Here is a 115343-nt window from a genome sequence, read left to right on the forward strand (position 1 = left end):
ATCGGCTACAAAATCCGCGAAGCCACCCTGCAGAAAGTGCCCTACCTGCTGGTCATCGGCGAACAGGAAAAAGCCGAAGGCCGCGTCACCCTGCGCAGCCGCGCTGGCGACAATCTCGGCAGTCTGACCCTGGACAAACTGGTCGCGCGCCTGAGCAGGGAAGCGCGCCTGCCCGGCCAGGAGGACAGCGACGCCTGAAGCTCATCGCACTGATAGACCCGCGGGAGGCTTACCAGCCCCCACCGCCGCCGCCCCCTCCACCACCGCCGGAGGAACCGCCACCGGACGACCCACCGCCGCCCGAAGAACTGCTCGACGGTGGCGACGAGGCCAGGGCCGTGGCGCTGGCAAGGCCGGCGGCCAACGCACCGCTCAGCGCCTGTGGCGAGCTGTAACTGCTGCGGCTGTGATACCAGCTCGGCTGATAGTCGCGCTGCGTCGGGTCGATCAGGCCACTGGCCAGGGCCTCGCTGAAACGCGCACTCCATTTGTCTTCCACGCCCAGGGCCATGGCGAAGGGCAGGTGGCGCTCGTACAGCGCGATGCTCATCGCCGGGGCGTCGCCGGCCAGCGCCAGGGCGTCACGCTCGGCCAGTTGCAGGTAATCGCGATAGCCTTCCAACGCATCGAGCAGGCGCCGGCCTTCCAGGGTCGGCGCTGGCAACAGGTAATAAAACACCAGCACCAACGCGACGTTGGCGACGACCAGCAACAGCGCCGGCACGGAAACCGACGCGGCGATCATCATCAGCCCCACCGGCAAGGGCCAGCCGAACATCAGCGCTACCAGATACAGCCCCATCTGCTTACCGAAGCCGGGCTGGTGACGGGCCATGTTGAACACGATCAGTGCCGGTATGCCAAAGCCCAGGCTGAACACCAGCCCGGCCAGACCTGTGGCCCACTCCTCACCGCCCTGCCCACTCAAGAGCACGGTAGCCGCACAGGCCAGCACGGCCCATACCAACCCCCAGGCCCAGATGCCGCGGTTGTTGGCGAACCAGGCCTTGCCCTGCTCGCCCAGCTGGCTGTTCAGCCCGGCCACCGCATCCGCCAGTCGCGGCTCGTACTCGGTGCCGATGATCAGCGCGATACCTTCTTTGTTGGCCGGGAACAGGCGCTTGCGCAGGTCGCGATCCCGCTCGCTCATTTCGCCACCTGCGCCCTGGTCACGGGCCAGACTGAAACCGCCGCCGTGCGGCTTGTCCTCGATATGCAGATGCTTGCGGATGGCCATGTCGGTGAGCCACACGCTGAAGGCCCGTGCCTCTCCGAAAGCGCCGCGCAACCCGCGATGCCAGAGATAGCCCGCCTGCACCGCACTCATGCCCTGCGGCCCTTCGAACAGCGGGATGATCACGCCCTTGCGCGGATCGCGGCCGACACGGTTCCAAGCAAGCAGGTAGAACAGCAGCAGGCCGATCAGGAATACGACACCGATGCCCACGCCGAGGTTGTCCAGCACTGCACGGCTGGCGTTCTGTAGCAGGCCAGGCCGTGGCACCAACCCGGCCTGCCAGTCCACGGCCACGGTCAGGCCGTGATAGGCCGGCAGCGACTTGGTGGTGGCCAGACGCAGGTAATCATCACGCCGTTCGAGTACCTGGAAGTCCTGGCCCTGATCGCCCTGAGCGCCGGTATAAGCGGCCAGCTGACCGATGCGCGCTCCCGACGGCAGGCGCACTTCGACCGACGCCTGGCGGATGGGAAAAATCCAGCCATTGCCGGTGACGTTCCAGTACAGCTCGTCCGTGTTGGCGTGATGCAACAGCGCGCGCCCGACCCGATAGCGCAGCTCGTAGCGATAGCGCCCCGGCTCAAGCAGGATGTTGGGCGAGCCCAGGTAGAAGCGCACCCAGGCGCCGTTGCGCTCACTACGCACCGACTCGGGCCGGCCATCGCGGGTCACGCCCAACAGGGTGATCGGATTGCTCTGCTCCAGCCCCATCGGCAGCGCATAACTGACCGGCAGATCGCGATAGATGCCGCGGCGAATATCGCGGCCCTCGGCGTTCACGGTAATGCGCTCGGTCACCAGCAGGTTGCCATCGGCCTCGACCTGCAGGCTCACGGCAAAGTCCTCGATGGCCTCCTGCGCCAGCGTCAAGCCGGGCAGCAGGACAAACAACAGCAACAGACCACGCAGCCATCCTTGCATGCTCAGAACTCCATTTTCGGCGATTGGCCGTCACGCGGATCATCCAGCGTGAAGTATTCGGCGGGGATAAAGGAAAATAGCCGGGCCACCAGGTTGCTCGGCACCGACTCGACCAGCACGTTCAGCTCGCGCACTGCGCCGTTGTAGTAACGCCGGGCCATCTGGATATGGTCCTCGACCTCACTGATATTGCCCTGCAACTCACGAAACTGATCGTCGGCCTTCAGCTCGGGGTAGGCCTCGACCAGGGCGAAGAGCTGGCGCAGTTGGCTGCCCAGTTGCGCCTCCACCGGCGCGCGCTGGCCCAGTGGCGAATCGGCCAACTGCACGGCGCGCATGCGCTCCTGCACCAGTGCCTGCAGCGTGCTCTGCTCGTAGCTCATGTACTGCCGCACACACTCCACCAACGCTGGAATCAGGCTGGCGCGACGCTTGAGCTGGACATCGATGCCGCTGGCCGCCTCGGCCACGCGGTGGCGGTTGAACACCAGACGGTTGTAGTAGAAAACCGTCGCGCCGACGAGCACCAGCAGCACACCCAGCAACCACCAAACTCCCGAAACCTGCATAGCCTCTCCTTGATTGGCCCATGGCCGCGTGCTTTGCACTGACATCGTGGCAGCCCGTATCCTGTAGTGCCAGCCAGTCAGCGAGGCACGCATGCAGATCGAGTTGATCGAGATCCGCGACCACCTGAATCGCTTCGCCCCTTTCGACAATCTGCCGGAGCAGACTCTCGACGAGATCGCCCGCCAGGTGCAAGTGGGCTACTTCAAGGCCGGTAGCGAAATCCTCGCCGTCGGTGCGCCGATCCACGAGCTGCATTACGTGCGCAGCGGCGCGGTGGAAATCCACCGCCGTGGCGGTGAACTGCACAACCGCCTGACCGAGGGCGACATCTTCGGCCAGGCCGGCCTGCTGCGCGGCAACAAGGTGCGCCTGGGTGCCACGGCACTGGAAGATAGCCTGATCTACTTCATCCCCGCCGCGCTGTTCCATCAGCTTTGCGAGCAGTTCGACAGCTTTGCCGACTTCGTCGAGGCCGAGGGTCAGTCACGACTGAAATCCGCCCTGGAAGACAGCCACGGCAAGGCCAGCGAGCTGATGAAGATCAAGGTGCGCAAGCTGATCTCGCGTGGCGCGGTGAGCGTACCGCTGGATACGCCGATCCAACAGGTGGCGCAGGTGATGACCGAACACAGCGTGTCCTCGGTGATCGTCGTCGACCCCGGCACGCGCTGGCCCGACCCAAACCAGGTGGGCGTGGCCGAGCAGCAGACCCAGGTGATGGCCGGCATCCTCACCGACCGCGACCTGCGCACCCGCGTGGTCGCCGCCGGCCTGCCCAGCGACACCCCGGTCAGCCAGATCATGACGCCCAACCCCATCACCCTGCAGGCCGACGACTCAGTGTTCGAGGCCATGCTGTGCATGCTGCGCAACAACATCCACCACCTGCCGGTGCTGCATCGCCGCCGCCCGGTGGGCGTGGTGGCGCTGGCCGACATCATCCGCTACGAATCGCGCAGCAGCCTGTACCTGGTCAACGGCATCTTCAACAAAACCTCGGTGGAGGGGCTCAAGAGCCTGCTGCCGGATCTGCGCGCCACCTTCGTGCGCATGGTCGCCGACGACGCCAGCGCACACATGGTCGGCAGCGCCATGAGCGGCATTGGTCGCGCCTTCAGCCAGCGCCTGCTGGAACTGGCCGAACAGCAACTCGGCCCGCCGCCGGTGCCCTACTGCTTCATGGTCGCCGGCTCCATGGCCCGCGACGAGCAACTGCTGCTCACCGACCAGGACAACGCCCTGGTGCTCGACGACCGCTTCGATGCGGACGAACACGACGCCTACTTCGCCGAACTGGCACAGTTCGTCAGCGACGGCCTGGCCGCCTGCGGCTACAGCTACTGCAAGGGCGGCATCATGGCCACCAACCCCAAGTGGCGACAGCCGCTGAAGGTGTGGCGGCAATACTTCAGCGAATGGATCGAGCGGCCCAACCCGGAAACCCTGCTCAACGCCAGCATCTTCTTCGACCTCGACGGCCTCTACGGCGAAACCGAGCTGGTGGAGAACCTCAAGGACCTGCTCGCCGCAAAAGCCAGCGCCAGCCCCGCCTTTCTCGCCGCGCTGGCGCGTAACGCGCTAAACCGCACGCCGCCGCTGGGCTTCTTCCGCACTTTCGTGATGGAAACCGACGGCCGCCACCGCAACATCATCAACCTCAAGGGCCGTGGCACCGCGCCACTCACCGACCTGATCCGCGTGCACGCCCTGGCCTGTGGCTCCAAGGCGCAGAACTCACTGGATCGTCTCGACGCCATCGCCGCCACCAAACTACTGCCCAAGGAAGCGCTGGAGCACCTGCGCTATGCCTTCGAGTTTCTCAGCCTGGTACGCGTGCGCCACCAGGCCCGTGAAGTCGAGGCCGGCAACGCGCCGAGCAACTACATCGAGCCGGAACAGTTCAGCGCCAGCGAACGCCAACACCTCAAGGAAGCGTTCCAGGTGATCAGCAACGCGCAGAAATTCCTACGCTTTCGCTACCCGGCGCAACCGGCGAGTCGCACGCGATGAGTGAGCGCGCGGCCCAGGACTGGCCACAACTGTTCGCCAGCCTCGCCGACAGCAGCCGCGACCCACGCCTGCGCGCCTTCTACGGCGCCGGTTGCGTCGCGGCCGATACGCCGCTGCAGGACGTTCCGTTGGTAGCGCTGGACGTAGAAACCACCGGCCTCGACCCACGCGAAAACGCCATCGTCAGCCTTGGCCTGGTGCCGCTGAGCCTGCAACGCATCCGTTGCGCCGAGTCGCGCTACTGGGTGGTCAAACCCACTGGCGAGCTGAACGCCGAATCGGTCACCTTCCATCACATTACCCACAGCGACATCCGCCACGCCCCGCGCCTGGCCAGCGTGCTCGAAGAATTGCTGGAAGCCATGGCCGGCAAAGTGGTGGTGGCGCATTACCGCAACATCGAACGCAGCTTCCTCGACCAGGCCGTGCGCCAGCACCTCGGCGAAGGCCTGGTCTTCCCCATCATCGACACCATGGAACTGGAAGCTCGCCTGCACCCCAGGCGCACGCTGAGCTGGTGGGACCGCCTGCGCGGCCGCGAGCCCCTCTCCATCCGCCTGGCCGACAGCCGCCTGCGCTACGGCCTACCGCTGTACTCCGCGCACCACGCGCTGACCGATGCCCTGGCCTGTGGAGAACTGCTGCAGGCGCAGGTGGCGACGCACTATCCGGGGCATACACTGATCAGCGCTCTCTGGAGCTGAACCCCGGCTACCCGCACAACGCGTGGGTACTCTCGAATCAGGACAGCACAAGCACACGACCATGAATCGCCGCAAAAAGATCAAACAACTGCTCGAAGCCCACGCCAAGAAGGCCAATGCCAAGCTCGCGCCGAAAAGCAACAAACCCAAATACATCAGCAAAGCTGACAGGCTGAAGTTAGAGGCTGAGGCGGCTCAAGAGCCCGTCACGTCCGTTGAGTAAAAGTTGATCGTTCCCACGCTCCGCGTGGGGATGCAGCCCAGGACGCTCTGCGTCCGTTGCGGTTTAGGCAGAGTCCGCCGACGCAGAGCGTCTCGAACGGAGTTGCCCACGCAGAGCGTGGGTACCATCAAAAGCACCCTCTCCCCCGGCCCCTCTCCCATGAATGGGAGAGGGGAGCAAAAGCCTCGCGGCTGCAGGGGAATACCGCCCGGTCGGTCCTGCACGGCGGGATGGCGCTAGCCGAGGACCTTGTCGGCGGTATACACCGCCTCGTCGAGAAACACGTTGACCGCCGGGTGGTCGCGCTCGCCCTTGCGGTAGGCGAGGAAGACGCCGCGTTGGATATCGGGCGCCAGCGGCACGGCTGTAACACCAGGCAGTGGGCGCACCAGGCGCAGGCCGGAGACGATGGAGATGGAGTTGCCCGAGGCGACCATGGCCGCGACCATCTCGAAGCCGGCGCAGTGGGCGTTGATGCGCGGCGCATAGCCCGAGCGGCGGCACAGGTTGGTGATGAATTCGCCGAAGGAGCTGCCAGTGGAGTCCAGCGCCCAGGCTTCGTCGCGCAGCTCGGCGATGGTCAGGCTGTCGCGCCGGGCCAAGGCATGGTCGATGGGTAGCAGCACGTGCAGCTGGTCCTGGGTCAGGGGAATCAGCGCGTAGTTCTCGCGGTTCTCGTCGGGCTGCACGGCCAGATCATCGATCACCGCCACGTCGATCTGCCAGGCGCCAAGAGCGCTGAGGCTTTCCTGTGGTTCCAGCTCCAGCACCACCACGTTCAGCCGCGGGTAAGCGCTGCGCAGCGCACGCACGGTTTCCGCGATCACTGCCACGGCGATCGAGGGGAAGGCGGCCACGCGCAGTTCGCCGGCGATCTCGCCGCGCAGCAACGCCAGCTCCGAGCGCGCTTCGTCGAGGACCATGAGGATGCGTTCGGCATGCGCCACCAGGCGCTCGCCGGCCGGGGTCAGCACCACGCCGCGTCCGCGTCGTTCGATCAGCGCCATGTCCGCTTCGCGTTCGAGCTGAGACACCTGCTGTGAAACGGCCGAGGGCGTCAGGTGCAGCGACTCGGCAGCGGCGGCCATGGTGCGGCAGCGGGCCAGTTCACGCAGGGTGCGCAGGCGGGTGATGTCCATGGCGCGATCTCAATAGTTAAGGGTCGCTAACGAATAGGTTAAAAATAAATCAGTATACATAATGATATGGCCGGCCTTAGATAGAGATATCCACACGCGCTGAACCGGGCGCGTGGTTCACCCACATAAAGGCATCGCTGAAAACCCGGTTTTCAGCCGTGCCCACAGAAGAAGAATCTCGCCATGGCTATCAGCGTTTTCGACCTGTTCAAAGTCGGTATCGGCCCCTCCAGCTCCCACACCGTCGGCCCGATGCGCGCGGCCGCGCTGTTCACCCACGCGCTGGAGAACCACGGCCACATGCCGCAGGTGACCCGTGTCGCCGCCGAGCTGTATGGCTCGCTGGGCGCCACCGGCAAGGGCCACGGCAGTGACAAAGCGGTGCTGCTCGGCCTCAGCGGTTACGAGCCGGACACCGTCGACGTCGATCAGGTACCCGGCTACATCGAGGCGATCCGTCGCGACAAGCGCATCGTCCTGGCCGGCAAGCACTCTGTCGCCTTCGACGAGAAGGCCGACCTGAAGATGTTCCGCAAGGCGCTGCCGCTGCATGCCAATGGCCTGCGCTTCGCCGCCTTCGATGCCGCTGGCATTCAGGTGCACGAGGCCACCTATTACTCGGTGGGCGGCGGCTTCGTGGTCAGCGAGGCGATCCTCGCCGACGGCTCCAAGCACAAGGTCATCGCCCCGGATGCCACCAGCCTGCCGCTGCCGTTCAGCAGTGGCACCGACCTGCTGCGCCTGGCGCGCGAGAACGGCATCGGCATTGCCGAGGTGATGCGCCGCAACGAACGCCACTGGCGCAGTGACGAAGAGACCGATGCCGGCTTGCTGGAAATCTGGAAGGTGATGCAGGCCTGCGTCGACCGTGGCTGCCGCACCGAGGGCATCCTGCCGGGCGGCTTCAAGGTACGCCGCCGCGCCGCGATCCTGGCACGCAAGCTGGGCGGCTTCCAGCGCAGCTACCTGGAAGACCCACTGCGCATGCTCGACTGGGTCAACCTCTGGGCCCTGGCGGTGAACGAGGAAAACGCCGCCGGTGGCCGCGTGGTCACTGCACCAACCAACGGCGCCGCCGGCATTATCCCGGCCGTGCTGCACTACTACGCCAACGCCATTTCCGGCGCCAGCGAGCGCGGCATCATCGACTTTCTGCTGACCGCCGGCGCCATCGGCATCCTCTACAAGGAAAACGCCTCGATCAGTGGCGCCGAAGTCGGCTGCCAGGGTGAAGTCGGCGTGGCATGTTCGATGGCGGCCGGCGCGCTGTGCGCGGTGCTTGGCGGCACCCCGGAGCAAGTCGAGAACGCTGCCGAGATCGGCATGGAGCACCACCTGGGCCTGACCTGCGACCCGGTCGGCGGCCTGGTGCAGATCCCCTGCATCGAGCGCAACGCCATCGCCTCGGTGAAGGCCATCAACGCCGCGCGCATGGCGCTGTACGGCGACGGCTCGCACTACGTGAGCCTGGACAAGGTGATCAAGACCATGCGCGAGACCGGCGCGGACATGCTGACCAAGTACAAGGAAACCGCGCGTGGCGGCCTGGCGGTGAACATCATCGAGTGCTGATACACCCTCGCCAGATGCGAAAACGCCGCGGACCCTGACAGGTTCGCGGCGTTTTTGTTTGTGGCCGTGGGCGATGATGCGGCGTTGAAAGCGCCCTCTCCCCCAGCCCCTCTTCCATAAATGGGAGAGGGGGGCAGACCGCGTCGCTTAACGCGGCTCGCTCATCAGACCTTTGACGATGGAAATACAGCCCACCAGCAGCACGATGGTGAACGGCAGGCCCGTCGATACGGCCATCGCCTGCAGCGCCACCAGACCGCCGCCGAGCAGCAGGGCGATGGCGATCACGCCTTCGATGCTGGCCCAGAACACGCGCTGCGGTACCGGTGCATTGACCTTGCCGCCCGCAGTGATGGTGTCGATCACCAGCGAGCCGGAGTCCGACGAGGTGATGAAGAACACCACCACCAACACGATGCCGATGAACGAGGTGATGCCGGTCAGCGGCATTTCGCCGAGCATGCTGAACAGTTTCAGCTCCAGGCCAGCGTCCTGTGCACCGGTGAAACCATCGACCAGCAACTGGTTGATGGCGGTGCCACCGAAGGCGGTCATCCACAGCACCGACACCAGCGACGGCACCAGCAGCACGGCCACGAGGAACTCGCGCACGCTACGGCCACGGCTGACGCGGGCGATGAACATGCCCACGAACGGCGACCAGCTGATCCACCAAGCCCAGTAGAAGGCGGTCCAGCCCTGGCTGAAGTTGGCGTCTTCACGACCAATCGGGTTGGCCAGCGCCGGCAGATACTGCAGGTAGGCCCCGAGGTTCTTGAAGAAGTCGGTGAAGATCACCACGGTCGGCCCGGCGATGATGATGAACAGCAACAGGGCCATGGCCAGGCCCATGTTGATCTCCGACAGGCGCTTGACCCCCTTGTCGAGGCCAGCGACCACCGAGGCCAGGGCGATAAGGGTAATGGCGACGATCAGCAGCACCTTGGTGGTGTCCGTAGCCGGGATGCCGAACAGGTACTCCACCCCGGCAGCCGCCTGCTCCGCGCCCAGGCCCAGCGAAGTGACCAGACCGAACAGGGTAGCGAACACCGCGAGGATGTCGACGATATGCCCAGGCCAGCCCCACACGCGCTCACCGAGGATCGGGTAGAAGATCGAACGGATCGACAGCGGCAGGCCCTTGTTGAACGAGAACAGCGCCAGTGCCAACGCGACGATGGCGTAGATCGCCCAGGGGTGCAGGCCCCAGTGGAAGATGGTCGCGGCCATGCCCAGGCGTACGGCTTCCTCGGCGTTACCGGCAGCGCCGCCCAGCGGTGCCCAGTCGGTGCGCACGCCATCCTCACCGACGGTGATGCCGCCCATCGCCGCGCTGTAGTGCGACATCGGTTCGGACACGCCGTAGAACATCAGGCCGATACCCATACCGGCGGCGAACAGCATGGAGAACCAGCCCATGTAGGTGTAGTCGGGCGTCGCGTCCTTGCCGCCGAGGCGTACTTTGCCCAGTGGCGACAGGATCAGCCCGATACAGAGGACGACGAAGATGTTAGCGGCGCCGATGAAGAACCAGGCCATGTGATGAGTGAGCCAGTCGCGCACACCGCTGAACAGCGGTTCGATCTGGTTCTGCAGGGCCAGGGCGAGGATCACGAAGATCACCGCGACCAGCGCGGAGATGGTGAAGACCTTGCCGTGAATGTCGAGGGCGAAGACGAACTGCCCTTTGATGTTGTCCTGACCGATGACGTAATCGGTGTCGATCAGGTTGGCCTCACCGGACGGTGCCGGGATGCCCTCGTGGGTTTCCGCTGCGGATGGCGGGGTCGTGTCATGCGAAGGGACGTTTCCCATACGTGGCGTACTCCTTGATGTGTTTTGGGCTCGCTAAGCCGAACGTGAACAGGACGGATGCCCTCCTCCAATTAAAGACGACCTGCAAACGGGTCGAACCGAAAAGGGTAACACATGAATTCTGCTCACTCAGGCTCACAGACACATGAAAGTCCCGAATAATTCCCTGAAAGGTGGCAATTTGCCCGCCACTGCCATTCGCCAGGTAGCCGTGGCAGGATACTCGCGAACGCTGCGCAACCCCCGTGGTCAGCTGCACACAGCCTGTGCAAAGGAAGACCCTGCATGCCTGCGGATTTCGGCATTCCTCATCTGTTCGCCTACCTGATCGCCACCATTCACGCCCTCGGCGTGCTGGCTGCGATCCACGCCGTGCTGACCGTGCGCACCGCCCAGGGCGCGCTGGCCTGGGGCTTGTCGCTGTTCTTCATGCCCTACCTGACGCTGCTGCCGTACCTGGTGTTCGGGCGCAGCCGCTTCGATGCCTACGTCAAGGCGCGGCGCCAGGCCGACAAGGAAATGCACCACGCGATGGCCGAGCAGGACTGGCGCCCCTGGGTCGAGGAAGCCAAGGCCGCGCACCTATCGCCCGCCTACGATCGCCTGCGTGCCCTGCCCCGCCTGTCACATCTGCCTGGCCTGACCGGCAACCGCGTCGAGTTGCTGATCGACGGCGAGGCCACCTTCGCGGCTCTTTTCAGGGCGCTGGCCAACGCCCAGCAGGTGATCCTGCTGCAGTTCTTCATCATCCGTGACGACAGCCTCGGTCGGCGCCTGCACGACGTATTGCTGGAGCGCGCCGCTGCTGGCGTGCAGGTGCACGTGCTGTACGACGGTGTCGGCAGCCATTCGTTGTCCACTGCCTTCATCGACCGTCTGCGCCGCGGCGGCGTGCAGATACACGCCTTCCCCACGCGCTCCGGGCTGTTCAATCGCTTCCAGCTGAATTTTCGCAACCACCGCAAGATCGTCGTGGTCGACGGCGAGATCGGCTTTCTCGGTGGGCTCAACGTCGGCATCGAGTACCTCGGTCAGAAACCACCGCTGGCGCCCTGGCGCGACACCCACGTCGAAGTGCGCGGCCCGGTGGTGGCCAGCCTGCAGGAAGCCTTCGCCGAAGACTGGTACTGGGCCTGCAAGCGCCTGCCACCGCTGCTGATGCCGAGCAAGCAGGATGAACCCGGCCTGCTCTGTCAGGTGGTCGCCAGCGGCCCGGCCGACCCGCAGGAAACCTGCTCACTGCTGTTCGTCGAGGCGATTCACGCCGCGCGTGAGCGGGTCTGGCTGAGCAGCCCGTATTTCGTCCCCGACGAGGCACTGTTCGCCGCACTGCGCCTGGCGGTGATGCGCGGCGTCGATGTGCGCCTGCTACTGCCGGCACGCCCGGACCATCGCATCGTCTACGCCGCCTCCAGCCTGTATGCCTTCGAAGCCCTGCGCGCTGGCGTGCGTATCTTTCGCTACCAGCCCGGTTTTCTGCACCAGAAAGCCCTGCTGATCGACCATGAAGCCAGCATGCTGGGCAGCGCCAATTTGGATAACCGCTCCTTCCGCCTGAATTTCGAGGTCAGCCTGCTGACCTTCGACGAAGGTTTCAATGCTCAGGTGGCGGCCATGCTGGAAGACGATTTCAGCCGCTCGCGCGAGCTGGTCAACGCCGACCGGCGCAACCTGCACCGCCTGCAGCAGCTGGGCATGCGCGTGGCGCGGTTGATCTCGCCGATTCTCTGAGGCGCGGCTATGGTTAGGGTGCCAGCCGCTGTTAGCTGTCAGCGAGACCCTGCCCACCATGACCAAGTGTTTTGCCCTGCTGCTCTGCCTGTTCGTCCTGCCCGCTGCGGCGCAGGAGGAAATTCGCGTCGGCGTCGAACTGCAGCCCTACCAGCCTTACTCCGACGTGGAGAACGGCGAGTACCGCGGCTACGCGCGCGACCTGCTGGACGCCTTCGCTGCCGAGTACGGTTACCGATTCGTTTACACGCCGCTGCCGGTCAGGCGCCTGCTTGGCGATTTCCTGTCCGGTCGGGTCGATCTCAAGTTCCCCGATCACCCGCAATGGAACGCCGACCAGAAGGCCGGCCATGACATCCACTACAGCCATCCAGCCGCGCCTTATGTCGACGGCATTCTGGTCAAACCGCAGCACCTGGGTCAGGGCCAGCAGCGCATCGAACTGCTCGGCACGCAGAATGGCTTCACCCCATGGCCCTACCTGCCGGAGATTCGCGCCGGGGAAATCCGCCTGATCCAGGCCAACCAGATCGACTCGTTGCTGCGCATGGCAAGCAGCGATCGCGTCGACGCGGTCTACCTCAACCCCAAGGTAGTCGCTTACCAGTTGCGGCAGATGCGCATGGCGCCCGACAGCCTGATGTTCGACCCCGAGCTGCCACACGTGGAAGATCACTACTACCTGTCGAGCATCCACCATCCCGAGTTGATCGAGGCGTTCAACCGTTTCCTCGAGGAACGCGCCGAACAAGTCGCGGCGATACGTTTACGCCACGGCCTGTGAGCCGGCACTCAGGCGTTGTGCAGCAAGCACGCGCGAGCGGCGTTTCCTGGCCCAGATCACCACGCCGGTGAGCGACAGCGCGGCGACCGCCAGGCCCAGCAACGACACCAGAATCCGCCCCGGCAGACCGATGATGCGCCCGGAATGCAGCGGGAACTGCGCCTGCAGGAAGATATCGCCAGCGCTGCCGGTGCCCGGCACATGTGCGCCAGCCAGTTCGCCACTGCGGCTGTCGACGTAGATCCAGGGATTGCCCAACCCGGCGTCGCCGTGGTCTTCACCCAGCTCATAGAAACCAACGCCGTAGACACCGAATTCGGCCGAGTGGAACAGCGCTGCAGCCGGCGCGTGCCAGCCCAGTCGACGCGCTTCGGCATCGGCAATGGCGATGGCCTGGCGGCGGTCGATCTGCGGCACGATCTGCTTGTCCAGCGTCACCGGCGTGCGACTGGCGAAGGGGCTTGGCGTCAGCGGTGAGAACAGTTCGACCAGCGGGCGCACCACCTGGCGTTCGAGGTTCATCGACAGTGAGGTGACAGCGAGGATCAGCAGCAGCAACCAGATCCATACGCCGCCGGAACGGTGCAGGTCGAAGTTGAGCTTGTAGCCGCCCTGGCGCCAGCGAAAGGCGAACGACTTGCGCCAACTGCGCAGGTTGGGGAACGACAGCCACAGCGCCACCAAACAGTCCAGGCACCAGACGATGGCGACGATGCCGAAGAACAATATGCCCAGTTCGATGCCGAAGCCGTCCGGGATATGCAGGCTGTAATGCAGCTTGTAGAGAAACGGCAGCAGGTTCTCCCGACTCAGGGAGATCGCGCCCCATTCACGCTGGCCCTGGATATTGCCGTTCACCGGATCGACGCCCAGCTGATTGAAGCCCAGCTTGTAGGCCTTACTCGTCGCAGGATCGATACGCGGGTCGACGAAGATGCCCAGGGCATGGCCCGGCTCCAACGCCAGTGGCATGAAGCTCACCTGCAAGCGCGGATCGCGTGCCTCCAGCGCATCCACCAGTTGCAGCGGGTCCTGCGCCGGCCCTGCGCTTTGCGCATCGAACAGGTGCGGGTTGAGCCATTCGTCCAGTTCGTGATCCCAGGAAATGACAGCGCCGGTCAAGCCGGCGGTGAACAGGAACAGGGCGATGAACAGGCCGCACCAGCGGTGCAGCAGTACCAGAATCGGGCGCATCGAATTCTCTCGTCGACCAGCAGGGCCGCCCGTTGGGGCGGCCCTGGCCGTCAGTATTTCCAGGTCAGGGTAGCGCTGACGTTACGTGGGGCACCGTAATAGGCCTGCGTCCAGTACAGGCTGCTCAGGTACTTCTCGTCGGTGAGGTTGTTGAGGTTGGCCGACACGCTCCAGTTGGGGTCGATGTCGTAGCTGGCCATCAGGTCGACCACGGCGTAGGCCTTTTGCTCGGCATCGGCAGTGCCAATCGAGGTAAACCCGTCATCGGCCGTCAGCGACACAGCGGTTTTGATACTGTCCTGCCAACGCACCGCCGCACCCACTTTGAGTTTTTCAAGACCTGGCACACGATAGGTCGCCGCAGCCTTGACCATGTGCTTCGGCGAGTAGGTCACGGCATGCCCGCCGTCGGCGTCGGTGATGTCGACGAAGGTGTAGCCGGCGCTGAGCTGCAGGCCATCCAGCGGCTCACCGGAGAACTCCAGCTCGTAACCTTCGCTGGTCAGGCCTTGGATGGCGCGGTAGTAGGCGACACCGCCCCTGACGCCGGCCTGCTCGGCAAAATTGTCCTGCTCGGTGCGAAATACCGCCAAGGACACATTGACCTTGTCGTCGAACAGCTCGCCCTTGATACCGGCTTCGTAGTTCACGCCCTCCAGGGGCGCCAGACGCGAGCCACTCACATCGCTTTTGGTCTGCGGCTCGAAGATCTCGGTGTAGCTGGCGTACAGCGAGTACTGCTCGGTGAGGTCATAGACCACGCCCGCGTAGGGCACGACCTTGCCGCTGTTCTTCGAGGACTTGGCCAGGCTGTAATTGATGCCGTTGCTCCGCACGTCGATCACGCGGGCGCCGGTGATCAGGCTCAGGTCGTCGGTCAGGCTCCAGCGAGCCGCACCGTAGGCGCTTTTCATGCGGTCAGTGAAATCACTGCCGGCACTGCCGTTGTCATTGCGCGGTTTGGCGTAGTCGCCGCTCCAGTCTTCCAGGGGCGGCAGCATGGTGCCGGTGGTCGAGTCATACCAGGAGCGATCTTCCAGCTCGGAGCGTGACCAGCTGCCACCCAGAGCCGCCTCATGCTGGCGCCCGGCAAAGCTGAACGGGCCGCTGGCCTGCACATCGACGATCAGCTGTTTGTTCTTCTCGTTGTACTCGGACGGATAGGAGTAAAGGCCGGCCCCAGTTTCGCGGTTCGGCGTGCCGTAGATGTAGAACATCGAACCGTCGCTCTTCTTCTCCACCCGCGTGAGCACGGTCTTGGCCTGCCAGCCGTTGTCGAAGGTATGCGCCAGCTCGGCGAAGGTGCGGTTTTCCTGGTTGTCCCAGTAGGCCCAGTCAGTGGCGGTGCTGGTGGAACGCGAGTAGTCGGTCTTGCCGCCATCCTGATAAACCAGCGGCAGCGCGCCCCACATCGGCGAGTTGGCGTCGCTGGTCTGCAGGGTGTGGCCAAGGGTGAACACGCTGCTGTCGTCCAGATCGAACTCCAACACGCCATGGAACATGTTCTTCTCGCGCGAATAGCGGTCGAGGTAGGAGTTCTTGTTTTCGTTGGCGTACACCACACGCCCGCGCACGCTGCCCGCGTCATTGAGCGCGCCGGATACGTCGGTGTCGATACGGCGTTTGTCCCAGGAGCCGGCCGTCAGGTCGACGCGCGCCTGCGGTACGGCGGTGGGCCGCTTGCGCACGAAGTTGACGGTCGCCGAGGGATTGCCAGTGCCGGAGATCAGGCCATTGGCACCGCGAACGACTTCCACACGCTCGTACATGGCGGTGTCCAGATCGCCTTCGACGTTGCCGTAGACGAAGGGCACGGAGATGCCGTCGTATTGGAAGTTGGTGATGTCGAAGCCGCGGGCGGTGTAATAGGTGCGGTCGGTTTCGACTTCCTGCACCTGTACGCCCGGCACGGCCTTGAGCGCATCGTTGACGCTGGTCAGCTTGAAGTCGCGCAGCTGGGCACCGCTCAGGGTGGAGATCGACTGCGGCGTCTGCCGCGGGGTCAGGTCGAGCTTGGTCGCAGCGCTGCTGGACGTGGCTTTGTAGCTATCGACATCGGCCGCCGCACTGCTGCCAAGCACGGTCTGGGCATCGAGCTCAAGCTGCTCCTGCTCGCTGGCCACGGCATGATTGAAACTGCAGGCGGCCGCAATCGCCACGGCCAGGTGGGTTTTTCTGCTGAACAAGGGACGATCTCCTGATGCGCTGTCGGTAGCCGCTGACAGTCCCTTCGCAGCCGAATGCCTCCCTGGCAGGCATTCGCGAACTACGAATGCAAATAATTAGCGACAAAATTCTCGCAGCAGGAGCACAAGCAGTCAATACGAATAATTTACATCTTCAGCTGCATCTCAGTTCCTTTTGAGAGAAGTACAATCCGTCCCCACCCAACGGGCTTGGCTCTCCATGCTGCTTGGCTGGCCCTTGTAGGTGCCTTTGACCTGGGTGGTAAATTCCTTGTCGCTGACGAAACGGGTCTCCCCTTCGCCCTGCGCATCCGGGCAGGTAAAGCGGAATTTCCACAGGTTACTGCTGCGTTCGGTGATCTGCTGGTTACAACCAGAGTTGGGATCCTGCAGGGGAATGTCCTGCGACTTGATCTGCTCTTCGGTCAGGCAGATTTGCACCCCACCGGCACCGAGTTTCACACCGCGCTCGGCCATCATGCCTTCCATCATCTGGCGCTGCTCCGGCGGCAGGTTCTGCAGCTGCGCGAGGATCTGATCCATGCCCGGCATCGCCTGACCGCCGACTTGCATGTTGTGCGCGCTGACCTCCCAGACACCGGACTGCAGCTCTACCGCGCTAGCCACCACGGGCGACAGGCAGAGAGCAAGAGGTAGAGCGGTACGATAAAGAATGCGCATGACAGGTCTCCTGAGCGGATAGTAGGCCAAGCCGACGGCGCCTCGGCGGCACCTGGGCATCGGGCCGCCGCTCCTGTAGGAGTCGCGCCCCGCGGCGAGTTGGACAGTGCATAAGCGCATAAGATTCGCGGCGCGCATAGCCCCGCTGGCCGCAGATGAACAAAACCCCCACAGGCTTGCGCCGCATGGGGGTTTCCTTCTTTAGACCCGGCACTTGTGGCGCCGGGAGCATGGGTCCGCTCGGCGAACCTAGCCCGCGTCAGCCGCGGGGGAGCTCAGCTCACAGCTCCAGAGTTCCAACGCCGGCTGGCTCGCTTTTGGCGGGCCTAGCCAGTCGCTCATCGGGCGACAACGCTGGTTGAAACACAGTTGGTAATCCCCGGCTTCGGGCGTACGCCCCACTCGCAGGGGTTGCAAAGGCGGTAGCTGACGCTGGTAGTGCCAGCTGCCATTGCGCAGTTCGGCGCCGTCAGGAATCTCCATGCCGGCGCCGGAACCCTTGACCCGCGCCTCGCCGAGAACCAAGCCCTCAGCGGTGACGCGGTAATCTTCTTCCCAGCGAATCTTCTCGATGGTGTGGGTCCAGGCCAGGGTGAAGGCCGGCGTGGGCAACTCTGCCCACACCGCGCCGGCCAACCCCAGGCAAAGACCAATCACGCTGTCGCTGCCTCGGCACGACGGGCGCGCCAGACGTGTTGAGCGATGAAGATGGCGCTGAGGACAAAGCCGATTTCGTCACTGATCGGGGTGGCGAGAATCAGGCTGGCGCCAGCGGCCAGACCCAGGATGCGCTCCCACCAGGTCAGCTTGGCTTGCAGGTAACCGGTGAACACGGCGCCCCAGATGCCGATGGCCAGCATCGCCTTGAGACCGACGTAGACCGTCGCCAGCAGGCTATCGCCCTGCAGCATCAGCGCTGGCGAGTAGACCGCCATGAACGGCACGACGAAGCCGGCAACGGCGATACGCACGGCCCACAGGCTGATCTTCAGGCCACGCTCCTTGGCGATTGGCGCGGCAGCGAAGCAGGCCAGCGCGACCGGCGGCGTGAGGTCGGCCATGATGCCGAAGTAGAAGACGAACATGTGCGAGACGATCAGCGGCACGCCCAGCTCCAGCAGGGCCGGCGCGGCGATCGAGCTGGTGATGATGTAGTTGGGGATTGTCGGGATACCCATGCCCAGCACCAGGCAGGTGAGCATGGTCAGCACCAGCGACAGGAACAGGTTGTCCTGGCCGATGGCGAGGATGTAACCGGCGAAAGTGGAAGCCACCCCGGTCAGCGACACCACGCCGATGATCACACCGACCAGGGCGCAGGCGATACCGACCGGTACGGCATGACGCGCACCTTCGACTAGCGCATGCAGGCACAGGGTCAGGGTTTCACGGCCGCCTTTGACGAACCAGCAGATCGCCACCAGCAGGGCGATAACGCCGAACACCACGCCGATACCGAGCTGGAAGAAGCCGGCGCAGAGCACGCCCAGGGCGATCCAGAAGGCGAAGCGCATGATCTTCGACGACACCTGCAGGATGATCGCCGAACCGAGGATGACCATTGCGGTCAGCGCCAGGCCGACGGTACCGGAGAACAGCGGGGTACGACCGGAGAACAGCAGGTAGATGAGGATGAACAGCGGAATCAGCAGGAACCAGCGTTCACGCACGGCTTTCCACGGGTTCGGACATTCGTCCTTGGGCAGGCCGCGCAGGTTGGCGCGCTTGGCCTCCAAGTGGACCATCCAGAACACCGAGCCGAAGTACAACAGCGCCGGGATCAGTGCGGCCTTGGCCACTTCGAAGAACGGCACGTTGATGGTCTCGGCCATGATGAAGGCCACGGCGCCCATGATCGGCGGCATGATCTGGCTACCCATCGACGAGGTCGCTTCGACGCCACCGGCGAAGGCCGGGCGGTAGCCGAAGCGCTTCATCAGCGGGATGGTGAACTGGCCGGTGGTGACCACGTTGGCCACGCCGGAACCGGTGATGGTGCCCATCAGCGCCGAGGACACCACCGACACCTTGGCCGGGCCGCCGACCTTGTGGCCGAACAGGCCCATGGCGAAGTCGGTGAACAGCTTGATCATCCCGGCCTGCTCGAGGAAGGCACCAAACAGGATGAACAGGAAGATGTAGGTCGCCGAAACGTAGGTCGGCGTGCCGTACAAGCCTTCGGTGCCGAACGACAGCTGGTTGACGATCTGGTCGAGGCCGTAACCGCGATGCATCAGCTCGCCTGGCAGGTACTGGCCGAGCATGCCGTAGGCGAGGAACAGGGCACAGATGATCGGCAGGGCGATGCCCATGACCCGGCGCGCCGCCTCGAACACCAGCACGATCAGGGTCAGGCCGATGATCATGTCGCCGGTGGTCAAGTCACCGGAGCGCTGGATCAGGTCCGCCTCGAAGTACCACTGGTAGATGGCCGTAGCCATGCCGGCCAGGCCCAGCAGCCAGGCCGCGGGCTGCCACGGACGGCCCTTGCCGAGCGCCGGGAAGCTGATGAACACCAGCAGCAGCAGGAAGCCGACGTGCACCGCACGCAGCACCTGGGTCGATACCGGGTGAAAAGCCGCAGTGATGATCTGGAAGATGGAGAACAGCAGCGCGACGGCAAAGAGCGCCTTCGGCCAGTCGGACGGGCTGGCGGCCAGGCCGTTGTTTTGTTCACTCATGGAGTGCAAACCTCATGACTACTTCGATACGGAGGCAGAGTCGCCAACAAAACCCACCGCCTGTAAGCGCCGGTTTTATTCGCGATTCTGTGAAGACCGGACCGTGGCGGTTACGCCACGGCCCGCGCCGTCATTACAGCGCGCCGGCTTCCTTGTAGAAGCGCTCGGCACCTGGGTGCAGCGGGATCGGCAGGTTCTTGGTAGCGGTTTCCAGCTTGATGTCCTTGGCCGCGGAGTGAGCGGTACCCAGACGATCGAGGTTGTCGAACATCAGCTTGGTCATCTGGTAGGCCACTTCGTCGGAAACGCCTTCATGGCTGACCAGGATGTTGGTGATGGCAACGGTGGGTACGTCAGCATCCTGGCCGTCATAGGTACCGGCCGGAATGGTGGCGGCCTGATAGGCAGCGTTGTCAATCTTGGCAGTGATTTCGGCCGGGATGGCGACGAAGCTGATCTTCATGGTCGAGGCCAGGTCACGAATGGCGGCCATGCCCAGGCCGGAGGACTGCAGGGTAGCGTCCAGCTGACGGTTCTTGATCAGCTCGACCGACTCGGCGTAGGGCAGGAATTCGACCTTGCCCATGTCCTTGTAGCTCAGGCCAGCGGCTTCGAAGATGGCGCGAGCGTTGAGCTCGGTACCGGACTTCGGCGCGCCGACAGAGATGCGCTTGCCCTTGAGGTCTTCCAGGGTCTTGATGCCGGATTCAGCGTTGGCAACGATCTGGATGTAGTTCGGGTAGGTACCGGCAATGGCGCGGATCTTCTTCAGCGGCGCCTTGAAGCCGGCGTCTTCGACACCGTTCCAGGCATCGGCTACCGAGTCGCCCAGGGCGAAGGCCAGCTCGCCACGACCTGCTTGCAGCAGGTTGAGGTTTTCCACCGACGCCTTGGTCGCCTGGACCGAGGTCTTGGAGCCTTCGATGCCGTTGCTGTACAGCTGCGACAGGGCTACGCCGATCGGGTAGTACACACCACTGGTACCGCCGGTGAGCACGTTGATGAAGGTCGGGGCAGCGAGCACTGCAGTGCTGGCAGTAATGGCCGCAGCTGCGGCAAACAGGCTGATTTTCTTGGTCAGTCGCATGGAAGTATCTCCGTCGTTGTTATTGGCTGTATGCAGAGTTTCACTCTAGACGACGTCGCACAGGCGACGCCGACGTTGCGCGATCAGCAGCGCAGGGTGCAGCGATGGACAAGAGCCGCGGCAAGCGCGGAAGAGAGGCGGCCCATGCAAAGCAGCGAGTGCGGCATGGCACGAGGGGCGTGGCAGTTCATGGGGCTGACCTCTTGTCGTTGTTATGGTCGCCACGTCGGCAAGGTGCTGAGCGGCTGCAACTGACATAGCAGATGCCGTGCCAGGGCCTGAAAAGCCCGAGATAGAGGGGTTTTACAGAGAGACCAATGGGTCACTGAGCGGTAAACCGCTTACCCTCGCGAGAGGATAAGCAAAATTCCGCCTATAAGGTGAGCCGGACGCAGGCCGGGGATGAGGTGAGCGCTACTTGCCGAATTGCATCCGGACCACGGCTCGTAGGGTGCGCCGTGCGCACCGGCTGGCTCAAGATCATGACACCAGGTGCGCAAGGCGCACCCTAGATGCCCGCGCTGCCTTATTCTTCGCCGCCTGGCAGGTAATCACCACGCGCCAGGCCATGGCGCTGCATCTTCTCGTTGAGGGTGCGGCGCGGCAACTGCAGCATGTCCATCACCGCGGCGATATTGCCCTGGCATTGCAGCAGGGCGTTGTGCAGGCACTGCGCCTCGAAGGCTTCCATCTGCTGTGCCAGCGCCTGGCCGGCGAAGCGCTCGGCCGGTGGCGGGCTGGACAGGCCCAGGGCATGACGCTCGGCGGCGTTGATCAGCTCGCGCACGTTGCCCGGCCAGTCATGGCCGAGCAGGCGCGCCAGCTCGCTCGGCGCCAGCGGCGGCGCTTCGCGGCCATGACGCAGCGCCGCCTCATGGGCGAAATGCTCGAACAGCAGGGGAATATCCTCGCGGCGCTCGCGCAGTGGCGGAATGTGCAGGGTGGCGACGTTCAGGCGGTATACCAGGTCCTCGCGGAAACGCCCGGCCTTGACCTCATCGAGCAGGTCCGGCTTGGCCGCGCTGATCACCCGCAGATCGACCTGAATGCTCTTGTTCGAACCCAGGCGCTCCAGGGTCTTCTCCTGTAGCACACGCAACAGTTTGACCTGCTGCGCCAGCGGCAGGCTCTCCACCTCGTCGAGGAACAGGGTGCCGCCGTCGGCGTGCTCGATACGGCCAATGCGCTTGGCCTGAGCGCCGGTGAAGGCACCACTCTCGTGGCCGAACAGCTCGCTTTCGAAGATGGTCTCGGGGATCGCCGCACAGTTGAGCGCGGCGAAGGCCTTGCTGGCACGCGGGCTGAAATCGTGCAGGCTGCGCGCCACACGCTCCTTGCCGCTGCCGGTTTCACCACGGATCAGCACGTTGACCGAGGTACCGGCCAGTTCGAGGATCTGCCGCCGCAGATTTTCCATCGGCCGGGAAATACCGATCAGCTGGCTCTCGATACGGCCCTTGTCGGCCACCTGCCGACGCAGCTGGCGGTTCTCGCAGACCAGACGACGCTTGTCCAGCGCACGCCGTACGCTGTCGAGCAGGCGCTCGGGGGTAAAGGGTTTCTCGATGAAGTCATAGGCACCCTGACGCAGCGCCTGCACCGCCATGGGCACATCACCGTGGCCGGTGACGAGGATCACCGGCAGGTCGCTGTCGACCTGCAGCAGCTTGTCGAGCAATTGCAGCCCGTCACTGCCGGGCATGCGCACATCGCTGACGACGATGCCGGGGAAGTCACGGTCGACCACCGCCAGGGCTTCGGCCGCGCTGGCGCAGGTGCGTACTTCGAAACCGGATAGTTCCAGCCACTGCTGCACCGCCTCGCGAATCGCCGCTTCATCGTCGACCACTATGACCTGAGCGCTCATGGCACCTCCTCTTGAGAACGGCGGGCAGTGTAGCCCGACGAATACGATCCGGGGGAACGACCGGTGCGCACGGCGCACCCTACGGTCGGGCGCGCAGTTCGTAGGGTGCGCCGTGCGCACCAGCCGCAACACCACCGTGAATAGTATCTACGGTGCGGCCGGCAGCCTCATGCTGAACACCGCGCCCAGCTCGCCGTTGTGCGCCTCCAGGGTGCCACCAAGATCACGCACGATACCGTAGGACACCGCGAGGCCAAGCCCCAGCCCCTGCCCCACCGGCTTGGTGGTGAAGAAGGGTTCGAACACCCGGCCGAGGGTTTCCTCGGCGATGCCACCGCCGCTGTCCTCGACACTGAGCAGGCAGCCATCGCCTTCACGGGCGATGCGCACCAGCAGGATGCGCGACTCGCTGTCGGCCATGGCATCGAGGGCGTTGTGCAGCAGGTTGAGGATCACCTGTTCGATACGGATGGCATCACCCAGCACCTCGGCTTCGTCGTCGATCTGCGTGCGCAGCTCCACCTGCTCGCTGCGCATACGCGGCGCCAGCAGTTGCAGCGCCTGCTCCAGCACGTCACTCAGGCACAGGCGCTCGCTGAGCCCAGCCGGCGTCTTGCGGGCGAAGGTTTTCAGGTGGCCGGTCAATGCGGCCATGCGCTGCAGCAGGCCATCGATACGCTGCAGGCCGTCGCGCACCGCTTCCGGCCGACCGCTATCGAGCAACAGACGCAGACTGCCGAGCTGCATCTGCAGGGCGGTCAGCGGCTGGTTGATCTCATGCGCGAGGGCCGCCGACATCTGCCCCAGCGCAGCCATCTTGGCGGCATGCACCAGGCCATCCTGCGCCTCGCGCAACTCGGCGGTGCGCAGCGCCACCTCGCGCTCCAGGCGCTCGCGGATACCGGCCTGCAAGCGCTGGTTCTTGCGCCGCTGGGCGAGGAACAGCAACAGGAAGGCGAAGGTCATCCACACGCCGGCAGCGGCCAGGCGATAGCTGCGCACACTATCGGCCAGACCGACCGGCTCGCTGAGCAGGTGCAGGGTCCAACCTTCTTCAGGCATGTACAGGCGCTGCCAGAGGTAATCGCGATTGCCGTCCGGGCCATCGACACGCGCCCAGTCCGCATCGGCGTCGATATGCCGATATACCTGATGGGCCAGCGGCTGCAGCGCCTGTTCGGCATAGCGGCGCACCTCCACCAGCTCGGCACGCGCCTGCTCGTCGAGTGGCTGCAGGGCACGGAAGCGCCAGATCGGTTTGTTGCTGAGGATCACCACCTGATAGCTGTCGGCGACCATCAGCACGCCCGGCTGGCCGACCCATTCGCGCTGCAGGTCTTCCAGCTCCAGCTTGACCACCAGCACGCCGAGCAGCTCGCCCTTGTCATCGCGCACCACATGGGAAAGGAAGTAGCCGGGAATACCGGTGGTCACGCCCACCGCGAAGTAGCGCGCGCCACCATCGCGCACGGCGTTCTGGAAGTACGGGCGGAAGGCGTAGTTGTTGCCGACGAAGCTGCTCCAGTCACGCCAGTTGCTGGCCACCAGGGTTTCGCCCCGGGCATCGAGCAGGTACAGCACGGTCGAACCGGCAGCGGCATTGAGGCGCTCCAGGCGCTGGTTCAGCGCCAGGCGCAGTTGGCGATCATGTGGTGCACGCAGCAGGCTGCGAATGTCGCTGTCCAGCGCCAGCACCTCGGGCACCGAGCTGAAGCGCTCGACCAGGGTGCGAATGGATTGAGCGTAGAGCTGCAGTTGTCCACGCGCCTCGACGCTACGCTCGTCCCAGGCCCGCTGCTCGGCATAGCGGCCGCCCAGCCACAGGCTCAGCAGCAAGCCGGCGACAATCGCCAGAACGGTGAGCAGAACGCGGTGGCGATAACGGGGGCGCTGCGGCAGGGGCATGGGCGGCTCGCGAAATCAGGACGAGCCGCATGTTACCCCATCACGCGTAGAGGTCGGCGCGTGTCCAGGGCAGATCATGGCTGCCGTCGTCTCGCGGCTTCACCGCCAGAATCTGGTGCAGGTTCATCCAGCCATGCTGAAAGCCGTAGGCACAGCCGGCCAGGTACAGGCGCCAGATGCGCAAGGACTTTTCCGGTACCCACTGCGCGGCCTGCTGCAGTTGCCGTTCCAGGCCCTGGCTCCACAGGTGCAAGGTGCGCGCGTAATGCAGGCGCAGGCTTTCGACATCGACGATCTCCAGCTCCGCCTCGCTGATTGCCTTGCTGATGGTCACCAGATGCGGCAGCTCGCCCTGCGGGAACACGTAGCGGTCGATGAACTCGCCAGCGCCACGGCCAACCGGGCGGCCGTCGGTGAAGCGCGAAGTGATGCCATGGTTCATTACCAGGCCACCGGGCCGGACCGCGCCGAACAGACGCTGGCAGTACAGCGGCAGGTTGGCGTGGCCAACGTGTTCGAACATGCCGACGCTGACCACCTTATCGAAGCGGCCGTCTTGCGGCAGATCGCGGTAGTCGAGCAGCTCCAGGGTCACGCGTCGCTCCAAGCCTTCTTCGGCCACGCGCTGCAAGCCCAGCTCCAGCTGCGCCTGGCTGAGGGTGATGCCGTAAACCTCGACATCGAACTCGCGGGCGGCGAAACGCGCCAGACCGCCCCAACCACAACCGACATCGAGCAACCTGTCACCCGGTTGCAGGCGCAGCTTGCGGCACAGGTGGCGCAACTTGGCCTGCTGAGCCTGGTCGAGGCCTTCCTGGCCGGTTTCGAAGTAGGCGCAGGAGTAGACCATGTCGCGGTCCAGCCACAGGCGGTAGAACTCGTTGGACAGGTCGTAGTGGTAGCTGATGGCTTCGGCGTCGCTGTGCTTGTCATGCGCGGCGTACTGTTCAACGGCAGCGGGCTCGTCACCAAGCAGCGCGGTGCTCAACGCATCGCCGACCTCGATGACGTCTTCGATGGGGCCTTCCAGATCCACCCGGCCTTCGACGTAGGCCGCGCCCAGTGCATCGAGGCTGGGATGCACCAGCTGCGTGACCAGGCTCGGGTCCTTCACCACCAGCGTCACCCGGGGTGACGGCCCCAGGTCGAGCTGCTTGCCGTCCCATAATTTCAGGCGCAGCGGTAGCTGGAGATCACGAAGTGCGGCGGGCAGTTGCGCAAACATGATTGTCCCTCCTGGCCAGGCGTGTTTTGCAGGGGCCTGATGCAGATGACCAGGCCCCTCTCACCAGGTTCGATTGCGGCGACTAGCGGCGTGCGTGGCACGGACACGCACGCATCGGCAGCCAGATTACGCAGCCGATGGCGGCCGTCAGGACTGGGCGCTATCGACCCGCTGCAGCAGGCCATCAGCCAGCCATTGGCGCAGCCAGCTCACCGCCTGAGCTGGTGCCTGTTCACCGAGATGCGCCAGCTCGCCGCACAGCTCGGCGAAGTTCCAACCGTGCACGGTCATGCCTTGCAATGCGGCCGCTTCATCGGCCGTCAGACTGCGGTAGCGGGTAATCAGCTGATCGCGCCAGATCACGCAGGTCTCCACCTCCTCCAGCGGCTGACTGCCGGGGAAATCGCCCTGCTCCTTGCACGCGCGCCAGAGCGCCAGGCTGTTATGCCGACAAACCAGCCACTGCACGCTCGGCAGCAGGCGCACCTGCAGGGTCGGCCAATCTTCGGCCGGCAGTTCGGCCATCTGCGCCAGGCTCAGGGGCCGGCCTTCCGCTGCATCGAAGGCCAGGGTAAAGGCCCATTCCAGCCGCGCCAGTTCGCTGAGCGGCGCAGCCTGGGTCGGTACCAGATAGCCGTCGATAAAGTCAGCCAGCTGCGCGCCGAGCCAGCGCAGGCTGAAATGCTGCGAGGGATGCGCATCGAGATAGGCCAGTGCCAGGGCATCGAACTCCTCATCACCGAGCCAGCCGTGCACCGCCGAATAATCACCACGCAAGGCTTCGAGCAGACGCGCGCGGTAGGCGTTGTGGTAAATCGCCAGGCCCTGTTCGGCGCTCAGCGCCGCGCTGCCCAGCAGACTGGCCTGCAGCGCCGGGTTGGCCTGGGCAGCGGAGCCCAGCAGGTAGGCCTGCACCTGCGCCTGCCAGTCACTCAGGCGCATTGCGGCGTGCCTTGCAGCGCCTGGGCGGCAAACCGGCGCGCAGTGTTCAGCTCGTCGAGCAGCACATCCAGGTCGGGAAAATGATCGTCACGCTCCAGCAGCGTGGACACCGGCCCGAGGTGCTGCAATGTGCGTTGATAGAGCTGCCAGACCGGATCGCTGACCGGCTGATCATGGGTGTCGATCAGGTAGCTGCCGTAATCGCTGTGGCCGGCCAGGTGCAACTGACGGATGCGCTGTTTGGGCAGGCTGCTGATAAAGGTCCAGGCATCGAAGCCGTGGTTGCGCGCACTGACGTAGACGTTATTGACGTCCAGCAACAGCTCGCAGCCGCTCAGTTCGCTGAGCGCGGCGAGAAACTGCCATTCGCTGAATTGGTCATCGGCGCAGCGCAAATAGCTGGAGACGTTTTCCAGCACCAGCGGCCGTTCGATCACGTCCTGCACCTGGCGCACCCGCGCGGCCACATGCTGCAGGCTCTCCTCGGTGTAAGGCAGCGGCAGCAGGTCATGCAGCTGGTGGGCATTGCCCTGGCTCCAGCACAGATGATCGGAGATCCATGCCGGCTGTACGCGCGCGGCGAGGTGTTTGAGCTGGCGCAGGTAGTCGCGATCCAACTCATGCGGGCCGCCAATCGACAGCGACACGCCATGCATCACCAGCGGGTACTGCTCACCGATGGCATCGAGAAAGTAGAGGGCCTTGCCGCCCGCCACCAGGTAATTTTCCGAGACGATCTCGAACCAGTCGATAGCCGGCTGCTGCTCGAGAATGGCTTGGTAGTAGGTGCTGCGCAGGCCCAGGCCGAAACCCAGATTGCCGCGTTGAGCATTCATCGCTGGCTCCTTGCAGGGTGATGCGGGGCAACCGCACGGCGGCCGCCCCGGCTCACTTACTCGCCGACAGTACCTTTGGCGGCATTGCACTCAGCGAGGGTCATCGATTTGAAACCGTGACCTTTGCAAGCACCCTGGCCTTTGCAGCTGTTCTCGGCGGTTTTGCAGTCATTCTGGCCTTTGCAGGACGTGACGCCGTAACAATGTACTTTGGCTTCCTCAGCCACTGCTACGGTGCTGGAGAGAGCAGCGAACATGCTGGCAGCAGCGAAGGCGATAGCAGCACCAGTAGCAGCGGTAGATTTCATGGTCATGTGCGTATCCTCGGGTGATCTGGTTGGCCGGGCGAATAGGGTTTTGTGTGCCGGCATTGAACTAGAGCAACGAGACGAACAGGCGTTACAGCGGGATTGAAAAAAATTCAGCGACTCAGCGCCGACGCAGCAACAGCACGAAGAACACCCCGCCGATGGCGGCGGTGACGATGCCGATGGGCAGGTCCTGCGGCGCCAGCCAGGTGCGCGCCGCGACATCGACCCAGACCAGGAACAGCGCACCGAGCAGCGCCGCCACCGGCAGCAAACGACGATGCTCGGCGCCGACCAGAAAGCGCGCCACATGCGGCAACATCAGGCCGACGAAACCGATGGCACCGGACAGCGACACCAGCACACCGGTAAGTAATGAGGCCACCACGAACACCAGCAGGCGCACCCGCCGTGGCTCCAGGCCGAGGCTCACCGCGCTCTGCTCGCCGGCCATCAGCGCGTTCAGCGCACGGCCCAGGCCCAGCAGCACGGCCAGCGCCAACGCTAGGCACACGGCCGGCAGCCAGAGCAGCTCCCAGCGCGCCAGGCCCAGGCCGCCGAGCATCCAGAACAGCACCGAACTGGCCGCGTGTGGGTTGCCCAGGTACAGCAGCAGGTTGCTCGCCGCCATCATCACGAACGACACCGCCACCCCGGCCAGCAGCAGGCGGTCGCTCTCCAGTCGGCCACTGCGGCTGGCGATGGCCAGCACCAGCAGCATGCTCGCCAGGGCGCCGGCGAAGGCCGCCAGCGGCAGGCTGAGCAGGCCGGCGAACTCACCCAGGTAGAGCACCACGAGCACCGCACCGAAGGCCGCGCCGGAACTGACGCCGAGCAGGTGCGGGTCGGCCAGCGGATTGCGCGTCACTGCCTGCAATGCCGTCCCCACCAGCGCCAGCCCGGCGCCCACCAGTGCACCGAGCAGCACCCGCGGCGCGCGCAATTGCCAGACGATGCTGTCCTGGCCAACGCTCACCGCCGTCTCGGGCGCGATGCCAAACAGGTGCTGAGCGAGAATCGCCAGCACCCGCTCGAGCGGCACCTGCGCCGCGCCGAACCCCAGCGAGACGGCGCAGGACAGCGCCAGCAGCACGCTCAAGCCGAGCAACAACAGACGAAATCGACTCACTGGGCGAAGACCTCGGGGTGCAGCGCGGCGGCCAGCGTCTCGATGGCGGCGGCGTTCTCCAGGCTTGGGGTGACGGCCAGGTAGGACAGCACCACGAAGCGCTGTTCGCGGATCGCTGTCACGCCTTGCAGCCCCGGATGCTGCAGGAGGAAATCGCGCTTCTGCGCGGCCGTGCGCTCGCCGTAGTCGACGATCAGGATCAGTTCCGGGTCCTGTTCGACCACCGACTCCCAGCCCACCTTCATCCAGTTGGCTGCCACCCCATCCATCACGTTGCGCCCGCCGGCTGCCTCGATCAGCGGCTGCGGCATGCCCAGGCGCCCGGCGCTGAAGGGCACGTCCTCACCGCTGTCATAGACGAACACCCGTGGCCGCGTCGGCTGCTGGCCGAGGCGAGTACTGACTGCCGCCACACGCGCCTGCATGCCGTGCACCAGCGCAGCGGCGCGATCCTCGACGGCGAAGATGCGGCCCAGATTGCGCAGGTCGTTGTAGACATCATCGAGGCTGGCGACGCGATCCGGCATGACATGCGCGCAGGACTCGCTCAGCTCGTACACCGGGATGCCGAAACGCTCCAGGCTGGCCGGGGTGACCTCGCCACCGATGCGCATGCCGTAGTTCCAGCCGGCGAAGAAGAAGTCAGCGCCGGCATCGAGCAGGTTCTCCAGCGACGGATAGCGCGCCGCCAGCTCGGGCAGCTCGTCCAGATCGGCCTGCAGCTCGGGCGTCGGCGTCTTCCAGCCACTGACACCGCTGTAGCCGACCATGCGTTCTTTCAGGCCCAGGGCCAGGAGCATGGCGGTCAGGGTGATGTCGTGGCTGACCGCCCGCTGCGGCGGCTGCTCGATGCTCACCTGGCGGTCGCAACTGGTGACGGTGACGGCCCAGGCGGGGCTGCAGCCCAGAGCAAGAAAGCAGAGCGTTATCAGGTGGCGGAGGGAAAACTCCCCTCTCCCGCTTGCGGGAGAGGGGCCGGGGGAGAGGGAAAAGCAGCTAGCGCCCTCTCCCCGGCCCTCTCCCATAAATGGGAGAGGGAGAACAGCCAGCGTGTGAACAATCATCAAACAATCCAGGTAATACGCGGATAACCCGCCAGTGGATGGGTATCGACCAGCGCCTGCACGCCGAACACCTGCTGCAACAGCTCGGCGCTCAGCACCTCGGCGGGCGTGCCGGCGGCCACCAGGCGGCCCTGGTCGAGCACGCAGAGGCGGTCGCAGAAGGCCGCTGCCAGGTTGAGGTCGTGGAAGCTGGCCAGGGTCGCCAGGCCCAGCGCCTTGATCTGCCGCAGCAGCTCCAGTTGGTAACGCGGGTCGAGGTGGTTGGTCGGCTCGTCGAGGATCAACAGCCGGGGTTGCTGTACCAGGGCACGAGCCAGCAGCGCGCGCTGCTTCTCGCCGCCGGACAGTCGGGCGAACGGCTGTTGCGCCAGCGCGCCAAGACCAACGCGCGCCAGCGCCTCGTCGACCAGGCGGCGATCCTCGGCATCGTCGCCATCGAACAGCCCTTTGTGCGGCGTGCGGCCCATGGCCGCCACCTCCGCCACACGCAGGCCGAAGTCCTGGGGAAACTCCTGCAACACCACCGCCACCCGCTGCGCGCTCCAGCGCGGCGAGCGCTGCCATAGCGCCTCGCCGTCCAGCTCGACGCTGCCGGCACAGGGCCGCTGGAAGCGGTAGGCGCAACGCAGCAGGCTGGTCTTGCCGCTGCCGTTGGGGCCGATCAGCCCCAGCAGCTCGCCGTCAGCAACGTCCAGGTCGATGCCGTCGAGTAGCGGGCGCTGGCCGTCGGGCGACCAGGCCAGCTCGCGGATACGCAGGCGCTGCATCAGAAGCTGTAGTCCGCGGTGACGAACAACGAACGCGGCGCCCCCAGGTACCACTGCTGGCCGGCACTGCTGGCGGTGGTGGCGTACTGGCGGTCGAACAGATTGTTCAGCTCCAGGCCCAGGCGCACGTCTGGCAGCGCCTGCCAGGCGATGTTGGCGTCGACCACGGTGTAGCCGGGCACCTCGATCTGGTTGGCCGTATCGGCGTAGCGCGCATCGACATAACGCGCGCCCATGCCGACATCCACGCCCTGGCCGAGCGCCTTGTTCAGCCACAGGTTGGCGGTACGCCGCGGTACGTTGCTCGGGCGATTGCCGCTGCGGTCACCACCACCTTCGACGAAGTCGTCGTACTCGGCACGCACCAAGGCGGCGTTGGCCGATACCTGCCAGCCGTTGCCCAGGGCCAGCTCCAGCGTGGCCTCCAGGCCGTCGGAGGACTGCTGACCGATCTGCTCGGTGGGCGAAGCCGGGGTTTCGCGGCTGAGCAGCTTCTTCTTGACGATGTGGTAAGCGGCCAGCGTCCACTCGCCCTGGCCGTTCCAGAACATCTGCTTGAGGCCGATTTCGCTCTGCTTGGCTTCGCTCAGGTCGAACTGTTGCTGGCTCGGGCTGAGGGTCAGCAGGTTGTTCACCCCTTCGGTGCTGGTGGCGTACTGGCCGTACAGCGACAGCTCGGGCGTCAGGGCGAAGACCAGGCCGGCGCGCCAGTTGCCGCCACTCAGGCTGCGGTCGACGCTGCTCTCGCTGAGCAGATCGTCACGCTGGATGTGCACCTGATCACGCCGTACCCCGGTAACCAGCGACAGGCGCTCGGTCAGCTGGGTGCGGTTCTCGGCGAACAGCGAGAACTGCCGCGCCAGGTTGCGTTCGCGTGGGCCATAACCGCGCGGATCATTGCTCTGGTACTGATCACCACCGGAGCCGGCAAGCGGGACAGTGTCGCTGAAGCTGCTGGCGAAATCGTGCTGGCGCGCGAAGTGGATGCGGTTGTAATCCACGCCCACCACGGTGCGGCTGTCGAGGCCGAACAGGCTGTGATTCAGGGTGAAACTCTGACGGTCGCCGACCTGTTCCTGGGTGTGCTTAATCTCGTAGAAGCTGCTGCGGTTGATCAGGTCCCCGGGTTGCCAGCGGTAAGTCTCGGCGTTGCGCCAGTAGCGCTGGGTCTTGATGTAGTAGAGCTGGTTGCTGGCACTCAGGGCGTCGTTGATGCGCCAGTCGGTGCTCAGGCGGGTGATCTGGTCGTTGTAGCGAATGTCGGCATTGGCGACGTTGTAGTTACGCTCACGAATACCCTCGCGGTACTTGCCATCGACCAGCGGGGTACCGAAGTAGCGCTCGGGGCTCTGGTCGCCCTGGTCGTGGGACAGGCTGAAGCTGAGGTCGTCGCTGGCATCCCAGCGCAGCGCAGCGCTCAGCGCCAGGCTCTCGGAATCACCCCGGTCGACCCAGCCATTGCTGGCCTGCTGGTTGATATTCAGGCGGTAGCTCAAGCCATCGTTCAGCGAGCCGCCACTGTCCAGCGCGGCCTGGCGACGGTCATCGCTGCCATAACCGACGCGCAGGTGGTTACGGATCTCGCCGGCGAAGGGCTTCTTCGGCACCACGTTGATCACCGCGCCGGTGGCGCCTTCGCCATAGAGCACCGAGGCCGGGCCGCGCAGCACGTCGATGCGCTCCACCGACCAGGTATCCACCGGGAAAGTCACGGTGCCCGCACCGATGTACTGGCGGGTGCCGTCGTACAGCTGCATGGTCGAGGAATGGCCGGTAAAACCACGCGCCGACAGCGCCGTGCCGCCGTTGCCCGGCGTGCCGATGGTGCTGATACCCGGCGTGCGGGTCACGGCATCCTGCACGCTGCGGTTGTTGCGCTCGCGTACTTCGGCGCCACTCAGGCTGGTGGTACTGGCCGGGGTTTGCAGGGCCGACAGGTCGAGGCGCGAGCCAGCCGTGGTCGGCGTGTGCAGGCTGGTCTCGCCCTCCTGCGCGGCTTGCGCCTGGACGGTGACAGCGGGGAGATCGACAGGGGATTCGTCAGCCATGGCCGGAGCGGCCAACAGCAACGCGAACGATGCAGAGGTTTGAAACAGGGGATAGCGCGCCATATTGCTTCCATCGCAAAGAGAAAAGGCACGGCAATCCGATGGAAAATGCGCAACAGCAGACAGGGGCACGGGGCGCCCTACTGGAGTCAACGCCCGCCCACCGCGGGTTGCCAGACACAAACGACTCCAGGCCGGTCTCCGGGCTTGCGAGGGTCATGAACGCATCACCTTCCCATACGCGTGGCGCACAGTGGCATATCGATGCGGTCGCTCGCTTACCGTTGCGGGGGCAGCGTCGGACTTGAACCGACTTCCCGTTTAACCTCACGCGCGGCGGCGTGAGACACCTGAAGCGGGGCGGATATGACCATTCGCCCCCGCTCAAGTCAAGGCGCGTGGCCCGTGTATGCCGTTGCGGCTAGGGCTGCATGGGTGCAGGAGGTAGAGCGCAGCAGGACGCCCGAGCCGCAAGCCCCTCCCACAGGTTATGCCCTCGCCTGGCACACCGTGGGAGGCGCTTTAGCGGCGATTGCTCCTCTTTAGGAGCGGCTGGGTGGCATTGCGCTTCAGCCGCGAAAGGGGGCGGGCGTCAAGCCTGCTCGTCGATGCGCAAATCCGGCAACGCCGTGCCCGCCACCAGGCGCTCGTCGACCAGGCGAATCACTGCCGCTTCATCCTTGATGCCGTACCACTCGCCCTGTGGATAAAGGCTCGCGGTCGGACCCAGGTCGCAGGGGAACTGACACTGGCTGCGGGTGATGTGCACGCCGCCTTCGCACTCCAGCTTGCCGGCAGCCTTAAGTCGCTGGCGCAGGGTTTTCCACAGGCCCAGCGCGCCCTTGCGCGTGCAGCGCGGGCCGTTGCACAGCAGCAGGCGCTGCGCATGCGGCGGAATCTGCGACCAGGCGTGGTGCGCCGGCACAGGCGGTACGTCGCTGCAGGGGAGATGTGCTTCGTGGCATGCGAGCAGCGCACTCAGGCCATCGAGCCAGGTGTCCTCCAGCGCCGTGCAGACCACGAACACCTCGACTCCGTCACCGCGTTCGGCGATGCGCTCGCGCAACCAGTCGCGGTGCGCGGCATCAGCGCGCGGCTCCAGGTCGACCACCAGCAGCGGACGCGGCGCCTCGTCGATGGCCTGCCAAAAACCATCCTGCTCGCTGTCGTGCAGGTGCGCCTCGCCCAGCAGCGCCTCGATCCGCTGCTGCAGACGCTCGGACGACGCACCACGACCCAGGCCGGGGCCGATGAACAGAACGCGGGCGTAGGGGGTTTGGCTCATGGCGGTCTCCAAAACGGGCCGGCAGTCTAGCCGCTTCGGCGCGATGTCCGTACCCCGAGCGCGTCCCGCGCGTCGACTCAGTCATCCGGTCTGACCGGTCGCTGCAGCATTCCCGCTGTATAACCGCGCATCGCCATGCGCCAAGCGCAGCACCCAGCGCAGATAAAAACTGCCTGACCGACGGTCTTAAATCTGCATCAATGCTCTCTAAATCGGGCATTTCGTCATGTCGAGCCACTGCCTGCCCAGCATGATCCGCCAGACGGGGGCTTGTCGGTTGGAAAAATTGCGCTTAGCCTAAACTGGTCAGACCGGTAAGACCATAAAAACAATCTGGCGTTCGCTTCTGGGCCTCCGTGAGGGCATGGATGACGCGCCGAACGGAGACCTCGACGATGTTCATCAAACTGCTTCCCCGCTCGCTATTCCTGCAAGTCGTGATAGGCCTGGTGCTCGGCGTGTTGTGCGGCCTCAGCCTGCCCGAACTGTCCACCCAGCTGAAACCCCTTGGCGATGGCTTCATCAAGCTGATCAAGATGCTGATCGCGCTGATTGTCTTCTGCGTGGTGGTCAGCGGCATTTCCGGTGCCGGAGACCTGAAGAAGGTGGGCCGCATCGGCCTGAAATCGGTGATCTACTTCGAGGTGCTGACCACCTTCGCCCTGATTCTAGGGCTGGTGGTGGCCTATGGTCTGGGCCTGGGCTCTGGCGCCAACCTCCACCTCAACGAGCTGTCGACCAGCGATGCCGCGCTCTATGCCAGCCGCACCCAGGAGCTGCACGGCCCTGCGACTTTCATCATGGACTTGATCCCCTCCTCGGTGCTCGGTGCCTTCGCCGAGAACAACATCCTCCAGGTGCTGCTGTTCGCCGTGCTGTTCGGCAGCGCGCTGAACCTGGTCGGCGAGCAGGCCAGCGGCGTGGCCAAGCTGATCAACGAGTTCAGCCACGTGATCTTCCGCATCATGGGCATGATCGTGCGCCTGGCGCCGATCGGTGTGTTCGGCGCCGTGGCCTTCACCACCAGCAAGTACGGCCTCGACTCGCTCAGCCACCTCGGCGCGCTGGTGGCGGTGTTCTACGTGACCTGCTTCCTGTTCGTGCTGATCGTCCTGGGCAGCGTGCTGCGCCTGTGCGGGGTGCCGCTGGTGCCCTTCCTGCGCTACTTCCGCGAGGAGCTGACCATCGTCATGGGCACGGCCTCGTCCGACGCCGTGCTGCCGCAGATCATGCGCAAGCTCGAACACATGGGCATCCGTAGCTCCACCGTCGGCCTGGTGATCCCCACCGGCTACTCGTTCAACCTCGATGGTTTTTCCATTTACCTGACCCTGGCGGTGGTGTTCATCGCCCATGCCACCGGCACCGACCTGGCGATGAGCGACCTGCTCACCATCCTGCTGGTCTCGCTGATCACCTCCAAGGGCGCCCACGGCATCCCCGGTTCGGCCCTGGTCATCCTCGCCGCGACCCTCACCGCGGTGCCGGCCATCCCTGCGGCAGGCCTGGTGCTGGTGCTGGCGGTCGACTGGTTCATGGGCATCGGCCGGGCGCTGACCAATCTGATCGGCAACTGCACCGCCACCGTGGCTATCGCCCGCTGGGACAACGACATCGACCTGCAGCGCGCCCACGCAGTACTCAATGGCGAGGCCTGTGCGCCTATCGCTAGCCGGGACTCCAGCCCGATGCGTGTGGCGGTAGCGCAGGAAAGCGAGGCGCGCGGCTGATGACAAGCCAGGGCCGGTCTGCTCTCATCGCCAGGCCACAACGAGTGGCCGGCGGTGAGCGTGGTCCTGCCCGGGCGCGTGCCTGCACTCATCGTTTCGCGGTTTAGGGAGGCTTCATGTTTTCGTCATCCAAGCTGGTCGACGCGGTTGTCCGCAAGTTGCTCGCCCCCATCGAACAGGGCCTGTGGCCAGTCGGCCAGATGCTGCCGGGCCAGCGCGAATTGGCCGAGCAGATGGAGGTCAGCCGCCCCAGCCTGCGCGAGGCAATCACCATCCTGGAAACCCTGGGCGTGGTGCGCTCGCTGCCCGGCAAGGGTGTCATGGTGCTGGAGCGCCAGGGCACCGCGCTGCCGGAGGTACAGGCGCCGCCCAGCGCGACCATGGCCGACGTGCTGCAACTGCGCTACGCGCTGGAACCGTTCATCGTCGGTCTGGTCGCGCAGTCACTCGATGGCTCCGAGCTGAGCCAGTTGCGCCTGTTGCTGCTGGACATGCGTGAAGCAGTCGAGGACGGCGACATGCGTGCCCTCGCCAGCGCCTATACCAGCTTCCACCGCAAATTGGTGGCGCTCAGTTCCAACCCCATGTTCCTCAGCATTGCCAGGCAGATCGGCAGCGCTCTGGAGCAGAGCGACCAGTTGGTCCGGCGCAATTCAGACTACGCCGAGGACATCCTCCAGGAACACGAGGCGATCCTGCGTGCCATTCGCCGCCAGGACAGCGAGCAGGCCAGCCAGGCGATGCGCCAGCACATCCTCAACGAAGGCACCCGCCTGAATATCAACCTCCGCGTACCGCTGGCCTAAACCGCCGCCAAGCGGCAGACCAACCCGACATTTTTCACCCAGGCGCTACGTGGGTACAGACGCTCGCCTGCACGCAGCCCGAACCAGTCGACAGGTATGATCATGAGTGCAAACGCAGCTGTTCAGCAGCCCATCCAGACCGCTCGCCAGGACGGCAGCGGCGCCAGACTCACCAGCCACTTCGTCTACCAGAGCATCTACGCGGCGATTCTGGAAAAACGGCTGCTGCCCACTGCGAAACTGGACAAAGGTACCCTTGGGCGGATCTTCGGGGTCAGTGAATGGACCATACAACGCGCCCTGACCAAGCTTGCCGAGGAAGGTGCGGTAACCATCGAGCCAAGGCAGGTCGCCCAGGTCAGCAGGCCCAGCGAACGCCAGGCCAGGCAGGTGCTGGAGGCACGTCTGCTGGTGGAGGCGGAAGTCATTCGCCAGCTCGGCCAGCACCTGGCGGACAGCCCATTGCACGAGCTGCACGCCCTGGTGGAAAAGCAGCAGCGCTGCCTGGCAGCTGGCGATGGCGCCGGCCTGATCGAGCAGGCCGGCCAGTTCCACCTGAAGCTGGCGGAGCTTGCCGGCAACAACCTGCTGCTGGAATTCCTCCGCGGCCTGCTGTCGCGTTCAGCGCTGAACATCGCGCTGAGCAGAGGCTCGGTCTATTCGGCGCGCACCTGCCAGGAACACCTGGCGCTGATAACGGCGCTGGAGGCCGGCGACATCCCGTGCGCGACCCAATTGCTGGTCGATCACCTCAATGGCGTATTCGACAGAATGTGCTTCGCGCCCACGCCGACGGCTGACCTGCATGCTGCATTCAAGGTCAGACGCACAGCCTGATCAACCAGCGCGGCTCCTACGTAGGGTGCGCCGCGCGCACCAGCTTGCCGCGTACACCCAGAGGCGTATCCACCAACCGGCGAACTTCGCCGCGACAGTCCGTATCAGAGGCGCTGCTGCAGCGCCTCCCACAAGCTCTCCGACTCGGCGAACTCGCGCGCCACCATCGGCAGCTCAGGACGGCGCAGCAACAACACCGGCAACCCCAGCTCACGGGCGACCTGCAACTTCGGCTCGGTTGAGGCGCTGCCGCTGTTCTTGCTCACCAGCACGTCGCAGCGCAGGCGGGCGAACAGCGCGCGCTCCTCGTCCAGGGAGAACGGCCCGCGGGCACCGATCACCTCGGCCCGCAGCGGCGCCGGCTCGGCCTGCAGGCAGCGCACCGTCCAGTGCTGGTGTTCGGGAATCTCATGCAGATGCGCCAGCGGCTCGCGCCCGGAGGTGAAGAACGGCCGCTCGAACGGCACCAGCGCGCGGGTCAGTGCATCCCAGTCGTCCACTTCGCGCCAGTCGTCATCGGTGCCGGGCTGCCAGCCAGGGCGACGCAATGCCCAACAGGGCACGCCGGCGACTTCTGCGGCGCGGGCGGCGTTATGGCTGATCTGTGCAGCGTAGGGGTGGGTCAGGTCCAGTAGCAGCTCGATGCCTTCATCGGCAATAAAGGCAGCCAGCCCCTCGGCGCCGCCAAAGCCACCGACACGCACGCGGCACGGCAAATCGGCCGGCACCCGACCGAGGCCGGCCAGGCTGTAGATGGTTTCCAGCCCAAGGCGACGGGCGAGGCGCAGCGCTTCTGTGGTGCCACCGAGCAACAGAATGCGCCGGTTCAAGGTTTGTGCACCGTCAGCAGGGTGATTGGCAGCGCCGCGCGCCAGGTGTCGAAGCCGCCCAGCGGTTGTGCCTGGGCCACGGTCAAACGCAGCAGTTCGCCGCCATGCCGCTCGCGAAAGGCGACCAGCGCCGCCTCGCTCTGAATGGTCACGGCATTGGCCAGCAGGCGCCCGCCCGGCTTGAGCGCGGCCCAGCAATCATCGAGCACGCCAGGCACGGTAACTCCACCGCCGATAAAGATCGCATCTGGCGCCGGCAGTCCGGCCAGGGCCTCGGGCGCATGCCCGGCGACCAGTTGCAGGGCGGGCACGCCGAGGGCATCGCGGTTGTGGCGAATATGATCCTGGCGTCCGTCATTGGCCTCGATGGCGATAGCGCGGCAAGCCGGGTGCGCACGCATCCACTCGATGCCGATAGAGCCACAGCCGGCACCAACGTCCCACAGCAGTTCGCCGGGCAGTGGCGCCAGGCGCGCCAGGGTGACTGCGCGAACGTCACGCTTGGTCAGTTGCCCGTCGTGGCGGTAGGCATCATCCGGCAGGCCGCAAGTCGGTGGCAGCAGTTGCGCACCAGCATCGGCCATACACTCCACGGCCAGCAGATTGAGATCGGCGCCACGCGGCAGGTTCCAGCTCGCGGCCAGGCCATCGAGGCGGCGCTCGTCAGGTCCGCCAAGGTGCTCCAGCAGGGTCAGGCGGCTGGCGCCGAAACCGCGCGTACGCAGGGCTTCGGCCACCTGCGCAGGCGTTTCACCATCGGCGCTTAATACCAGCAGGCGCGTGCCTGGATACAGTCGGGCGTTGAGCGTGGCCAGCGGCCGGCCGACCAGCGACACCACCTCTACCTCTTGCAATGGCCAGCCCAGGCGCGCCGCCGCCAGCGACACCGAGGACGGCGCCGGCAGTACCCGCAACTCGTCGGCCGGCACCTGGCGTACCAGGCTGGCGCCGACGCCGTAGAACATCGGGTCGCCACTGGCCAGCACGCACACCGCCTCGCCGCGTCGTGCCAGCAGTGGTTGCAGGTCGAAGGGGCTGGGCCAGGTCTCTCGTGTGCCGCTGATACACGGTGGCAGCAACGCCAACTGACGCGGCGCACCGACGATACGCGTGGCCGCCAGCAGGGCGCGGCGTGCAGCCTTGCCCAGACCGGGGTAGCCGTCTTCGCCGATGCCGACCAGGGTCAACCAGGGTTTCATCCAATGTCCTCGCACAGGCCCGACGGAGCGCCTGTCCGCGCTCCGGGCAAAGCGGGCATAATAGCGCCTTCGTCGGTGCCCTTGAGTCGATACAACTCAAGGGCCTAAGGAAACGCTGAAATAGTCGTCGTTCCCGCGCAGGCGGGAATCCAGAATCTCCGTAGTACCTGGGCTCCCGCCTTCGCGGGAGTGACGGTAATGGCCATTTCAGAGCTACCCCAAGAGGGAACACGGTAAAACCGTGGCTGCCCCCGCAACTGTAAACAGCGAGTCTGCCGCACCTGCGCCACTGGATTTCCGGGAAGGCCGCGGCCGATCAAGACCTGTCAGCCAGGAGACCTGCCGACGAACGCTGGTCGCGAGTGCCAACATCGGGCGGGGTGTACCGATGCCATGAAATCCCCTGCGGGCGGGTTTCGCTGGTTCGGTCGCCGCGTCGTTATCCACAGGTGACTGCTTGAACGCTTCCCTCCGCCCTTCCGCCTGCCCCGGCCTGCTGCGCATCGTGCCTGCGTTGGACGGCGGTATCTGCCGGGTCAAACTGCCCGGCGGTGTGCTGCGCGGTGCGCAGGCGCGGGCGATTGCCGCGGCCGCGCGGCAGCATGCCAGCGGCGTGCTGGAGCTGACCAACCGCAGCAACCTGCAGATTCGTGGCGTGCTCCCCGGCCAGGAAAGCGCACTGATCGACGCCCTGCTGAGCGCCGGTCTCGGCCCGCGCGTGGCCGCCGCTGACGATGTGCGCAACCTGCTGCTCAGCCCCGCCGCCGGCCTCGATCCGCAGGCACGGATGGACGTGCGCCCGCTGGCCAGCCAACTTCTCGACCTGCTGCAGGACACTCCGGCGCTGCATGCGCTATCGCCCAAGTTCGCCTTGCAGCTCGACGGTGGCGAAGCCCTGGCCATGCGCGAACACCCGCACGACCTGTGGCTGGCCGCCGAAGACGACCAGCACCTGCTGCTGGGCCTGGCCGGCTGCCCCCTTGAGGCGCCGCTGGCGCGGATCGAAGCGACGCACGCCGTCGAGCTGGTGCGCCAGCTCCTGCTGCTGTTCCTCGAACTGGCCACGCCCGAGCAGACACGTATGCGCCAGTTGCTGGCGGATATCACGCCGACCGAGCTGCTGCAGCGCCTACAAGCGCGTCTGAATTTCACCCTGCAGCCAGCACCACCGGCCAATGGGCAACCTGCCGATCGCACCAGCCGCGCCCCGGCAGGGATTTATCCACAAGCGCAGAGCGACCTGTGCATGGTCGCAGCCGGTGCCCAATTGGGCCGCCTGCATGCCGAACAACTGCTGGCGCTGGCCGAGCTGAGCGAGCGCCACAGCGACGGCGAACTGCGCCTGACGCCCTGGCAGGGCCTGCTGCTGGGCAATGTGCCTGAATCCGCCAGCGCTGAACTGCTGGCAGCACTGGGCGAACTGGGCCTGCTGACCCATATCGACGAGCCGCTGCTCGGTTTGGTCGCCTGCACCGGCTCGGCGGCCTGCGCGCGCGGCCTGGCCGATAGCAAACACCACGCCCTGCACCTGGCCGATCTGCTTCGCGCAAGCGGCACCCGACCACAAGTGCACCTCAGCGCCTGCCCACGCAGTTGCGCCAGCGCACGGGTGCAGCCCTACACCCTGCTGGCCAGCACACCCGACCATTACCAGCTCTATCAACGCACGCCCGAAGTGCCCGGTTTCGGCCGCCTGCTGGCGCCAGCCATGACCATCGACGAGGCCGGCGCATGGTTCGCCCGCCAACACCCCGCAGGAACCCCCGATGCTTGATTACATCCGCGACGGCCAGGAAATCTACCGCCGCTCCTTCGCCACCATCCGCGCCGAAGCCAACCTCGATGGCATCCCCGCCGACCTGGAAAAACTCGCCGTGCGGGTGATCCACGCCTGCGGCATGGTCGACGTGGTGCAAGACCTGCGCTTCTCCCCCGGTGCCGGCGCGGCTGGCCGTGCAGCCCTGCTGGCCGGCGCGCCGATCCTCTGCGATGCGCGGATGGTCGCCGAGGGCATCACCCGTCCGCGCCTGCCGGCCGGCAACCAGGTGATCTGCACCCTGCACGATGCCGGCGTACCGGAGCTGGCCCGCGAAGTCGGCAACACTCGCTCGGCGGTCGCCCTGGAGCACTGGCGCGAACACCTGGAGGGCAGCGTGGTGGTGATCGGCAACGCGCCGACCGCACTGTTCTACCTGCTGGAAATGCTCGACGCCGGCGCACCGAAGCCGGCCCTGATCATCGGCATGCCGGTGGGCTTTATCGGCGCGGCGGAATCGAAAGACGCCCTGGCCGCAGACAGCCGTGGCGTGCCCTACGTGATCGTCCGTGGCCGCCGTGGCGGCAGCGCCATGGCGGTGGCGGCGGTCAACGCGCTGGCCTCGGAGGTGGAGTGATGGCCGGTCGTCTGCTTGGTCTCGGCGTCGGCCCTGGCGACCCCGAGCTGCTCACCCTCAAGGCCCTGCGCCTGCTGAAATCGGCACCGGTGGTGGCCTATTTCGTGGCCAAGGCCAAACACAACGCCGGCCATGGCGGTAATGCCTTCGGCATCATCGAACAGCATCTGGACACCGCCCAGCAGCGCCTGCCGCTGGTCTACCCGGTGACCACCGAGAAGCTGGCCCCGCCGCTGTCCTACGAGGATGTGATCGCCGATTTCTACGACACCTGCGCCGAGCAGATCGCCCGGCTGCTGGACGCAGGCCAGGACGTGGCGGTGATCTGCGAGGGCGACCCGTTCTTCTACGGTTCCTACATGTACCTGCACGACCGCCTGGCCGGCCGGTATGAGGTGGAGGTGGTGCCCGGCGTGTGCTCCATGCTCGGCTGCGCCTCGGTACTCGGCACGCCGCTGGTGTACCGCAACCAGAGCTTGAGCGTGCTGTCCGGCGTGCTGCCGGAAGACGAGCTGGAACAGCGCCTGCGCGACGCCGAAGCAGCGGTGGTGATGAAGCTCGGGCGCAACTTCGACAAGGTGCGCCGGGTGCTGCGCAAGCTCGGCCTGGACGAGCGCGCCCATTACGTCGAGCGGGCGACCATGGCCAGCCAGAAGATAGTGGCGCTGGACGAAGTGGAGCCGATGGAGTCGCCGTACTTTTCCATGATTCTGGTGCCCGGCCAAAAATGGCGAGGGTAATCCCGTAGGGCGGGTGTAACCCGCCGACAGCGAGCCGGCGGGTTGCACCCGCCCTACCAATCACTCGTTGATATACGGTCATTGTGGGAGGGGCTTCAGCCGCGACAGTCGCCGCTAAAGCGCCTCCCACGGATCGCGACCTATTCTCCGGATTACATCCGGGCTACAGGATTTACCGCATGAACATCGTCATCCTCGGCGCCAGTGCGCTGGCCACCGCACAACGCCTCCAGGTGCTTTATCCACAGGCCGTGATCCATGGCTTGCGCGGCCGTGCCGATGGCGCCGAGCGTCACTACGATGAGTTCGGCGAGCACCTGCGTGCGCTGTATCGCGCTGGTCAGCCGCTGGTGGTGCTGTGCGCCGCCGGCATCGTCATCCGCAGCCTTGCCGCGCTGCTGGCGGAAAAGGGCGCCGAGCCGCCGGTACTGGCCCTGGCCGAGGATGGCAGCGCCGTGGTGCCGCTGCTCGGCGGCCTGGCCGGGGTCAACCGCCTGGCCCGCGAGATCGCCGCGCACCTGGGCGTGACGCCGGCCATCACCACCAGCGGCGAGCTGCGCTTCGGCACCTGCCTGCTGGAGCCGCCTGCCGGTTATGCGCTGGCCGACCTGCAACAAGGCAAGCGCTTCGTCAGCGATCTACTCGGCGGCGAAACGGTGCGCATCGAAGGCCAGGCGCCCTGGCTGGAAGCCGCGCAGTTACCTGTGGATAACACCGCCAACCGGGTCATCCACATCACCGCGCAGGCGCGCCCGACGCAACCCGACGAACTGCTGATCCACCCGCGCTGCGCCGCCGCGCTGATCGAACGCCCCGGTGCCGACCTGCCCGCACGCCTGCAGCAAGCGCTTAGCTCTGCCAACCTGGCACCGCAAGCGCTGGCAGTGCTGCTCGCGGACAAAACCTGGATGGCCAACGCCGATTTGCACGCAGCAGCGCAGGCACTGAACTTGCCGCTGCGCTTTATCCACAGCACAGCCGCGCTGCCAGCCGAACACCATATCGGTGACGGCTTGCGCCTGCTGCTGGACGAACAGCCACTGGATATCGAACGCCTCGGCCAGCGCCGTGGCCGCCTCAGCGTGGTCGGCCTCGGCCCTGGCGCCGCCGAGCACATGACCCCCGCCGTGCGCCGTGCCCTCGACGAAGCTGAAGACCTGCTCGGCTACGACACCTACGTGAAGATGGCCGGCCCGCTGCACGCCGATCAATGCCTGCACCCCAGTGACAACCGCGAAGAGCTGCAGCGCGCCGCCCACGCCTTCGAACTGGCCGCCACGGGCCGCCGGGTGGTGATGATTTCTTCGGGCGACCCCGGCGTGTTCGCCATGGCCGCCGCCGTGATGGAAGCCCTGGAAAGCCCGCAGGACATGGCCTGGCAAGGCGTAGAACTGGAGGTACTGCCAGGCGTTTCCGCCGCCCTGGCCACCGCGGCCAAGGCCGGTGCTCCACTGGGTCACGACTTCTGCCTGATCTCCCTGTCCGACAACCTCAAGCCCTGGACGGTGATCGAGAAGCGTCTGGAGCACGCCGCCCTCGCCGATCTGGCCATGGCCTTCTACAACCCGATCTCCAAGTACCGCCCCTGGCAGCTCGGCCGCGCCTTGGAGCTGCTGCGCCAGCACCGCGCGCCGGAAACGCTGGTGGTGCTTGGCCGCGATATTGGCCGCCCCGCCGAAGCCCTGCGCAGCCTCACCTTGGGCGAGCTGACGCCGGAGATGGTCGACATGCGCACCCTGGTGATCATCGGCTCCAGCCAGACCCGCCGCTTTCCGCGTGCCGACGGCGGCGAGTGGGTGTATACGCCGCGCTGGTATCCCGCGCAGGCCGACTAAAGCATCGCTCGCAAACAGGATTGCCAAGCATTTGTAGGAGCGGATTTATCGGCGAATTTCGCGGCTGAGGCCTCTCCTACGGGTCAAGGCGCTTGGTTTTATCCACAGCCCCTACCATCTGCACAAACGTTCTAGGCATGCCCGGCAAACGGGTTAAGCTCAGGCGTTCCACTTTCCACTGTGAGCCGGGCGATGAACGCGCAATCATGGGTCGACCTCAAGCAGGATGCCGATACCGGCATCGAGGTGATCCGTGCGCATTTCGAGGGCCATGCCTACGATCCGCACTGGCACGACAGTTACCTGATCGGCTTCACCGAACAAGGCGTACAGCAGTTCCATTGCCGTCGGGCGCTGTTCAGCAGCGTGCCGGGGCAGACCTTCTTTCTCGAACCCGGCGACATCCATGACGGCCATGCGCCGACGCCAGGCGGCTTCACCTATTCCACGCTATATCTAGAACCGACCTGGCTGGAAAAGGCATTGCCGGCGCTGTTCGAACAGGCGCCCAGCGACTGCCTGCCCGGCGTGCCGCGCACCCAGCCGGACGATCCCGGCCTGCTGCCGTGCATCGCCAATGCCTTGCAGGCATTGAGCGACGGCGAGCCGCGCATGGTGCGCGACGCCGCGCTGGATGCGCTGCTGGAGCGAATCTCGCGCAGCCTGCACTGGCGCCAGCAACTGCCAGGCAACCCGCAGATACCCAGCGTGGCCCTGCGTGCCCGCGACTACCTGCATGCGCACTTTCACGAGAACATCGGTCTCGATGAACTGGCGCGGGTTTGCGGCGTCGACCGCTTTCGCCTCTGTCGCGCGTTCAAGGCCGCCTTCGGCATCGCCCCGCACGGCTACCTGATCCAGCTGCGCCTGGTGCGCGCCCGGCGTCTGCTGGCCCTAGGCACGACGCCAGCGGATGTCGCCAGCGACCTCGGCTTCGCCGACCAGAGTCATTTGGGCCGCTGGTTCCGCCGCGCCAACGGCGTCACCCCGGGCGCCTACCGCAACCTCTGCACAAAGCTTCAAGACCACTGAGCGAGCGAGCCGGACAATCGCGCCATACCCAATATGGAGCGATGCCCAATGTCTTTCACCGCCTACCGGGCGCAGCCATGAGCCAGTGGCTGCCCTTTATCCTGTTCGCCTCGGTGGCCTCGATCACCCCCGGCCCGACCAACCTGCTGATCCTCGGCAGCGCCGCCCGCTTCGGCCTGTCCATCGCCCTGACCATCGCGGTCGGGGCGAGCCTAAGCGCCAGCCTGATGCTGCTGGTGGTCGGCTTGGGCCTCGGTGAACTACTGGCCCGCGCCCCGCTGCTGCAGACGGCGATGAGCTGGGCCGGCGCCGGCTGGATCAGCTGGATGGCCTGCAAGCTGATGCGCGCCGAAACTGCCGGCCTGGGCGAGCGCAGCGTCGATCAGCGCCAGGGCTTCGTCCAGGGTGCCGGCCTGCAACTGATCAACCCCAAGACCTGGCTGATGACCATCTCGGTCACGGCGATCTTCCTAGGCGGCGACGCCTCGTTCGGCGCCGTGACGGCCTATGCCTTGCTGTTCCTGCTGGTGTCCACGCCGTGCCTGCTGGTATGGGGTCTACTCGGCATCGGCAGCGCGCGCCTGTTGCGGCGACCGGCAAGGTTGCGACTGTTCAACCGCTGCATGGCCCTATTGCTGCTGACCTCGGTTTGGGTGCCGTTATTGTCCCAGCTTCGCGGCTGAAGCCGCTCCTACGGCGTGGGTTTGGCTTGGCGGCGCATCGTCCCAGGCGTGGAACCGAAGCGCTGGCGAAACAGCTTGCCCAGATGGCTGGTATCGCCGACGCCGATCTCATCGGCGATCTGCGCCAGGCTGTGGCTGGAGTTGAGCAGGCGCCAGCGCACGTGTTGCAGGCGCAGCTCGTTCCAGTATTCGCGCGCGCTCATGCCCTGGCTGGCGTGGAACAGACGATCGAGTTGACGCCGACTGATACCGACACTGGCCGCCAGTTGCTCGATGCCGTCGGCGCTGGCCAGGCCGTGGCGCATCAGGGCGATGGCACGGTCGACATGGCGTTCGCCACTCGGCGTGGTGTGCAGCGAACGCAGCGCATGCTGGCCGCTGCGCGTCTCGTCCACCAGCATGTCGGCCAGGCCTTTTAGCGCCCTTGCCCGGCCACTGCCCTGGGCCAGCAGCTCCACTGCCAGGTCGATGGCCGCCGTGCCGCCGGCGCAGGAAATCCGCGCGCCATGGAGGCAATACAGGCGCTCGCGGGCCAGGCGCAGGTGCGGGAAGCTGGCGCGGAATTCCGCCTCGTGACGCCAGTGCACCGCCACCTGGTGACCGTCGAGTAAACCGCAGGCGGCGAGCATAAAGCTGGCGTTGTCGATCGCCACCAGTTTCACGCCAGCGCGGGCCGCGCGACGCAGCAACGGCTGGTAGGTCGGCGCCAGCGCAGCAGTGGCCTGCGCGTTGCGCCCGCCGAACAGCACCAGGTAGTCGTAGTCGGCCAGCTTCAGCTCGTCCGGCGTGGCCTCGATGCGCAGCGCTGCACCGCTGCTGGACAGCACATGCCCCGGATGCAGACCGAGGATCGTCCAGGCGCAGTAGCGCTGACGGCTGTAGTCCTCGTCGTCGGCGCTGAAGCGCAGCTTGTCGAGGAAACCACCAAACGGCAGCAGGGCGAACTCCGGTAGTGGCAGCAGGAGAAAACGCAGATCGGGGTTTTCAGTCATGCCCTGTCCAGAACCAACCATTAGATGACCAGAATCTACCTCATCCCCGCCCCTGCCGCTGACTAGACTGGCCGCGCATTCACAGGAGACCCGCATGGCCCTCGAACTCTGGCTCGTCTACTTCGTCGCCACCCTCGGCCTGGCACTGACGCCCGGCCCCAACAGCCTGCTGGCGCTGACTCACGGCGGCTTGTATGGCGCGCGTATGGCGCTGGCCACCATCCTCGGCGGTGTAGTCGGCTTCAGCGCGCTGATCGCCCTGGCCATGTTCGGCCTCGGCGCCCTGCTCAAGACTGCGCCCGCCGCCCTGCTGGCGCTGAAGTGGATCGGTGGCGCCTACCTGATCTGGCTGGGCGTGCAGCTGTGGCGCTCACCGCCAATGAACCTGACCCTGGCCGACAGCGGTGTGCGCCCCAGCGCCGCCCGGCTGTTTCGCCAGGGCCTGCTGTCGGCGCTGTCCAACCCCAAGGTGATCCTGTTCTACGGCGCCTTCCTGCCGCAGTTCGTCGACCCGCAGCGCGGCCTGGCCGTGCAGTTCGTGGTAATGGCAGCGACCTTCGCCGTGGTCGAATTCCTCGTCGAGCTGCTGCTGGCGCTGCTGGCCTTTCGCGTACGCCCCTGGCTGGAGCGCGGCGGCCGCACCTTCAACCGCAGTTGCGGCGTACTCTTCGTGCTGATCGGCGTGGCGCTGCCGCTGGCGCGCTGAGCGAGCGCTGAACCAGCGCGCCAGGGGTAGGCCTCTCTCACTCGGGGCGGTGACACACCACGCAAAGCTTGTTGCCATCGAGGTCGCGAAAATAGGCGCCGTAGTAATCCGGGTGATAGTGCACGCGCAGGCCTGGAGCGCCCTCGCAACGCCCACCCTGAGCGAGCGCCAGCCGGTGAGCCTGATCGACCTGTGCACGGGTCTGCGCCAGCAATGCCACCATCTGCCCGTTGCCGGAATGGTGCACTGCGCCATCATAAGGTGTGCTGATCAGCAACAGGGGCCGGGGCTCCGGGCTTGACTGCCAGACCGCCCAGGGCTTTTCCGCATCGAGTAAACGCAACTCGACACCCAGCAAATCCATCAACGGCTGGTAGAACCTCAGGGCGCGTGGAAAATCGCTCACGCCGATACAGATATGGGAAAACATGCTGCCCCCTCTCCTTTGAACGAAAACAGCGCCTGCATCCTGGCCTAGTGCAGACCAGTATCGCAAGCGCCTAGAGAAGGGCGAACCTGCCGCATACGCGGCAGGCGCGGATCAGAATTCCTGCACGGTCGGGCGCAGGACGATCTCGTTGATGTCGACATCGGCCGGCTGTTCGATGGCGTAGGCGATGGCGCGCGCCACCGATTCCGCCGGGATCGCCTGCTTGTAGAAGTCGACGACGAAATCGCGGCTCTGCTGGTGCGCACTGCCGAACTTCAGCTCCGAATCCACCGCGCCTGGCTCGATGGTGGTGGTGCGGATGCTGCCACCAACCTCATGGCGCAGGCCTTCGGAGATGGCGCGTACGGCGAACTTGGTGCCGCTGTAAACGGTACCACCCGGGCTGAACACCTTGATCCCGGCCACCGAGGCGATGTTGATGAAGTGCCCGGCGTTTTGCTGCTGGAACACCGGCAGCGCCGCGGCGATGCCGTACAGCACGCCCTTGATGTTGATGTCGATCATGCGCTCCCACTCCTCGACGCGTACATCGCTCAGCGGCGCGATGGCCATCAGCCCGGCGTTGTTGACCAGCACATCGACGCGGCCAAAGCTGTCCAGCGCGCCCTGGATCAACGCCTTGACCTCATCGGCGCGGGTCACGTCGGTCTGGTAGGCCACGGCCTCGCCGCCAGCGGCGACCAGTTCGCTGACCAGTTGCTCGAGACGCTCCTTACGCCGTGCCGCCAGCACCACCTTGGCGCCCAGTTGGCTCAGATGACGCGCTGTCGCTTCGCCCAGCCCGCTGCTGGCGCCGGTGATGACCACGACCTTGCCGGAAATGTTGTTGCTCATGGGTAAGCCCTCTCTCGATTCGTTGGAGTGTCCGTGCCATACGCCGGACATGGGCTCACGTTAGAGGCGATTTCAGTTTCAATGAATGGAAGAGTTTGGATTAGGCTATTCCATATTCTGGAATACAAAGGCGCCCCGATATGCTCAATCGCATGGAGATGATCCGCATATTCTGCAGTGCGGCCGACTGCAGCAATTTCCGCGAGGCGGCGACTCGGCTCGGGGTTTCGCCGCAGGCGGTGACCCGCGCGATCAAGGCGCTGGAAGAGGAACTCGGCGAGATTCTGTTTCACCGCAACACCCGCCAAGTGCATATCACCGCCTTCGGCGAGGCCTACGCGGTGCGTGCCCGGCAGATGCTGGAGGATTTCGACGCGCTGTTTCGCGGCCATCGCGCGGAAACCGAATCGGCCATCGCCGGGCGCATCGGCATCACCGCGCCGCAGGCCATCGGCAAGCGCTTTCTGGTGGGTTTCCTGCAACCCCTGCTCAAGCAGCACCCGCAACTGGTGCTGAACCTGCGCCTGGAGGACGAGATCACCGACGCGGTGGAAGCGCAGATCGATATCGGCATCCGCGTCGGCTTCCTGCGTGACAGCCGCTACGTCGCCCGCGCCCTGGCGCCGGTGCCGCTACTGGTGGTGGCCACGCCGGAACTGATCGCTGCCACAAGCCAGCCGCGCAGTCTCGACGAGCTGCAGCAGCGGCCACTGTCGGTGCTGATCGACCGCAAGAACGGCCGCCCCTGGCCGTGGACATTCGCCCATGGCCCCAGCCTGCATCCGCCCGCGCCAGCGCTGGTCTGCGATGACCCCGAAGCCGAGCTGGAAGCCGTGCTCGCCGGCCTGGCCTACGGCCAGTTGCCCACCTACCTGGCGCAACCCTATCTGGAGAGCGGCCGCCTGCAGGCAGTGCTGACCGAGCAGGCGCCCGACCCCTGGCAGTTGTTCATCTACCGCCCGCAGCAAGGCCCGGTGCCGCCAAGAGTGCGCCTGGTGTTCGATCACCTGCGCGCCTGCTTCTCCGATCCGGCGCAGTTTCCTCAGGGCTGAGGTCGCTCACGGCAACGCTACTGTCGCCTGCGAAGCGACCTCCCCGGCCATCGCTCCGTAACCTGCCTGAAACCGTCTAAATCAGGGATCAGGAGCGTCGCATGCATGCTATCCACACGGGCCAGCAGGTGAGCCCGGCCACCTTGCACAAGGTGATCGCCGCCTCCGCCATCGGCAACTTCGTCGAGTGGTTCGACTTCGCGGTCTACGGCTTCCTCGCCGTCACCATCGCCTCGCTGTTCTTCCCACCGGGCAATCCGACCCTGGCGCTGCTGCAAACCTTCGCCGTGTTCGCCGTATCGTTCGCCCTGCGCCCGCTGGGCGGCATCGTCTTCGGCATTCTCGGCGACCGCATCGGGCGCAAGCGCGTGCTGTCGATCACCGTGCTGCTGATGGCCGGTGCCACCACGTTGATCGGCCTGCTGCCGACCTACGCCAGCATCGGCCTGTTCGCGCCGTTGCTACTGGCCCTGGCGCGCTGCCTGCAAGGCTTCTCCGCCGGCGGTGAGTACGCCGGCGCCTGTGCCTTCGTCATGGAGCATGCGCCCACCGAACAGAAGGCCCGTTATGGCAGCTTCGTGCCGGTGTCGACCTTCCTCGCCTTCGCTTCGGCAGCCGGCCTGGTGTTCGGCCTCGACCAGATCATCAGCAGCGAGCAGATGCAGGCCTGGGGTTGGCGCCTGCCCTTCCTGATCGCCGCGCCACTAGGCCTGGTGGGCCTGTATATGCGCCTACGCCTGGACGAGTCACCGGCGTTCAAGGCGATGGCCGCCGAACCGGCGCCGGAGCATTCACCGCTGATGGAAACCCTGCGCCTGCATAGCGCGACCATCGCCTGCCTGGGCGCCTTCATCTCGGCCACGGCGCTGTCGTTCTACATGTTCACCACCTACCTCACCACCTACATGCAGGTGGTCGGTGGCGCCGCGCGGCCGACCGCCCTGCTGGCCAGCCTGGTGGCGCTGTTCTTCGCCGCCCTGCTGTGCCCCTTCGTTGGGCGCTACTCGGATCGCGTCGGCCGCCGCCGCACCATCCTTACCGCTGGCGTGGCGCTGATCGTCGCGGTGTACCCCGCCTTCACCCTGGCCGCTTCCGGCACGCTATGGGCTTCGGCTGCCGGTGCGATGCTGCTGGCGGTCGGCGCGGTGATCTGCGGAGTGGTGACGGCGGTGCTACTCTCCGAGCAGTTCCCCACCCGGGTGCGCTACACCGCCTCAGCCTTCACCTACAACCTGGCCTACACGATCTTCGGCGGCACCGCGCCGCTGATCGCCACCTGGCTGATCGAGCAAACCGGCGACCGCATGTCGCCGGCCTATTACCTGATCGTCATTGCCCTGCTGGCCCTGGTCGGCGGCCTGGCTCTGCCGGAGTCGTCGAAGCGGCCGCTGAACTACCGGGCGGACTGAGCGCTTATCAGTACGCCACCGAGTAGCTGAGGGCGAAAGTACGCCCCGCCGCCGGCAGGCTGGAGAGCTTGCCGTAGGTGGCCTCGGCCTGTTGGCTGTAGACGCTCTTGTAGTCACGGTCGGCCAGGTTGTAGACACCGAAGCCGACCTCGCCACCGAACCAGGGCGCGTGGGCGATCAGGTCGACCACGGTGTAGCCCTGGATCTTCGCCGAGGGATTGGCGCGGATGCTCGGACTCACCGCGGCAGCCTGGGCGTCGTCGTAGGCGCGGTCGCTGCCGCCCACGCTGAGTGCCTGCAGGCGTACGCCGTAGCCATCGAGTAAATCCCAGTCGCTGTAAACGGTGGCCTTCAGCGGCGACACGCGGAAAGCATTCAGCTCGCGCCATTTGCCGGCGGCGTCCTTGTACTGGCCGCGGGTGTAGGCGAGGGTGCCGCCCAGCGTCCAGCCCTCGGCAACCGGCACCTGCAGATTGCCCTCGGCGCCCCACACGCGTTCGTCGGTATCGGCCACCGAGACGCTGTAGTCGCGGTTGAACTGCACCACCTTGTCGGAGGTGTTGTAGAACGCGGTCACCCCGGCATTCAGGCCGCGGGCATCGCCCAGGCGCCAGCCCAGTTCGTAGTTGTTGACCTTGATCGAATCGATGCTGCTATCGATCGAGAAGTTGGCCGACACGTCGCGCAGCATGCGCTGGGTGTCAGGCAGGCTGAAGCCCTGGGAGAAATTGACGAATACCTGCTGGCTGTCGGTCAACGCATACACCGCGCCGAGGTTGAACAGGGTTTCGCTGTGGCGCACGTTGCCGCCGGCCATTGTCTGCGGCTGATAACCCGGCACACGGTCGGCGGCAATCGCCTCGCCATAGGGAATGGAAGCGTCCACGTCGTTGCTAATGGTCTCGCGACGCACCCCGGCCTGCAGGCTGAGACGCTCGGTGAGCTGGTAGTCGCCCTGCAGGAACAGGCCGGTCTTGCTCACCTCAACGTCCGGGCCCATGGCATAGCGCTGGGCTTCGCGGTAGTTCAGACCGTTGCTGGCGATGAAGGTATTGAGGTCGTAAGACTGCCCGCTCTGGCTGTCCTTTTCCCGTTCGTGATCCAGGCCGTAGGTCAGTTGCAGGTCGCGCCCGGCCAGTTCGAAGCCCTTCTGCAACGCGGTGCGCACACCCCACACATCGATATCGGTGTTGGACTGCAGCGCCACGTAGGTGAAGCCCCCCGGCAGCGCCGGGTGCACCGCGGCCGCCACGGACGGGAACCAGCGCGACTTCTCCTTGCGGTAATAGGCCTCGGCGGTCAATTGCTGGCCCCAGAACAGGTCGCGATTCAGATACTGGACGTTGGCGCCGTAGTGACGGGTACGCGGCTGATCGTCGAGTTGCAGGCCCTTGATGCCTTGCAGGCTCGGCTGGAAAGTCGCCGGGGTGAACAGCGCTGCCAGGCCTGGGCCGTAGTCCGGGCCATAGTCGCTGTCCTGCTCGTCGTCGTAATAGCGCACACCGGCGCTCAACTGCTGGTCGTCGTCCAGGTGCCAGGTCAGGCGGCCGTTGAAGTCGAAGCTGGTGGTGTCCTGGCGGTCGGTCTGGGCGATCTCCGGGCCGATGCGATCACCGTGTGCATCGCGAATCTCGCCCTGCTTGGTGTAGCTCAGGCCGGCGAAACCGCTGACCGCGCCCTGGTGGAAGGCGGCAGTCTGGGAGGCCTCGTAAGCCATGGCGTCACGCGCTGCCTTGCCGGGGCTGCGCAGGCCGATACGGCTGCTGAAGTCGCTGGTTTCATCATCGGCATTGCGCGTGATGATATTGATCAACCCGCCCGTGGCGCCGGCGCCATAGATGCTGGTAGCGCCGGAGATCACCTCGATGCGCTCGATCATCGCCGGGTTGATGCTGTTGAGCTGGCGCGAACCATCACGCGAGCCGGTCAGCGGCACGCCGTCGATCATCACCTGCACGGTGCGCCCACGCATGGTCATGCCGTAGTTGCTGGTGGTGCCGCTGCTCGGTGCCAGCGAGGGCACCAGCTGGCCGAGGATATCTGCGGTGGAACGGCCAGCGGCGGCCTGCTCTGCGACCTGCGTACGCTCGATGCTGTACACCGTGCCGGCGATCTCGGCGATGCTCTTGGCCGAACGGGTGGCGGTGACCACCATCGGGCCGAGCTCCTTGACCTGGCTGGTCGTGGTGTCGTCGGCCTGCGCGTGAAGCGCGCCGCTCACCGCCAGGCTGAGCAAGGTGACCTGCATGGATGCCGAAAGATGCCTCATGGTTTCCCCCAGAGAAAGCGCGTCAATGATTGTCGGTGCCGGCCTGGATGCGCCGGACGATAGGTTTGCAGAGCAGGACGCTGAGCACTGACAGCACGCCCAGCAGCAGGTAGTAGGTTTCGTAGCCCAAGCCCTTGGCGAGGAAGCCCGACAGCGAGCCACCGACGAAGAACACCAGCAGCTCGAAGCACACCAGCACGGTGAAGTCGGTGCCGGCTTGCTGCCGCGAACACAGCTGCATGAACAAGGCGTAGAGGCTGGTCATCGCCAGGTAGCGGATGGCCAGGAGCACCAGCACCATGGCGCCGAGCCACACGGGCGAGCCGTCGGCCAGGCCGCTGAGCAGCAGCCCGGCCATCGCCAGGTAGGCCAGGCTGCGTAGCCAGCCGGCGCGCAGCAGCAGGGTTGCCGCGCGCTGGCGCAGCAACAGGCGCGCAGCCGCCACGGCGGCGAGTAGCCCGACGCTGGCGCCGGCCACCGACATCAGCAGGCCGATCTGCGTCAGCGACCACAGACGATCCACCAGCATCGGCGTGAGCATGGCCATGGCCGGGGCCTCGACCAGGCGATAGACCAGAATCAGCAACAGTGCCCAGCGGATCTCCGGGCGCTTGAAAGTGGCGATGAAGCCCGGCTTGGCCGCCTCGGCCTGCGCCGGCAGGTGATCATCGACCCGCACCACCGCCAGCATGGTCAAGGCACTGAGGCCGGCCAGGGTCAGCAGCGCGCTCTGCCAGCCGACCACCTGGTACAGCCACAACACGCCGGCACCGCCGAGCATGCTGCCCAGGGCCACGCCGATGCTTTGCGCCATGCTGCCCAGGCGATGATCCTCGCTGGCCAGCGACTCCACGGTGTAGCCGTCGATGGCGATGTCCTGGGTGGCGGCGAAGGTGGATATCCACAGGCTCACCAGCACGAACAGCAGCAGGCCGTGTTCCAGCCCGGTCAGTGCCAGCAGCAGGATGCCGGCCACCAATGCTGCCTGGGTCAGCCACAGCCAGGTGCGACGGCGACCGAGGCTATGCAGATAATGACGGTCGACCAGCGGCGCCCAGAGAAACTTGAACGCCCAGGGGATGTACAGCAGCGAGAGCATGCCGATCCAGCGCAGGTCGACACCCTGGCTGCGCAGAATGGCCGGCATCGCCACGTTGAAGAAGTACAGCGGCAGCGCGTGGGCCAGGTACAGCACCACGATCACCGCCAGCGCCAGCCGGGTCACCGGCACCTGCTCAGACGGACGTTGCATGATTCACCATGCGCTCGGCGATCCAGCGATAGCCGTGCGTCCTGTCCAGGGTGACGAAATAGGGCACGCCCCAGGCGGCATGCAGCGCCGGGGTGTCGAGCCGGGCCAGTTCGTCGGCATCGCTGGCGATGCGCACCAGCCCCACGCAGATCTCGCGGAACGCCGCCTTGTGCTGCTTGTACCAGACGCCCTGGATGGCCCGGTAATCCTCGGCGAGGGTGCTGCCCTCGCGGGTACTGGAAATGAAGAAGAACGGCTGACGGCCCTCGATCAGACGCTCGATGCCGTCCAGCCACTGGCGTATCTGCGCCGCGTCGACATGCTCGTGAAAAACCGCTTCGACCACCGTCGTTTGCGTGAGGAGCAAACCCATCGCTGTGTAATTCCCATGATCGTTGGTGACGCAATCAAGACGATTGCGACCTCATTGCACATGAGAATAATTCTGAACAATGTTGCGCGCTTAGGGGAAAAGAAGGAAAAATTAGCCGCAACGAAACTTCCATCGGTCAAGCCACCATGACGGTCTTCACCTGCGGTCAGCTCAGCGATGTTGCCCACACCCTGGGCGGCAACCTGCATTTTCAGCGCGAGCTGCCGGGCGAGCAGCCAGTGCTCGACGGCGAACAACAGGTGCAGGTGCTGAGCGAAGGCCTGGTGCTGTACTTCAGCCATAGCCGCGACCTGGTCGACGCCAGCAGCGACAACCGCCTGGCACCAGGCATCACCGCCGCTTTTCTGCTGCAGGGCGAGGCCGAGGTCAGCCTGCCGCACCAACGCCTGCACTTCGATGCCCGCCCCGGCGGCCAGCGCGCCATGCTGGTCAACCTGACCGATAGCGATCAGTTCCAGCGCCATTGGCGTAACGGCCGCGAAGAAACCAAGGTGTGCCTGAGCATCACCCCGGATTGGCTACAGCAGTTCGCCCTCGGCAGCCACCTGCGTAGCGACAACCTGCTGCGCTTCAGCCGCAGCCACTGGCACAACCTGCCCTGGCAGCCCTCGGTGGACATCCTCCAGCGCGCCCATCAGTTGCTCGAGCGAGACGCAACGCTGCCGCTTCTATTGCAGCGCCTGCAGCGCGAAAGCTTCGCCCTGGATCTGGCCTGCGACATCCTGCGCGGCATCGATACGCCCCAGGAGAAACGCCTCGGCAGCCATCTCGAACGCTGCCTGGCACGCCTCAAGGAATGGCTCGACAGCGGCGAGGCCGACGCCCTGAGCATCGCCGACATGGCGCGCCAGCTCGGCACCAACCCGGTCGATTTGCAGAACGCCTTCCGCAGCCGCAACGGCATCACCATCGCCGCCTACCTGCGCCGCCAGCGCCTGGCCCGTGCCTACCAGGCCATGCGCCAACAGGGCCTGTCGGTGGAAGAAGCCGCCAACCTGGCCGGTTACGAGCACCTCAGCAGCTTCAGTGCCGCCTTCAAGCGCGCGTACGGATTTCCGCCGTCGCAGGCGCGGCGCTGAGCGAAGTGGACCAGTCCGAATCTGCACAATTGGATCTATGTGACTGGGCCACTGCTGGGTAGATTCATCGCTACCGGGGCAGGCCATCGCGCCCCTCAACGCGGATACGGATGAACACCATGAGCCAGCGCCTCGACTACTTCGCACTCTCCCCCAAGGCCTCCGGCAAATACGCCGAGTTTTCCATGCTGCTGACCCGCAGCCCGTTCCTCGCGCCGCTGGCCCACCTGGTCATGCTGCGTGCCTCGCAGATCAACGGCTGCGCCTTCTGCGTCGACATGCATGTGAAGGAAGCGAAGATCCATGGCGACCGCGAACTGCGCCTGCACCATGTCGCCGTGTGGCGCGAATCGCCGCTGTTCTCGGAGCAGGAACGTGCCGCGCTGGAGTGGACGGAAGCCCTGACCCAACTGTCAGCACACGGCGTCTCCGATGCCATCTACGCCAACGTGCGCGAGCAGTTCTCCGAGCAGGAGCTGTCAGAACTGAGCTTCCTGGTGGTCGCCATCAACGGCTGGAACCGCCTCAATGTCGCCTTCCGCACCGTGCCGGGCTCCGCCGACAAGCAGTTCGGTCTGGACAAGGCCGGTCTGGCCTGAGGGTTATCCACAGGGGCGGGTGGCCTGTCGCGCGACCGCCCTGCTTCTCCCTGAGCGGCCCGCTGCACAGCACGGGCAAAAACGGCATGATGTGCCCCCGCGCCAGCGGCCTGTGGGTGACGAATCCTCGTTAGCCCTCATCAGACACACTCGCCGCCCGCTCAACGGAGCCCCTGCATGCTGCCCCTGCCGTTTTCCCGCCAACCTGCCCGCCTCACCCTGCTCGCCCTCGCCTGCCTGAGCGGCCACAGCGCCTTCGCTGAAGAGCCCGTGCAACTCGACTCGCTGCAGGTCACCGGCGTGCAGCTGAGTGAAGTAGAGGCCGCGCGCGAAGAGCTCAAGCGCGTGCCGGGCGCGACCAATGTGGTAGATATGGCCAAGGTCGAGCAGGGCCGCGTGGCCGGCGTCGCCGATGTGCTGGCCTACCAGCCCGGCGTCTACGCGCAGTCGCCCGGCAACGAAGGCGTGAAAATCAGCGTGCGCGGCTCGGGCATCAACCGCGGCCCCGGCTCGCACGCCTCCGGCACCCATATCCTGCTCGACGGCCTGCCACTGACCGGTTCCGGCGGCACGCCCTACGAACTGCTGGAACCGCTGTGGATAAGTCGCGCCGAAGTGCTGCGCGGGGCCAACGGCTTCGACCGTGGCGCGCTGGCCCTGGGCGGCGCCATCGACTACATCACCCACACCGGCCATACCGCGCCCAAGCTGCAGCTGCGCTACGAAGCAGGCAGCCGTGGCTACCAGAAGCGCAACATCGCCTCCGGCCAGGTGCTGGGCGATTTCGATTACTACCTCGCCCTCACCGACAGCCATACCGATGGCTATCAGGACCACTCGTCAGGCAAGGGCAAAGGCGTCGCCGGCAACTTCGGCTATCGCCTGAATGAGAATCTGGAAACACGCTTCTACCTGCGCTACCGGGAGACCGAGCATGAAACGCCGGGCCGCCTGACCAAAGCGCAACTCAAGGACGACCCGCGCCAAGCCGCGGCGGCCAACCGCAGCATCGACGCCCATCGCGACCAGCCCGGCAGCACCTGGCTGGCCAACAAGACCACCTGGCGCATCGACGACGACTCCACCCTGGTCGCCGGCCTGGCCTACCACCACTACCCGATGGATATCACCGAGACCGCCTATCGCGGCGGCGCCTATCGCATCCGTGTGGATTACAGCGATATCAGCGGCACGCTGAACTACACGCGCCGACATACCCTGTTCGGGCTCAACAGCAGCACCACCATCGGCTGGCGCAGCACAACCAACCTGCCGAGCAGCAAAGCGAAAGAGACCGCGGCGTTGCCGATCAACGTCAACGGCACGCCCTATCCGGCCGGCACCCTGATGCGCGCCTATGAACACCTGGGTTCGGACCACGTGCTGCACATCGGCAACGAACTGGAATTGACCCCCGACCTGTGGCTGACCAGCGGCCTGGCGCTGATCTACACGCGCCGCGAAGTGCAGGTGACCTGGCCAGCCACCGACGACAAGCTCAGCGAACATACCTGGGACTACGCACCGCGTATCGGCCTGCGCTATCAGCTCAACCCCGAGGTGCAGCTGTACGGCAATATCAGCCGCTCGGTGGAACCGCCGCATGCCTGGTCGATGATCTGGAGTTCGCCGCTACGCTTCCCGGCCGGCAACCAGCCATACAGCACCCGCCAAAGCACGCCGATCTCGATGGACAACCAGACCGCCACTACCTTCGAGGTCGGCGCCCGTGGCGACTCGTTTATCGGTGAATGGGATTTGGCCTACTACTACTCACAGGTGCGCCATGAACTGCTCACCGTCGAGATCGAGCCCAACGTATTCGCCGAATCCAACGCCAGCCCTACCGTGCACCAGGGCATCGAAGCCGGCCTGACCAGCACGCTGTGGCAAGATGGCGCCGCTGGCGCCCTGAGCCTGCGCCAGGCCTATACCTTCAGCGACTTCCACTACCGCAACGACGACGAATTCGGCGGCAACCGCCTGCCCGGCTTGCCGCGCCACTATTACCAGGCAGAGGTGCGCTACGACCACCCGAGCGGCTTCTACGCCGGCCTCAACAGCCAGTATGCCTCCAAGGTCGCGGTGGATTACGCCAACTCCTACTACGCCGACGCCTACACCACCTTCGGCGCCACCTTCGGCTACGCCTCGCCCAAAGACGACTGGCAAGCCTGGCTCGACCTGCGCAACCTGACCGACAAACGCTATGCCGCCACCGTGACGCCGGGATATAACGACAACGGCGTCGATGTGGCGCGCTCCACGCCTGGGGAAGGGTTTGGGGTGTATACGGGGGTTTCTTGGAGTTGGTTGTAAGGCACGGTGTTCGCGACTAAGTGGGAGATGGTGGAAAACGCTTCGCGGTTTTCCACCATACTTGTCGGCACATGCCCTATCAGCTGTGCGATATCGCCAAGCAGTAGTAGCCTAGTGCCTTCTCTATACAGCCCATGGAATGGTCATGAAAGCTCTAGCCCTATCCTTGGCACTCTTCAGTCTGCTCACGACAGATGTTTGGGCTAAGAACTGCAGAAACAGCCAGCCCTGTGGCAACTCTTGTATTTCTTGGAACAAGACATGCCGTATAGGGATATCTAGCTATGTGGCTCCTACTCCCACAATTCGGACGCCGTCTCCTACTACATCCCATGAAACTGCAGTGGCTTCCGATCTGTACGTACAGGACAACGACACGTATTCCGTAAACTCTCCGAACCATACAGCCCGGCGCCTGAGGAGAATGGCATTTGGTGAAATGGTGCGTGCTTACCAGCAAGTAGGTGATTGGATACGTATTTCTGAACCTGGACAGCCCGATGAATGGATAACCCGGCAATCCCTGACGCTCTCTAAGCCGCCCCACAGCCCAGCACAATCAGAGAAGCCGCCGCTCAAATATGAGCTCTCTGAGCCCAAAGACGTAATAGCTTGGAGTCATGCTCAAACTGACGCTGCCTTCACCTATGCACTGCCGTCACGAACAGCGCCCCGTTTAAGAAGGCTCGTACTCGGTGAGAAACTCCCGGTATACGAACTCATGGGGGACTGGGCACGTATAACGCCAGCAGGAGCAGATGAGGAATGGGTGATACGCCGCTACTTAGGTATTTAAGAACGGCGCGTAGGGTGGACAACGCTCTTCTTGTCCACCGCTTCTGCCCTCAGGCCTACGCCGCCGCTTCCTTGCGCAGCAGATAACTATCCATGATCCACCCATTGCGCTCCCGCGCTTCGGCGCGGGTGCTGGCGATACGTTCGGCCACCTCATCCAGCGGCCCGGCAATCAGGATTTCATCGGCCGTACCGACGTATGCCCCCCAGTAGATATACAGGCCCTGGCCGACAAAGCGACGGTAGGTGTCCTTGGCGTCGAGCATCACCGCCACGCTGTCCACGCCCTGTGGCCAGCCTTCGGCGAGCAGGCGGCCGGTAGTGATTTCCACAGCGCGACCGATGCTGTTGAGCGGGATACGATGGCGCGCGGTCAGCGCCTGCAGGCTGCTGATGCCGGGAATCACGTCATAGGTGAAATCGCTGCGCCGTGCGGCGATGGCTTCGATGATGCGGATGCTGCTGTCGTACAGCGACGGGTCGCCCCAGACCATGAAGGCTGCCGTCTCTCCATCGGCCATCTGCTCGTCGATCAGTTGCTCGAACACCGCCTGCTTGTCACGGTTGAGTTCATCGACGCTGGCGCGGTAGTCCGCGACATCGCGTTCACGCTCCGGTTGCAGGCCTTCGGCGAAACGCGGCGTGTGGCCATCGAGAAAGCGCGCGCAGATCTCGCGGCGCAGGGCGTTGAGCTTGTGCTTGGCCGCGCCCTTGTCCATTAGGAAGATCACGTCGCTGCGGCGTAGCGCCTTGATCGCCTGGACGGTGATGTAGTCCGGGTCGCCGGCGCCGATGCCGACCAGCAGCAGGGTTTTCATGGGGTTCTCCAGGTTCGTCCTGGCACGCCGGGCGCCAGGTCGTCGATATGTTGGTAGTCGGCCTGTAGTGCCTGCGCCAATTGACGGGCGCGGCCCAGGCGGATGGGCGCTCGCTCGGTATCGAGCAGCAGAGTTGGGCACGGCAAAGGCACCAGCGTGGGCAGATCACGCAAGCGCCCGTCGGTAAGAATCAGCAGGCGCTGCCGTTCGCTCGGTTTCGCTCGTTGTCGACGCGACAGCCAGTCACCCGCCTGATTCAGTGCATCAAGCAACGGCGTACCACCACCAGCGCCCAACTCGTGCAGCCAGCGGTGCAGCTCGGCGCTGGCCTTGCGCCCCTGCCACAGCCATTGCGCCCCACGACCACCGGCCTGCAGCACGGCCAGACGCGCGCGCTGGCGATAGGCGCTATCGAATACTTCAGCGAGCACACCCTTGGCCAGGCTCAACGCACCATGGCGGCGGGTGGAGGCGGAAGCATCGACTAGCACCAGCCAGAGTTCCTCAGCCTGCTGGCTGCGCGGGCGAAGCACCAACTGCTCGCGACGTTGCGGTCGGCCATGGCGCAGGGTCGCCGGCCAGTCGATACGCCCGCCCGCACCGCTGCGCACAGCGCCATGCAGGCCGCCGCCGAGTCGTCCGGGCCGGTTGCGGGCATCCGCGCCTGTGGCTGTACGCGGGCGGATGCTCAGGGCTTTTTTGGCCAGCGCGGCGGCACGCGTCGTTCGCCCATAGCCTGCGGCTGCGCCGGCAACTCGCCCCACTGGCCTTCGCCCTGGCTCTGTTCCTGCGCCAGCTGTGGCGCCTTGCCCTGCTCCGGCGGCATGGCAGCCGGTGGTGGTTGCTGACGACGACGATGGCGCAGGACAAAGTCCTCCACCGCATCGATATCCACAGGCTCGATAGCCGCCGCACCACGCCAGGCCGCATGGGCACGGGCGGCGCGCAGCCAGACCAGATCAGCGCGCAGGCCATCTACCGCGGCGGCGAAGCAGCGCCGGCTGATCTCACCCAAGGCGGCGTCATCCAGCGGGATATCCGCCAGGTGCTGGCGGGCATTCTGGCAACGCGCGGCGAGGGCATCCTGCTCGCTCTGCCAGCGCTGCAGGAAGGCTGCGGGGCCGGCATCGAAGGCCAGGCGACGGCGGACGATCTCGGCGCGCTCGGCTGGCTGCGGCTGGCCATCGAGGGCCAGGTTGAGGCCGAAGCGGTCGAGCAGTTGCGGGCGCAGCTCGCCTTCCTCGGCGTTCATAGTGCCGATCAGCACGAAGCGCGCGGCATGCCGATGGGAGATGCCGTCACGCTCGACATGGTTGACCCCGCTGGCGGCGGCATCGAGCAGCAGGTCGACCAGATGATCCGGCAGCAGGTTGACCTCATCGACATACAGCACACCGCCATCGGCACGGGCCAGCAGGCCTGGGGAAAACTGCGCGCGGCCTTCGCCCAGCGCCGCGTCCAGATCCAGGGTGCCGACGATGCGTTCCTCGCTCGCGCCCAGCGGCAGGGTGACGAAGCGCCCACCATCGAGCAGATCGGCCAGGCCACGGGCCAGGGTGGACTTGGCCATACCGCGTGGGCCTTCGATCAGCACGCCGCCGATGGCCGGATCGATGGCCGCCAGGCACAGCGCCAACTTCAGCGAATCGGCGCCGACCACGGCGGCGAGGGGGAAGTGATGTTCGGTCATGGTTGTGATCCGTGGAGTGATGTGTGTGGGAGTCGCTTCAGCGGCGAAAAGCTCGCGGCTGAAACCCCTCCCACGATGAGCGCATCACACCCGTAGGGTGGGTTAGCGGCGCAGAACATTGATCGTGCAGCCGCGCAGGAGCGTAGCGCGCCGCGTAACCCACCAGGCGATATACCGTGTGGCGCCGATGGTGGGTTACGCCGCACCCGCTTCGGAGCGAAACCTAGGCATTGCAACAGGCGGCTAACCCACCCTACGGGCTCGGCGGTGCCGGATGAACCCTCTCCCCCGGCCCCTCTCCCATAAATGGGAGAGGGGAGAAAAAACGCTCGCATCAGCTTTCCTCACTATCGAGCAGCAAGTTTTCCAGCGCTTCGCGGTATTCGCCGGGATTCTCCCACAGGCCGCGCTGCTGGGCTTCCAGCAGGCGTTCGAGGATATCGTTGAGCGCGCCAGGGTTGTGCTGTTGGATAAAGTCGCGGGTGTCCTTGTCCAGCAAATAGGCATCGGTGAGCAGCGCGTATTGGTGGTCATCAACTAGCTCGCTGGTGGCGTCGAAGGCGAACAGGTAGTCGATGGTCGCGGCCAGCTCGAAGGCGCCCTTGTAGCCGTGGCGCTTCATGCCCTCGATCCACTTGGGATTGGCGGCGCGAGCACGTACCACACGGTTGAGTTCTTCCTTCAAGGTACGAATGCGCGGCGTATCCGGCTGGCTGTTGTCGCCGTGATAGCTGGCCACCTTGAGCCCGCGCAGGGTTTCCACTGCCGACAGCATGCCGCCCTGGAACTGGTAGTAGTCGTTGGAATCGAGGATGTCGTGCTCGCGGTTATCCTGGTTGTGCAGCACCGCCTGCATCTGCTCCAGGCGCTCGACGAAGCGCTGCCGCGCAGGCGCGCCCTCGGCGCCGCTGCCGTAGGCGTAGCCGCCCCAGTTCAGATACACCTCGGCGAGATCGGCGCGGCTCTGCCACAGGCGCTCCTCGATGGCGTTCTGCACCCCGGCGCCATAGGCGCCCGGTTTGGCGCCGAACACTCGCCAACCGGCTTGGCGCCGCGCTTCGGCTTCATCCAGGCCGCTGTCCTTGAGCGCCAAAGATTCGCGCCAGACCCGCGCCGACAGCGGGTTCATGTCTTCCGGCTCGTCCAGCTCGATCACCGCCTGCGCGGCCTCGTCGAACAGGCGAATGAGGTTGCTGAAGGCATCGCGGAAGAAGCCCGACACACGCAGGGTGACGTCCACCCGTGGCCGACCCAACTGCTCCAACGGCAGCACTTCGAAACGCTCGACGCGCTGACTGCCTGGCTGCCACACCGGACGCACGCCCAGCAGCGCCATGGCCTGGGCGATGTCATCGCCGCCGGTGCGCATGGTCGCCGTGCCCCACACCGACAGACCGAGCTGGCGCAAGTGGTCGCCTTCGTCCTGCAGATGGCGCTCCAACAGGCGATCCGCCGCCTGCACACCGAGACGCCAGGCGGTCGGTGTGGGTAAGTGGCGCACGTCGACGGTGAAGAAGTTACGCCCGGTGGGCAGCACGTCCAGCCGTCCGCGACTCGGCGCACCACTTGGCCCGGCAGGGACGAAACGCCCTTCCAACGCCGCCAACAGGCCGCCCATCTCGGCGTCGCCGCAGGCATCCAACAGCGGCGCAACGTGTTCAGCCAGGCCATCGAGAATCAACGCCACCTCATCGCCAAACGCTTCGCTGCGCTCGCCCGCCAGGCGCTGCTCGATCAGCCCCAGCGCCAGCAGCTCCAGGCGCTCGCGAGTATCGCCGACGCTGCGCCACAAGCTGTTATCCACAGCCTGCAAGGCCTGTGGACGCAGTCCTTGCCAGAGCTGGCCCATGTCGCAATCCAGCGGGTCGAGGCCCAGCTCCAGGCCACGGGCCAGCGCGCGCAGCAGGCTGGCATTGACGCCCTGGCCATCACCGCGGGGGATGCGCAGCAACGCCAGCAGGGTGTCGCGGCGCAACTGCCCGGTGGGCGACTCGCCGAACACATGCAAACCATCGCGGATCTGCGATTCCTTGAGGTCGCACAGGTAAGCGTCGAGCTGCGGCAGCCAGCTGTCGCCGTCATCGTTGAGTTGCAGGCCCAGCTCGCGGTCGAGGCTGGCTTCGCGCACCTTGGCCAAGATCTCGCCGCGCAGCTCGACGGCGCGACGCTGGTCGAGTTGGCTGGCGTCGTAATACTCGTCGGCCAGGCGCTCCAGATCGCGCAGCGGGCCGTAGCTCTCGGCACGTGTCAGCGGCGGCATCAGGTGATCGATGATCACAGCCTGAGTACGGCGCTTGGCCTGCGCGCCCTCGCCCGGGTCGTTGACGATAAAGGGGTAGACATTGGGCAGCGGGCCGATCAGCGCCTGCGGCCAGCAGCCCTCGGACAGGCCGACGCTCTTGCCCGGTAACCATTCCAGGTTGCCGTGCTTGCCGACGTGGATCAGCGCATCGGCAGCGAACGCTTTACGCAGCCAGGCGTAGAAGGCGATATAGCCGTGCGGCGGCACCAGGTCGGGGTCGTGGTACACCGCCGCCGCGTCGAGTTGGTAGCCACGCGCCGGTTGGATGCCGACGAAGGTCAGGCCGAAGCGCAGACCGGCGACCATCATCCGCCCGCTGCGGAACATCGGGTCGTCCTGCGGCTCACCCCAGCGTTCACGCACCGCCTGCTGGTTGGCCAGCGGCAGGCTGTGGAAAAACCCCAGGTAGTCGTCCAGCGCCAGGCTTTGCGCGCAGGGCCGCGTATCCAGGCCGTCCAGATCATTGGTCACGCGGCCGAGCAGGCTGTGGACAAGTGCAGTGCCGCTGTCCGGCAGGTTATCCACCGGATAGCCCTGTACCTGCAGGGCGCGGAGGATATTCAGGGCGGCAGCCGGCGTATCCAGGCCCACGCCGTTGCCGATGCGGCCATCACGGGTCGGGTAATTGGCCAGGATCAGGCCGATTCGCTTCTGATCGTTGCTTTTGGTCGCCAACTGGCACCATTTCCGCGCCAGTTCCGCAACATAAGCCATACCCGATTCATGCGCCTGATAGCACACCACGTCGCTCTGGCTGCGCTCGCTGCGCCAGGCCAGCCCCTTGAAGCTGATGGCGGTGCCGATCAGCCGACCATCCAGCTCGGGCAGCACCACATGCATGGCCAGGTCGCGCGAGCCAAGGCCCTGGGCGCTGGCCTGCCACTGCGCCTGATTATCCAGCGAACAGATGGCCTGCAGCACCGGGATGTCGCGGCGGAACACCCGCGCCTGTGGCGCCTCGGGGTTGGATAGGGCGAAGCCGGTGGTGTTGATGATCAGCGCGGCGTTGCTGTCATCGAGCCAGGCCTGCACCTGATCCAGGCAGGCCGGCTCCTTGAGGCTGGCCACGGCAATCGGCAGCGGGTTGAGGCCTTGAGCGACCAGATGTTGGCAGAACGTATCGACGAAGGCGGTGTTCGCCGACTGCACATGGTTGCGGTAGAACAGCAGCGCCACCACAGGCGCATCCGGTTGCCACTGCGCCTGACAGTCGGCCAGCGCCGCCGGGCTGCGCTGGGGGTGGTAAAGACCGACACGCGGCAGCGGCTGCGGCTCCTGCCAAGTGTCGTCACGCCCCAGCCAGCGGTTGCCGATGCAACGGAATAACTGGCGGGCGTTGTCCAGCCCGCCCTGGCGCAGGTACTGCCAGAGGCGCTGACTGTCTCCTTCACCGACGTTGCCCAGCGCATTCAGCTCCGGGTCGGGCTGGTCGTCGCCCGACACCATGATCACCGTGGCGCCACGCCCGCCCAGCTCCACCAGGCGCTCCACACCGTAGCGCCAGTAGCTGACCCCGCCATGCACAGAGATCAGGATGACCTTGGCATGTTGCAGCACCTGCTCGACGTAGTAGTCCACCGAGGCGTTGTTGCTCAGCTGCGCCGGGCTGGCCAGGCGCAGGCTGGGGTAGTCGGCCGGTAGTTGCCGGGCGGCCTCGGCCAGCAACGACAGGTGCGAATCTCCCGTGCACAGAATCACCAGCTCGGCCGGGGTCTGGCCAAGGTCGGCGATGCTGTCGGCCGGCAGTTGGGCGCCGGGTTGGGTGCGCAGTAAGTGCATATTCGCTCTGTGGGAGGGGTTTTAGCCGCGACGATCAGCAAAGCCGGTCGCGGCTAAAGCCTCTCCCACAATCTCTCAGGCCAACGCCGCCTTCAGCTCGGCCTCGATGGCCGCACGGTCAAGCTGCTGGCCGATCACCACCAGGCGGCTGATACGCGGCTCGTCGGCCTGCCAGGCGCGGTCGAAGTGACGATCGAAGCGCTGGCCCACGCCCTGTACCAGCAGGCGCATGGGTTTTCCAGGGATCGCTGCGAAGCCTTTAACCCGCAGGATGCCGTACTTGGCCACAGCGTCTTTCAGTGCAGCGAGCAGGCGCGGCTCCTCTGTTTCCGGTAGTTCCACGTGGAACGAGTCGAATTCCTCGTGATCGTGGTCGTCGTCTTCATCGTCGTGATGGGTGCGGCGGCTGTCGATATGCAGCTCGGTTTCGCTGTTCAGGCCGAGCAGCACGTCCAGCGGCAGCTCGCCACCGTGCGCCTCTATCACCTTGACCGCTGGCGGCAGTTCCTCGGCCACCTCGGCGCGCACGGCAGCCAGCGCCTCGGCGTCAAGCAGGTCGGCCTTATTGAGGATCACCAGGTCGGCGCTGGCCAGTTGGTCAGCGAACAGTTCGTGCAGCGGCGATTCGTGATCGAGGTTGGGATCGAGCTTGCGCTGCTCATCGACCTGATCGGGGAATGCGGCGAAGGTACCGGCGATCACCGCCGGGCTGTCGACCACGGTAATCACCGCGTCGACCGTGCAGGCGTTGCGGATTTCCGGCCAGTTGAAGGCCTGCACCAGCGGCTTGGGCAGCGCCAGGCCGCTGGTCTCGATAAGGATGTGGTCAAGGTCGCCACGACGCGCCACCAGCTCGCGCATCACCGGGAAGAACTCTTCCTGCACGGTGCAGCACAGGCAGCCGTTGGCCAGCTCGAAGACGCGGCCGTTGGCTTCTTCCTCGCTGCAGCCGATGGAGCACTGCTTGAGGATCTCGCCATCGATACCCAGCTCGCCGAACTCGTTGACGATCACTGCGATACGGCGGCCGCCGGCATTGGCCAGCAGGTGGCGCAGCAGGGTGGTTTTGCCGGCACCGAGAAAACCGGTGACGATGGTGACAGGCAGTTTGGCGAGGGTTTTCATGAGGGGCCCCGTGGCGTCAGTAATTTCGGCGGACGGGTACGGGCAGGCGGGCACGCAGGGGCGTACTGGCCGCGTCGGATCACCCCGTCCGAGCATGTGGCTGGTCTGTCGAGGCAGGTCTCCTGGCTCACGGTCTGCACGCTGTGCGTCCTTCACCTTCCCGCTGGAAGCAGTGGTGTATCGAAGGAGTTGCGACCGTTTACAGTTGCGGGGGCAGCCAGGGCATCGGACCCTGTTCCCTCTTAGCTCCCCGGCGGCGTGCCGGGAAGAACCTCGAAAGCGAGAAGGCTACGCAGGCCGCGGCGGCCGGTCAATCGCGGTTGACCGCTGGCAGGTGCCATGATGAGCTACGTCACCCACCGACACGAATACCGCTCATGACCGCCAGCCATCTCGATCACCCTGCCGCCGCCCCCAAGGTGGTTGCTGGCCTGGGTTGTCGACGCGGTTGTGCACAGGATGAGCTACTCGCCCTGCTGACCCACAGCTTGGCGCAACATGATCTGACTGTGGATAACCTCGCCGGATTGGCCAGCATCGCGCACAAACACGACGAGCCGGGTCTGCATGAGCTGGCCACGCGCTTGAAGCTGGAGCTGAGCTTCTTCAGCCCCGACGACCTCACACCCTACCAGTTGGTAGACACCGCCAGCCTGCTCACGCGAGCCGCCACCGGCAGCCCAGCCGTGGCCGAACCCTGTGCCCTGGCACTGGCCACCCGCCTGGGCGGCAGCGCGCAGCTGCTCGGCATGAAGAACCGCAGCGACAGCGCCACCTGTGCGCTGGCCACATTCGATAGAGAACCCGCATGACCGTCTACTTTATCGGCGCCGGCCCCGGCGACCCCGAGCTGATCACCGTCAAGGGCCAGCGCCTGATTCGTAGTTGTCCGGTGATCCTCTACGCCGGCTCGCTGGTGCCCGGGGCGGTGCTGCAGGGCCACAGTGCTGAACAGGTGGTGAACACCGCCGAGCTGAACCTGGGCGAGATCATCACATTGCTGCAGGAGGCCCATGAGCGTGGCCTGGACGTGGCCCGCGTGCATTCCGGTGACCCGTCGCTGTACGGTGCCATTGGCGAGCAGATTCGCGAGTTGAGGGCGCTCGGCATCCCCTTCGAGATCATTCCCGGCGTTACCGCCACCGCTGCCTGCGCGGCGTTGCTGGAATCCGAGCTAACCCTGCCGGGCATCGCCCAGACGGTGATTCTTACCCGCTACGGCACCACTTCGCCGATGCCCGAGGGCGAGCAATTGCATGACCTGGCCCGGCACCGAGCAACCCTGGCCATCCACCTCGGCGTGCGCCATCTGCCAGCCATCGTTGACGAACTGCTGCCACACTATGGCGCCAACTGCCCCATCGCGGTTATCCATAGAGCGAGCTGGCCAGATCAGGACTGGGTGCTGGGCACACTGACCGATATCGAAGAAAGGGTCGCCGCCAAGGACTTCCGCCGCACGGCGCTGATCCTCGTCGGCCATGTGCTCGATCCGGGCGCCTTCGCCGATTCGGCGCTGTACGACGCCACACATCGGCATCTCTACCGCCCCGGTCACGACTGACCTGGCGATGAACTGCACAAATCGTTGAAAGCCCCGTGGCCATTGGCTTTCAATAACTTATCAACAAGAAAGTACTGGAGTTATCCCAGCCTACTGTGGATAGCCATTCACAGAGGGTCAGTTTTTGTACAACTAGCTATAAGTCCCTGAATTAAAGGGTTGTAGCCAGGTATCACGAGGATATCCACAAGATGATCCACGCCAATTGTTAGCAACTGTGGATCAGAGCTGTACTTCGACTCGCTTGATGCCCAATGTCCGCAATTCCACCATCAGCTCGTTCAGGTCGGAGAAGGTCTCCACTTGCTCGGCCTCGTCCACCAGAAAGAAGCTGCGCCCAGCGTCTTTCTTGAAGAACACGATCCACTCCGCCGTATTGGCCGGATTGACCATGACCTGGGTGTCGAACAGCACCCCTTCGTCCGTTCTCTGTTTCACATCTGCGCGCTTCATCCTCTCTCCTCTCGCATAACTCCTGCGCCCCGCCGGCCTGACCGAGTCAGTCAGCGGATTCGCCGACCATTTTAAGGGATCGGAGCACTCACAGGCGCTGACCACCATCAGACTTCGCCAGGGCACAGGTGAAATTACCGAATAAATTCTATACGATTCATATATGAAACATATAAACGGAGGCCCCATGGGCATCGTCAACATCGATGATGAGCTACACGACCAGATCCGCAGGGCGAGCAGCGTGTCGGGCCGCTCGATCAATGCCCAGGCGGGTTTCTGGATTCGCATCGGCATGCTCTGCGAGATGAACCCGACCCTGAGCTTCAACGAGGTCATGGCTGCCGAGCTGCGTGCAGCCGGTGTCGTGGTTCCGCCGCGCATGGCGGATGCCTCATGAGCAAGACACCTGCAGAAATCGCCCTGATGGCGGAAGCCGGCAGATTGCTGGCGAGCGTATTCGGCTACCTGGATCGGCTGGAGCTGCTCGGCATGTCGACCCTGCAGGTCAACGACCTTGTGGATAACTACATCGTCAGCGAACTCAAGGCGCGGCCGGCGAGCAAGGGTCAGTATGGTTTCGCCTACTCGATGAACACCTCGCGCAACGAGGTGGTCTGTCATGGCGTGCCCAGCGCCAGTGAGATCCTGTGCAGTGGCGACCTGGTGAACTTCGACATCACCCTGGAAAAGAACGGCTACATCGCCGACTCGAGCAAGACCTATCTGATCGGCGAGGTTTCGCAGCAGGCGCGCCAGCTCGTCCAGGTCACTTACGAGGCGATGTGCAAGGGCATCGAGGCGGTGCGGCCCGGCGCTCGACTCGGCGATATCGGCCACGCCATCGAACAGCATGCCCGCACCCACCGCTACTCGGTGGTTCGGGAATACTGCGGCCACGGCATCGGCCGGGAAATGCACGAACCTCCCGAGGTGCTGCACTGGGGTAAACCCGGAACCGGCCTGCCCCTGCGCGAAGGCATGACCTTCACCATCGAACCCATGCTCAACCAGGGAACGGCGGACGTACGCACCTTGCGCGACGGCTGGACGGTGGTGACCCGCGATGGCCAACTCTCGGCGCAGTTCGAACACACCGTGGCCGTCACCGGAGACGGTGTTCGCGTGCTTACGCTGCGCCCCGAAGAGCTGCAGCTGAGCAAGATTTCGGCTTGATAGAAACGTAAAAGCCCGTCCAGATGGACGGGCTTTTTTCGCCAGCTGCCTTATTCGACCGTGACGCTTTTCGCCAGGTTACGCGGCTGGTCCACGTCGGTGCCTTTGAGCACGGCGACGTAGTACGACAGCAGCTGCAGCGGCACGGTGTAGAGGATCGGCGCGAGCAGGTCGTGGATGTGCGGCATGGCCACCACATGAGTGCCCTCGCCATTGCGCATGCCCGCCTGCTGATCGGCGAAAACGATCAGCTCACCGCCACGGGCGCGTACTTCCTGCAGGTTGGATTTGAGCTTCTCCAGCAACTCATTGTTTGGCGCCACGGTAACCACCGGCATGTCGGCGTCGACCAAGGCAAGCGGGCCGTGCTTGAGCTCGCCAGCTGGGTAGGCCTCGGCGTGGATGTAGGAAATTTCCTTGAGCTTGAGCGCGCCTTCCATCGCCACTGGGTACTGCGCGCCACGGCCGAGGAACAGGCTGTGGTGCTTCTCGGCGAACAGTTCGGAGATTTTCTCCACGGTCTTGTCCATGGCCAGCGCTTCGCCCAGGCGGGTCGGCAGACGGCGCAGCTCCTCGACCAGTTGCGCTTCCAGCGCCTTGTCCAGGCTGCCATGCACCTGGCCGAGGGCCAGGGTCAGCAACATCAGGCCGACCAGTTGGGTGGTGAAGGCCTTGGTCGAAGCCACGCCGATTTCCGGGCCGGCCTGAGTCAGCAGGCACAGGTCGGATTCACGCACCAGCGAGCTGGTGCCGACGTTGCAGATCACCAGGCTGGCCAGGTAGCCGCCCTGCCCCGGTGCCTTTTCCTTGGCATTGCGCAGCGCGGCCAGGGTGTCGGCGGTTTCGCCGGACTGCGAGACGCTGACGAACAGGGTGTCCGGCTGCACCACCACCTTGCGGTAGCGGAATTCGCTGGCCACTTCGACCTGGCAGGGAATACCCGCCAGCTCTTCCAGCCAGTAACGGGCGACCATACCAGCGTGGTAGCTGGTGCCGCAGGCGACGATCTGTACGTTCTTCACCTTGGTGAACAGCTCGGCAGCCTGCGGGCCAAAGGCCTGCACCAGTACGTGATCACTGCCCAGGCGGCCTTCAAGGGTGCGCTGCACCACCTTGGGCTGCTCGTGAATTTCCTTGAGCATGAAATGGCGGTACTCGCCTTTGTCTGCCGCCTCGGCACCTTCGTGATACTGCACGGCTTCGCGCTGCACGGAATTACCGGCGGCGTCCCAGATTTGCACGCCGTCACGACGGATTTCGGCGATATCGCCCTCTTCCAGGTACATGAAACGGTCGGTGACCTGGCGCAGGGCCAACTGGTCGGAGGCAAGGAAGTTCTCGCCCAGGCCCAGGCCGATCACCAGCGGGCTGCCGCTGCGGGCGGCGAGCAGACGATCCGGCTGCTTGGCGCTGATCACGGCCAGACCATAGGCGCCGTGCAGTTCCGGAATGGCGGCCTTGAGCGCGGCCGCGAGGTCGCCGAACTGCTGCAGCTTGTGGTCGAGCAGGTGGACGATGGTTTCGGTATCGGTATCGGAAGTGAAGACGTAGCCCAGGCTCTTGAGGCGCTCACGCAGTTCTTCGTGGTTCTCGATGATGCCGTTGTGCACCACGGCCAGTTCATGGCCAGAGAAGTGGGGGTGAGCGTTGCGCTCGCTCGGTGCACCGTGGGTGGCCCAGCGGGTGTGGGCGATGCCCAGACGCCCGGCCAACGGTTCAGCCTGCAGGGCGGCTTGCAGCTCGCTGACCTTGCCGACACGGCGACGGCGATCCAGGGCACCCTGCTCGGTCAGCAGCGCTACGCCAGCGCTGTCGTAGCCGCGGTATTCCAGGCGCTTGAGGCCTTCGACCAGTACCGGGGTGATGTTGCGTTCAGCAATGGCGCCTACGATTCCACACATGTCTAAGTCCTCAGTCTTGCAGCGGCGCGATGATCAGCTGGATGCCACGCGCGCTCAGGTGTTCACGGGCCTCGTTGGCGAGGCGCTCGTCAGTGATCAGGGTATGGACGCTGCCCCAGGGCAGTTCCAAGTTGGGGATACGTCGGCCGATCTTGTCACTCTCGACCATGACGATGACTTCGCGGGCAACTTCGGCCATCACCCGCGACAGGCCGAGCAGTTCGTTGAAGGTGGTGGTGCCACGCTCCAGGTCGATACCGTCGGCGCCGATGAACAGTTGGTCGAAGTCATAGGAACGCAGCACCTGTTCGGCCACCTGACCCTGAAAGGACTCCGAATGCGGATCCCAGGTGCCACCAGTCATCAACAACACCGGCTCGTGCTCGATATCGCGCAATGCATTGGCCACGTTCAGCGAGTTGGTCATCACCACCAGACCAGGTTTGTAGCCAAGCTGCGGGATCATCGCTGCCGTGGTGGTGCCGCTGTCGATGATGATCCGTGCGTGCTCACGAATGCGCGCCACACCGGCGCGAGCAATCGCCTGCTTGTGCGGAGAAATGGGCTGCGTCGGCTCGCTGATCAATTCCTGCGGCACCGGCACGGCACCGCCATAACGGCGCAGCAGCAGGCCATTCTTCTCCAGGGCGGCGAGGTCCTTGCGAATGGTCACTTCGCTGGTGGCGAAGTGCTGAGCCAGGGCATCCACCGATACCTCGCCCTGCTCGGCGAGCAAGGCAAGGATGGTGTGACGACGCTGCGGCGTGTTGCGCTTCGACATGCTTAAGTTTCGATTCGAAAGATAATGGCGCGAATCAAAACATATGATCAAAAAGCCCGCAAGCGTTCGCCGATCAGTTCAGCGTCAGCTTGACCCCGAAGCCGACCAGGCACAGCCCCGCCAGTTTCTCCAGGCCCCTCGCAATACGCGGGTTGGCGCGCATGCGCTCGGCGAGAAAGTGTGTCAGCAGCACGATCAGCAAGCCGTAGAGAAAGGTCAAGGCCATGATGGTCACAGCCATGAAACCGAAAGTAATCAGGCCTTGATGCCGATGCGGATCGATGAACAGCGGGAAGAAGGCCATGTAGAAGATGATGGCCTTGGGGTTGAAGACGGTGATCACCAGGGTTTGCCACAGGTACTGGCGCGGCTTGATGTCCAGCGTCGGTGCTGCGCCAGGCTTGGCCAGGATCATGCGCAGGCCGAGGTAGACCAGGTAGGCCGCGCCGAGCCACTGCACCATGTGAAAAGCTGCCGGGTAGGCCTTGAGCAGCGCGGCGACGCCAGCGACTGCCAACCACAACAGCACCTGGTCACCGAAGATGATGCCGAAGGTCGAGGCCAGCCCGCCGCGAATGCCGCCTTTGCCGGTGGACAGGATCAACGCCAGGTTACCCGGCCCGGGAATGGCCAGCAGGATGATGAAGGCCACCACGAAGGCGGCGTAATCCGTCACACCGAACATAAAGGACTGCCTCCGGCAGGTTATCCACAGGCCTGGTCGCCCAGGCTAGATCGGGTTCACTTCTTGGTCGGGCGCTTCCAGCCTTCGATATTGCGCTGCTTGGCGCGGCCAACGGCCAGGGTATCGGCCGGCACATCGCTGGTCACGACCGAACCTGCGCCCGTGGTAGCACGGTCACCCAGGTTCACCGGCGCCACCAGCGCGCTGTTGGAGCCGATGAACACGTCTTCACCCATGACGGTGCGCCACTTGTTGGCACCGTCATAGTTGCAGGTGATGGTGCCGGCACCGATGTTGGTACGGGCGCCGATCTCGGCATCACCCAGGTAGCTCAGGTGACCGGCCTTGGCGCCCTCGCCCAGCACGGCGTTCTTCAGTTCGACGAAGTTACCCACATGGGCCTTTGCACCCAGTTTGGTCCCCGGGCGCAGGCGAGCGAACGGACCGCAATCGGCGCCCTCACCCATTTCGGCGCCGTCCAGGTGGCTGTTGGCCTTGACGATGGCGCCCTTGCGCAGAACCGAGTCCTTGATCACGCAGTTCGGACCGATCTGCACATCGTCCTCGATGATCACGCGGCCTTCGAGGATGACGTTGACGTCGATGGTCACGTCGCGGCCAACGCTGACGTCACCACGCACGTCAAAGCGATGCGGGTCACGCAGGGTCACGCCCTGGGCCATCAGACGACGTGCCATGCGCTGCTGGTAATGGCATTCGAGCTGCGACAACTGGATACGATCGTTGGCACCGAGCACCTCCATCTCGTCGGCCGCACGCTCGGTGGCCACGATCAGGCCATCGGCCACAGCCATGGCGATCACGTCAGTCAGGTAGTACTCGCCCTGTGCATTGCTGTTGGACAGGCGGCCCAGCCAGTCGGCCAGGCGCTTGCCCGGTACGGCGAGGATGCCAGTGTTGCCTTCGCGGATCTGGCGCTGCGCTTCGCTAGCGTCCTTGTGCTCGACGATGGCCTGCACCACGCCACTGCCATCACGGACGATACGGCCGTAACCCGTCGGGTCGGCCAGCTCGACGGTGAGCAGGCCCAGTTGATCGTCACTGACCAAGGCCAGCAGGCGCTGCAGGGTCGCGGCTTCGATCAGTGGTACGTCGCCGTAGAGAATCAACACGGTATCGGCGCTGAGCTGCGGCAAAGCCTGGGCCACGGCGTGGCCGGTGCCAAGCTGCTCGGCCTGGATAACGAAGTTCAGGTCATCAGCGGCCAGACGCTCGCGCACCTTGTCGGCGCCGTGCCCGATCACCACCTGGATGCTGCTCGGCTGCAGGCTGCGCGCAGTGTCGATGACATGACCGAGCATGGGCTTGTCGGCGACCGGGTGCAGCACCTTGGGCAGAGCGGAACGCATGCGGGTGCCTTGCCCAGCAGCGAGGATGACGATATCGAGCGACATGAACGGCGATTCCTTGGCAGCCTCCGGCACAGGGCGCCGGAGTATGAAACGGCAGAAATGAAAAAGGGTAGCCTAGGCTACCCTTTCTCGAACAACGGTTGAAGCCGACGGGATTAACCGCCGAACTTCTTGCGCAGCTGCTGGACGGTACGCAGCTGGGCTGCGACTTCGGCCAGGTGAGCGGCGGCGGAACTGTAGTTGAACTCAGAACCCTGCTCGCTCAGCGCTTTCTCGGCGGCCTTGAGGGCCTCCTGAGCAGCAGCTTCATCGATGTCGGCGGCGCGTTGCACAGTGTCGGCGAGAACCTTGACCATGTTCGGCTGCACTTCGAGGAAACCACCGGAGATGTAGAACACCTCGGCTTCGCCACCCTGCTTGATCAGGCGGATCGGACCCGGTTTCAGGTCAGTGATCAGCGGCGCGTGGCCCGGAGCGATACCCAGATCACCCAGGTTGCCGTGCGCAATCACCATCTCGACCAGGCCGGAGAAGATCTCCGCTTCCGCGCTGACGATATCGCAATGGACTGTCATAGCCATACGCTTGCCTCAGGTTACAGATTGTGGACAACCGAAGTTATCCACAATTCTGATGCGCCCGTTGCCAGGCGCATGTGTGATTACAGTTTCTTCGCTTTCTCGATGGCTTCGTCGATACCGCCAACCATGTAGAACGCTTGTTCCGGCAGGTGGTCGTAGTCGCCTTTGAGGATGCCGCTGAAGCCAGCGATGGTGTCTTTCAGGGACACATACTTGCCTGGCGAGCCGGTGAAGACCTCGGCCACGAAGAACGGCTGGGACAGGAAACGCTGAATCTTACGAGCACGGGATACCAGCTGCTTGTCGGATTCGGACAGTTCGTCCATACCCAGAATCGCGATGATGTCCTTCAGTTCCTTGTAACGCTGCAGCACGTACTGAACGCCACGAGCGGTCTCGTAGTGTTCGTTGCCGATGACGTTCGGGTCCAGCTGACGGCTGGTGGAGTCCAGCGGGTCAACGGCCGGGTAGATACCCAGGGAAGCGATGTCACGGGACAGTACGACGGTGGCGTCCAAGTGGGCGAAGGTGGTCGCCGGGCTCGGGTCGGTCAAGTCGTCCGCAGGAACGTATACGGCCTGGATCGAGGTGATCGAGCCTTTCTTGGTGGAGGTGATGCGCTCTTGCAGAACGCCCATCTCTTCGGCCAGGGTCGGCTGGTAACCTACTGCAGAAGGCATACGGCCCAGCAGTGCGGATACTTCGGTACCGGCGAGGGTGTAACGATAGATGTTGTCGACGAACAACAGAACGTCACGGCCTTCGTCACGGAACTTCTCGGCCATGGTCAGACCGGTCAGTGCGACGCGCAGACGGTTGCCTGGTGGCTCGTTCATCTGACCGTAGACCAGGGCTACTTTGTCGAGAACGTTGGAATCCTTCATCTCGTGGTAGAAGTCGTTACCCTCACGAGTACGCTCACCCACACCGGCGAACACGGAATAACCGCTGTGCTCGATGGCGATGTTACGGATCAGTTCCATCATGTTTACGGTCTTGCCGACACCGGCACCACCGAACAGACCGACTTTACCGCCCTTGGCGAACGGGCAGACCAGGTCGATAACCTTGATGCCGGTTTCCAGCAGGTCATTGCCGCCAGCTTGCTCGGCATAGGACGGTGCAGGACGGTGGATTTCCCACTTTTCTTCTTCGCCGATCGGGCCGGCTTCGTCGATGGGGTTGCCCAGTACGTCCATGATACGGCCCAGGGTTTTCACCCCGACCGGTACCTGGATGCCTGCGCCAGTGCTGTCGACGTCCAGGCCACGCTTGAGGCCTTCGGTCGAACCCATCGCAATGGTACGCACCACGCCGTCGCCCAGCTGTTGCTGAACTTCCAGAGTGGTTTCGGCGCCGACTACTTTCAGCGCGTCATAAACACTCGGCACCTTGTCACGCGGGAATTCCACGTCGATGACGGCGCCGATGATTTGAACGATACGTCCGCTACTCATCTTTGGTTCCTCTGACTTTTTTCAACCGTTCTAACAGTTGAACCGTTCTTTAAACCGCGGCAGCGCCGCCGACGATTTCCGAAATTTCCTGGGTGATCGCTGCCTGACGCGCCTTGTTGTAAATCAGCTGCAGGTCTTTGATGAGATCGCCAGCGTTGTCGGTGGCGTTCTTCATCGCAATCATCCGCGCAGCTTGTTCAGCCGCGTTGTTCTCGACCACCGCTTGGTACACCTGCGATTCGACATAGCGAACCATCAGGCCGTCGAGCAGCTCTTTGGCATCGGGCTCATACAGATAGTCCCAGTGATGCTTGAGCTGTTGATCCGGATCGGCCACCAGCGGAACCAACTGCTCCACTGTAGGCTTCTGCGTCATGGTATTGATGAACTTGTTCGAGACCACGGACAGACGGTCGATGCGACCTTCGAGGTAGGCGTCGAGCATGACCTTGACACTACCGATCAGGTCGTTGATCGACGGCTCTTCGCCGAGGTGGCTGATCGCAGCGACGACATTGCCACCAAAGTTGCGGAAGAATGCCGCACCCTTGGAGCCAATCACGCAGAGATCGATCTCCACGCCTTGCTCGCGATCTTTCGCCATGTCCTTGACCAGGGCCTTGAACAGGTTGGTATTCAGACCACCGCACAGACCACGGTCACTGCTCACCACTACATAACCGGCACGCTTTACTTCGCGCTCGATCATGAAGGGATGGCGGTATTCCGGGTTGGCGTTGGCCAGATGACCAATTACCTGGCGGATACGCTCCGCGTAGGGACGGCTAGCTGTCATGCGCTGTTGAGCCTTGCGCATTTTGCTGACCGCCACTTTTTCCATGGCGCTGGTGATCTTCTGCGTGCTTTTGATGCTCGCAATCTTGCTGCGAATCTCTTTTGCGCCTGCCATTTCACACCTATCGGGTTAGCAGGCGGGCGTCTCGCGACGCCCGCTGCGGCTTACCAGGTTTGGGTGGCTTTGAACTTCTCGATACCGGCCTTGATAGCGGCGTCGATTTCGTCGTTGAAGTCACCTTTGACGTTGATCTTGGCCATCAGATCGGCCAGGTCACGGTTGAAGTAGCTCAGCAGAGCTGCTTCGAAGGCGCCAACCTTGTTCACTTCCACGTCGGTCAGGAAGCCGCGCTCGGCAGCGTACAGGGACACGGACATGTCGGCGATCGACATGGGCGCGTACTGCTTCTGCTTCATCAGTTCGGTAACACGTTGACCGTGCTCGAGCTGCTTGCGGGTGGCTTCGTCCAGGTCAGAGGCGAACTGGGCGAATGCTGCCAGTTCACGGTACTGAGCCAGAGCGGTACGGATACCACCGGAGAGCTTCTTGATGATCTTGGTCTGAGCTGCACCACCCACACGGGATACCGAGATACCGGCGTTGACGGCCGGACGGATACCCGAGTTGAACATGGCCGATTCCAGGAAGATCTGACCGTCAGTGATCGAGATCACGTTGGTCGGAACGAACGCAGAAACGTCGCCAGCCTGGGTTTCGATGATCGGCAGAGCGGTCAGGGAACCAGTCTTGCCAGTCACGGCGCCATTGGTGAACTTCTCGACATACTCTTCGGAAACGCGGGAAGCACGCTCCAGCAGACGGCTGTGGAGATAGAACACGTCGCCCGGGTAGGCTTCACGGCCTGGCGGACGGCGCAGCAGCAGGGAGATCTGACGGTAAGCCACGGCCTGCTTGGACAGGTCGTCGTACACGATCAGGGCGTCTTCACCGCGGTCGCGGAAGTATTCGCCCATGGTGCAACCGGCGTACGGAGCCAGGAACTGCAGTGCGGCAGATTCCGAAGCCGAGGCGGCAACAACGATGGTGTTGGCCAGGGCGCCGGATTCTTCCAGCTTGCGTACCACGTTGGCGATGGTCGATTGCTTCTGACCGATGGCAACGTAGACGCAGAAGATACCGCTGTTCTTCTGGTTGATGATGGCGTCGACTGCCAGGGCAGTCTTACCGATCTGACGGTCACCAATGATCAGCTCACGCTGGCCACGGCCTACCGGGATCATGGCATCGACCGACTTGTAACCGGTTTGCACCGGCTGGTCGACCGACTTACGCCAGATCACGCCCGGTGCCACTTTCTCGACAGCGTCGGTAGCGGCGGCGTTGATCGGGCCTTTGCCATCGATCGGGTTACCCAGGGCGTCGACGACGCGGCCCAGCAGTTCCGGACCAACCGGAACCTCCAGGATGCGACCGGTGCACTTGGCGCTCATGCCTTCTGCAAGGCTGGTGTAAGCACCCAGTACTACAGCACCAACGGAGTCTTGCTCCAGGTTCAGCGCCATACCGTAGACGCCGTCCGGGAACTCGATCATCTCGCCGTACATGACGTCGGCCAGACCATAGATGCGCACGATGCCGTCGGAAACGGAGACGATAGTGCCTTCGTTGCGGGCTTGGGAGGCGACGTCGAGTTTCTCGATGCGCCCCTTGATGATTTCACTAATTTCGGAAGGATTGAGTTGCTGCATAGCTCTGCTGCCCCTTCAAACTCAAGATTTCAATGCTTCGGCCAGCTTCGCGAGTTTGCCGCGAACTGAGCCATCGATAACCAGGTCGCCGGCGCGAATCAGTACACCACCAATTAAGGTGGCATCTTCCGCGGCGTGCAGACGCACTTCTCGGCCGAGCCGTGCACTGAGAACCTTGGCGAGTTTGTCTTGCTGTTCATCGCTCAATGCGAAGGCACTTGTTACATCCACGTCGATCGACTTCTCCTGCTCGGCCTTGTACAGCTCGAACTGGGCGAAGATGTCCGGCAACAAGGCCAGACGGTCGTTCTCGGCGAGAACGTGAATGAAGTTCTGTGCCTGGGCGTCGAACTTGTCACCACACACCTCGATGAAGGTGGTGGCCTTTTCTGTACTCGTCAGACGCGGGGCCTTGAGCACGCGCTGCATGGTGTCGTCGATAGACACTGCCGCAGCCAGGCCGAGCATGGCTGACCAATTGGCCAGTTGCTGGTGGGCCTGGGCGTGCTCGAAGGCAGCCTTAGCGTAAGGTCGGGCCAGCGTGGTCAGTTCTGCCATGATCGCGCCCTCGCTTAAATTTCGGCTGCCAGTTTGTTAACCAGCTCCGCATGCGCGTTTTGGTCGATGGATACGCCCAGGATCTTCTCGGCGCCGCTGACGGCCAGGCTACCCACTTGGGTGCGCAGGGCGTCTTTGATGCCGTTGATTTCCTGTTCGATCTCGGCCTGAGCCTGAGCCTTCACACGTTCAGCTTCGCCACGGGCCTGATCACGGGCTTCGTCGACGATCTGAGTAGCACGCTTCTTGGCTTGCTCGATGATTTCGGCGGCCTGACCTTTGGCTTCGCGCAGTTGCTGGGCCACTTTTTCGTGGGCCAGCTCCAGATCACGAGCCGCGCGGTTGGCAGCGTCCAAGCCGTCTGCGATCTTCTTCTGACGTTCCTGCAAAGCCGTAATGACCGGAGGCCATACGAACTTCATGCAGAACAGCACGAAGATGAAGAAGGCAACGGACTGGCCAATCAGGGTTGCATTAATGTTCACGCCAACACCTCGCTCGTTCGTTGTCCGTCACACCAATTCACTCGAAAAGGAGTGAATTAGCCTGCGATTTGACCAACGAAGGGGTTCGCGAAGGTGAAGAACAGTGCGATACCAACACCGATCATGGTCACGGCGTCGAGCAGACCGGCGACGATGAACATTTTAACTTGCAGCATCGGGACCATTTCCGGCTGACGCGCAGCGCCTTCCAGGAATTTGCCACCCAGCAGACCGAAACCGATGGCGGTACCCAGGGCACCCAGGCCGATCAGCAGTGCAACGGCGATAGCGGTCAAACCAACTACAGTTTCCATTTTTCCTCCCGACTTACAGTCGTATTGGTTAAGGTTTTTGTTGAAGCGGTAAAGCGAAATCGTTTTTTTACTGCGTCCCCATTACAGGGATTGTCCCGGCGGCGTCACGGATGATGCCGCGGAACGTCATGCGCCTTAGTGGTTATCTTCATGCGCCATCGACAGGTAGACGATGGTCAGCATCATGAAGATGAACGCCTGCAGCACGATGATCAGGATGTGGAAGATGGCCCAGGCCAACTGCAGCACACCGCCCAGACCGCCCAGCAGCACGCCACCGCTGTACATGATGGCGATCAGGATGAAGATCAGTTCACCGGCATACAGGTTGCCGAACAGTCGCAGAGCCAGGGAAATAGGCTTGGCGATCAGAGTGACGAATTCGAGCAGGAAGTTCACCGGGATCAGCAGGATCTTCACGGCGATGTTCTTCGAGCCAAACGGGTGCAGGGTCAGCTCACCGATGAAACCGCCAATGCCCTTGACCTTGATGCTGTAGAACAGGATCAGGGCGAATACCGACAGGGCCAGGCCCAGAGTGGCGTTCGGGTCGGTGGTAGGAACCACACGGAAATACAGGTGCGGATCACCAGCGATGGTAGCGGCCAGCATCGGCAGCCAGTCAACCGGGATCAGGTCCATGAAGTTCATCAGGAAGACCCAGACGAAGATGGTCAGGGCCAGCGGGGCGATCAGCGGGTTACGCCCATGGAAGGTGTCCTTCACACTGCCGTCGACGAACTCGACCAGCACTTCGACGAAATTCTGCAGGCCGCCAGGCTGGTCAGATGTCGCTTTACGCGCCGCCAGACGGAACAGAAGAATGAAGATGAGGCCGAGAACCACCGACACCGCCAGGGTGTCTACGTGGAAGGCCCAGAAGCCCATTTCTTTGGCTTCCTGTGCGGTGTGGGCGAAACTCCAGCCATTCACCGGATGCTGACCATAGGTCAGGTTCGTCAGGTGGTGCTGGATGTAACCCGAAGCGGTATCTGCTGCCATTATTTGCCCCGAACGCTTTAAGGTCTTGAAAATTTAGTTATCAGCAGCGGAGCGAACCAGCTGACCATCAGGGTCAGCAGGTAGACACCAAATAGCATCGGTGCCTCCAGAGGTTTCACACCCGCAAACGCTAGTGCAAAGAGCACGAACGTCAAAATCAGTTTTCCCGCTTCGCCCGCATAAAAAGAACGGACGATCTCTTGCGCTGCCCGCGCTCCACTGAATCGGAACGCCTTATGGGCAAAATACAGATTCGGCAGCCAGGCGATCAGTCCACCTGACAGTGCCGAATATCCGGCGACGTTACCGCGCCATTGCCAGCACACCGCAGCGGCCAGCAGCAGGACGATGAGTTGGGCCATCAGAACCGGAAAAACCGGTAGACGATGGAAGGGCAAGCGCTTTGGCATGCGGCGTTCCATCAACTGCTGTCCTCGACTATCGAACGCTTTAACTCAATGAATTGGCATAAAAAGTGCCAACAAAATTGCGCGCAGAGTATAGGGGGCCTATCCCCCCCATTCAACTGCCGGGTAGTGATTTCCGACCATGCGCTACATGATCAGATGTGCCGAATTGTTTCAGCGGATATGGGCGAGTACGCCCTGCAATTCGTCGAGGGAGTTATAGCGGATTACCAACTGACCTTTGCCCTTGGAGCCGTGCTTTATCTGCACTGGCGAGCCCAGACGCTCTGCCAGGCGCTGTTCCAGGCGGCTGATGTCAGGGTCGGCCTTGGCTTTAGCTGGAGCGGGTTTGGCGGACAGCCACTGGCGAACCAGGGCTTCGGTCTGGCGAACCGTGAGGCCGCGTGCGACAACGTGTCGCGCAGCTTCCACCTGCTGTTCGAGGGGCAAACCGAGCAATGCACGGGCGTGTCCCATTTCCAGATCACCATGGGAGAGCAGGGTCTTGATCTCCTCTGGCAGGGCGATCAGGCGCAGCAGGTTGGTGATGGTGACGCGAGATTTACCAACGGCATCGGCAACCTGTTGCTGGGTCAGCTCGAACTCCTGCTGCAAGCGCTGCAGGGCAACGGCTTCCTCGATCGGGTTGAGGTCTTCACGCTGGATGTTCTCGATCAGGGCCATGGCAATCGCGGCTTCATCTGGCAGCTCACGCACCATGGCCGGAATCTTATCCTGGCCGGCCAGCTGGCTCGCGCGCCAGCGACGCTCACCGGCGACGATCTCGAAACGACCATCGCCGATGGGGCGCAGGACGATAGGTTGCATCACGCCCTGGGCGCGGATCGAGGCGGCGAGTTCTTCCAGTGCGGTCTGATCCATGTCGCGACGCGGCTGGTACTTGCCACGCTGGATCAGTTCCAGGGGCACGTATTGCAGTTCACGCGTGTCGACCTGGGCAGCCTCTTCCTGCAGGGCGTTGACGGTGTTGCCACCGAGCAGTGCGTCCAGACCTCGACCCAGACCTCGTTTCTTCGCAGCCATGCGGATGTTCCTTAAGCGGTAGCGGTTTTCGCGGCGGCGCGCTGACGGCGCACCAGCTCGCCGGCCAAGGCCAGATAGGCAATGGCACCACGGGATTGTTTGTCGTAGACCAGCGCCGGCATACCGAAACTCGGCGCCTCGGCCAGGCGCACATTGCGCGGGATCACGGCGTCGTACAGCTTGTCACCGAAATGCTGTTTGAGCTGTGCGGTGACATCGTTGGTCAGGCTGATGCGCGGGTCGTACATGGTGCGCAACAGGCCTTCGATCTGCAGCTTGGGATTGAGCAATTGGCCGATGCGCTGAATGCTGTTGACCAGGTCGCTCAAACCCTCGAGCGCGTAATACTCGCACTGCATAGGGATGATCACGCCATCGGCAGCGACCAGGGCGTTGATGGTCAGCATGCTCAGCGACGGCGGGCAATCGATGAGGATGTAGTCGTAGTTCTCACGGATAGGCGCCAGTGCATAACGCAGGCGGCTTTCCTTCATCTTCATTTCCAGCAGGGCGACTTCCGCGGCGGTCAGGTCGCGGTTGGCCGGCAGCAACTGGTAGCCGCCATGCTCGGAGAACTGCATGGCCTGGCTTAGATCGCATTCGCCGATCAGTACGTCGTAGATCGAGTACTCGAGGCCATGCTTGTCGACGCCGCTCCCCATGGTCGCGTTGCCCTGTGGGTCGAGGTCGATCAGCAGCACGCGGCGCTTGGTCGCCACCAGTGAAGCAGCCAGGTTGATACACGTCGTGGTTTTGCCCACGCCGCCTTTCTGATTGGCGATCGCGAATACCTTGGCCATCTTCTTTCCCCTTAGACCGAGCGACGCAGTATCAACAGATGGCGTTGGCCTTGGCAACCGGGAACCCGCAGCACATGCGTGGCACTGAGACGGAAGTCCGCCGGCAGCGCCTGCAGCTCGTCATCCGGGTGCACGCCCTTCATCGCCAGCCAGTGGGTGTCGGCATTACCGAGGTGGCGCGTCCAGTTGCTGAAGTCTTCCAGACTGCTGAAAGCCCGCGAGCTGATGCCATCGAAGGGTTGCTCTGGTCGATACGCTTCGACCCGGTTGTGGACAACCTCGAGGTTGGCGAGTTTCAGCTCCAGCTTCACCTGGACGAGAAAACGGGTCTTCTTGCCGTTGGAATCGAGCAGGGTGAAGTGGCGCTCAGGGAACATGATCGCCAGCGGAACGCCAGGCATGCCGCCACCACTGCCGACGTCCAGCCAGTTATCCCCAAGCTCGGCCACGAACGGCACCACCGACAGGCTGTCGAGCAGATGGCGCGACACCATCTCGTCGGGGTCACGCACGGCGGTGAGGTTGTAGGCCTTGTTCCACTTGATCAGCAGGCCCAGATAGGCAAGTAGCTGTTCCTGCTGCTGCGCGCTGAGCTCGATGCCGAGTTCGCGGGCGCCCTGGATCAGTTCTTCGGCGTGACGCTGAGTAACCGACATCAGGCGCTCTGCTCCAGCTTTTGACCGGCACTACGCTTCTTCAGGTGAATCAGCAGCAGGGAAATGGCCGCAGGCGTCACGCCAGGGATACGCCCAGCCTGGCCGAGCGTGGCCGGGCGGGTGTTGCCCAGCTTGAACTGGATCTCCTTGGACAGGCCGGAAATACCGTTGTAGTCCAGATCCTCTGGCAGCTTGGTGTCCTCGCTGGCACGCAGCTTGGCGATCTCGTCCTGTTGGCGGTCGATGTAACCGGCGTACTTGGTCTTGATCTCGACCTGTTCGGCCACCTGGTTATCCACAGCCGGCGCCTCGGTCAGTTCGGCCAGGGTGGCGTAGTCGATCTCTGGACGGGCCAGCAGATTGAGCAGGTTGTATTCGTGAGCCAACGGCGTGCCGAAGCGCGCCGCAATGGCATCTCCCTGCGGCGTACCCGGGCGCACCCAGGTGCTCTTCAGACGCTGTTCTTCCTGCACGATACCTTCACGCTTGGCCTCGAAGGCGGCCCAGCGCTCGTCATCGATCAGGCCCAGCTCACGACCCTTCGCGGTCAGGCGCAGGTCGGCGTTGTCCTCACGCAGGATCAGCCGGTATTCGGCGCGCGAGGTGAACATGCGGTACGGCTCCTGGGTACCCAGAGTAATCAGGTCGTCGACCAGTACGCCGATGTAGGCCTCGTCACGACGTGGGCACCAGGCCTCTTTGCCTTGCGCACGCAGTGCGGCGTTGCAGCCCGCCAGCAAGCCCTGGGCACCGGCTTCTTCGTAGCCGGTGGTGCCGTTGATCTGGCCGGCGAAGAACAGGCCGCCGATGACCTTGGTCTCGAGGCTGTATTTCAGGTCGCGCGGGTCGAAGTAGTCGTATTCGATGGCATAGCCAGGACGCACGATATGGGCGTTCTCCATGCCGCGAATGCTGCGCACGATCTGCAACTGCACGTCGAATGGCAGCGAGGTGGAAATGCCGTTGGGGTACAGCTCATGCGTCGTGAGCCCTTCAGGCTCGATGAACACCTGGTGGCTGTCCTTGTCGGCGAAGCGGTGGATCTTGTCCTCGATCGACGGGCAGTAGCGCGGGCCAACGCCTTCGATCACCCCGGAGTACATCGGCGAGCGGTCGAGGTTAGCGGCAATGATTTCGTGAGTGCGCGCGTTGGTGTGGGTGATCCAGCAGCTGATCTGCTTCGGCTGCTGCTCACGCTTGCCGAGAAAGGACATCAGCGGCGTTGGGGTGTCGCCTGGTTGCTCGGTCATCACCGAGAAATCCACGGAACGGCCATCGATACGCGGCGGCGTGCCGGTTTTCAGGCGACCGACGCGCAGCGGCAGCTCGCGCAGACGATGAGCCAGAGCGATGGAGGGTGGATCACCGGCGCGGCCACCGGAGTAGTTCTGCAGGCCGATGTGGATAAGTCCACCAAGGAAGGTGCCTGTGGTCAACACCACGGAGTCCGCGTGGAATCTGAGCCCCATCTGGGTAACCACGCCCTTGACCTGATCGTTTTCCACAATCAGGTCATCGGCTGACTGTTGAAAAATCCACAGGTTGGCCTGGTTTTCCAGAATCTCGCGCACCGCAGCTTTGTACAGCACGCGGTCTGCCTGTGCACGGGTGGCACGAACGGCTGGGCCCTTGCGGCTGTTGAGGATACGGAACTGGATGCCGCCCTTGTCGGTGGCGGTGGCCATGGCGCCGCCGAGTGCATCGATTTCCTTGACCAGGTGACTCTTGCCGATCCCACCGATGGCCGGGTTGCAGCTCATCTGGCCAAGGGTCTCGACATTGTGAGTGAGCAGCAGGGTCTTCACGCCCATGCGTGCTGCAGCCAGGGCTGCTTCGGTACCGGCATGACCGCCACCGATCACGATCACGTCAAAACGGGAAGGGAAATCCACCACGCACCTCGTGCCTGTTGAGAAGGGGTCTGAAAGAAAGGCGGCAAGTATAGGGACTTCAGCCTGCTGAATGAAGCCTTCTGCACAAAAAATAGCCAACCGGTTGCTGATGTTTCTTCCGCGGAGTGCCGTTACCTGATCGCCTGTCTGCCCATGAGAAAGTCGATCAGGCTTATAAAGAATAGAAAGAGAGAATTTTTATAAAGCTTGTTCTTTATGTTTATGTATAGAGACACGCATTTCTGTGGATAAGGTTCTGTAGGCCTTGCCATATCTGCTGTACAGCGAATGATAAGCCTGTGTCGATCCTGCTCGGTTCCACTGAGAAAGCTGCTGAACCACTGTGGATGGAAGTGCCAGTTACCCACAGGGGGATTTACGCCCAGCTTTGTCATAGGGTTATGGGCAGGGTTCATGGGCGGTTTTCCACAGGGTTTATTGGCTCTGAATCCGCCTGTGGATTATCAATAGAAAGGTGCAGTTCAGCGCTTCAGATGTCGCTGGCGAACACCCTGGCATTGAGGAAATCGACCAGTGCACGCACCTTGGGCGATGGATGTTTGCTCGCTGGCCAGAGGATATTGAAGACATTGCTGCGTTTAGCGTGCATGGGCAGCACTCGACAGAGCTCGCCATTGGCCAGATAGGTATTGACCGAGAAGTCTGGCAGGCAGGCAATTCCACGGCCTTGGCGGGTGAAGCAGACCCGCGTCTCGATGTTATTGCAGATCATTGATGTTGGAAGCTGAACCTCGGGTTCATCAGCGTTCAGCTGTAGCGGCCAAGTTTCCAGTTTGCCGCTGTGGGGAAGCCGGTAGTGCAGGCAGGTGTGTTGCCTCAGGTCGCGCGGTATCTCGGGTGTACCGCACCGTTTTAGATACTCCGGCGAGGCAACCAGCATCAGCTCGAAAGTGCCCAGTCGCCGAGCCGATAGCCGGGAATCGCTCGGGTCACCGGTGCGAACCACGGCATCGAAACCTTCCTCGATGACATCGACCAGGCGATCGCTGAAGTCCAGATCCAGCTCTATGTCCGGATAGGTCGCCATGAACTCGCCGAGCACCGGCAGAACCAGAGAGCTGACCAGTGGCAGGCTGACCCGAAGACGGCCGCGGGGTGCGCTGGAGGCCTGTGAGAGTTCCTGCTCGGCTGCTTCTATTTCGGCCAGAATGCGTCGGCTTCGCTCCAGGAATAGCGTGCCTTCCGCGGTCAAGGTGACGCTGCGCGTGCTGCGGTGGAACAGGCGCACGCCAAGTTTTTCCTCGAGCCTGGCTACGCTCTTGCCGACTGCCGAAGCCGACACCCCGAGCAGTCGACCGGCGGCCACGAAGCTGCGGGTTTCGGCGACCTGCACGAACACCATGAAGCCGTTCAGGCTGTCCATCATTCACCTCAATTGCGGACTTATATTTCCGTACTGATCGGAAATCTATCCCACTTTTTCTCTAATTAGAGAATTCTTATCGTCGCAGTGGTTATCTATGAACAAGGTGATTCGCTGTGATTCCGACTTTCGACTCTGCACTACCGCATCTTTGGCGACCTTCGGTTGTCAGCCTGTTACCAGGTAGCTCGGGCTTTCTGCATGGTTATCCACAGGGTGAGATGGAGATTTCCCAATGAGCTGTGCAGAGCGCCTTCCTCTGGGCGCGCTACTCGCATTGGCCATGGGCGGATTCGTCACCATTCTTACTGAGGCGCTACCTGCCGGATTATTGCCGCAAATGGCGGAAAACCTGGTGGTTTCCGAGGTCTGGGTCGGTCAGACGGTTACGGTCTATGCTCTCGGCTCGCTGCTGGCGGCGATTCCATTGATCATTCTCACGCAGGGCATACGCCGAAGGCCTTTGTTGCTGACCGCCATTGCTGGCTTCGCCCTGGCCAATACCGTTACGGCGTTATCCACAAGTTTCGTGCTGACGCTACTGGCACGGTTTATTGCCGGCGTTTCGGCGGGACTGCTGTGGGCGCTGGTGGCAGGTTATGCTGCGCGAATGGTGCCGGAGCATCTGAAGGGTCGCGCTATTGCGGTAGCCATGGTGGGTACGCCCTTGGCACTGTCGCTTGGTGTGCCAGCCGGTACCTGGCTGGGTGCGCTGGTGGGCTGGCGTATGTGCTTCGGCATAATGAGTGCACTTGCCTTGCTGCTGATGATCTGGGTGCGCTGGCAGGTTCCAGATTTCTCGGGGCAGGCCCACAGCAGGCGGCTGCAACTTGGCGCCGTATTGCGCCTGCCCGGTATTCGCCCGGTGCTTTTCGTGGTGCTGGCCTTCGTCCTGGCCCACAACATTCTCTATACCTATATTGCGCCGTTTCTAGCGGAGGCAGGGATGCTCGAACGCACCGACCTGGTGTTGCTGATATTCGGTCTGGCATCGCTGTTGGGGATCTGGATCGTCGGGGTATTGATCGACCGACATCTACGACGCATGACACTGGCCTGCATCTGGTTGTTCGCCATTGCGGCCACTGCCTTGGCGCTCGGGGGCGAGAGTCCACTGGTGATCTATATCGCCGTCGGCATCTGGGGCCTGGCTTTCGGTGGCGTGCCCACGTTGTTCCAAACCGCGCTGGCTAAGAGTACAGGGGAGTCCGCAGATGTCGCTCAGGCGATGCTGGTAACCGCCTGGAATATGGCGATCGCCGGTGGCGGTATTTTCGGCGGGGTTCTGCTCGAACGCTTGGGTGTTGGCGCTTTTTCACCCGCTCTGCTGGTCTTGCTGCTGGCAACGCTGCTGGTTGTCACTTGCTCCAGGCGACATGGCTTCGTCTGATGCACTGATACGCGCGGCTATTTACCGATGCAGAAGCTGGAGAAGATGCGACCCAGCAGGTCGTCGCTGCTGAAGGCGCCAGTGATCTCGCCCAGGGCTTGCTGGGCCATGCGCAGGTCTTCAGCCAGCAGTTCGCCAGCGCCCATCAGGGTGAGCTGGTTGCGGCCGTGCTCGAGATGCTGCTCGGCCTGGTGCAGCGCTTCGAGGTGGCGACGACGGGCGCTGAAACCGCTTTCAGCGGTCTGTTGATAACCCATGCAGGCTTTCAGGTGTTCGCGCAGCAGCTCGAGACCTTCGGCGGATTTGGCCGACAGACTGAGGGTGACGTGGCCATCGGTACTGGTTTGCAGCGCCACCGCTTCGTCGGAGAGGTCGGCCTTGTTGCGAATCAGGGTGATCCGTGCCGGATCTGGGCGTTGCTCGAGGAACTCGGGCCACAGGGCGAAGGGATCGGCTGCCTCTGGGGCGGTGGAGTCCACCACCAGCAGCACACGGTCTGCCTCGCCGATGGCCTTGAGTGCACGTTCTACGCCGATGCGTTCCACCTGGTCATCGGTGTCGCGCAGGCCAGCGGTGTCGACCACGTGCAAGGGCATACCGTCGATGTGGATATGTTCGCGCAGCACGTCGCGCGTGGTGCCGGCGATATCGGTGACGATGGCGGCTTCACGGCCGGCCAGCGCGTTGAGCAGGCTGGACTTGCCGGCGTTGGGCCGCCCGGCGATGACCACGGTCATGCCGTCGCGCAGCAGAGCGCCTTGACCCGCTTCGCGCAGCACTGTGGATAAGTCGGCACGCACGCCGTCGAGCTGGTTCAGCACGTGGCCATCGGCGAGGAAATCGATCTCTTCCTCGGGAAAGTCGATGGCGGCCTCGACGTAGATGCGCAGCTGGATCAGTGACTCGGTCAGTGCATGCACGCGTTTGGAGAATTCGCCCTGCAGTGAACGCAGCGCATTGCGTGCGGCCTGCTCGGAGCTGGCTTCGATCAGATCGGCGATGGCTTCGGCCTGGGCCAGGTCGAGCTTGTCGTTGAGGAAGGCACGCTCGCTGAACTCACCAGGGCGCGCCAGGCGTGCACCCAACGTGAGGCAGCGGCGCAGCAGCAGGTCGAGTACCACTGGGCCGCCATGGCCCTGCAGTTCGAGCACGTCTTCACCGGTGAAGGAGTGCGGGCCAGGGAAGTAGATCGCGAGGCCTTCGTCCAGGGTCAGTTCCTGTTCGCCGAAGAAGGGTCCGTGATGGGCGAAGCGTGGCTTGAGCTCTCGTCGGCAAATGGCCTGCGCGAGCGTCCCGGCAAGCGGGCCAGAGACGCGCACGATACCCACACCACCACGACCTTGGGCGGTGGCGACGGCGGCGATGGTGTCTCGTGCGTGATTCATGGCGTTTACTCGATATTTGCGGCGAATGTAGGGGCGAGGTGGGACGCCTGGTTCTCTGCTCGCAAGCGTACGGATACAGAGATTCGCGAGCAGAGCCCGCTCCTACGATAAATGGTCGGATAGCAAAACGCCCCAATCATGGGGCGTTTGCTTGATGCTTGGAAGCCTTGGCGAATCAGGCGTTGGCCGCTTTCGTTGCTGCTTCGATCTTGCGCGTAATGTACCACTGCTGGGCGATGGACAGGCAGTTGTTGACCACCCAGTACAGCACCAGACCGGCAGGGAACCACAGGAAGAAGAAGGTGAAGATGATCGGCATCAGCTTCAGCACGCGGGCCTGCATGGGGTCCGGCGGCGTCGGGTTGAGCTGCTGCTGGATGAACATGGTCGCGCCCATGATGATCGGCAGGATGAAGAACGGATCCTTGATCGACAGGTCGGTAATCCAGAACATCCACGGGGCCTGACGCATCTCGACCGACTCCAGCAGCACCCAGTACAGTGCGAGGAATACCGGCATCTGCACCAGGATCGGCAAGCAGCCGCCCAGCGGGTTGATCTTCTCTTTCTTGTACAGCTCCATCATCGCCTGGGACATCTTCTGGCGATCGTCACCGTGCTGCTCTTTCAGCGCCTGCAGTTTCGGCGATACGGCACGCATGCGCGCCATCGAGCGGTAGCTGGCAGCAGACAGCGGGAAGAAGATCAGCTTGATGATGATGGTCAGGACGATGATCGACCAGCCCCAGTTACCGAGTACGCCGTGGATCACTTCCAGCAGCCAGAAGATCGGCTGTGCCAGGAACCACAGGAAACCATAGTCGACCGTCAGCTCCAGGCCTGGCGACAGAGTGCCGAGGTGCTCCTGCAGCTTGGGACCGGCGTAGAGGATCGCGCCAGTTTCACCTTGAGCGCCGGCAGCGACCTGTACGGACGGGCCGGTGAAGCCGACGATGTAGTTACCCTGGCTGTCCTTGCGGGTCTGAATCAGGTTGGTGCTGTCCTTGTTCGGCACCCAGGCGGTGACGAAGTAGTGCTGCAGCCAGGCAACCCAGCCGCCCTGCACGGTTTCCTTGAAGGACTGCTTGTCGATATCTTTCATCGACACTTTCTTGTACGGCTCTTCGCTGGTCCACAGCGCAGCACCCAGGTAGGTGGCGGTGCCGGTAGCGGTGGTCGAGGACGGGTCGCCGCTGTTGTCGCGCTTGAGCTGGGCGAACAGGTTGCCGCTCCAGGCCTGGTCGCTCTGGTTGTCGATCAGGTAACGCACATCGACCTGATAGGCCGACGGATCGATGCAGCCAGGCTTCTTCAGTTGCTGCTCACGTGCGGAGCATTGCGGGTTGAGACCGCGTTTGAAGCTGTAGCGCTTGATGTAGTTGACGCCGTTCTCGCTGAACGTGAGATCGACCACCAGGCTGTCCTGGCCTTCGGCCAGTTGGTAGCTCTGCTTCTCGCTGGACCACAAGGAACGGCCGCTGGATTTGTCCGGAGCGTTCTGACCGATCAGGCCGCTTTGCGCCAGGTAGGTGCGCTCGTTGCCATTGTCGAACAACTGGAACGGCACGTCCGGGCGATCCTGACGACGCGGATATTGCGGCAGACGCAGTTGCACGACATCACCACCACGCGGGTCGATGGCCAGCTCGAGTACATCGGTCTTGACGCGAATCAGCTCGTCGCTGACCGCAGCGGTCGGCGCAACGGCAGCTGCACTGGGCTCAGCCACTGCAGTTGGAATGTCGTCGCCGCCGGTATTTGCGGTTGCAGCAGGGGTGTCGGGCAGGGCGGGCGTCGCAGCGGTCGAGGTACTAACCTCGGCTGGCAGGGCAGCCTGGCCATAGTCCTCGTTCCATTGCAGGACCATGAGGTAGGACACGACTGCCAGGGCGACGATCAGGATCGAACGTTGGATATCCATGATTATTCGGCCATCGAAGGGGATCGGGATGTTTTAACGGGTGGAACCGGATCGAAACCGCCGGCATTCCAGGGGTGGCAGCGGCCAAGACGGCGAGCTGCCAGCCAGCCACCACGCACAAAGCCATGTTGCTCGATGGCTTCGTATGCATAGCAGGAACAGCTGGGATAGAAGCGACAGTGACTGGCCATCAGCGGGCTGATGGCGTAGCGATAAACCTGGATACAGGCGAGAGCCGCTTTACGCATGGGGATTGTCGCTTGTCCCGGGGGATAAGTCTGCGTCGCGACTGGGCCGGCTTCGGGCCAAGCGTTTCAAGAGTTTGCCGAACTGCTGAGCGAGCTCGCCATTCTCCAGATCACCTAGCCCTTTGCGGGCGACCACCACGATGTCCCAGCCTGTCAGGTTGTCCTGATTGAGGCGAAAGGACTCGCGGATTTGACGCTTGATGCGGTTGCGCTCGACGGCGAGCTTGACGCTCTTTTTGCCGATCACCAGACCTAGGCGGGGATGATCAAGCTGGTTATCGCGCGCTAGCAACAGGACACTTTTGCCCGGAGCTTTACCGCTTGGGGAGTCGAAGACTGCCTTGAATTGCCGGGGAGTCAGCAGTCGCTTTTCCCGGCCGAAGCCTCGACTCACCACCTGTCTGGATTAATTAGACAGCAAGACGCTTGCGGCCCTTGGCGCGACGACGCGACAGGACGGCACGGCCGTTCTTGGTGGCCATGCGGGCACGGAAACCGTGGGTACGAGCGCGCTTGATAGTGCTGGGTTGGAAAGTGCGTTTCATGGTGCGTTACCTGGGTGATCGACTAGGGTCGGAATGACCCTGGTTTTAAGAGACCGGCAATTCTAGAGAAAGCCGCGCGGTAGGTCAATTTCCAACCAACCTTATTCTCCAGATAGAAATAGAAAGAAGGAAAAGGGTTTAAGGCTCTTTTTCTATGTTTATGTTGATTAGCAAGGCCGGCAGCTGTGGACAACCCTCTGTTAGCCGCGCACTGATTGCTTGAGCGGTGATGATAAGCCTGTCCAAAAGACGTGTGGCGGCTGTGTACCTCCTGGATACAGTCTGAGGATGAAACGCGGGGTTACCCACAGCCTGGTTATCCGCCCATTCGTCCCCAGGCTTTTGCAGAGGCTTATCGGGCGCTTATCCACAAGGTTTATGGTTTGCCTGATAAGCCTGATGAATGTAACTAAGGCTTTGATTTTACTTGGCCATCTAACCGCTGTTGTGTGGATAACTCGGTCGTTGACCGTTACAATGGCGGCTGTTTTTTGCATCGCCGCCTGGATAGGGGATAGTCAGTGTCAGTGGAACTATGGCAGCAATGCGTCGAGCTTCTGCGCGATGAGTTGCCGGCCCAGCAATTCAACACCTGGATCCGTCCTCTGCAGGTCGAAGCCGAAGGCGACGAGCTGCGCGTGTATGCGCCGAATCGTTTTGTACTCGATTGGGTCAACGAGAAATACCTGAGCCGTTTGCTCGAGTTGCTCGGTGAGCGCGCCGGCGGCCTGGTCCCTGCGCTTTCCTTATTAATAGGCAGCAAACGTGCAGCGACTGCCCGTGTTGCGCCAACGGCGCCGCTGCCTGCTGCTGCACGCGCTGCTCAGGTTCAGGCTGCAGCTTCTGTCAGCAAACCGCTTCCGCCACCAGTACAGGAAGAACCGTCGCGAGCCAGCTTCGACTCCATGGCCGGCTCCGCACCGCAAGCACCGACTCCAGCCGTAGCGCCACGCACCGAACGTACCGTGCAGGTCGAAGGTGGCCTCAAGCACACCAGCTACCTCAATCGCACCTTTACCTTCGACAACTTTGTCGAGGGCAAGTCGAACCAGTTGGCCCGCGCAGCGGCCTGGCAGGTAGCCGACAATCCCAAGCACGGTTACAACCCGCTGTTCCTTTATGGTGGCGTCGGCCTGGGCAAGACCCACTTGATGCATGCAGTGGGTAACCACCTGCTGGCGAAGAATCCCAACGCCAAGGTGGTCTATCTGCACTCCGAGCGTTTCGTCGCCGACATGGTCAAGGCACTGCAGCTCAACGCCATCAACGAGTTCAAGCGCTTCTATCGTTCAGTAGACGCGCTGCTGATCGACGATATCCAGTTCTTCGCCAAGAAGGAGCGCTCCCAGGAGGAGTTTTTCCACACCTTCAACGCGCTGCTCGAAGGCGGCCAGCAGGTGATTCTTACCAGCGACCGCTATCCTAAGGAGATCGAAGGCCTGGAAGAGCGCCTGAAGTCGCGCTTCGGCTGGGGCTTGACCGTTGCAGTCGAGCCGCCGGAGCTGGAAACCCGTGTGGCGATCCTGATGAAGAAGGCCGATCAGGCCAAGGTCGATCTGCCGCACGATGCTGCGTTCTTCATCGCCCAGCGTATTCGCTCCAACGTGCGTGAGTTGGAGGGGGCGCTGAAACGGGTGATCGCTCACTCGCACTTCATGGGCCGCGATATCACCATCGAGCTGATTCGCGAATCGCTCAAGGACCTGCTGGCTCTGCAGGATAAGTTGGTCAGCATCGATAATATTCAGCGCACCACCGCTGAGTACTACAAGATCAAGATCACCGATCTGCTGTCCAAGCGTCGCTCCCGTTCGATTGCCAGGCCGCGTCAGGTGGCCATGGCATTGTCGAAGGAATTGACCAACCACAGCCTGCCGGAAATCGGTGTGGCCTTCGGCGGGCGCGATCACACCACGGTGTTGCACGCTTGCCGTAAGATTGCTGAACTTAGGGGATCCGACGCGGACATCCGCGAGGACTATAAGAACCTGCTGCGCACCCTGACTACCTGATCAAATCAATGCAGCTCCACGAGGCAAGGGACTAGACCATGCATTTCACTATTCAACGCGAAGCCCTGTTGAAACCCCTGCAACTGGTCGCCGGTGTCGTGGAACGACGCCAGACGCTGCCGGTTCTGTCCAACGTCCTGCTGGTGGTCGAAGGCCAGCAGCTGTCGCTCATCGGTACCGACCTCGAGGTCGAACTGGTTGGCCGCGTCACGCTGGAAGATGCCGCTGAACCCGGTGAAATCACCGTACCGGCACGCAAGTTGATGGACATCTGCAAAAGCCTGCCGAGCGACGCGCTGATCGATATTCGTGTCGATGATCAGAAGCTTCTGGTCAAGGCTGGTCGCAGCCGCTTCACGCTGTCGACGCTGCCAGCCAATGACTTCCCCACCGTCGAGGAAGGCCCAGGCTCGCTCACCTTCAACCTGCCGCAGGCCAAGCTGCGTCGTTTGATCGAGCGCACCAGCTTCGCCATGGCCCAGCAGGATGTACGCTACTACCTCAACGGCATGCTGCTGGAAGTTCAGAGCGGCCTGCTGCGTGCGGTGGCCACCGACGGTCACCGTCTGGCCATGTGCTCGATGGAAGCGATCATCCAGCAGGACGGCAAGCACCAGGTAATCGTGCCGCGCAAAGGTATTCTCGAGCTGGCGCGTCTGCTCACCGAGCAGGACGCCGAAGTCGCCATTGTTCTGGGTCAGCACCACATTCGTGCCAACACCGGCGAGTTCACCTTCACCTCGAAGCTGGTAGACGGCAAGTTCCCGGATTACGAGCGTGTGCTGCCGCGTGGTGGTGACAAGCTGGTGCTGGCGGACCGTCAGGGCCTGCGTGAAGCGTTCAGCCGTACGGCGATTCTGTCCAACGAGAAGTACCGTGGCATTCGCCTGACCCTGGCGGCTGGTCTGCTGAAAATTCAGGCCAACAACCCGGAGCAGGAAGAGGCTGAAGAAGAGATCGTGGTCGACTATAACGGCAGCGGCCTGGAAATCGGTTTCAACGTTAGCTATCTGCTGGATGTGTTGGGTGTGATGGGCACCGAGCAGGTGCGCCTGATCCTCTCCGACTCCAACAGCAGTGCCCTGCTGCAGGAATCCGACAACGACGACTCTGCCTACGTTGTCATGCCGATGCGTCTTTAATGTCCCTAAGCCGTATCACGGTCACCGGGGTGCGCAATCTGCACCCGGTGACCCTCTCTCCCTCCTCCCGCATCAACATCCTCCACGGCGCCAACGGCAGCGGCAAGACCAGCCTGCTTGAGGCGATCCATCTGCTCGGCCTCGCCCGCTCCTTCCGCAGCACACGTCTGCAACCGGTCATTCATTACGAACAACCTGCCTGTACCATTTTTGGTCAGGTGCAGTTGGCTGAGGGTGGCACCAGCAATCTCGGTATTTCGCGTGATCGCCAGGGTGAGCTGCAGATTCGTATCGATGGGCAGAACGCGCGAAGTGCTGCTCAACTTGCCGATCTATTGCCTTTGCAACTGATCAACCCAGACAGTTTCCGCTTGTTGGAGGGGGCGCCGAAGATTCGCCGGCAGTTCCTGGATTGGGGTGTGTTCCACGTGGAACATCGCTTTCTCGGCGCCTGGCAACGCCTGCAGAAGGCCCTGCGGCAGCGGAACTCGTGGCTGCGTCATGGTACACTTGACGGTGCTTCGCAGGCCGCATGGGACCGTGAATTGTGCAGTGCGAGCGAGGAAATCGACAGCTACCGACGTGCCTATATTCAGGCGCTGAAACCGGTGTTCGAACAGACCCTGGCTGAGCTGCTGCACTTGGATGGGCTGACCCTGAGTTACTACCGTGGTTGGGACAAGGATCGTGATCTGAGCGAAGTGCTCGCCACATCCCTCCTCCGCGACCAGCACCTTGGGCATACCCAGGCTGGACCGCAGCGCGCTGATTTGCGCCTGCGACTTGCGGGGCACAACGCGGCAGAGATTCTGTCGCGAGGACAACAGAAGCTGGTCGTGTGCGCGTTGCGCATCGCCCAGGGTCACTTGGTCAATGAGGCCAAGCGTGGCCAATGTATCTATCTGGTGGACGACTTACCGTCCGAACTGGATGAGCAGCATCGTCAGGCACTTTGCCGGTTGCTGGAAGATTTGCGCTGCCAGGTGTTCATAACCTGTGTAGATCATGAATTGTTGAGGGAAGGCTGGCAGACGGATACGCCGGTTGCCATGTTCCACGTGGAACATGGCCGTATCACCCAGACCCAAGACCATCGGGAGTGAAGGCATGAGCGAGAACCAAACGTACGACTCCTCCAGCATCAAGGTGCTGAAAGGACTGGACGCCGTACGCAAACGTCCCGGGATGTACATCGGTGACACTGACGATGGTAGTGGTCTGCACCACATGGTGTTCGAGGTGGTCGACAACTCGATCGACGAAGCGCTGGCAGGCTATTGCAGCGAAATCACCATCACCATCCACCCGGATGAGTCGATCAGTGTGCGTGATAACGGCCGTGGTATTCCGGTCGATATGCACAAGGAAGAAGGCGTCTCGGCGGCCGAGGTCATCATGACCGTGCTGCACGCCGGCGGTAAGTTCGACGACAACAGCTACAAGGTGTCTGGCGGTCTGCACGGCGTAGGTGTATCGGTGGTAAACGCCCTCTCCAAGGAGCTGGTGCTGACCATTCGCCGTAGTGGCAAGATCTGGGAACAGACCTATGTGCATGGCGTGCCGCAAGCGCCTCTGGCCGCTGTCGGCGATACCGACGGTACCGGCACGCAGATCCACTTCAAACCGTCCGAAGAGACCTTCGCCAACATCCACTTCAGCTGGGATATCCTGGCCAAGCGTCTGCGCGAACTGTCCTTCCTCAACTCTGGCGTGGGCATCCTGCTGCGCGACGAGCGCACCGGTAAGGAAGAATTGTTCAAATACGAAGGTGGTCTGAAAGCCTTCGTTGAATACTTGAACACCAACAAGACAGTGGTCAACCAGGTGTTCCATTTCAACATCCAGCGCGAAGAAGACGGTGTTGGGGTTGAAGTGGCCCTGCAGTGGAACGACAGCTTCAACGAGAACCTGCTCTGCTTCACCAACAACATTCCTCAGCGTGACGGCGGCACTCACCTGGCCGGTTTCCGCTCCGCCCTCACCCGCCATCTGAACAACTACATCGAGGCCGAAGGCCTGGCGAAGAAGTTCAAGGTTGCCACCACCGGTGACGACGCCCGTGAAGGCCTGACTGCGATCATCTCGGTCAAGGTACCGGATCCGAAATTCAGCTCGCAGACCAAGGACAAACTGGTCTCCAGCGAGGTAAAAACTGCGGTTGAACAGGAAATGGGCAAGTACTTCTCCGACTTCCTGTTGGAGAACCCCAACGAAGCTAAGGCCGTGGTCGGCAAGATGATCGATGCCGCCCGTGCCCGTGAAGCGGCCCGTAAAGCGCGTGAGATGACTCGTCGTAAAGGGGCGCTGGACATCGCTGGCCTCCCCGGCAAACTGGCCGACTGCCAGGAAAAAGACCCGGCGCTGTCCGAACTCTACATCGTGGAGGGTGACTCCGCGGGCGGTTCTGCGAAGCAGGGTCGTAACCGCAAGACCCAGGCCATCCTGCCGCTCAAGGGCAAGATCCTCAACGTTGAACGTGCGCGTTTCGATCGCATGATTTCCTCCCAGGAAGTCGGCACGCTGATCACTGCACTCGGTTGTGGTATTGGCCGTGATGAATACAACATCGACAAGCTGCGTTACCACAACATCATCATCATGACCGATGCTGACGTCGACGGTTCGCACATCCGTACCCTGCTGCTCACCTTCTTCTTCCGCCAACTGCCGGAGCTGGTCGAGCGTGGCTACATCTACATCGCTCAGCCGCCGCTGTACAAGGTGAAGAAAGGCAAGCAGGAGCAGTACATCAAGGACGACGAGGCCATGGATGAATACATGACCCAGTCGGCTCTGGAAGACGCCAGCTTGCACGTCAACGAGAATGCCCCAGGTCTGTCCGGCGGTGCATTGGAGAAACTGGTCGGCGAATACCGTGGCGTGATGAAGACCCTGGATCGCCTGTCACGCGTCTATCCCAAGGACATCACCGAGCACTTCGTCTATCTGCCCCGTATCGGCCTTGAGCAACTGGCTGATCATGCCGGCATGCAAGCCTGGATGGAGCGCTTCAGCGCGCGTCTGAAGACGATGGAGAAGTCTGGCCAGACCTACACCGCCAGCCTGCGCGAAGACCGCGAGCGCCACGTCTGGCTGCCGGAGGTAGAGGTCAAGGCACACGGCCTGTCCAGCTACACCACCTTTAACCGCGACTTCTTCGCCAGCAATGACTATAAAACGGTCACTGCGCTGGGTGACCAGCTGAACAACCTGCTGGAAGAAGGTGCCTACGTGCAGCGTGGTGAGCGCAAGAAGCCGGTCAGCACCTTCAAGCAAGCGCTGGACTGGCTGATGACCGAAAGCACCAAGCGCCACAGCATCCAGCGATACAAAGGTCTCGGCGAGATGAACCCGGATCAGCTGTGGGAAACCACCATGGACCCGGAAGTGCGTCGCATGCTCAAGGTGACCATCGAGGACGCCATTGCAGCTGACCAGATCTTCAACACCCTGATGGGCGATGCCGTGGAGCCGCGCCGCGACTTCATCGAATCCAACGCCCTGGCGGTGTCGAACCTGGACTTCTGATGCTGTGGACAGATGGGCAGGATTACCTGCTCATCAAAGAAAAGCCCCTGCCGATGCGAGTCGACAGGGGCTTTTTAATTTGAGTAGAGCTCTTTGTGGGATGTAGCGCTGGCCTTCTTACTTGAAGCGCTTGCGCCACGCTGCGCGTTGGCCTCGTATTTCCACCATGGCCACTAGCATCGCGCGATAGCGCTTGCTGTTGAGCGTCAGCAGAGCAGCCAGTGGCAGTAGCAGGCCGATGGAATACATCACGTCTGGCGCGCGCCTACCCCAGTGGACGAGCACTACCAGCATGCAGACGGCCATGGCTGCCACGACCAGCCATACCGCCCAGGGGCGGCCGCGAATCACCAGAAGGTTGGCGCCACACAGGTACAAGGATATGCCGCAGCTGCCCAGCATCATGTAGATGCCATAGTCATCCAGGCTGGGCGGATAGAACTCCAGCAGCAGAATCTGACTGACCGCCAGGGAAAAAAGCGCCAGAAAAAACGCAGCAATGAATACCGGGAAGTGCCGACGCAGAATTGTTAAGAAGTCTAAAGACTGATTCACCTCTTTGTGAGCTCCATTCAAGAATAGTCCTAATATCTGTTGCATAGTTTGCGCTTATTGCCGTTCATCTACCTGGATGGTGGACAACCTAGCAAATAGTAACGAACCTAAAGATGGAGATCATTTCAGCTATTGTTGATTGGAGGTTCTCAATATTGAGGTTTATAGCCAGTTTTCATCTTTGTCTGGATTTTAACATTCGCCACAGGAAAACCGATGGCTAGTAATGAAAAATGCGGGGCCGTTCAGGTTCAGAGTAGTCAGGTGTTTAAAATGTCTAATCAATAGGGAGAGATAGCCATAACGCCTGAAATACATAAGTGCTTTTCAAGGTGACTGATATGAAATAAGGATGGGTAGATATTTGTTTCTGGCCAAAGAGTTTCAGGTAACTATTTCCTCCTTTTGTTTTAATTAAGTTTTTGATGGAAAGGCAGCCTTTCTTCTAGATCAATCGATTAACGTGTAAATTAAGTGCTGTTCGAGACAGATTTTTCCGTCTAGTTCAAGGAGCCGGCATGAGCAAGCGTCTTCGTACACTTTTACTGATGCTCGGTATGCTGACCAGTTTTTGTGTATGCGCCGAATCGACACCACCGCTTGCCTCAGACAAATCTAGCTACCCGGAGCAAGTAGCTTTGGCAGGGCAGACTTATATACTGGAGAGCACCAGGCGGGCCTGCATATTGCGCAAGCCAGACCAGAGCGTACTGACGCTGGACATTCCCTCGCCATGTCATTTCAGTGTTGGTAAGGATGGTCAGGCACATGTAGAAACTTTTAAGAATGTGCCGATTGTCATGGTGCTGCATGTAATCCCCGTGGCGGATCACAAGCTGGAGTGTCGTTCGCAATACAAGGCCATTCGACTGATCAAGGGCCAGCTGGAGCCATCAGTGCTGGCTCAGAGCGCCAGTTGCCTGCGCGGTGTCGGCGATCAGAAGAGCTACACCGCGATGTTCGACTGGTAAACCTGCGCATGCCTATCCGATAGCTTGGAGCGGCCTGCGCCTGCTCAGCGAGACCCGCAACGGCCGGCGCAGCCTCTACCTCTACGACGAAGGCAGCTACGACCCGCTGGCGCGCATCGATGGCCAGGGCGAACACGCGCGCCTGCGCTACTACCACAACGATCCTAACGGCTTACCGCAGCAACTCACCGAAGACGACGGCCGCTGCATCTGGCAGGCGCGCTACCAGGTGTGGGGCAACACCCTGGCCGAAACACAGGAAAGCTTCTTCGTCGAAGAGCAGAACCTGCGCTTCCAGGGCCAGTACCTAGACCGCGAAACCGGGCTGCACTACAACACCTTCAGGTTCTACGATCCGGATATCGGACGCTTTATCAGCCCGGATCCGATTGGGTTAGCGGGTGGCCTCAATGCGTATCAGTATGCGGAGAATCCGATCAAGTGGGTCGATCCGTTTGGACTAATGAAATGCTCGACGCCTCCAGCTGGTAGGCGGGTCAGCCGTACCGTGTACCGCTTCGAGGAGCCAGGCCGGATCAGTACGACATGGACGGCGCACAAATGGAGCGTAGCCTCGACTCAGCGGTATACCAAACCGGGGCTCGGCGGCGTATATGGGGCTAACTCTAAGAAGACGGCGATGGCCGAGGTCACGCACTGGAAAGTCGATTTATCCACTCGAGTGCTAGTCAGCAAGAAGGTCAGTCTGAACAATGTTCTAGATCTGACCAACCCTAAGGTCAGATCTCAACTTGGTGTTTCCCTGAGAGACATTACCGGTTCAAAGTACAATGTCACCCACAAAATAGGCGACTGGGCCAAGAGCAACGGCTACGACGGCATATTGGCTCCTTCGGCGCGAAACCCCACAGGTGCCAACCTCATTTCCTTTGGAGGCTTCTAATGGAACTACTGGAGCACGATTATCCTGGCGACGAGACCTGGGACAACTATGTTGACCTCTACCGAGAGGATTACAACGATGCCAAGGCTAGCATCCTAGCTCAGCGCCTTGATGGTCATGATGACATCGCGGTGGTCATCTATGGGAAAAGGGGCCTAGAAGAAGGGCTATGGTGGGTCGAGCAGCAGGTGCCGGCGCTCGATGGCCTACGTCCTGACGCGTGTCTCACCGATCCGATCTTGCTGAAGCGCCTAAAGACCGCGCTAATGCGCATGCCCTAGCGAAGAGTAAAAAATGGGAAAAGGGGCAGATTTAATTTCTTCACACCTGTTGTGGGTAAATAAATCTGTCTGTGTTTTTATTAAGGAATCATGAGTAATCCTGTTAAAAAACGACTATTCGATGGGACTGAAAGTGATTTCTATGTGTTCAGCTCAATGTTGGATACGACAGATTTCGGACCAGTGCTCTTCGACAACCGGCAGGTCCAGTATTTATGGGAACTGGGTGAACGGCAGGCAGATGCGCTGGTATGCCTGATTCCTGGCGCAAGAAAGCATCTGGATTTTCTAGGCGATACGCCCGCGTATAAGCAAGGAAATCTTGCGCTCTACGTGCAGCGCGTTACGGGTCGAGACGCCAATCATTCGGTGTTCATCGTCGTAGCTGCAGGCGAAGCGCAACCTGCGCGCTTCGTGATCGATCTGTGTGGCGTGTTTGTGGACGAGTAAAGCTGCCATCTGATTAGCGTCAGGCTTCAAGTCAGGGTCTTTTGCGATTGCCCCTATGGCAAAAGGCTTACACGTCGAAGCGCAACAGACCTCTCCCGCCGCTTCCGTGGGCTGGTTAATCTACTCACACATACCGGGAACTGGATGTCCCGAGTCACGGAAGACAGACCGCGCCAGGACGGCAAACGACAGGATGTCGGAAGGTCTTAAAAACCCCGCTTCGGCGGGTTTTTTGTTGCCTGAAAAAAGTCAGGCGCCGCTGAGCGTTGGTAGCCAAGCATGATTCAGGTCGCCAGAAGAAAGCTGTTGGCCTTCCAGAGATCACCAGTAAATCCGAGCCCGTTCCCTCAGTCCGCCGTGGCCAGAACCTGCGTATTACGCCCGGCATGCTTGGCGCGATAGAGCGCGGTGTCGGCCTTGAGCAGCATGCCGGTGATGTCCTCGGCGACGGGGCTGGTGCTGCCGTAAACACCGGCGCTGAAGCTCAAGGTGATGGTCTTGTCGTCGACCTGCGCCGGTTGCTGGGTCAGGGATTGGCGAAGCTGATCGACCAGCTCCAGCGCGCCGTTGGCGTCGGTGCCGGGCAGGATCAGCAGAAATTCCTCACCACCATAACGGCCGATGCTGTCGTTACGCCGCAGGCGCTGCTGAAGATGGTCGGCGCAGTGCCTGAGCACGTCATCGCCGACTAGATGGCCGTGGCTGTCGTTGATCAGCTTGAAGTGATCCAGATCGAGCATGGCGATGGACAGCGGGGTGTGTTGGCGGCGAGCGCGCTCCAGCTCGTCGGTGAGTCGTTCGAGTATCGCCAGGCGATTGGGCAGCCTGGTAAGCGTGTCGCGCAGGGCGGTCTGGCGCAGCTCCGATTCGATGCGCTCGCGCGACAGCAATACCAGGCCAAAGGAGAACATGATGATGGTGGCGGCGCCGAGGGCGACCGATACCGTCTGCTTGAGGTTGCTGACGTCGTAGTGCATCTCCGCCGGGGCACCGCTGAGGATGACCGCCACGCGAATGCCCAGGCCGAACAGGCTGATGCCTGCACCTATCATCAGGATGCGATGGGCGCGCCCACCCTGCACGGCATGGAGACGGCTCAAACGCAGGATCACCAGGCATTGAGTGAACAGCAGCAGGCAGGCCACCAATTGGCGGGGTTCTTCGGTGGCGATCAGCAGGCTGAGCAACGCGCCTAGCAGCAGCGGGAAGGCAAAGGCCAGCCGCCAGGGCGGACGGCGGCCGTGGATCAGCGGCAGGCTGACCGTATAGAACGCCAGCGCGGTGGACAGCAAGGTGTTGGCCAGCACGTAGGTCAGCCACATCGAGGCCTGCCCGAACAGGGTGAAGCCGATGTAGGCCAGTGCATGGGAGAGCATGCCCAGCCCGGTGGTGAGCATGCCGTCGCGATGACGAAGCTGGCCGACCAGGATCAGACAGCTGCCCATGATCACGGCGACCAGCGCGACGGCTCCGAACAGTGTCTGGGTGTGGGCGACCATATCGGCCTTCTGGTTCTTGGGGGTTGCTTAACTCTAGTGCAATCCCCTGCCCCATTGCTTGTATTAGATCAGGCCCACCAGTAGCGCACCATGTGGAAGAACACCGGGGCGGCGAAGCACACGGAGTCCAGGCGGTCGAGCATGCCGCCGTGGCCTTCGATCATGTGGCCCCAATCCTTCACCCCGCGGTCGCGTTTGATCGCCGACATCACCAGGCCGCCGGCGAAGCCGAGGATGCACACCAGCAGGGCGAACAGCGCGGCCTGCCAGAAGGCGAACGGCGTGATCCAGCACAGCATGGCGCCGATCAACGTGGCCAGGGCTACGCCACCGACAAAGCCTTCCACGGTTTTCGAGGGCGAGAGATTCGGTGCGATCTTGTGCTTGCCGGCCAGCTTGCCGCAGACGTACTGCAGCACGTCGGAGAGCTGCACGACGATGATCAGCCAGGCGATCAGCAGCAGGTTGCGCCCCTCGTAGCCGGGGATGTCCAGGGTCAGCAGCGCCGGTACCGAAGAGATGCAGTACACGGCGATCATCAACCCCCACTGCACTTTGGCCGCGCGCTCCAGATAGCGCGTGGTGTCGCCGCCCAGCGAGGCGAGGATTGGCAGCAGCAGGAACAGGTAGACCGGGATGAAGATAGCGAACAGGCCATACCAGCCCAGGGCGATCAGCAGGTATTGCATCGGCAGGGCGAAGTAGAAGGCGGCTACCAGTGCCGGGTAGTCGCTGCGCCGGGTCGGCGTCAGCGTCATGAACTCGCGCAGCGCATAGAACGACACGAAGTAGAACAGCACGACGACGCCGACGTTGCCGAACAGGAAGGCGATGCCGATTACCAGCACCATCACCCACCAGGCGTTGATCCGCGCGTTGAGGTTGTCGATCACCGGGTTGGGCTGATCGCCACTGCGCCGCTTGAGGACGAAGCCGACCAGGCTGGCCAGCAACAGCAGAGCACCGATACCGGCGAACAGCAGCAAAGTGTTGTTATCCATCTCAGGCCTCCTCGGGTGCCAGTGCCAGCAGGGCGTTACGCGCGCGTTCCAGGAAGGCATCTTTGCCCTCCCCCTCGATGGGCTCCAGTGCCGCACCGAAGCTCAGGGTGCACAGCAGCGGCAGCGGCAGCGCCCTGCCCTTGGGCATCACCCGGTTGAGGTTGGCGATCCACACTGGCACCAGCTCCACGTCCGGCCGCGCCTGAGCCAGGTGATAAAGGCCGCTCTTGAACGGCAGCAACGGCTCATCGCCGAGGTTGCGCGTGCCCTCGGGGAAGATGATCAGCGAGTCACCGCCGTCCAGCGCATCGAGCATCGCCTGCAGCGGGTTGACCCCTTCCTCCTTGCGCTCGCGGTCAACCAGCACACCGTTGAACACCTTGTTGATCAGAAAGCTGCGCACCCCTGGCTTCTGCCAGTAGTCGGCGCCGGCTACCGGCCGGGTGCGCTTGCGCAGCTCCGGTGGCAGCGACGCCCAGAGCAGGACGAAATCGCCATGACTGCTGTGGTTGGCGTAGTACAGCCGTTGTGTCGCCTGCGCGGTGCTGCCGAGCCACAGGGCTCGGGCACCGGTCAGCAGGCGAGCTGCCGAGGTGATGGCGAAAGCGGTCAATGCAGCGAGCATGGCGACTCCTTAAGCGAAAACGATGAAGAACCCGAGTACGACGATGACGATCTGTAGCAGCAGACACAGCGCCTGTTTGCGTAGCAGGCCGAGTGCGCCCTGAGAGCGAAGGCTCCAGGCGCGGCCAGCCTGCTGCGCATTTTGCAGGCCCAGATTCTGTAGCGCCTGATCCAGCGCATGAGTCTGGCTGTCGAGTTGGTCGCCAGCCTCGGCCAGGCGCTGGAACAGTTCGGCATCCAGGGCCACACGTAGCGCCCAGTATTTTTCGGCCAGGCCAGCGCTCAGCAGCGCGGCGCAGATCAGCGCCAGGATCAGGCTCGCGGCGGCGCCAAGCCATGGCGCCAGGCCGAAGACCACGGCGACCAGGCTCAGCGCGCTGGAGCAATGATCGAGGCTGCGACCACGTCGTAACAGCGCCGCGACCAGCAGCAGATCAGCCTGCATGAGCGACCTCCAGCCCCGCTTGCGCATCGATCATGGATTGCAGCGCGACCAGATGCTGCGGGCCGAGCACGACCTGCGGCCGCGCTTGGCGGATCAGTTCTACGGCGGACTCGACGTTGTGGCAGCGGCCACTGTGCAGCAGCCAGGCCGCCACGGCAGTGGCACTGCGCGAATAACCCAGGGCACAGCACACCAGCAGCGGGCCGTGATGACGCAGGTGTTCGATGGCCTCGGCGGCGCGTAGACAGGTCAGCGCATCCGGCGCCACCAGGTCCAGCGATGGCAGGCTGCAATAGTGGGGTGGCGTGCGCTGCAGCGGCAGTTCGGCGCACAGGTCGACCAGGGCTGCGTAGCCATCGAGATCGCCCGTGCCCGGCAGGCGGCCGAGGTAAATGCCCTCTACCACCTGGCTGGGCGACGGCTGGCGAAACGTCCACAACCGCGAATTGATCCAGGCGCCGAGCAGATAGGGTGCGAGCAAGACCGTAGCGGCCGGACTGAGGCGACCGTCGGCTTGCTTCTGGAAGCCGCCAGCACCGAACAGCAGGTAGTTGAGCGTGACCATCGTCAGGGCAACGGCCGGCCAGAACAGCCACAGCCAGGCACCACCCAGGTTGACGGCCAGCGCCGTGCACGCCAGTGCACCGAGGCTGTAGCGCAGCGCCAGGCGCCAACGCCGTGGATCGCTGCTCAGGCGCATTTGATTCAGCGGCGTATCGCCCTGCAGCGGCAGCAGCCACAGGCAGAAGAAGCCGGCCAGCGCCCCGGTGGGCACGTCGATGAAATGGTGCTGCCAGGTGGTCAGCACGGACATGCCGATCAGCGCCATCCAAAGATGCAGCAGGCCACGCCAGAACAGCCCGCGGGTGTGATTGGCGAACATCGCCCAGATGATCACCAGCAGGGTGATATGCAGCGAGGGCGCCTGGTTGAAGGGTTTGTCGAAGCCCATCAGCACGTCGAACATCAGGCCGAAGGTGCCATCCAGTGGCGGCCGCTCGAAGGTGAAGCGCAGTGGCCAGAGCAGGAAGCAGGCGACGCAGATCACCTGCGCGGCAAGCAGGCGCAAGGCGTGGCGATCCATTTCGCGGCGGCAGGCCGGCAACAGGAAGGACAGGCCATAGAGCAGGTCGATCGACCAGTACGGCACGATAGTCCAGGGCCACAACGGTATCTGCGGCTCCCAGGCGAAGACCAGGCTGTCGACGTCAGCGCGCTGCCCAGTGAACCAGTTGGCGAAGCCGTAGCTGGCGAAGAACAGCGGGCCGAGCAGCAGCAGCCAGAGTACGCCGCGCTTCCACAATCCTTGTTCGCGGGCGTGCTCCATCACTTCACCCGTTGGGCCAGGGACACGCTGAAGATGCCCCATTGGTCGATGCGCTGCGCGACCTTGCGAAAGCCTGCGGCCTCGACCAACTGATCCATTTCCGCCTGGCTGCGCCGGCGCATGACCCAGGCCTGACCGTCACGGTGGCTGGTCAGAGCACGGGCGATCAGCTCCAGCTGCGGGTGCCAGGGTTGGCCGGTGTAGACCAGATAACCGCCCTCCTCGACCGCAGCTGCCAGGCCGGCCAGCGAGTCGCCGACCATCTGGTTGCTGCCGAACAGTTCATACAGGCCGGAGACCACCGCCAGGGTCGGTTTAGGGTCGAGCGTGGCGAGATCCTCGCGGTCGAAGGCATCGCCTTTAACTAAGCGGGCGATGTCGCCCAGGCCCTTCTGCTGGATCAGGGCATTGCCGTCGCGCACGTTGATGTCGCTGTAGTCGCGCAGCAGGATCGCGTCGGGGCGCTGCTCCTGGCCTTCCAGTGATTCGAGGATGTAGCGGCCATGGCCGGCGGCGATATCGACGATGCGCACCGACCTGTTCGCTTCACGCAGTTTGCTCATGGCCAGGCGCAGCAGCTCTTCGGCATGCAGTTTGCGCTGACGAATGCCGCGCCAGCCGATGGAGTCCAGGTAGTTCTGGTCGATCAGGCGGCCCAGCGCGCCCTTGCCGGTCGGCTGGTTGCGGTAGACGTAATCGAGGGTGCTGCCGGAGTCGAAGCCGGTATCGAAGCCCAGCTTGACCCCGGCCGACAGGCTACTGCCCAGGCGCATGCTGGCACGGGTGGCGCGCCAGTAGAGGTCGCGCAGCGAGTTCCGTGGCAGCGGCGCGGCCAGCTCTTCGGCTTCGGCACAGGTGGCGCCCAGGCGATCGGCATCGAGCAGCGACGGCCGCGTTACCGGCTCTTCGAAGTTGCGCAGGATGAAGCGTCGCGCGCGGCTCAGCGCGTGAGCGCGGTCACGTTCACCGAGGGTGTCGTGGAAGAAGCCGGGCAGCAGGTGCTTTTCCTTGCGCAGGCTGCCGAGGCGTTCGAAGAAGTCTTCCTGCGGTTTGCGATGGACGACGAAGTCGGCACCGGAGATCAGCAATTGCGTCGGCACCTGGATCGCCTGGGCGTCGGCGACGACACGGTCGGCCGCTTCGTACAGGCCGAGCAGCATGGTCACCGAAATCGGCCGGGCGATCAGCGAGTCGTTCTCGAACGAGGCGATACGCTCGGGATCGTGGCTGAGGAAGCGCGCCTTGACGTAACTGTTGACGAAGAAATTGCCGCGCCAGGCGTGCAGCAGCTTCAAGCCGGGGCGGGCGAAGGGCACGTAGAGCTTGACCTTGAACGCCGGCGAGGCGAGCACCAGGCAGCGCACCTTGGGCGCGTAGTCGTGGGCCCAGGTGGAGATGATCACCGCACCGACGCTTTGCGCCACCACCGCCAGGTTCTCCTCGGCGATGGCGTGCTGGCTGCCGATGTGCTCGATAAAGGTCTGCACATCGCGCACGCTGGTGGCGAAGCTCGGGCTGTCGCCACGCGCACCGGGCGACAGGCCATGGCCACGGGCGTCCCAGGCGAAGAAGTCGCAATGCGGCAGGTCCAGCTCATCCACCAGGTGGGCCATGCGTCCGCCATGCTCGTGGCCGCGATGAAACAGCAGCAAAGCCTGGCGTGGGCCATTGGTAGGCGCCGTCGCCGGCCAGTGGCGGTAGCTCAGCTCGACGCCGTCATGGGTGCTGAAGGTGTGCAGTTGTACGGGGCGCATGGAATCTCCTTATTCCGTAGGACAGGTCAGGCCACTTCGGCCAGGCCATGGCGAACGCGGTTATAGAGGGTGTAGAGCAACAGGGCGAGGATCAGGCTCAGCAGCAGATTGATCCACAAGGCAGGCAGCAGGCCTGTGGCGACGCCTGCGCCGATCACGCCGAAGCAGAAGGCGCGGTCGCTCTTGCCCATGGGCCCGTCATAGCGCCGTGAGGCGCCGACCATGGGCCCGAGCACGCCGGCGTATTCGCTGATCACCGCCAGCAGCACCACGACGATCACCAGCAGCGGTGAGACGCCTGTCAGCAGGGCGAAAGGCAGATACAGGGCGCTGTCGGCGATCACGTCGCAGAGTTCGTTGAGGTAGGCGCCAAGTTTCGACTGCTGGCCGAATTCACGGGCGAGCATGCCGTCGACGGCATTCAAGGCCATGCGCAGCAGCATCCACACGGGGATCAGGGCGAACAGCCAGGTGATGTGGCTGAACGCAGCGAGCAGGGCGCCGAGCAGCACGGAGACCACGGCCGCGGCCAGGGTCACCTGGTTGGCGGTGACGCCACGGGCATGCAGGCGTTCGACGCCGGGGCGCAGCAGGTTCTGGAAGGCCGGTTTGAGCTGGTAGATCGACGGCATGGCAGCGAATTCCCTTTCTTGTCCCATCTTCGGCCAATGCCGCGGGCGAGACTGTGAACCCGTCGTGGTCGAAGCGGATTTATCGGCGGCGACTGGCAGCCGCAAGGCCAATGGCAGTTACGCGTGAGCCACAACTTATACCCTGTTACGGGATTTTCCTAGCGCAGTGGATTCGCCAGGAAAATCAGCTAGATGCGAGCAGTGATGGCGCTTTGCTTGCATTTGACGCACAGCTTATCCACAGATCAGGCGGTTTCGCCCAGTCGGCTCAGCTGCGGCTCTTCGCCGCGCAGTTCGGTCTGTTGCTGGCGTACCCACTGAAAAGCACGTTCGTTGAGCTCGGCGATGGCGCGTGGGCCTTCGCCCTCGGCGTACATCGGTGCGCCGATGATCACCTGAACCGTTCCCGAGCGCTTCGACCAACCGACCTTGGGCCAGAACTCGCCGGCGTTGTGCGCGATGGGCAGCACCGGCAAGCCGGCGTTCACTGCCAGGGCGGTGCCGCCGCGGGAGAACTTGCCGATCTGCCCCGGCGGAATTCGCGTGCCTTCGGGGAATACCAATACCCAGGCGCCCTGCTTGAGGCGCTCATCGCCCTGCTTGGCCAGCTGCTTGAGCGCTGCCTTGGGGTTGCTGCGGTCGATGGCGATGGGCTTGAGCAACGCCATGCCCCAGCCGAAGAACGGCACGCGCAGCAGCTCGCGCTTGACCACCTGCGACAGTGGCTCGAAGAAGCCGCAGAGGAAGAAGGTTTCCCAGGTGCTTTGGTGGTTGGAGAGGATCACGCAGGGGCGCTCGGGGATGTTCTCCACACCGCGCACTTCATAGCGGATACCGACGATCACCTTGGCCAGCCACACCCCGCAGTTGCACCAGGCCTGGACGACGAAACGGTAGCGCTGGCGGAACGGCAGCAGCGGTGCGACCACCAGGCTGATCAGGCACCAGAAGAACGAGCTGGACGACAGCAGCAGGTAGAAAAGCGTGACTCTGAATGCCTGCACTAGCGCCATGAACCTTCACACCTTATGAGAGCAGTTGATCGGCGACAGCCGCCAGATCATCGAATACCAGGGTTCCTGGCGGCAGGGGCTTGGCCAGGGTTCGCTCGCCCTTGCCGGTTTTCACCAGCACAGGCTGACAATCGACGGCCAGCGCCGCCTGCAGGTCACCGCCGGTATCGCCGACGAACCAGATTCCTGCCAGTTCCGTGGCGTAGTGCGCGGCGATCTGTTTGAGCATGCCCGGTTTCGGTTTGCGGCAGTCGCAACCGTCGTCCGGCCCGTGCGGACAATGCACGATCAGGCCGACCTCACCACCCTGCTCTGCCACCAGCTCGCGCAGGCGTGCGTGCATCGACTCCAGGGTCGCCAGGTCGTAATAACCACGGGCGATGCCGGACTGATTGGTGGCCACGGCCACTGTCCAGCCGGCCTTCGACAGGCGTGCGATAGCAGCGATCGACGAGGGGATCGGCAGCCACTCGTCGAGCGTCTTGATATAGGCGTCGGAGTCATGGTTGATGACACCGTCGCGGTCGAGGATCAGCAATTTCATAGCTGCAAGCTCCAAGCCGCAAGCTACAAGTCAGCAGCGGCCTGTGTGCCGCATGAAGCCTGTAGCTTGCCGCCGCTGGGCGTTAGCCCAGCAACGAGATATCCGCCACGCCGAGGAACAGCCCGCGCAAGCGGGCCAGCAGGGCGTAACGGTTGGCGCGCACACGGGCGTCCTCGGCATTGACCAGCACCGCCTCGAAGAAGGCATCCACCGGCTCGCGAAGGCTGGCCAGCTTGGCCAGGGCCTCGCTGTACTGCCGGGCCGCGGCCAGTGGCTGCACCGCCTGGTCGGCCTGCTGGATGGCGGCGTGCAGGGCGAATTCGCTGGGGTTATCGAAGTAGTGCGCTTCGACCTGGGCGGCGACGCCGCCTTCGGCCTTGCTCAGCAGGTTCGACACGCGCTTGTTGGCAGCGGCCAGGGCAGCGGCCTGCGGCAGCTTGCGGAAGGTCTGCACGGCCTGCACGCGCTGGTCGAAGTCCAGCGGCGAGGTCGGGTTGACTGCGCGCACGGCCTGGTAAACGGCCACTTCGATGCCTTCGTCTTCGTAGCGCGCGCGCAGGCGGTCGAAGATGAATTCCAGCACCTGGGCAGCCAGGCCATCGGTCTTGATCTTGCCGGCGTACTGGGCGACGGCGAAGTCGACCGCAGCGGCCAGGTCCAGATCCAGGCCCTTCTCGATCAGGATGCGCAGCACGCCGAGGGCAGCGCGACGCAGGGCATAGGGGTCTTTCGAGCCGGTCGGCAGCATGCCGATACCGAAGATGCCGACCAGGGTGTCGAGCTTGTCGGCCACGGCCACGGCGGCACCGGTCAGGGTGCTTGGCAGTTCGGCACCGGCACCGCGTGGCATGTACTGCTCGTTCAGGGCCAGGGCGACGTCCTGCGGCTCACCGTCGTTGAGCGCGTAGTAGTAACCGGCGATGCCCTGCATCTCGGGGAACTCGCCGACCATCTCGGTGGCCAGGTCGCACTTGCTCAGCAGGCCGGCACGGGCGGCGCGCTGGGCGTCGCCACCGACTGCGCGGGCGATGAAACCGGCAAGCGCCGATACCCGTTGGGCCTTGTCGAACACCGAGCCGAGCTGGGCCTGGAATACCACGTTGGCCAGGCGCTGGTTGAAACCTTCGAGCTTCTGCTTCTTGTCCTGCTTGAAGAAGAACTCGGCGTCGGTCAGGCGCGGGCGCACCACCTTCTCGTTGCCCGAGACGATCTGTGCCGGGTCCTTGGACTCGACGTTGGCCACGGTGATGAAGCGCGGCAGCAGCTTGCCGTTCGCATCGAGCAGGCAGAAGTACTTCTGGTTGTCCTGCATGGTGCTGATCAGCGCCTCCTGCGGCACCTCGAGGAAGCGTTCCTCGAAGGAGCAGACCAGCGGCACCGGCCATTCGACCAGGGCGGTGACTTCGTCCATCAGCGCCGGCGGCACGATGGCGCTGCCCTGCTCGGCAGCGGCCAGCTCGTCGACGCGACGGGCGATGAGCTCGCGGCGCTCGGTGAAGTCGGCCAGCACGAAGGCGCTGCGCAGGTCTTCAGCGTAGCTCGCCGGGCTGCTGATGCGCACGTCACGGTTGGCGTGGAAGCGGTGGCCACGGGACACGCGACCGGCCTTCTGCGCGAGGATCTCGCAGTCGACCACGGCGTCGCCGAAGAGCATCACCAGCCACTGGGTCGGGCGCACGAATTCGTCGCGGCGGGCGGCCCAGCGCATGCGTTTGGGGATCGGCAGGTCGTTCAGCGAGTCCTGCACGATGGTCGGCAGCAGGTTCACCGCCGGCTGGCCGGGGATGTGCTGGGCGAAACGCAGTTTTGCGCCGCTGCGGTCGATATCGGCGATGTTCACACCGCACTTACGGGCGAAGCCGAGGGCGGCCTGGGTCGCATTGCCGTCGGCGTCGAAGGCGGCCTGAATGGGCGGGCCATCGAGGTTCATGCTGCGGTCGGCCTGCTGCTCTTCGAGCTGCTCGACCAACACCGCGAGGCGGCGCGGCGCGGCATACACGCGGCTGGCGGTGTAGCCCAGGCCAGCGCTCTTGAGGCCTTTCTCGATACCGGCGAGGAAGGCGTCACCGAGGCTTTTCAGGGCTTTCGGTGGCAGCTCTTCGGTGCCCAGTTCGACCAGGAAATCGTGTGCACTCATGCTTGCGCCTCCAGCTTGGCCAGTACTTCGTCACGCAGTTCGGGGGTGGCCATGGGGAAGCCGAGCTTGGCGCGCGCCTGCAGATAGCTCTGCGCCACGGCGCGGGCCAGGGTGCGCACGCGCAGGATGTACTGCTGACGCGCGGTTACCGAGATG

104 protein-coding genes, 1 pseudogene and 3 riboswitches (2 of these 108 only partly in view) are annotated in these 115343 nt (G+C 63.5%); of the genes and pseudogenes, 35 read left to right on the plus strand and 70 right to left on the minus strand.

Annotated elements, in window-relative coordinates; genetic code table 11:
- A protein-coding gene (gene thrS, locus BM059_RS10725) for a threonine--tRNA ligase (RefSeq protein WP_074938562.1) crosses the window boundary here: on the plus strand, positions 1–198 show its 3' end. Its footprint begins 1731 nt before the window's first position; the window shows 198 of its 1929 coding nt (coding positions 1732–1929); its start codon lies off the left edge, out of view; it ends in the stop codon at positions 196–198.
- Positions 199–229: 31 nt separating this feature from the next.
- Here the strand turns inward: thrS and BM059_RS10730 are convergent, their stop codons facing one another.
- Together BM059_RS10730 and BM059_RS10735 are read right to left on the minus strand one after the other, a co-directional pair.
- Entirely contained in the window at positions 230–2158 is a 1929-nt protein-coding gene (locus tag BM059_RS10730) for a DUF2207 domain-containing protein (RefSeq protein ID WP_074938564.1), read from the minus strand.
- A gap of 2 nt (positions 2159–2160) precedes the next feature.
- Complete coding sequence (locus BM059_RS10735) at positions 2161–2727, minus strand: LemA family protein (RefSeq protein ID WP_074938566.1); 567 nt, start codon at positions 2725–2727, stop codon at positions 2161–2163.
- Between the two features lie 91 nt (positions 2728–2818).
- Between BM059_RS10735 and BM059_RS10740 the strand changes: the two genes are divergently transcribed.
- From BM059_RS10740 to BM059_RS10750, 3 genes are all read left to right on the plus strand, one after another.
- Positions 2819–4738 (plus strand): DUF294 nucleotidyltransferase-like domain-containing protein, encoded by a 1920-nt coding sequence (locus BM059_RS10740; protein WP_074938568.1) that lies wholly within the window; start codon positions 2819–2821, stop codon positions 4736–4738.
- Entirely contained in the window at positions 4735–5442 is a 708-nt protein-coding gene (locus BM059_RS10745) for a 3'-5' exonuclease (protein ID WP_074938570.1), read from the plus strand. Before BM059_RS10740 ends, BM059_RS10745 begins: the two co-directional genes overlap by 4 nt.
- Positions 5443–5503: 61 nt before the next feature.
- Complete coding sequence (locus BM059_RS10750; protein WP_074938571.1) at positions 5504–5665, plus strand: DUF2986 domain-containing protein; 162 nt, start codon at positions 5504–5506, stop codon at positions 5663–5665.
- Positions 5666–5901: 236 nt separating this feature from the next.
- On the opposite strand, the gene BM059_RS10755 is transcribed toward BM059_RS10750, so the two are convergent.
- On the minus strand, positions 5902–6804 hold the full coding sequence (locus tag BM059_RS10755) for a LysR family transcriptional regulator (protein ID WP_037001788.1): 903 nt from the start codon (positions 6802–6804) through the stop codon (positions 5902–5904).
- Positions 6805–6987: 183 nt separating this feature from the next.
- Between BM059_RS10755 and BM059_RS10760 the strand changes: the two genes are divergently transcribed.
- Positions 6988–8376, plus strand: coding sequence for an L-serine ammonia-lyase (locus tag BM059_RS10760; protein WP_037001790.1), 1389 nt, complete (start codon positions 6988–6990; stop codon positions 8374–8376).
- Between the two features lie 147 nt (positions 8377–8523).
- Here the strand turns inward: BM059_RS10760 and BM059_RS10765 are convergent, their stop codons facing one another.
- Positions 8524–10191, minus strand: a complete 1668-nt coding sequence (locus BM059_RS10765; RefSeq protein ID WP_037001792.1) for a BCCT family transporter — start codon at positions 10189–10191, stop codon at positions 8524–8526.
- A 285-nt stretch (positions 10192–10476) separates the two neighbouring features.
- Here BM059_RS10765 and cls point away from each other — a divergent pair, with 285 nt between their 5' ends.
- Complete coding sequence (gene cls, locus BM059_RS10770) at positions 10477–11922, plus strand: cardiolipin synthase (protein ID WP_074938573.1); 1446 nt, start codon at positions 10477–10479, stop codon at positions 11920–11922.
- Positions 11923–11980: 58 nt separating this feature from the next.
- On the plus strand, positions 11981–12706 hold the full coding sequence (locus BM059_RS10775; protein ID WP_074938575.1) for a substrate-binding periplasmic protein: 726 nt from the start codon (positions 11981–11983) through the stop codon (positions 12704–12706).
- Here the strand turns inward: BM059_RS10775 and BM059_RS10780 are convergent.
- From BM059_RS10780 to BM059_RS10860, 17 genes are all read right to left on the minus strand, one after another.
- On the minus strand, positions 12689–13900 hold the full coding sequence (locus BM059_RS10780; protein ID WP_074938577.1) for a PepSY-associated TM helix domain-containing protein: 1212 nt from the start codon (positions 13898–13900) through the stop codon (positions 12689–12691). The genes BM059_RS10775 and BM059_RS10780 overlap by 18 nt on opposite strands.
- A gap of 50 nt (positions 13901–13950) precedes the next feature.
- Complete coding sequence (locus tag BM059_RS10785; RefSeq protein WP_074938579.1) at positions 13951–16086, minus strand: TonB-dependent siderophore receptor; 2136 nt, start codon at positions 16084–16086, stop codon at positions 13951–13953.
- A 165-nt stretch (positions 16087–16251) separates the two neighbouring features.
- Positions 16252–16767: a DUF3617 domain-containing protein gene (locus BM059_RS10790; RefSeq protein WP_074938581.1), complete on the minus strand. Its 516-nt coding sequence runs from the start codon at positions 16765–16767 to the stop codon at positions 16252–16254.
- Between the two features lie 249 nt (positions 16768–17016).
- The gene (locus BM059_RS10795) at positions 17017–17424 is read right to left on the minus strand and encodes a DUF1850 domain-containing protein (RefSeq protein WP_037001801.1); all 408 of its coding nucleotides are present in this window, start codon (positions 17422–17424) and stop codon (positions 17017–17019) included.
- Positions 17421–19448, minus strand: a complete 2028-nt coding sequence (locus tag BM059_RS10800) for a TRAP transporter permease (protein ID WP_074938583.1) — start codon at positions 19446–19448, stop codon at positions 17421–17423. Before BM059_RS10800 ends, BM059_RS10795 begins: the two co-directional genes overlap by 4 nt.
- Positions 19449–19581: 133 nt before the next feature.
- Positions 19582–20535, minus strand: coding sequence for a TAXI family TRAP transporter solute-binding subunit (locus BM059_RS10805; RefSeq protein WP_036999326.1), 954 nt, complete (start codon positions 20533–20535; stop codon positions 19582–19584).
- 526 nt (positions 20536–21061) lie between these two features.
- On the minus strand, positions 21062–22402 hold the full coding sequence (locus BM059_RS10810) for a sigma-54-dependent transcriptional regulator (RefSeq protein ID WP_036999329.1): 1341 nt from the start codon (positions 22400–22402) through the stop codon (positions 21062–21064).
- A 147-nt stretch (positions 22403–22549) separates the two neighbouring features.
- Positions 22550–24307, minus strand: coding sequence for a sensor histidine kinase (locus BM059_RS10815; protein WP_036999332.1), 1758 nt, complete (start codon positions 24305–24307; stop codon positions 22550–22552).
- Between the two features lie 40 nt (positions 24308–24347).
- On the minus strand, positions 24348–25532 hold the full coding sequence (gene cfaB, locus BM059_RS10820; protein ID WP_074938585.1) for a C17 cyclopropane fatty acid synthase CfaB: 1185 nt from the start codon (positions 25530–25532) through the stop codon (positions 24348–24350).
- Positions 25533–25679: 147 nt separating this feature from the next.
- On the minus strand, positions 25680–26474 hold the full coding sequence (locus tag BM059_RS10825) for an HvfC/BufC N-terminal domain-containing protein (protein ID WP_074938587.1): 795 nt from the start codon (positions 26472–26474) through the stop codon (positions 25680–25682).
- The gene (gene bufB, locus BM059_RS10830; RefSeq protein WP_074938588.1) at positions 26465–27310 is read right to left on the minus strand and encodes an MNIO family bufferin maturase; all 846 of its coding nucleotides are present in this window, start codon (positions 27308–27310) and stop codon (positions 26465–26467) included. Before bufB ends, BM059_RS10825 begins: the two co-directional genes overlap by 10 nt.
- Positions 27311–27366: 56 nt before the next feature.
- Positions 27367–27624: a BufA2 family periplasmic bufferin-type metallophore gene (gene bufA2 / locus BM059_RS25630; RefSeq protein WP_036999341.1), complete on the minus strand. Its 258-nt coding sequence runs from the start codon at positions 27622–27624 to the stop codon at positions 27367–27369.
- A gap of 115 nt (positions 27625–27739) precedes the next feature.
- Complete coding sequence (locus BM059_RS10840; RefSeq protein WP_074938590.1) at positions 27740–28747, minus strand: FecCD family ABC transporter permease; 1008 nt, start codon at positions 28745–28747, stop codon at positions 27740–27742.
- On the minus strand, positions 28744–29679 hold the full coding sequence (locus BM059_RS10845) for an ABC transporter substrate-binding protein (RefSeq protein ID WP_074938969.1): 936 nt from the start codon (positions 29677–29679) through the stop codon (positions 28744–28746). Before BM059_RS10845 ends, BM059_RS10840 begins: the two co-directional genes overlap by 4 nt.
- 131 nt (positions 29680–29810) lie before the next feature.
- A complete protein-coding gene (locus tag BM059_RS10850; RefSeq protein WP_074938591.1) occupies positions 29811–30578 on the minus strand; it encodes an ABC transporter ATP-binding protein in 768 nt (255 codons plus the stop codon).
- On the minus strand, positions 30578–32689 hold the full coding sequence (locus BM059_RS10855) for a TonB-dependent receptor (protein WP_074938593.1): 2112 nt from the start codon (positions 32687–32689) through the stop codon (positions 30578–30580). The genes BM059_RS10850 and BM059_RS10855 overlap by 1 nt, the downstream gene beginning before the upstream one ends.
- Positions 32690–32801: 112 nt before the next feature.
- Positions 32802–32995, minus strand: a riboswitch (cobalamin riboswitch).
- Between the two features lie 223 nt (positions 32996–33218).
- The gene (locus tag BM059_RS10860; protein WP_074938595.1) at positions 33219–33911 is read right to left on the minus strand and encodes a (2Fe-2S) ferredoxin domain-containing protein; all 693 of its coding nucleotides are present in this window, start codon (positions 33909–33911) and stop codon (positions 33219–33221) included.
- A 368-nt stretch (positions 33912–34279) separates the two neighbouring features.
- Between BM059_RS10860 and BM059_RS10865 the strand changes: the two genes are divergently transcribed.
- From BM059_RS10865 to BM059_RS10875, 3 genes are all read left to right on the plus strand, one after another.
- Positions 34280–35641: a C4-dicarboxylate transporter DctA gene (locus BM059_RS10865; protein WP_370737349.1), complete on the plus strand. Its 1362-nt coding sequence runs from the start codon at positions 34280–34282 to the stop codon at positions 35639–35641.
- A gap of 116 nt (positions 35642–35757) precedes the next feature.
- Positions 35758–36447 carry a FadR/GntR family transcriptional regulator gene (locus BM059_RS10870; RefSeq protein ID WP_036999351.1) on the plus strand — a complete coding sequence of 230 codons (690 nt, stop codon included), beginning with the start codon at positions 35758–35760 and terminating at the stop codon, positions 36445–36447.
- A 102-nt stretch (positions 36448–36549) separates the two neighbouring features.
- Complete coding sequence (locus BM059_RS10875) at positions 36550–37284, plus strand: GntR family transcriptional regulator (protein WP_051563889.1); 735 nt, start codon at positions 36550–36552, stop codon at positions 37282–37284.
- Positions 37285–37388: 104 nt separating this feature from the next.
- Here BM059_RS10875 and BM059_RS10880 read toward each other — a convergent pair whose 3' ends face one another.
- Together BM059_RS10880 and cbiE are read right to left on the minus strand one after the other, a co-directional pair.
- Positions 37389–38114: a cobalt-precorrin-6A reductase gene (locus BM059_RS10880; RefSeq protein WP_074938597.1), complete on the minus strand. Its 726-nt coding sequence runs from the start codon at positions 38112–38114 to the stop codon at positions 37389–37391.
- Positions 38111–39313: a precorrin-6y C5,15-methyltransferase (decarboxylating) subunit CbiE gene (cbiE, locus tag BM059_RS10885; RefSeq protein WP_074938598.1), complete on the minus strand. Its 1203-nt coding sequence runs from the start codon at positions 39311–39313 to the stop codon at positions 38111–38113. Before cbiE ends, BM059_RS10880 begins: the two co-directional genes overlap by 4 nt.
- A gap of 176 nt (positions 39314–39489) precedes the next feature.
- Positions 39490–39674: riboswitch (cobalamin riboswitch) on the plus strand.
- Positions 39675–39770: 96 nt separating this feature from the next.
- Here cbiE and cobG point away from each other — a divergent pair.
- From cobG to BM059_RS10915, 6 genes are all read left to right on the plus strand, one after another.
- Entirely contained in the window at positions 39771–41087 is a 1317-nt protein-coding gene (gene cobG / locus BM059_RS10890) for a precorrin-3B synthase (RefSeq protein ID WP_074938600.1), read from the plus strand.
- Positions 41080–41706 carry a precorrin-8X methylmutase gene (locus BM059_RS10895; RefSeq protein ID WP_074938602.1) on the plus strand — a complete coding sequence of 209 codons (627 nt, stop codon included), beginning with the start codon at positions 41080–41082 and terminating at the stop codon, positions 41704–41706. Before cobG ends, BM059_RS10895 begins: the two co-directional genes overlap by 8 nt.
- Positions 41706–42446: a precorrin-2 C(20)-methyltransferase gene (locus tag BM059_RS10900; RefSeq protein ID WP_074938604.1), complete on the plus strand. Its 741-nt coding sequence runs from the start codon at positions 41706–41708 to the stop codon at positions 42444–42446. The genes BM059_RS10895 and BM059_RS10900 overlap by 1 nt, the downstream gene beginning before the upstream one ends.
- A 179-nt stretch (positions 42447–42625) precedes the next feature.
- The gene (cobJ, locus tag BM059_RS10905; RefSeq protein WP_074938605.1) at positions 42626–44281 is read left to right on the plus strand and encodes a precorrin-3B C(17)-methyltransferase; all 1656 of its coding nucleotides are present in this window, start codon (positions 42626–42628) and stop codon (positions 44279–44281) included.
- Between the two features lie 192 nt (positions 44282–44473).
- Positions 44474–45313, plus strand: a complete 840-nt coding sequence (locus tag BM059_RS10910; protein ID WP_074938607.1) for an AraC family transcriptional regulator — start codon at positions 44474–44476, stop codon at positions 45311–45313.
- A gap of 77 nt (positions 45314–45390) precedes the next feature.
- Complete coding sequence (locus tag BM059_RS10915; protein WP_074938971.1) at positions 45391–45996, plus strand: LysE family translocator; 606 nt, start codon at positions 45391–45393, stop codon at positions 45994–45996.
- A gap of 8 nt (positions 45997–46004) precedes the next feature.
- Here the strand turns inward: BM059_RS10915 and BM059_RS10920 are convergent, their stop codons facing one another.
- Complete coding sequence (locus BM059_RS10920) at positions 46005–46988, minus strand: GlxA family transcriptional regulator (RefSeq protein ID WP_074938608.1); 984 nt, start codon at positions 46986–46988, stop codon at positions 46005–46007.
- Positions 46989–47082: 94 nt separating this feature from the next.
- Between BM059_RS10920 and BM059_RS10925 the strand changes: the two genes are divergently transcribed.
- Entirely contained in the window at positions 47083–47694 is a 612-nt protein-coding gene (locus BM059_RS10925; RefSeq protein WP_074938610.1) for a LysE family translocator, read from the plus strand.
- A gap of 37 nt (positions 47695–47731) precedes the next feature.
- On the opposite strand, the gene BM059_RS10930 is transcribed toward BM059_RS10925, so the two are convergent.
- Both BM059_RS10930 and BM059_RS10935 read right to left on the minus strand, forming a co-directional pair.
- The gene (locus tag BM059_RS10930; RefSeq protein WP_074938611.1) at positions 47732–48124 is read right to left on the minus strand and encodes a VOC family protein; all 393 of its coding nucleotides are present in this window, start codon (positions 48122–48124) and stop codon (positions 47732–47734) included.
- A 111-nt stretch (positions 48125–48235) separates the two neighbouring features.
- The gene (locus BM059_RS10935) at positions 48236–48979 is read right to left on the minus strand and encodes an SDR family oxidoreductase (protein WP_037004120.1); all 744 of its coding nucleotides are present in this window, start codon (positions 48977–48979) and stop codon (positions 48236–48238) included.
- 140 nt (positions 48980–49119) lie between these two features.
- On the opposite strand from BM059_RS10935, the gene BM059_RS10940 reads away from it, so the two are divergent.
- Together BM059_RS10940 and BM059_RS10945 are read left to right on the plus strand one after the other, a co-directional pair.
- On the plus strand, positions 49120–50031 hold the full coding sequence (locus tag BM059_RS10940; RefSeq protein ID WP_074938613.1) for a LysR family transcriptional regulator: 912 nt from the start codon (positions 49120–49122) through the stop codon (positions 50029–50031).
- A gap of 101 nt (positions 50032–50132) precedes the next feature.
- Positions 50133–51440, plus strand: a complete 1308-nt coding sequence (locus BM059_RS10945) for an MFS transporter (protein ID WP_074938615.1) — start codon at positions 50133–50135, stop codon at positions 51438–51440.
- Between the two features lie 7 nt (positions 51441–51447).
- On the opposite strand, the gene BM059_RS10950 is transcribed toward BM059_RS10945, so the two are convergent.
- From BM059_RS10950 to BM059_RS10960, 3 genes are read right to left on the minus strand one after another with little or no spacing between them, the layout of a single operon-like run.
- Entirely contained in the window at positions 51448–53709 is a 2262-nt protein-coding gene (locus tag BM059_RS10950) for a TonB-dependent receptor (protein WP_074938617.1), read from the minus strand.
- A 22-nt stretch (positions 53710–53731) separates the two neighbouring features.
- Positions 53732–54961, minus strand: coding sequence for an MFS transporter (locus BM059_RS10955; RefSeq protein ID WP_074938619.1), 1230 nt, complete (start codon positions 54959–54961; stop codon positions 53732–53734).
- Positions 54945–55334 carry a hypothetical protein gene (locus BM059_RS10960; RefSeq protein WP_074938621.1) on the minus strand — a complete coding sequence of 130 codons (390 nt, stop codon included), beginning with the start codon at positions 55332–55334 and terminating at the stop codon, positions 54945–54947. Before BM059_RS10960 ends, BM059_RS10955 begins: the two co-directional genes overlap by 17 nt.
- Positions 55335–55480: 146 nt before the next feature.
- On the opposite strand from BM059_RS10960, the gene BM059_RS10965 reads away from it, so the two are divergent.
- The 3 genes from BM059_RS10965 (at position 55481) to BM059_RS10975 (ending at position 59352) form a co-directional block, all read left to right on the plus strand.
- Positions 55481–56434 carry a helix-turn-helix transcriptional regulator gene (locus tag BM059_RS10965; RefSeq protein ID WP_074938623.1) on the plus strand — a complete coding sequence of 318 codons (954 nt, stop codon included), beginning with the start codon at positions 55481–55483 and terminating at the stop codon, positions 56432–56434.
- Positions 56435–56544: 110 nt separating this feature from the next.
- Positions 56545–57033: a carboxymuconolactone decarboxylase family protein gene (locus tag BM059_RS10970; protein ID WP_083413267.1), complete on the plus strand. Its 489-nt coding sequence runs from the start codon at positions 56545–56547 to the stop codon at positions 57031–57033.
- A gap of 177 nt (positions 57034–57210) precedes the next feature.
- A complete protein-coding gene (locus BM059_RS10975) occupies positions 57211–59352 on the plus strand; it encodes a TonB-dependent receptor family protein (RefSeq protein WP_074938625.1) in 2142 nt (713 codons plus the stop codon).
- An 851-nt stretch (positions 59353–60203) separates the two neighbouring features.
- Here the strand turns inward: BM059_RS10975 and cobF are convergent.
- The 5 genes from cobF to cobW all read right to left on the minus strand — a co-directional run bounded on the left by cobF (position 60204) and on the right by cobW (position 67861).
- Positions 60204–60965 (minus strand): precorrin-6A synthase (deacetylating), encoded by a 762-nt coding sequence (gene cobF, locus BM059_RS10980; protein ID WP_074938627.1) that lies wholly within the window; start codon positions 60963–60965, stop codon positions 60204–60206.
- Positions 60962–61672, minus strand: coding sequence for a vWA domain-containing protein (locus tag BM059_RS10985; protein ID WP_074938975.1), 711 nt, complete (start codon positions 61670–61672; stop codon positions 60962–60964). Before BM059_RS10985 ends, cobF begins: the two co-directional genes overlap by 4 nt.
- Positions 61654–62655, minus strand: a complete 1002-nt coding sequence (locus BM059_RS10990) for a magnesium chelatase ATPase subunit I (protein WP_074938629.1) — start codon at positions 62653–62655, stop codon at positions 61654–61656. The genes BM059_RS10985 and BM059_RS10990 overlap by 19 nt, the downstream gene beginning before the upstream one ends.
- Before the next feature lie 334 nt (positions 62656–62989).
- The gene (cobN, locus tag BM059_RS10995; protein WP_074938631.1) at positions 62990–66736 is read right to left on the minus strand and encodes a cobaltochelatase subunit CobN; all 3747 of its coding nucleotides are present in this window, start codon (positions 66734–66736) and stop codon (positions 62990–62992) included.
- Positions 66737–66811: 75 nt separating this feature from the next.
- Positions 66812–67861, minus strand: coding sequence for a cobalamin biosynthesis protein CobW (gene cobW / locus BM059_RS11000; protein WP_074938633.1), 1050 nt, complete (start codon positions 67859–67861; stop codon positions 66812–66814).
- A 95-nt stretch (positions 67862–67956) separates the two neighbouring features.
- Positions 67957–68152: riboswitch (cobalamin riboswitch) on the minus strand.
- An 86-nt stretch (positions 68153–68238) separates the two neighbouring features.
- Between cobW and BM059_RS11005 the strand changes: the two genes are divergently transcribed.
- Complete coding sequence (locus tag BM059_RS11005; protein WP_074938635.1) at positions 68239–68673, plus strand: cobalamin biosynthesis protein; 435 nt, start codon at positions 68239–68241, stop codon at positions 68671–68673.
- Positions 68670–69425 (plus strand): precorrin-4 C(11)-methyltransferase, encoded by a 756-nt coding sequence (gene cobM / locus BM059_RS11010; RefSeq protein ID WP_074938637.1) that lies wholly within the window; start codon positions 68670–68672, stop codon positions 69423–69425. Before BM059_RS11005 ends, cobM begins: the two co-directional genes overlap by 4 nt.
- Positions 69426–69647: 222 nt before the next feature.
- On the opposite strand, the gene BM059_RS11015 is transcribed toward cobM, so the two are convergent.
- Positions 69648–69878, minus strand: a complete 231-nt coding sequence (locus BM059_RS11015) for a hypothetical protein (protein WP_037005516.1) — start codon at positions 69876–69878, stop codon at positions 69648–69650.
- 187 nt (positions 69879–70065) lie between these two features.
- Between BM059_RS11015 and BM059_RS11020 the strand changes: the two genes are divergently transcribed.
- Positions 70066–70278, plus strand: a complete 213-nt coding sequence (locus BM059_RS11020) for a ParD-like family protein (RefSeq protein ID WP_021442417.1) — start codon at positions 70066–70068, stop codon at positions 70276–70278.
- Positions 70275–71054, plus strand: coding sequence for a type I methionyl aminopeptidase (map, locus tag BM059_RS11025; protein WP_074938639.1), 780 nt, complete (start codon positions 70275–70277; stop codon positions 71052–71054). The genes BM059_RS11020 and map overlap by 4 nt, the downstream gene beginning before the upstream one ends.
- 50 nt (positions 71055–71104) lie before the next feature.
- Here the strand turns inward: map and glmS are convergent, their stop codons facing one another.
- From glmS to BM059_RS11115, 18 genes are all read right to left on the minus strand, one after another.
- Positions 71105–72955 carry a glutamine--fructose-6-phosphate transaminase (isomerizing) gene (gene glmS, locus BM059_RS11030; protein WP_074938641.1) on the minus strand — a complete coding sequence of 617 codons (1851 nt, stop codon included), beginning with the start codon at positions 72953–72955 and terminating at the stop codon, positions 71105–71107.
- A gap of 10 nt (positions 72956–72965) precedes the next feature.
- Positions 72966–73736, minus strand: coding sequence for a DeoR/GlpR family DNA-binding transcription regulator (locus BM059_RS11035; protein WP_074938643.1), 771 nt, complete (start codon positions 73734–73736; stop codon positions 72966–72968).
- Positions 73737–73809: 73 nt separating this feature from the next.
- A complete protein-coding gene (locus BM059_RS11040) occupies positions 73810–74421 on the minus strand; it encodes a LysE family transporter (RefSeq protein WP_074938645.1) in 612 nt (203 codons plus the stop codon).
- A 56-nt stretch (positions 74422–74477) separates the two neighbouring features.
- Complete coding sequence (gene glmU / locus BM059_RS11045; RefSeq protein ID WP_074938647.1) at positions 74478–75836, minus strand: bifunctional UDP-N-acetylglucosamine diphosphorylase/glucosamine-1-phosphate N-acetyltransferase GlmU; 1359 nt, start codon at positions 75834–75836, stop codon at positions 74478–74480.
- 113 nt (positions 75837–75949) lie between these two features.
- Positions 75950–76375 (minus strand): F0F1 ATP synthase subunit epsilon, encoded by a 426-nt coding sequence (locus tag BM059_RS11050; RefSeq protein WP_037000971.1) that lies wholly within the window; start codon positions 76373–76375, stop codon positions 75950–75952.
- Between the two features lie 80 nt (positions 76376–76455).
- Entirely contained in the window at positions 76456–77832 is a 1377-nt protein-coding gene (gene atpD / locus BM059_RS11055; RefSeq protein ID WP_037000972.1) for a F0F1 ATP synthase subunit beta, read from the minus strand.
- A 49-nt stretch (positions 77833–77881) separates the two neighbouring features.
- On the minus strand, positions 77882–78742 hold the full coding sequence (atpG, locus tag BM059_RS11060) for a F0F1 ATP synthase subunit gamma (protein ID WP_037000974.1): 861 nt from the start codon (positions 78740–78742) through the stop codon (positions 77882–77884).
- Positions 78743–78792: 50 nt separating this feature from the next.
- A complete protein-coding gene (gene atpA / locus BM059_RS11065) occupies positions 78793–80337 on the minus strand; it encodes a F0F1 ATP synthase subunit alpha (RefSeq protein ID WP_037000975.1) in 1545 nt (514 codons plus the stop codon).
- A gap of 21 nt (positions 80338–80358) precedes the next feature.
- Positions 80359–80895, minus strand: coding sequence for a F0F1 ATP synthase subunit delta (locus BM059_RS11070; protein WP_037000976.1), 537 nt, complete (start codon positions 80893–80895; stop codon positions 80359–80361).
- A 14-nt stretch (positions 80896–80909) separates the two neighbouring features.
- Complete coding sequence (locus tag BM059_RS11075) at positions 80910–81380, minus strand: F0F1 ATP synthase subunit B (protein WP_037000977.1); 471 nt, start codon at positions 81378–81380, stop codon at positions 80910–80912.
- 56 nt (positions 81381–81436) lie between these two features.
- A complete protein-coding gene (atpE, locus tag BM059_RS11080) occupies positions 81437–81694 on the minus strand; it encodes a F0F1 ATP synthase subunit C (RefSeq protein ID WP_003097235.1) in 258 nt (85 codons plus the stop codon).
- 135 nt (positions 81695–81829) lie between these two features.
- On the minus strand, positions 81830–82696 hold the full coding sequence (atpB, locus tag BM059_RS11085) for a F0F1 ATP synthase subunit A (protein WP_037000978.1): 867 nt from the start codon (positions 82694–82696) through the stop codon (positions 81830–81832).
- A gap of 17 nt (positions 82697–82713) precedes the next feature.
- Positions 82714–83118, minus strand: coding sequence for a F0F1 ATP synthase subunit I (locus tag BM059_RS11090; RefSeq protein WP_037000980.1), 405 nt, complete (start codon positions 83116–83118; stop codon positions 82714–82716).
- Between the two features lie 159 nt (positions 83119–83277).
- Positions 83278–84147 carry a ParB/RepB/Spo0J family partition protein gene (locus BM059_RS11095; protein ID WP_037000981.1) on the minus strand — a complete coding sequence of 290 codons (870 nt, stop codon included), beginning with the start codon at positions 84145–84147 and terminating at the stop codon, positions 83278–83280.
- An 11-nt stretch (positions 84148–84158) separates the two neighbouring features.
- A complete protein-coding gene (locus BM059_RS11100; RefSeq protein ID WP_037000983.1) occupies positions 84159–84947 on the minus strand; it encodes a ParA family protein in 789 nt (262 codons plus the stop codon).
- A gap of 11 nt (positions 84948–84958) precedes the next feature.
- Positions 84959–85606 (minus strand): 16S rRNA (guanine(527)-N(7))-methyltransferase RsmG, encoded by a 648-nt coding sequence (gene rsmG / locus BM059_RS11105; protein WP_139220729.1) that lies wholly within the window; start codon positions 85604–85606, stop codon positions 84959–84961.
- The gene (mnmG, locus tag BM059_RS11110) at positions 85603–87495 is read right to left on the minus strand and encodes a tRNA uridine-5-carboxymethylaminomethyl(34) synthesis enzyme MnmG (RefSeq protein WP_074938651.1); all 1893 of its coding nucleotides are present in this window, start codon (positions 87493–87495) and stop codon (positions 85603–85605) included. The genes rsmG and mnmG overlap by 4 nt, the downstream gene beginning before the upstream one ends.
- 490 nt (positions 87496–87985) lie before the next feature.
- Entirely contained in the window at positions 87986–88879 is an 894-nt protein-coding gene (locus tag BM059_RS11115) for a LysR family transcriptional regulator (RefSeq protein ID WP_074938652.1), read from the minus strand.
- Between the two features lie 235 nt (positions 88880–89114).
- Between BM059_RS11115 and BM059_RS11120 the strand changes: the two genes are divergently transcribed.
- Positions 89115–90269: an MFS transporter gene (locus BM059_RS11120; RefSeq protein ID WP_074938654.1), complete on the plus strand. Its 1155-nt coding sequence runs from the start codon at positions 89115–89117 to the stop codon at positions 90267–90269.
- A 17-nt stretch (positions 90270–90286) separates the two neighbouring features.
- Here BM059_RS11120 and mnmE read toward each other — a convergent pair whose 3' ends face one another.
- The 5 genes from mnmE to rpmH all read right to left on the minus strand — a co-directional run bounded on the left by mnmE (position 90287) and on the right by rpmH (position 94368).
- Positions 90287–91654 carry a tRNA uridine-5-carboxymethylaminomethyl(34) synthesis GTPase MnmE gene (gene mnmE, locus BM059_RS11125; protein WP_074938655.1) on the minus strand — a complete coding sequence of 456 codons (1368 nt, stop codon included), beginning with the start codon at positions 91652–91654 and terminating at the stop codon, positions 90287–90289.
- Positions 91655–91829: 175 nt separating this feature from the next.
- On the minus strand, positions 91830–93575 hold the full coding sequence (gene yidC, locus BM059_RS11130) for a membrane protein insertase YidC (protein ID WP_074938657.1): 1746 nt from the start codon (positions 93573–93575) through the stop codon (positions 91830–91832).
- A gap of 2 nt (positions 93576–93577) precedes the next feature.
- Positions 93578–93823, minus strand: a complete 246-nt coding sequence (gene yidD / locus BM059_RS11135; protein ID WP_074938659.1) for a membrane protein insertion efficiency factor YidD — start codon at positions 93821–93823, stop codon at positions 93578–93580.
- A complete protein-coding gene (gene rnpA / locus BM059_RS11140; RefSeq protein ID WP_074938661.1) occupies positions 93816–94220 on the minus strand; it encodes a ribonuclease P protein component in 405 nt (134 codons plus the stop codon). The genes yidD and rnpA overlap by 8 nt, the downstream gene beginning before the upstream one ends.
- 13 nt (positions 94221–94233) lie before the next feature.
- Complete coding sequence (gene rpmH, locus BM059_RS11145) at positions 94234–94368, minus strand: 50S ribosomal protein L34 (RefSeq protein WP_002551315.1); 135 nt, start codon at positions 94366–94368, stop codon at positions 94234–94236.
- Between the two features lie 521 nt (positions 94369–94889).
- On the opposite strand from rpmH, the gene dnaA reads away from it, so the two are divergent.
- The 4 genes from dnaA to gyrB are packed head-to-tail and all read left to right on the plus strand — an operon-like array spanning position 94890 to position 101050.
- The gene (gene dnaA / locus BM059_RS11150; protein WP_074938663.1) at positions 94890–96380 is read left to right on the plus strand and encodes a chromosomal replication initiator protein DnaA; all 1491 of its coding nucleotides are present in this window, start codon (positions 94890–94892) and stop codon (positions 96378–96380) included.
- A gap of 38 nt (positions 96381–96418) precedes the next feature.
- Positions 96419–97522: a DNA polymerase III subunit beta gene (dnaN, locus tag BM059_RS11155; RefSeq protein WP_074938665.1), complete on the plus strand. Its 1104-nt coding sequence runs from the start codon at positions 96419–96421 to the stop codon at positions 97520–97522.
- Positions 97522–98625: a DNA replication/repair protein RecF gene (gene recF / locus BM059_RS11160; RefSeq protein WP_074938667.1), complete on the plus strand. Its 1104-nt coding sequence runs from the start codon at positions 97522–97524 to the stop codon at positions 98623–98625. Before dnaN ends, recF begins: the two co-directional genes overlap by 1 nt.
- 4 nt (positions 98626–98629) lie before the next feature.
- Entirely contained in the window at positions 98630–101050 is a 2421-nt protein-coding gene (gyrB, locus tag BM059_RS11165) for a DNA topoisomerase (ATP-hydrolyzing) subunit B (protein ID WP_037000993.1), read from the plus strand.
- A gap of 117 nt (positions 101051–101167) precedes the next feature.
- Here gyrB and BM059_RS11170 read toward each other — a convergent pair whose 3' ends face one another.
- Positions 101168–101605, minus strand: coding sequence for a hypothetical protein (locus tag BM059_RS11170; protein ID WP_074938669.1), 438 nt, complete (start codon positions 101603–101605; stop codon positions 101168–101170).
- A 518-nt stretch (positions 101606–102123) separates the two neighbouring features.
- On the opposite strand from BM059_RS11170, the gene BM059_RS11175 reads away from it, so the two are divergent.
- From BM059_RS11175 to BM059_RS11190, 4 genes and pseudogenes are all read left to right on the plus strand, one after another.
- The gene (locus BM059_RS11175; RefSeq protein ID WP_074938671.1) at positions 102124–102576 is read left to right on the plus strand and encodes a hypothetical protein; all 453 of its coding nucleotides are present in this window, start codon (positions 102124–102126) and stop codon (positions 102574–102576) included.
- Between the two features lie 25 nt (positions 102577–102601).
- Positions 102602–103480 (plus strand): annotated as a pseudogene (locus BM059_RS11180) (RHS repeat-associated core domain-containing protein); the annotation flags it as partial.
- Positions 103480–103761 carry a hypothetical protein gene (locus tag BM059_RS11185; protein ID WP_074938673.1) on the plus strand — a complete coding sequence of 94 codons (282 nt, stop codon included), beginning with the start codon at positions 103480–103482 and terminating at the stop codon, positions 103759–103761. The pseudogene BM059_RS11180 and the gene BM059_RS11185, both read left to right, overlap by 1 nt.
- 90 nt (positions 103762–103851) lie before the next feature.
- Positions 103852–104211, plus strand: a complete 360-nt coding sequence (locus tag BM059_RS11190) for a hypothetical protein (RefSeq protein WP_074938675.1) — start codon at positions 103852–103854, stop codon at positions 104209–104211.
- A gap of 347 nt (positions 104212–104558) precedes the next feature.
- Here BM059_RS11190 and BM059_RS11195 read toward each other — a convergent pair whose 3' ends face one another.
- The 11 genes from BM059_RS11195 to glyQ all read right to left on the minus strand — a co-directional run.
- Positions 104559–105710 carry a GGDEF domain-containing protein gene (locus tag BM059_RS11195; RefSeq protein WP_074938677.1) on the minus strand — a complete coding sequence of 384 codons (1152 nt, stop codon included), beginning with the start codon at positions 105708–105710 and terminating at the stop codon, positions 104559–104561.
- 68 nt (positions 105711–105778) lie between these two features.
- Positions 105779–106711 (minus strand): phosphatidate cytidylyltransferase, encoded by a 933-nt coding sequence (locus BM059_RS11200; RefSeq protein WP_074938678.1) that lies wholly within the window; start codon positions 106709–106711, stop codon positions 105779–105781.
- A 1-nt stretch (position 106712) separates the two neighbouring features.
- Positions 106713–107336: a lysophospholipid acyltransferase family protein gene (locus BM059_RS11205; protein WP_074938679.1), complete on the minus strand. Its 624-nt coding sequence runs from the start codon at positions 107334–107336 to the stop codon at positions 106713–106715.
- A gap of 9 nt (positions 107337–107345) precedes the next feature.
- On the minus strand, positions 107346–107780 hold the full coding sequence (locus tag BM059_RS11210; RefSeq protein ID WP_074938681.1) for a hypothetical protein: 435 nt from the start codon (positions 107778–107780) through the stop codon (positions 107346–107348).
- On the minus strand, positions 107770–109107 hold the full coding sequence (locus BM059_RS11215) for a phosphatase PAP2/dual specificity phosphatase family protein (protein ID WP_208606100.1): 1338 nt from the start codon (positions 109105–109107) through the stop codon (positions 107770–107772). The genes BM059_RS11210 and BM059_RS11215 overlap by 11 nt, the downstream gene beginning before the upstream one ends.
- Entirely contained in the window at positions 109107–110861 is a 1755-nt protein-coding gene (locus BM059_RS11220) for a bifunctional alpha/beta hydrolase/class I SAM-dependent methyltransferase (RefSeq protein ID WP_074938683.1), read from the minus strand. The genes BM059_RS11215 and BM059_RS11220 overlap by 1 nt, the downstream gene beginning before the upstream one ends.
- Before the next feature lie 26 nt (positions 110862–110887).
- On the minus strand, positions 110888–111493 hold the full coding sequence (locus tag BM059_RS11225) for a CDP-alcohol phosphatidyltransferase family protein (protein ID WP_074938685.1): 606 nt from the start codon (positions 111491–111493) through the stop codon (positions 110888–110890).
- Between the two features lie 245 nt (positions 111494–111738).
- The gene (locus tag BM059_RS11230; protein WP_074938687.1) at positions 111739–112506 is read right to left on the minus strand and encodes a lysophospholipid acyltransferase family protein; all 768 of its coding nucleotides are present in this window, start codon (positions 112504–112506) and stop codon (positions 111739–111741) included.
- A 13-nt stretch (positions 112507–112519) separates the two neighbouring features.
- A complete protein-coding gene (gmhB, locus tag BM059_RS11235; RefSeq protein WP_037001012.1) occupies positions 112520–113050 on the minus strand; it encodes a D-glycero-beta-D-manno-heptose 1,7-bisphosphate 7-phosphatase in 531 nt (176 codons plus the stop codon).
- An 82-nt stretch (positions 113051–113132) separates the two neighbouring features.
- Positions 113133–115187, minus strand: coding sequence for a glycine--tRNA ligase subunit beta (gene glyS, locus BM059_RS11240; protein WP_074938689.1), 2055 nt, complete (start codon positions 115185–115187; stop codon positions 113133–113135).
- Positions 115184–115343, minus strand: the 3' end of a protein-coding gene (gene glyQ, locus BM059_RS11245; RefSeq protein WP_037001019.1) for a glycine--tRNA ligase subunit alpha. Its footprint extends 788 nt past the window's final position; the window shows 160 of its 948 coding nt (coding positions 789–948); its start codon lies off the right edge, out of view; it ends in the stop codon at positions 115184–115186. Before glyQ ends, glyS begins: the two co-directional genes overlap by 4 nt.

Origin of the sequence: Ectopseudomonas composti (assembly GCF_900115475.1) — a bacterium.
GTDB lineage: Bacteria > Pseudomonadota > Gammaproteobacteria > Pseudomonadales > Pseudomonadaceae > Aquipseudomonas > Aquipseudomonas composti.

Coding starts and splice junctions, on each gene's coding strand:
- BM059_RS10730 (WP_074938564.1), bottom strand. CDS start 2,158: ATGCAAGGATGGCTGCGTGGTCTGTTGCTGTTGTTTGTCCTGCTGCCC.
- BM059_RS10735 (WP_074938566.1), bottom strand. CDS start 2,727: ATGCAGGTTTCGGGAGTTTGGTGGTTGCTGGGTGTGCTGCTGGTGCTC.
- BM059_RS10740 (WP_074938568.1), top strand. CDS start 2,819: ATGCAGATCGAGTTGATCGAGATCCGCGACCACCTGAATCGCTTCGCC.
- BM059_RS10745 (WP_074938570.1), top strand. CDS start 4,735: ATGAGTGAGCGCGCGGCCCAGGACTGGCCACAACTGTTCGCCAGCCTC.
- BM059_RS10750 (WP_074938571.1), top strand. CDS start 5,504: ATGAATCGCCGCAAAAAGATCAAACAACTGCTCGAAGCCCACGCCAAG.
- BM059_RS10755 (WP_037001788.1), bottom strand. CDS start 6,804: ATGGACATCACCCGCCTGCGCACCCTGCGTGAACTGGCCCGCTGCCGC.
- BM059_RS10760 (WP_037001790.1), top strand. CDS start 6,988: ATGGCTATCAGCGTTTTCGACCTGTTCAAAGTCGGTATCGGCCCCTCC.
- BM059_RS10765 (WP_037001792.1), bottom strand. CDS start 10,191: ATGGGAAACGTCCCTTCGCATGACACGACCCCGCCATCCGCAGCGGAA.
- cls (WP_074938573.1), top strand. CDS start 10,477: ATGCCTGCGGATTTCGGCATTCCTCATCTGTTCGCCTACCTGATCGCC.
- BM059_RS10775 (WP_074938575.1), top strand. CDS start 11,981: ATGACCAAGTGTTTTGCCCTGCTGCTCTGCCTGTTCGTCCTGCCCGCT.
- BM059_RS10780 (WP_074938577.1), bottom strand. CDS start 13,900: ATGCGCCCGATTCTGGTACTGCTGCACCGCTGGTGCGGCCTGTTCATC.
- BM059_RS10790 (WP_074938581.1), bottom strand. CDS start 16,767: ATGCGCATTCTTTATCGTACCGCTCTACCTCTTGCTCTCTGCCTGTCG.
- BM059_RS10800 (WP_074938583.1), bottom strand. CDS start 19,448: ATGAGTGAACAAAACAACGGCCTGGCCGCCAGCCCGTCCGACTGGCCG.
- BM059_RS10805 (WP_036999326.1), bottom strand. CDS start 20,535: ATGCGACTGACCAAGAAAATCAGCCTGTTTGCCGCAGCTGCGGCCATT.
- BM059_RS10810 (WP_036999329.1), bottom strand. CDS start 22,402: ATGAGCGCTCAGGTCATAGTGGTCGACGATGAAGCGGCGATTCGCGAG.
- BM059_RS10815 (WP_036999332.1), bottom strand. CDS start 24,307: ATGCCCCTGCCGCAGCGCCCCCGTTATCGCCACCGCGTTCTGCTCACC.
- cfaB (WP_074938585.1), bottom strand. CDS start 25,532: ATGTTTGCGCAACTGCCCGCCGCACTTCGTGATCTCCAGCTACCGCTG.
- BM059_RS10825 (WP_074938587.1), bottom strand. CDS start 26,474: ATGCGCCTGAGTGACTGGCAGGCGCAGGTGCAGGCCTACCTGCTGGGC.
- bufB (WP_074938588.1), bottom strand. CDS start 27,310: ATGAATGCTCAACGCGGCAATCTGGGTTTCGGCCTGGGCCTGCGCAGC.
- bufA2 (WP_036999341.1), bottom strand. CDS start 27,624: ATGACCATGAAATCTACCGCTGCTACTGGTGCTGCTATCGCCTTCGCT.
- BM059_RS10850 (WP_074938591.1), bottom strand. CDS start 30,578: ATGCAGCGCCTGCGTATCCGCGAGCTGGCCTGGTCGCCCGACGGCCAG.
- BM059_RS10855 (WP_074938593.1), bottom strand. CDS start 32,689: ATGGCGCGCTATCCCCTGTTTCAAACCTCTGCATCGTTCGCGTTGCTG.
- BM059_RS10860 (WP_074938595.1), bottom strand. CDS start 33,911: ATGAGCCAAACCCCCTACGCCCGCGTTCTGTTCATCGGCCCCGGCCTG.
- BM059_RS10865 (WP_370737349.1), top strand. CDS start 34,280: ATGACGCGCCGAACGGAGACCTCGACGATGTTCATCAAACTGCTTCCC.
- BM059_RS10870 (WP_036999351.1), top strand. CDS start 35,758: ATGTTTTCGTCATCCAAGCTGGTCGACGCGGTTGTCCGCAAGTTGCTC.
- BM059_RS10875 (WP_051563889.1), top strand. CDS start 36,550: ATGAGTGCAAACGCAGCTGTTCAGCAGCCCATCCAGACCGCTCGCCAG.
- cbiE (WP_074938598.1), bottom strand. CDS start 39,313: ATGAAACCCTGGTTGACCCTGGTCGGCATCGGCGAAGACGGCTACCCC.
- BM059_RS10895 (WP_074938602.1), top strand. CDS start 41,080: ATGCTTGATTACATCCGCGACGGCCAGGAAATCTACCGCCGCTCCTTC.
- BM059_RS10900 (WP_074938604.1), top strand. CDS start 41,706: ATGGCCGGTCGTCTGCTTGGTCTCGGCGTCGGCCCTGGCGACCCCGAG.
- cobJ (WP_074938605.1), top strand. CDS start 42,626: ATGAACATCGTCATCCTCGGCGCCAGTGCGCTGGCCACCGCACAACGC.
- BM059_RS10910 (WP_074938607.1), top strand. CDS start 44,474: ATGAACGCGCAATCATGGGTCGACCTCAAGCAGGATGCCGATACCGGC.
- BM059_RS10915 (WP_074938971.1), top strand. CDS start 45,391: ATGAGCCAGTGGCTGCCCTTTATCCTGTTCGCCTCGGTGGCCTCGATC.
- BM059_RS10920 (WP_074938608.1), bottom strand. CDS start 46,988: ATGACTGAAAACCCCGATCTGCGTTTTCTCCTGCTGCCACTACCGGAG.
- BM059_RS10925 (WP_074938610.1), top strand. CDS start 47,083: ATGGCCCTCGAACTCTGGCTCGTCTACTTCGTCGCCACCCTCGGCCTG.
- BM059_RS10930 (WP_074938611.1), bottom strand. CDS start 48,124: ATGTTTTCCCATATCTGTATCGGCGTGAGCGATTTTCCACGCGCCCTG.
- BM059_RS10935 (WP_037004120.1), bottom strand. CDS start 48,979: ATGAGCAACAACATTTCCGGCAAGGTCGTGGTCATCACCGGCGCCAGC.
- BM059_RS10940 (WP_074938613.1), top strand. CDS start 49,120: ATGCTCAATCGCATGGAGATGATCCGCATATTCTGCAGTGCGGCCGAC.
- BM059_RS10945 (WP_074938615.1), top strand. CDS start 50,133: ATGCATGCTATCCACACGGGCCAGCAGGTGAGCCCGGCCACCTTGCAC.
- BM059_RS10950 (WP_074938617.1), bottom strand. CDS start 53,709: ATGAGGCATCTTTCGGCATCCATGCAGGTCACCTTGCTCAGCCTGGCG.
- BM059_RS10955 (WP_074938619.1), bottom strand. CDS start 54,961: ATGCAACGTCCGTCTGAGCAGGTGCCGGTGACCCGGCTGGCGCTGGCG.
- BM059_RS10960 (WP_074938621.1), bottom strand. CDS start 55,334: ATGGGTTTGCTCCTCACGCAAACGACGGTGGTCGAAGCGGTTTTTCAC.
- BM059_RS10965 (WP_074938623.1), top strand. CDS start 55,481: ATGACGGTCTTCACCTGCGGTCAGCTCAGCGATGTTGCCCACACCCTG.
- BM059_RS10970 (WP_083413267.1), top strand. CDS start 56,545: ATGAACACCATGAGCCAGCGCCTCGACTACTTCGCACTCTCCCCCAAG.
- BM059_RS10975 (WP_074938625.1), top strand. CDS start 57,211: ATGCTGCCCCTGCCGTTTTCCCGCCAACCTGCCCGCCTCACCCTGCTC.
- cobF (WP_074938627.1), bottom strand. CDS start 60,965: ATGAAAACCCTGCTGCTGGTCGGCATCGGCGCCGGCGACCCGGACTAC.
- BM059_RS10990 (WP_074938629.1), bottom strand. CDS start 62,655: ATGACCGAACATCACTTCCCCCTCGCCGCCGTGGTCGGCGCCGATTCG.
- cobN (WP_074938631.1), bottom strand. CDS start 66,736: ATGCACTTACTGCGCACCCAACCCGGCGCCCAACTGCCGGCCGACAGC.
- cobW (WP_074938633.1), bottom strand. CDS start 67,861: ATGAAAACCCTCGCCAAACTGCCTGTCACCATCGTCACCGGTTTTCTC.
- BM059_RS11005 (WP_074938635.1), top strand. CDS start 68,239: ATGACCGCCAGCCATCTCGATCACCCTGCCGCCGCCCCCAAGGTGGTT.
- cobM (WP_074938637.1), top strand. CDS start 68,670: ATGACCGTCTACTTTATCGGCGCCGGCCCCGGCGACCCCGAGCTGATC.
- BM059_RS11015 (WP_037005516.1), bottom strand. CDS start 69,878: ATGAAGCGCGCAGATGTGAAACAGAGAACGGACGAAGGGGTGCTGTTC.
- BM059_RS11020 (WP_021442417.1), top strand. CDS start 70,066: ATGGGCATCGTCAACATCGATGATGAGCTACACGACCAGATCCGCAGG.
- map (WP_074938639.1), top strand. CDS start 70,275: ATGAGCAAGACACCTGCAGAAATCGCCCTGATGGCGGAAGCCGGCAGA.
- glmS (WP_074938641.1), bottom strand. CDS start 72,955: ATGTGTGGAATCGTAGGCGCCATTGCTGAACGCAACATCACCCCGGTA.
- BM059_RS11035 (WP_074938643.1), bottom strand. CDS start 73,736: ATGTCGAAGCGCAACACGCCGCAGCGTCGTCACACCATCCTTGCCTTG.
- BM059_RS11040 (WP_074938645.1), bottom strand. CDS start 74,421: ATGTTCGGTGTGACGGATTACGCCGCCTTCGTGGTGGCCTTCATCATC.
- glmU (WP_074938647.1), bottom strand. CDS start 75,836: ATGTCGCTCGATATCGTCATCCTCGCTGCTGGGCAAGGCACCCGCATG.
- BM059_RS11050 (WP_037000971.1), bottom strand. CDS start 76,375: ATGGCTATGACAGTCCATTGCGATATCGTCAGCGCGGAAGCGGAGATC.
- atpD (WP_037000972.1), bottom strand. CDS start 77,832: ATGAGTAGCGGACGTATCGTTCAAATCATCGGCGCCGTCATCGACGTG.
- atpG (WP_037000974.1), bottom strand. CDS start 78,742: ATGGCAGGCGCAAAAGAGATTCGCAGCAAGATTGCGAGCATCAAAAGC.
- atpA (WP_037000975.1), bottom strand. CDS start 80,337: ATGCAGCAACTCAATCCTTCCGAAATTAGTGAAATCATCAAGGGGCGC.
- BM059_RS11070 (WP_037000976.1), bottom strand. CDS start 80,895: ATGGCAGAACTGACCACGCTGGCCCGACCTTACGCTAAGGCTGCCTTC.
- atpE (WP_003097235.1), bottom strand. CDS start 81,694: ATGGAAACTGTAGTTGGTTTGACCGCTATCGCCGTTGCACTGCTGATC.
- atpB (WP_037000978.1), bottom strand. CDS start 82,696: ATGGCAGCAGATACCGCTTCGGGTTACATCCAGCACCACCTGACGAAC.
- BM059_RS11090 (WP_037000980.1), bottom strand. CDS start 83,118: ATGGAACGCCGCATGCCAAAGCGCTTGCCCTTCCATCGTCTACCGGTT.
- BM059_RS11095 (WP_037000981.1), bottom strand. CDS start 84,147: ATGGCTGCGAAGAAACGAGGTCTGGGTCGAGGTCTGGACGCACTGCTC.
- BM059_RS11100 (WP_037000983.1), bottom strand. CDS start 84,947: ATGGCCAAGGTATTCGCGATCGCCAATCAGAAAGGCGGCGTGGGCAAA.
- BM059_RS11115 (WP_074938652.1), bottom strand. CDS start 88,879: ATGGACAGCCTGAACGGCTTCATGGTGTTCGTGCAGGTCGCCGAAACC.
- BM059_RS11120 (WP_074938654.1), top strand. CDS start 89,115: ATGAGCTGTGCAGAGCGCCTTCCTCTGGGCGCGCTACTCGCATTGGCC.
- mnmE (WP_074938655.1), bottom strand. CDS start 91,654: ATGAATCACGCACGAGACACCATCGCCGCCGTCGCCACCGCCCAAGGT.
- yidC (WP_074938657.1), bottom strand. CDS start 93,575: ATGGATATCCAACGTTCGATCCTGATCGTCGCCCTGGCAGTCGTGTCC.
- yidD (WP_074938659.1), bottom strand. CDS start 93,823: ATGCGTAAAGCGGCTCTCGCCTGTATCCAGGTTTATCGCTACGCCATC.
- rpmH (WP_002551315.1), bottom strand. CDS start 94,368: ATGAAACGCACTTTCCAACCCAGCACTATCAAGCGCGCTCGTACCCAC.
- dnaN (WP_074938665.1), top strand. CDS start 96,419: ATGCATTTCACTATTCAACGCGAAGCCCTGTTGAAACCCCTGCAACTG.
- recF (WP_074938667.1), top strand. CDS start 97,522: ATGTCCCTAAGCCGTATCACGGTCACCGGGGTGCGCAATCTGCACCCG.
- gyrB (WP_037000993.1), top strand. CDS start 98,630: ATGAGCGAGAACCAAACGTACGACTCCTCCAGCATCAAGGTGCTGAAA.
- BM059_RS11175 (WP_074938671.1), top strand. CDS start 102,124: ATGAGCAAGCGTCTTCGTACACTTTTACTGATGCTCGGTATGCTGACC.
- BM059_RS11185 (WP_074938673.1), top strand. CDS start 103,480: ATGGAACTACTGGAGCACGATTATCCTGGCGACGAGACCTGGGACAAC.
- BM059_RS11190 (WP_074938675.1), top strand. CDS start 103,852: ATGAGTAATCCTGTTAAAAAACGACTATTCGATGGGACTGAAAGTGAT.
- BM059_RS11195 (WP_074938677.1), bottom strand. CDS start 105,710: ATGGTCGCCCACACCCAGACACTGTTCGGAGCCGTCGCGCTGGTCGCC.
- BM059_RS11200 (WP_074938678.1), bottom strand. CDS start 106,711: ATGGATAACAACACTTTGCTGCTGTTCGCCGGTATCGGTGCTCTGCTG.
- BM059_RS11205 (WP_074938679.1), bottom strand. CDS start 107,336: ATGCTCGCTGCATTGACCGCTTTCGCCATCACCTCGGCAGCTCGCCTG.
- BM059_RS11210 (WP_074938681.1), bottom strand. CDS start 107,780: ATGCAGGCTGATCTGCTGCTGGTCGCGGCGCTGTTACGACGTGGTCGC.
- BM059_RS11215 (WP_208606100.1), bottom strand. CDS start 109,107: ATGGAGCACGCCCGCGAACAAGGATTGTGGAAGCGCGGCGTACTCTGG.
- BM059_RS11220 (WP_074938683.1), bottom strand. CDS start 110,861: ATGCGCCCCGTACAACTGCACACCTTCAGCACCCATGACGGCGTCGAG.
- BM059_RS11225 (WP_074938685.1), bottom strand. CDS start 111,493: ATGCCGTCGATCTACCAGCTCAAACCGGCCTTCCAGAACCTGCTGCGC.
- BM059_RS11230 (WP_074938687.1), bottom strand. CDS start 112,506: ATGGCGCTAGTGCAGGCATTCAGAGTCACGCTTTTCTACCTGCTGCTG.
- gmhB (WP_037001012.1), bottom strand. CDS start 113,050: ATGAAATTGCTGATCCTCGACCGCGACGGTGTCATCAACCATGACTCC.
- glyS (WP_074938689.1), bottom strand. CDS start 115,187: ATGAGTGCACACGATTTCCTGGTCGAACTGGGCACCGAAGAGCTGCCA.